This window comes from Rhizobium sp. LjRoot30, from assembly GCF_964253915.1.
GTDB lineage: Bacteria > Pseudomonadota > Alphaproteobacteria > Rhizobiales > Rhizobiaceae > Metarhizobium.
Window position 1 is genome coordinate 223,906 of record NZ_CAXUSG020000003.1, and the last position, 113,390, is coordinate 337,295.

101 protein-coding genes, 2 tRNA genes, 1 pseudogene and 2 riboswitches (1 of these 106 running past the window's edge) are annotated in these 113,390 nt (G+C 62.2%); of the genes and pseudogenes, 58 read left to right on the forward strand and 46 right to left on the reverse strand.

Translation table 11 applies throughout. From position 1 onward, the window contains the following. From ACSQ3I_RS08760 to ACSQ3I_RS08775, 4 genes are all read left to right on the forward strand, one after another. Positions 1–152, forward strand: the final stretch of a protein-coding gene (locus ACSQ3I_RS08760) for a basic amino acid ABC transporter substrate-binding protein (protein WP_435997965.1). The gene continues 646 nt to the left of window position 1, outside the view; 152 of the gene's 798 nt are visible here — the last part of the coding sequence; its start codon lies beyond the left edge, outside the window; it ends in the stop codon at positions 150–152. Positions 153–190: 38 nt separating this feature from the next. Further along, positions 191–1,009 (forward strand): amino acid ABC transporter permease, encoded by an 819-nt coding sequence (locus ACSQ3I_RS08765; protein ID WP_435997966.1) that lies wholly within the window; start codon positions 191–193, stop codon positions 1,007–1,009. A gap of 283 nt (positions 1,010–1,292) precedes the next feature. Continuing rightward, positions 1,293–2,702 (forward strand): 3-isopropylmalate dehydratase large subunit, encoded by a 1,410-nt coding sequence (leuC, locus tag ACSQ3I_RS08770; RefSeq protein ID WP_435997967.1) that lies wholly within the window; start codon positions 1,293–1,295, stop codon positions 2,700–2,702. 16 nt (positions 2,703–2,718) lie between these two features. Then, positions 2,719–3,240 carry a SixA phosphatase family protein gene (locus ACSQ3I_RS08775; protein ID WP_435997969.1) on the forward strand — a complete coding sequence of 174 codons (522 nt, stop codon included), beginning with the start codon at positions 2,719–2,721 and terminating at the stop codon, positions 3,238–3,240. Positions 3,241–3,424: 184 nt separating this feature from the next. Here ACSQ3I_RS08775 and ACSQ3I_RS08780 read toward each other — a convergent pair whose 3' ends face one another. Continuing rightward, positions 3,425–4,255: an aldo/keto reductase gene (locus ACSQ3I_RS08780; RefSeq protein WP_435997970.1), complete on the reverse strand. Its 831-nt coding sequence runs from the start codon at positions 4,253–4,255 to the stop codon at positions 3,425–3,427. Between the two features lie 118 nt (positions 4,256–4,373). Beyond that, positions 4,374–4,919, reverse strand: coding sequence for a L,D-transpeptidase family protein (locus ACSQ3I_RS08785; protein ID WP_435997972.1), 546 nt, complete (start codon positions 4,917–4,919; stop codon positions 4,374–4,376). Positions 4,920–5,067: 148 nt separating this feature from the next. Between ACSQ3I_RS08785 and ACSQ3I_RS08790 the strand changes: the two genes are divergently transcribed. Both ACSQ3I_RS08790 and ACSQ3I_RS08795 read left to right on the forward strand, forming a co-directional pair. After that, complete coding sequence (locus tag ACSQ3I_RS08790) at positions 5,068–5,751, forward strand: response regulator transcription factor (RefSeq protein ID WP_435997974.1); 684 nt, start codon at positions 5,068–5,070, stop codon at positions 5,749–5,751. A gap of 119 nt (positions 5,752–5,870) precedes the next feature. Beyond that, positions 5,871–6,326 carry a cyclic nucleotide-binding domain-containing protein gene (locus ACSQ3I_RS08795; RefSeq protein ID WP_435997976.1) on the forward strand — a complete coding sequence of 152 codons (456 nt, stop codon included), beginning with the start codon at positions 5,871–5,873 and terminating at the stop codon, positions 6,324–6,326. Positions 6,327–6,451: 125 nt separating this feature from the next. On the opposite strand, the gene ACSQ3I_RS08800 is transcribed toward ACSQ3I_RS08795, so the two are convergent. The 6 genes from ACSQ3I_RS08800 to tesB all read right to left on the reverse strand — a co-directional run bounded on the left by ACSQ3I_RS08800 (position 6,452) and on the right by tesB (position 13,934). Beyond that, the gene (locus ACSQ3I_RS08800) at positions 6,452–7,255 is read right to left on the reverse strand and encodes an exodeoxyribonuclease III (RefSeq protein ID WP_435997978.1); all 804 of its coding nucleotides are present in this window, start codon (positions 7,253–7,255) and stop codon (positions 6,452–6,454) included. 111 nt (positions 7,256–7,366) lie between these two features. Beyond that, the gene (locus tag ACSQ3I_RS08805; RefSeq protein WP_435997980.1) at positions 7,367–8,041 is read right to left on the reverse strand and encodes an outer membrane lipoprotein carrier protein LolA; all 675 of its coding nucleotides are present in this window, start codon (positions 8,039–8,041) and stop codon (positions 7,367–7,369) included. Between the two features lie 99 nt (positions 8,042–8,140). Further along, the gene (locus tag ACSQ3I_RS08810) at positions 8,141–10,798 is read right to left on the reverse strand and encodes a DNA translocase FtsK 4TM domain-containing protein (protein WP_435997982.1); all 2,658 of its coding nucleotides are present in this window, start codon (positions 10,796–10,798) and stop codon (positions 8,141–8,143) included. A 287-nt stretch (positions 10,799–11,085) separates the two neighbouring features. After that, positions 11,086–12,453, reverse strand: coding sequence for an ammonium transporter (locus ACSQ3I_RS08815; RefSeq protein WP_435997984.1), 1,368 nt, complete (start codon positions 12,451–12,453; stop codon positions 11,086–11,088). Positions 12,454–12,479: 26 nt separating this feature from the next. Continuing rightward, on the reverse strand, positions 12,480–12,830 hold the full coding sequence (locus ACSQ3I_RS08820; RefSeq protein WP_165823466.1) for a P-II family nitrogen regulator: 351 nt from the start codon (positions 12,828–12,830) through the stop codon (positions 12,480–12,482). A gap of 219 nt (positions 12,831–13,049) precedes the next feature. Next, a complete protein-coding gene (gene tesB / locus ACSQ3I_RS08825; protein WP_435997986.1) occupies positions 13,050–13,934 on the reverse strand; it encodes an acyl-CoA thioesterase II in 885 nt (294 codons plus the stop codon). An 85-nt stretch (positions 13,935–14,019) separates the two neighbouring features. On the opposite strand from tesB, the gene ACSQ3I_RS08830 reads away from it, so the two are divergent. After that, on the forward strand, positions 14,020–15,234 hold the full coding sequence (locus ACSQ3I_RS08830) for a ubiquinone biosynthesis hydroxylase (RefSeq protein ID WP_435997987.1): 1,215 nt from the start codon (positions 14,020–14,022) through the stop codon (positions 15,232–15,234). Positions 15,235–15,241: 7 nt separating this feature from the next. Here the strand turns inward: ACSQ3I_RS08830 and ACSQ3I_RS08835 are convergent, their stop codons facing one another. The 4 genes from ACSQ3I_RS08835 to ACSQ3I_RS08850 all read right to left on the reverse strand — a co-directional run bounded on the left by ACSQ3I_RS08835 (position 15,242) and on the right by ACSQ3I_RS08850 (position 17,733). Next, the gene (locus ACSQ3I_RS08835; protein WP_435997989.1) at positions 15,242–15,430 is read right to left on the reverse strand and encodes a Trm112 family protein; all 189 of its coding nucleotides are present in this window, start codon (positions 15,428–15,430) and stop codon (positions 15,242–15,244) included. Then, a complete protein-coding gene (locus ACSQ3I_RS08840; RefSeq protein WP_435997991.1) occupies positions 15,430–16,086 on the reverse strand; it encodes an LON peptidase substrate-binding domain-containing protein in 657 nt (218 codons plus the stop codon). Before ACSQ3I_RS08840 ends, ACSQ3I_RS08835 begins: the two co-directional genes overlap by 1 nt. Before the next feature lie 96 nt (positions 16,087–16,182). Further along, positions 16,183–17,151, reverse strand: a complete 969-nt coding sequence (gene trxA / locus ACSQ3I_RS08845; protein ID WP_435997992.1) for a thioredoxin — start codon at positions 17,149–17,151, stop codon at positions 16,183–16,185. 72 nt (positions 17,152–17,223) lie between these two features. Continuing rightward, the gene (locus tag ACSQ3I_RS08850; RefSeq protein ID WP_435997994.1) at positions 17,224–17,733 is read right to left on the reverse strand and encodes a prolyl-tRNA synthetase associated domain-containing protein; all 510 of its coding nucleotides are present in this window, start codon (positions 17,731–17,733) and stop codon (positions 17,224–17,226) included. 266 nt (positions 17,734–17,999) lie between these two features. On the opposite strand from ACSQ3I_RS08850, the gene ACSQ3I_RS08855 reads away from it, so the two are divergent. The 3 genes from ACSQ3I_RS08855 (at position 18,000) to ACSQ3I_RS08865 (ending at position 20,693) form a co-directional block, all read left to right on the forward strand. Then, a tRNA-Gly gene (locus ACSQ3I_RS08855) sits at positions 18,000–18,074 on the forward strand. Positions 18,075–18,218: 144 nt separating this feature from the next. Continuing rightward, positions 18,219–18,869: a thiamine diphosphokinase gene (locus ACSQ3I_RS08860; RefSeq protein ID WP_435997996.1), complete on the forward strand. Its 651-nt coding sequence runs from the start codon at positions 18,219–18,221 to the stop codon at positions 18,867–18,869. 3 nt (positions 18,870–18,872) lie between these two features. After that, positions 18,873–20,693: an ABC-F family ATP-binding cassette domain-containing protein gene (locus ACSQ3I_RS08865; protein ID WP_435997998.1), complete on the forward strand. Its 1,821-nt coding sequence runs from the start codon at positions 18,873–18,875 to the stop codon at positions 20,691–20,693. 16 nt (positions 20,694–20,709) lie between these two features. Here the strand turns inward: ACSQ3I_RS08865 and ACSQ3I_RS08870 are convergent, their stop codons facing one another. Beyond that, on the reverse strand, positions 20,710–22,494 hold the full coding sequence (locus tag ACSQ3I_RS08870) for an ABC transporter ATP-binding protein/permease (RefSeq protein ID WP_435998000.1): 1,785 nt from the start codon (positions 22,492–22,494) through the stop codon (positions 20,710–20,712). 167 nt (positions 22,495–22,661) lie between these two features. Here ACSQ3I_RS08870 and ACSQ3I_RS08875 point away from each other — a divergent pair, with 167 nt between their 5' ends. The 5 genes from ACSQ3I_RS08875 to ACSQ3I_RS08895 all read left to right on the forward strand — a co-directional run bounded on the left by ACSQ3I_RS08875 (position 22,662) and on the right by ACSQ3I_RS08895 (position 27,464). After that, complete coding sequence (locus ACSQ3I_RS08875; RefSeq protein WP_435998002.1) at positions 22,662–23,498, forward strand: AAA family ATPase; 837 nt, start codon at positions 22,662–22,664, stop codon at positions 23,496–23,498. A gap of 148 nt (positions 23,499–23,646) precedes the next feature. After that, positions 23,647–23,724, forward strand: a riboswitch (SAM riboswitch). A 52-nt stretch (positions 23,725–23,776) separates the two neighbouring features. Further along, positions 23,777–24,709: a homoserine O-acetyltransferase MetA gene (gene metA / locus ACSQ3I_RS08880; protein WP_435998003.1), complete on the forward strand. Its 933-nt coding sequence runs from the start codon at positions 23,777–23,779 to the stop codon at positions 24,707–24,709. After that, on the forward strand, positions 24,706–25,158 hold the full coding sequence (locus ACSQ3I_RS08885) for an N-acetyltransferase family protein (protein WP_435998005.1): 453 nt from the start codon (positions 24,706–24,708) through the stop codon (positions 25,156–25,158). The genes metA and ACSQ3I_RS08885 overlap by 4 nt, the downstream gene beginning before the upstream one ends. Before the next feature lie 6 nt (positions 25,159–25,164). After that, positions 25,165–26,349 (forward strand): vWA domain-containing protein, encoded by a 1,185-nt coding sequence (locus tag ACSQ3I_RS08890; protein ID WP_435998007.1) that lies wholly within the window; start codon positions 25,165–25,167, stop codon positions 26,347–26,349. An 89-nt stretch (positions 26,350–26,438) separates the two neighbouring features. Then, on the forward strand, positions 26,439–27,464 hold the full coding sequence (locus tag ACSQ3I_RS08895; protein ID WP_435998009.1) for an aldose epimerase family protein: 1,026 nt from the start codon (positions 26,439–26,441) through the stop codon (positions 27,462–27,464). 163 nt (positions 27,465–27,627) lie between these two features. On the opposite strand, the gene ACSQ3I_RS08900 is transcribed toward ACSQ3I_RS08895, so the two are convergent. After that, on the reverse strand, positions 27,628–28,167 hold the full coding sequence (locus ACSQ3I_RS08900; RefSeq protein ID WP_435998010.1) for a MarR family winged helix-turn-helix transcriptional regulator: 540 nt from the start codon (positions 28,165–28,167) through the stop codon (positions 27,628–27,630). 114 nt (positions 28,168–28,281) lie between these two features. On the opposite strand from ACSQ3I_RS08900, the gene ACSQ3I_RS08905 reads away from it, so the two are divergent. The 5 genes from ACSQ3I_RS08905 to ACSQ3I_RS08925 all read left to right on the forward strand — a co-directional run bounded on the left by ACSQ3I_RS08905 (position 28,282) and on the right by ACSQ3I_RS08925 (position 35,182). Further along, positions 28,282–29,784, forward strand: coding sequence for an MDR family MFS transporter (locus tag ACSQ3I_RS08905; RefSeq protein ID WP_435998012.1), 1,503 nt, complete (start codon positions 28,282–28,284; stop codon positions 29,782–29,784). A 55-nt stretch (positions 29,785–29,839) separates the two neighbouring features. Continuing rightward, positions 29,840–29,958: riboswitch (TPP riboswitch) on the forward strand. A gap of 50 nt (positions 29,959–30,008) precedes the next feature. Then, positions 30,009–31,037, forward strand: a complete 1,029-nt coding sequence (gene thiB, locus ACSQ3I_RS08910; protein WP_435998014.1) for a thiamine ABC transporter substrate binding subunit — start codon at positions 30,009–30,011, stop codon at positions 31,035–31,037. Between the two features lie 2 nt (positions 31,038–31,039). Beyond that, complete coding sequence (gene thiP, locus ACSQ3I_RS08915; protein WP_435998327.1) at positions 31,040–32,674, forward strand: thiamine/thiamine pyrophosphate ABC transporter permease ThiP; 1,635 nt, start codon at positions 31,040–31,042, stop codon at positions 32,672–32,674. Continuing rightward, positions 32,664–33,383 (forward strand): thiamine ABC transporter ATP-binding protein, encoded by a 720-nt coding sequence (locus ACSQ3I_RS08920; RefSeq protein WP_435998016.1) that lies wholly within the window; start codon positions 32,664–32,666, stop codon positions 33,381–33,383. The genes thiP and ACSQ3I_RS08920 overlap by 11 nt, the downstream gene beginning before the upstream one ends. Positions 33,384–33,670: 287 nt before the next feature. Further along, positions 33,671–35,182: a M48 family metalloprotease gene (locus tag ACSQ3I_RS08925; RefSeq protein WP_435998018.1), complete on the forward strand. Its 1,512-nt coding sequence runs from the start codon at positions 33,671–33,673 to the stop codon at positions 35,180–35,182. 98 nt (positions 35,183–35,280) lie between these two features. Here the strand turns inward: ACSQ3I_RS08925 and ACSQ3I_RS08930 are convergent, their stop codons facing one another. The 5 genes from ACSQ3I_RS08930 to ACSQ3I_RS08950 all read right to left on the reverse strand — a co-directional run bounded on the left by ACSQ3I_RS08930 (position 35,281) and on the right by ACSQ3I_RS08950 (position 41,388). Further along, positions 35,281–36,144 carry an RNA polymerase factor sigma-32 gene (locus ACSQ3I_RS08930; RefSeq protein WP_435998020.1) on the reverse strand — a complete coding sequence of 288 codons (864 nt, stop codon included), beginning with the start codon at positions 36,142–36,144 and terminating at the stop codon, positions 35,281–35,283. 207 nt (positions 36,145–36,351) lie between these two features. Beyond that, entirely contained in the window at positions 36,352–36,921 is a 570-nt protein-coding gene (locus ACSQ3I_RS08935) for a CarD family transcriptional regulator (protein WP_435998021.1), read from the reverse strand. Positions 36,922–37,318: 397 nt separating this feature from the next. After that, on the reverse strand, positions 37,319–37,657 hold the full coding sequence (fdxA, locus tag ACSQ3I_RS08940; protein ID WP_435998023.1) for a ferredoxin FdxA: 339 nt from the start codon (positions 37,655–37,657) through the stop codon (positions 37,319–37,321). A gap of 223 nt (positions 37,658–37,880) precedes the next feature. Further along, positions 37,881–38,285: an RNA-binding S4 domain-containing protein gene (locus tag ACSQ3I_RS08945; RefSeq protein ID WP_435998025.1), complete on the reverse strand. Its 405-nt coding sequence runs from the start codon at positions 38,283–38,285 to the stop codon at positions 37,881–37,883. A gap of 4 nt (positions 38,286–38,289) precedes the next feature. After that, positions 38,290–41,388: a helicase-related protein gene (locus ACSQ3I_RS08950; RefSeq protein WP_435998329.1), complete on the reverse strand. Its 3,099-nt coding sequence runs from the start codon at positions 41,386–41,388 to the stop codon at positions 38,290–38,292. Between the two features lie 403 nt (positions 41,389–41,791). Between ACSQ3I_RS08950 and ACSQ3I_RS08955 the strand changes: the two genes are divergently transcribed. Together ACSQ3I_RS08955 and ACSQ3I_RS08960 are read left to right on the forward strand one after the other, a co-directional pair. Next, entirely contained in the window at positions 41,792–41,947 is a 156-nt protein-coding gene (locus tag ACSQ3I_RS08955; protein ID WP_109459502.1) for a DUF3309 family protein, read from the forward strand. 20 nt (positions 41,948–41,967) lie between these two features. Continuing rightward, on the forward strand, positions 41,968–42,219 hold the full coding sequence (locus tag ACSQ3I_RS08960; protein ID WP_435998027.1) for a YMGG-like glycine zipper-containing protein: 252 nt from the start codon (positions 41,968–41,970) through the stop codon (positions 42,217–42,219). Positions 42,220–42,291: 72 nt separating this feature from the next. Here the strand turns inward: ACSQ3I_RS08960 and ACSQ3I_RS08965 are convergent, their stop codons facing one another. Together ACSQ3I_RS08965 and ACSQ3I_RS08970 are read right to left on the reverse strand one after the other, a co-directional pair. Next, positions 42,292–43,017, reverse strand: a complete 726-nt coding sequence (locus tag ACSQ3I_RS08965; protein WP_435998028.1) for a beta-ketoacyl-ACP reductase — start codon at positions 43,015–43,017, stop codon at positions 42,292–42,294. 90 nt (positions 43,018–43,107) lie between these two features. Further along, positions 43,108–44,289, reverse strand: coding sequence for an acetyl-CoA C-acetyltransferase (locus ACSQ3I_RS08970; protein WP_435998030.1), 1,182 nt, complete (start codon positions 44,287–44,289; stop codon positions 43,108–43,110). On the opposite strand from ACSQ3I_RS08970, the gene ACSQ3I_RS08975 reads away from it, so the two are divergent. Both ACSQ3I_RS08975 and phaR read left to right on the forward strand, forming a co-directional pair. Then, positions 44,288–44,506, forward strand: coding sequence for a hypothetical protein (locus tag ACSQ3I_RS08975; RefSeq protein WP_435998032.1), 219 nt, complete (start codon positions 44,288–44,290; stop codon positions 44,504–44,506). The two genes, ACSQ3I_RS08970 and ACSQ3I_RS08975, sit on opposite strands and share 2 nt — an antisense overlap. Before the next feature lie 22 nt (positions 44,507–44,528). Further along, a complete protein-coding gene (gene phaR, locus ACSQ3I_RS08980) occupies positions 44,529–45,101 on the forward strand; it encodes a polyhydroxyalkanoate synthesis repressor PhaR (protein ID WP_109459506.1) in 573 nt (190 codons plus the stop codon). 69 nt (positions 45,102–45,170) lie between these two features. Here the strand turns inward: phaR and ACSQ3I_RS08985 are convergent, their stop codons facing one another. The 4 genes from ACSQ3I_RS08985 to mtgA form a co-directional block, all read right to left on the reverse strand. Beyond that, the gene (locus ACSQ3I_RS08985; RefSeq protein ID WP_435998034.1) at positions 45,171–45,578 is read right to left on the reverse strand and encodes a hypothetical protein; all 408 of its coding nucleotides are present in this window, start codon (positions 45,576–45,578) and stop codon (positions 45,171–45,173) included. A 141-nt stretch (positions 45,579–45,719) separates the two neighbouring features. Then, a complete protein-coding gene (gene rpmF / locus ACSQ3I_RS08990; RefSeq protein WP_435998035.1) occupies positions 45,720–45,905 on the reverse strand; it encodes a 50S ribosomal protein L32 in 186 nt (61 codons plus the stop codon). 157 nt (positions 45,906–46,062) lie between these two features. Then, positions 46,063–46,710 carry a glutathione S-transferase family protein gene (locus tag ACSQ3I_RS08995; RefSeq protein ID WP_435998037.1) on the reverse strand — a complete coding sequence of 216 codons (648 nt, stop codon included), beginning with the start codon at positions 46,708–46,710 and terminating at the stop codon, positions 46,063–46,065. A 157-nt stretch (positions 46,711–46,867) separates the two neighbouring features. Then, positions 46,868–47,578: a monofunctional biosynthetic peptidoglycan transglycosylase gene (gene mtgA, locus ACSQ3I_RS09000; protein ID WP_435998039.1), complete on the reverse strand. Its 711-nt coding sequence runs from the start codon at positions 47,576–47,578 to the stop codon at positions 46,868–46,870. 177 nt (positions 47,579–47,755) lie between these two features. Between mtgA and ACSQ3I_RS09005 the strand changes: the two genes are divergently transcribed. Together ACSQ3I_RS09005 and ACSQ3I_RS09010 are read left to right on the forward strand one after the other, a co-directional pair. Next, positions 47,756–48,670 carry a polyprenyl synthetase family protein gene (locus ACSQ3I_RS09005; protein WP_435998041.1) on the forward strand — a complete coding sequence of 305 codons (915 nt, stop codon included), beginning with the start codon at positions 47,756–47,758 and terminating at the stop codon, positions 48,668–48,670. 87 nt (positions 48,671–48,757) lie between these two features. Then, entirely contained in the window at positions 48,758–49,408 is a 651-nt protein-coding gene (locus ACSQ3I_RS09010) for a hypothetical protein (protein ID WP_435998042.1), read from the forward strand. A gap of 101 nt (positions 49,409–49,509) precedes the next feature. Here the strand turns inward: ACSQ3I_RS09010 and ispG are convergent, their stop codons facing one another. After that, on the reverse strand, positions 49,510–50,760 hold the full coding sequence (gene ispG / locus ACSQ3I_RS09015; protein ID WP_435998044.1) for a flavodoxin-dependent (E)-4-hydroxy-3-methylbut-2-enyl-diphosphate synthase: 1,251 nt from the start codon (positions 50,758–50,760) through the stop codon (positions 49,510–49,512). 91 nt (positions 50,761–50,851) lie between these two features. Further along, the gene (locus ACSQ3I_RS09020; RefSeq protein WP_435998046.1) at positions 50,852–52,036 is read right to left on the reverse strand and encodes an MFS transporter; all 1,185 of its coding nucleotides are present in this window, start codon (positions 52,034–52,036) and stop codon (positions 50,852–50,854) included. A gap of 274 nt (positions 52,037–52,310) precedes the next feature. Here ACSQ3I_RS09020 and ACSQ3I_RS09025 point away from each other — a divergent pair, with 274 nt between their 5' ends. Then, positions 52,311–53,180 (forward strand): DMT family transporter, encoded by an 870-nt coding sequence (locus ACSQ3I_RS09025; RefSeq protein WP_435998048.1) that lies wholly within the window; start codon positions 52,311–52,313, stop codon positions 53,178–53,180. A gap of 45 nt (positions 53,181–53,225) precedes the next feature. Here the strand turns inward: ACSQ3I_RS09025 and pyc are convergent, their stop codons facing one another. Then, positions 53,226–56,690, reverse strand: coding sequence for a pyruvate carboxylase (pyc, locus tag ACSQ3I_RS09030; protein WP_435998050.1), 3,465 nt, complete (start codon positions 56,688–56,690; stop codon positions 53,226–53,228). 120 nt (positions 56,691–56,810) lie between these two features. Next, on the reverse strand, positions 56,811–57,551 hold the full coding sequence (locus ACSQ3I_RS09035) for a LuxR family transcriptional regulator (RefSeq protein WP_435998052.1): 741 nt from the start codon (positions 57,549–57,551) through the stop codon (positions 56,811–56,813). 315 nt (positions 57,552–57,866) lie between these two features. Here ACSQ3I_RS09035 and ACSQ3I_RS09040 point away from each other — a divergent pair, with 315 nt between their 5' ends. Beyond that, entirely contained in the window at positions 57,867–59,639 is a 1,773-nt protein-coding gene (locus tag ACSQ3I_RS09040; protein WP_435998053.1) for a glucan ABC transporter ATP-binding protein/ permease, read from the forward strand. 511 nt (positions 59,640–60,150) lie between these two features. On the opposite strand, the gene ACSQ3I_RS09045 is transcribed toward ACSQ3I_RS09040, so the two are convergent. From ACSQ3I_RS09045 to ACSQ3I_RS09055, 3 genes are all read right to left on the reverse strand, one after another. After that, positions 60,151–68,658 (reverse strand): GH36-type glycosyl hydrolase domain-containing protein, encoded by an 8,508-nt coding sequence (locus ACSQ3I_RS09045; RefSeq protein ID WP_435998055.1) that lies wholly within the window; start codon positions 68,656–68,658, stop codon positions 60,151–60,153. Positions 68,659–69,064: 406 nt separating this feature from the next. Further along, a complete protein-coding gene (locus ACSQ3I_RS09050; protein WP_435998057.1) occupies positions 69,065–69,751 on the reverse strand; it encodes a helix-turn-helix domain-containing protein in 687 nt (228 codons plus the stop codon). 92 nt (positions 69,752–69,843) lie between these two features. Next, positions 69,844–70,008 carry a DUF1328 domain-containing protein gene (locus tag ACSQ3I_RS09055; protein WP_109459520.1) on the reverse strand — a complete coding sequence of 55 codons (165 nt, stop codon included), beginning with the start codon at positions 70,006–70,008 and terminating at the stop codon, positions 69,844–69,846. A 413-nt stretch (positions 70,009–70,421) separates the two neighbouring features. Here ACSQ3I_RS09055 and ACSQ3I_RS09060 point away from each other — a divergent pair, with 413 nt between their 5' ends. Beyond that, positions 70,422–71,621: an aromatic ring-hydroxylating oxygenase subunit alpha gene (locus ACSQ3I_RS09060; protein WP_435998059.1), complete on the forward strand. Its 1,200-nt coding sequence runs from the start codon at positions 70,422–70,424 to the stop codon at positions 71,619–71,621. Positions 71,622–71,624: 3 nt separating this feature from the next. On the opposite strand, the gene ACSQ3I_RS09065 is transcribed toward ACSQ3I_RS09060, so the two are convergent. Then, positions 71,625–72,041 (reverse strand): DUF983 domain-containing protein, encoded by a 417-nt coding sequence (locus ACSQ3I_RS09065; RefSeq protein WP_435998061.1) that lies wholly within the window; start codon positions 72,039–72,041, stop codon positions 71,625–71,627. Positions 72,042–72,191: 150 nt separating this feature from the next. On the opposite strand from ACSQ3I_RS09065, the gene ACSQ3I_RS09070 reads away from it, so the two are divergent. Beyond that, positions 72,192–73,610, forward strand: coding sequence for a PLP-dependent aminotransferase family protein (locus ACSQ3I_RS09070; RefSeq protein ID WP_435998063.1), 1,419 nt, complete (start codon positions 72,192–72,194; stop codon positions 73,608–73,610). On the opposite strand, the gene ACSQ3I_RS09075 is transcribed toward ACSQ3I_RS09070, so the two are convergent. Then, positions 73,611–74,969: an aminotransferase gene (locus ACSQ3I_RS09075; protein WP_435998331.1), complete on the reverse strand. Its 1,359-nt coding sequence runs from the start codon at positions 74,967–74,969 to the stop codon at positions 73,611–73,613. Positions 74,970–75,278: 309 nt separating this feature from the next. Between ACSQ3I_RS09075 and ACSQ3I_RS09080 the strand changes: the two genes are divergently transcribed. From ACSQ3I_RS09080 to ACSQ3I_RS09090, 3 genes and pseudogenes are all read left to right on the forward strand, one after another. Further along, on the forward strand, positions 75,279–76,187 hold the full coding sequence (locus ACSQ3I_RS09080; RefSeq protein WP_435998064.1) for an ABC transporter permease: 909 nt from the start codon (positions 75,279–75,281) through the stop codon (positions 76,185–76,187). After that, on the forward strand, positions 76,184–76,993 hold the full coding sequence (locus ACSQ3I_RS09085) for an ABC transporter permease (protein WP_435998066.1): 810 nt from the start codon (positions 76,184–76,186) through the stop codon (positions 76,991–76,993). The genes ACSQ3I_RS09080 and ACSQ3I_RS09085 overlap by 4 nt, the downstream gene beginning before the upstream one ends. Positions 76,994–77,075: 82 nt before the next feature. Beyond that, a pseudogene (locus ACSQ3I_RS09090) lies at positions 77,076–78,080 on the forward strand (ABC transporter ATP-binding protein); the annotation flags it as partial. Here ACSQ3I_RS09090 and ACSQ3I_RS09095 read toward each other — a convergent pair. Genes ACSQ3I_RS09095 through ACSQ3I_RS09105 form a run of 3 tightly spaced genes read right to left on the reverse strand, consistent with a single transcriptional unit; the run spans position 78,081 to position 80,847 of the window. After that, entirely contained in the window at positions 78,081–79,163 is a 1,083-nt protein-coding gene (locus ACSQ3I_RS09095; protein ID WP_435998068.1) for an extracellular solute-binding protein, read from the reverse strand. Between the two features lie 17 nt (positions 79,164–79,180). After that, on the reverse strand, positions 79,181–79,849 hold the full coding sequence (locus tag ACSQ3I_RS09100; RefSeq protein WP_435998333.1) for a TetR family transcriptional regulator C-terminal domain-containing protein: 669 nt from the start codon (positions 79,847–79,849) through the stop codon (positions 79,181–79,183). Between the two features lie 41 nt (positions 79,850–79,890). After that, positions 79,891–80,847 (reverse strand): class I SAM-dependent methyltransferase, encoded by a 957-nt coding sequence (locus ACSQ3I_RS09105; protein ID WP_435998069.1) that lies wholly within the window; start codon positions 80,845–80,847, stop codon positions 79,891–79,893. An 11-nt stretch (positions 80,848–80,858) separates the two neighbouring features. Between ACSQ3I_RS09105 and ACSQ3I_RS09110 the strand changes: the two genes are divergently transcribed. The 4 genes from ACSQ3I_RS09110 to ACSQ3I_RS09125 are packed head-to-tail and all read left to right on the forward strand — an operon-like array spanning position 80,859 to position 85,510. Further along, positions 80,859–82,478, forward strand: a complete 1,620-nt coding sequence (locus tag ACSQ3I_RS09110; RefSeq protein WP_435998071.1) for a phytoene desaturase family protein — start codon at positions 80,859–80,861, stop codon at positions 82,476–82,478. After that, complete coding sequence (locus tag ACSQ3I_RS09115) at positions 82,465–84,036, forward strand: phytoene desaturase family protein (protein ID WP_435998073.1); 1,572 nt, start codon at positions 82,465–82,467, stop codon at positions 84,034–84,036. The genes ACSQ3I_RS09110 and ACSQ3I_RS09115 overlap by 14 nt, the downstream gene beginning before the upstream one ends. Beyond that, entirely contained in the window at positions 84,033–85,253 is a 1,221-nt protein-coding gene (locus tag ACSQ3I_RS09120) for an aminomethyltransferase family protein (RefSeq protein ID WP_435998075.1), read from the forward strand. The genes ACSQ3I_RS09115 and ACSQ3I_RS09120 overlap by 4 nt, the downstream gene beginning before the upstream one ends. Continuing rightward, positions 85,253–85,510, forward strand: coding sequence for a hypothetical protein (locus ACSQ3I_RS09125; RefSeq protein ID WP_435998077.1), 258 nt, complete (start codon positions 85,253–85,255; stop codon positions 85,508–85,510). Before ACSQ3I_RS09120 ends, ACSQ3I_RS09125 begins: the two co-directional genes overlap by 1 nt. Positions 85,511–85,516: 6 nt before the next feature. Here the strand turns inward: ACSQ3I_RS09125 and ACSQ3I_RS09130 are convergent, their stop codons facing one another. The 3 genes from ACSQ3I_RS09130 to ACSQ3I_RS09140 are packed head-to-tail and all read right to left on the reverse strand — an operon-like array spanning position 85,517 to position 88,250. Further along, a complete protein-coding gene (locus ACSQ3I_RS09130) occupies positions 85,517–86,722 on the reverse strand; it encodes a pyridoxal phosphate-dependent aminotransferase (RefSeq protein ID WP_435998078.1) in 1,206 nt (401 codons plus the stop codon). Positions 86,723–86,727: 5 nt separating this feature from the next. Then, positions 86,728–87,375, reverse strand: coding sequence for a TetR family transcriptional regulator C-terminal domain-containing protein (locus ACSQ3I_RS09135; RefSeq protein WP_435998080.1), 648 nt, complete (start codon positions 87,373–87,375; stop codon positions 86,728–86,730). Further along, positions 87,372–88,250 (reverse strand): dimethylarginine dimethylaminohydrolase family protein, encoded by an 879-nt coding sequence (locus tag ACSQ3I_RS09140; protein ID WP_435998082.1) that lies wholly within the window; start codon positions 88,248–88,250, stop codon positions 87,372–87,374. The genes ACSQ3I_RS09135 and ACSQ3I_RS09140 overlap by 4 nt, the downstream gene beginning before the upstream one ends. A 218-nt stretch (positions 88,251–88,468) precedes the next feature. Between ACSQ3I_RS09140 and ACSQ3I_RS09145 the strand changes: the two genes are divergently transcribed. The 5 genes from ACSQ3I_RS09145 to ACSQ3I_RS09165 all read left to right on the forward strand — a co-directional run bounded on the left by ACSQ3I_RS09145 (position 88,469) and on the right by ACSQ3I_RS09165 (position 92,887). Beyond that, positions 88,469–89,242: an ABC transporter ATP-binding protein gene (locus tag ACSQ3I_RS09145; protein ID WP_435998084.1), complete on the forward strand. Its 774-nt coding sequence runs from the start codon at positions 88,469–88,471 to the stop codon at positions 89,240–89,242. A gap of 31 nt (positions 89,243–89,273) precedes the next feature. Next, a complete protein-coding gene (locus ACSQ3I_RS09150) occupies positions 89,274–90,053 on the forward strand; it encodes a transporter substrate-binding domain-containing protein (protein ID WP_435998086.1) in 780 nt (259 codons plus the stop codon). Between the two features lie 125 nt (positions 90,054–90,178). Further along, positions 90,179–90,910, forward strand: a complete 732-nt coding sequence (locus tag ACSQ3I_RS09155; protein WP_435998088.1) for an ABC transporter permease — start codon at positions 90,179–90,181, stop codon at positions 90,908–90,910. Beyond that, positions 90,907–91,722 (forward strand): ABC transporter permease, encoded by an 816-nt coding sequence (locus tag ACSQ3I_RS09160; protein ID WP_435998090.1) that lies wholly within the window; start codon positions 90,907–90,909, stop codon positions 91,720–91,722. Before ACSQ3I_RS09155 ends, ACSQ3I_RS09160 begins: the two co-directional genes overlap by 4 nt. 1 nt (position 91,723) lies before the next feature. Next, positions 91,724–92,887 carry a M20 aminoacylase family protein gene (locus ACSQ3I_RS09165; protein WP_435998092.1) on the forward strand — a complete coding sequence of 388 codons (1,164 nt, stop codon included), beginning with the start codon at positions 91,724–91,726 and terminating at the stop codon, positions 92,885–92,887. Positions 92,888–92,935: 48 nt separating this feature from the next. On the opposite strand, the gene ACSQ3I_RS09170 is transcribed toward ACSQ3I_RS09165, so the two are convergent. Continuing rightward, positions 92,936–93,088, reverse strand: a complete 153-nt coding sequence (locus tag ACSQ3I_RS09170; protein WP_435998094.1) for a hypothetical protein — start codon at positions 93,086–93,088, stop codon at positions 92,936–92,938. A gap of 188 nt (positions 93,089–93,276) precedes the next feature. Further along, positions 93,277–93,459, reverse strand: coding sequence for a hypothetical protein (locus tag ACSQ3I_RS09175; protein WP_435998096.1), 183 nt, complete (start codon positions 93,457–93,459; stop codon positions 93,277–93,279). Positions 93,460–93,758: 299 nt separating this feature from the next. On the opposite strand from ACSQ3I_RS09175, the gene ACSQ3I_RS09180 reads away from it, so the two are divergent. The 7 genes from ACSQ3I_RS09180 to ACSQ3I_RS09210 all read left to right on the forward strand — a co-directional run bounded on the left by ACSQ3I_RS09180 (position 93,759) and on the right by ACSQ3I_RS09210 (position 103,038). Next, on the forward strand, positions 93,759–95,501 hold the full coding sequence (locus ACSQ3I_RS09180; RefSeq protein WP_435998098.1) for a putative bifunctional diguanylate cyclase/phosphodiesterase: 1,743 nt from the start codon (positions 93,759–93,761) through the stop codon (positions 95,499–95,501). 169 nt (positions 95,502–95,670) lie between these two features. Beyond that, on the forward strand, positions 95,671–97,272 hold the full coding sequence (locus tag ACSQ3I_RS09185) for a peptide ABC transporter substrate-binding protein (RefSeq protein WP_435998100.1): 1,602 nt from the start codon (positions 95,671–95,673) through the stop codon (positions 97,270–97,272). A 70-nt stretch (positions 97,273–97,342) separates the two neighbouring features. Continuing rightward, positions 97,343–98,266, forward strand: coding sequence for an oligopeptide ABC transporter permease OppB (gene oppB, locus ACSQ3I_RS09190; protein WP_435998102.1), 924 nt, complete (start codon positions 97,343–97,345; stop codon positions 98,264–98,266). Next, the gene (locus tag ACSQ3I_RS09195) at positions 98,259–99,377 is read left to right on the forward strand and encodes an ABC transporter permease (RefSeq protein ID WP_435998103.1); all 1,119 of its coding nucleotides are present in this window, start codon (positions 98,259–98,261) and stop codon (positions 99,375–99,377) included. Before oppB ends, ACSQ3I_RS09195 begins: the two co-directional genes overlap by 8 nt. Before the next feature lie 2 nt (positions 99,378–99,379). Continuing rightward, positions 99,380–100,984: an ABC transporter ATP-binding protein gene (locus ACSQ3I_RS09200; RefSeq protein WP_435998105.1), complete on the forward strand. Its 1,605-nt coding sequence runs from the start codon at positions 99,380–99,382 to the stop codon at positions 100,982–100,984. A 126-nt stretch (positions 100,985–101,110) separates the two neighbouring features. Further along, positions 101,111–102,604 (forward strand): sensor histidine kinase, encoded by a 1,494-nt coding sequence (locus tag ACSQ3I_RS09205; protein WP_435998107.1) that lies wholly within the window; start codon positions 101,111–101,113, stop codon positions 102,602–102,604. Beyond that, positions 102,601–103,038: a response regulator gene (locus ACSQ3I_RS09210; RefSeq protein ID WP_435998109.1), complete on the forward strand. Its 438-nt coding sequence runs from the start codon at positions 102,601–102,603 to the stop codon at positions 103,036–103,038. The genes ACSQ3I_RS09205 and ACSQ3I_RS09210 overlap by 4 nt, the downstream gene beginning before the upstream one ends. A gap of 130 nt (positions 103,039–103,168) precedes the next feature. Here the strand turns inward: ACSQ3I_RS09210 and ACSQ3I_RS09215 are convergent, their stop codons facing one another. From ACSQ3I_RS09215 to ACSQ3I_RS09225, 3 genes are all read right to left on the reverse strand, one after another. After that, positions 103,169–103,411 carry a hypothetical protein gene (locus ACSQ3I_RS09215; RefSeq protein WP_435998111.1) on the reverse strand — a complete coding sequence of 81 codons (243 nt, stop codon included), beginning with the start codon at positions 103,409–103,411 and terminating at the stop codon, positions 103,169–103,171. Between the two features lie 253 nt (positions 103,412–103,664). After that, positions 103,665–104,831: a DUF4214 domain-containing protein gene (locus ACSQ3I_RS09220; protein WP_435998113.1), complete on the reverse strand. Its 1,167-nt coding sequence runs from the start codon at positions 104,829–104,831 to the stop codon at positions 103,665–103,667. 421 nt (positions 104,832–105,252) lie between these two features. After that, a tRNA-Ser gene (locus ACSQ3I_RS09225) sits at positions 105,253–105,342 on the reverse strand. Positions 105,343–105,645: 303 nt separating this feature from the next. Here ACSQ3I_RS09225 and rplU point away from each other — a divergent pair. From rplU to ACSQ3I_RS09245, 4 genes are all read left to right on the forward strand, one after another. Then, entirely contained in the window at positions 105,646–105,960 is a 315-nt protein-coding gene (gene rplU, locus ACSQ3I_RS09230; protein WP_435998114.1) for a 50S ribosomal protein L21, read from the forward strand. Positions 105,961–105,989: 29 nt separating this feature from the next. Continuing rightward, positions 105,990–106,259, forward strand: coding sequence for a 50S ribosomal protein L27 (rpmA, locus tag ACSQ3I_RS09235; RefSeq protein WP_435998116.1), 270 nt, complete (start codon positions 105,990–105,992; stop codon positions 106,257–106,259). 125 nt (positions 106,260–106,384) lie between these two features. Then, positions 106,385–107,014: a GNAT family N-acetyltransferase gene (locus ACSQ3I_RS09240; protein ID WP_435998118.1), complete on the forward strand. Its 630-nt coding sequence runs from the start codon at positions 106,385–106,387 to the stop codon at positions 107,012–107,014. Then, positions 107,011–107,598: a GNAT family N-acetyltransferase gene (locus tag ACSQ3I_RS09245; RefSeq protein ID WP_435998120.1), complete on the forward strand. Its 588-nt coding sequence runs from the start codon at positions 107,011–107,013 to the stop codon at positions 107,596–107,598. The genes ACSQ3I_RS09240 and ACSQ3I_RS09245 overlap by 4 nt, the downstream gene beginning before the upstream one ends. 46 nt (positions 107,599–107,644) lie before the next feature. Here ACSQ3I_RS09245 and ACSQ3I_RS09250 read toward each other — a convergent pair whose 3' ends face one another. Next, complete coding sequence (locus ACSQ3I_RS09250) at positions 107,645–108,505, reverse strand: endonuclease/exonuclease/phosphatase family protein (protein WP_435998122.1); 861 nt, start codon at positions 108,503–108,505, stop codon at positions 107,645–107,647. Between the two features lie 84 nt (positions 108,506–108,589). On the opposite strand from ACSQ3I_RS09250, the gene obgE reads away from it, so the two are divergent. The 5 genes from obgE (at position 108,590) to rsfS (ending at position 113,336) form a co-directional block, all read left to right on the forward strand. Then, entirely contained in the window at positions 108,590–109,645 is a 1,056-nt protein-coding gene (gene obgE / locus ACSQ3I_RS09255) for a GTPase ObgE (RefSeq protein WP_435998124.1), read from the forward strand. Position 109,646: 1 nt separating this feature from the next. Then, positions 109,647–110,810, forward strand: coding sequence for a glutamate 5-kinase (gene proB / locus ACSQ3I_RS09260; protein WP_435998126.1), 1,164 nt, complete (start codon positions 109,647–109,649; stop codon positions 110,808–110,810). Next, entirely contained in the window at positions 110,803–112,086 is a 1,284-nt protein-coding gene (locus tag ACSQ3I_RS09265; RefSeq protein ID WP_435998128.1) for a glutamate-5-semialdehyde dehydrogenase, read from the forward strand. The genes proB and ACSQ3I_RS09265 overlap by 8 nt, the downstream gene beginning before the upstream one ends. 37 nt (positions 112,087–112,123) lie before the next feature. Next, positions 112,124–112,711: a nicotinate-nucleotide adenylyltransferase gene (locus tag ACSQ3I_RS09270; RefSeq protein ID WP_435998335.1), complete on the forward strand. Its 588-nt coding sequence runs from the start codon at positions 112,124–112,126 to the stop codon at positions 112,709–112,711. A 130-nt stretch (positions 112,712–112,841) separates the two neighbouring features. Next, positions 112,842–113,336: a ribosome silencing factor gene (rsfS, locus tag ACSQ3I_RS09275; RefSeq protein ID WP_435998337.1), complete on the forward strand. Its 495-nt coding sequence runs from the start codon at positions 112,842–112,844 to the stop codon at positions 113,334–113,336. Positions 113,337–113,390 lie beyond the last annotated feature (54 nt).

Sequence of the window (113,390 nt, forward strand, 5' to 3'; positions counted from 1 at the left end):
GTCCGCTTGGCAGCGAAGATTTCGGCTTCATCTTCCCCAAGGGGTCGGATCTCGTCGCCCCGGTCAATGCGGCTATCGCAGCGCTGAAGGCTGACGGCACCTTCGATGCCCTCAACAAGAAGTGGTTCCTCGAATACAAGATGGGCGAGTGAGCGCCCTCCATGTCGGCCATGACGAAAACTGAACGCTGATGGGCTTCCAGACTTTGCCCAAGGGCGGCAAAGGCGACTATCCCTGGTGGTTGGTCGCCCTTTGTGTGTTGGCGGTGGTGCTTGCCGCCGTCATCTTCTTCAACGGCATCTATGCTCAGGTCTTCCTGACCGTGGCAAACGGCATCGGCGTGACGATCTTCGTCACGCTCGTCGCCTTCTGCCTTGCCACCCTGCTCGGCCTCGGCATCGCGCTTCTCGGCCTCTCCGACAGCAATGCATTGCGCCAGATCTCCCGCTTCTACATCGAGGTGATCCGCGGCATACCGATGCTGGTGCTTCTGTTCTACATCGCCTTCGTCGGCGCCCCCGGCATTGTTGCCGCCTACAACTGGCTGATGACGCCGCTGACCAGCTCAGGGCTCGCCGAGCCTATGCTGGTGCGCGACTTCTCGCTGATGTGGCGGGCGATCATGGCCCTGATGATCGGCTATTCCGCCTTCATTGCCGAAATTTTTCGCGCCGGCATCCAATCGGTGGACAAGGGGCAGATCGAGGCGTCGAAAGCGCTCGGCCTGTCGCGTGTCCAGCGCTTCCGCCTTGTCGTCTTTCCGCAGGCGATCCGGGTGATCTTCCCGCCGCTCTCCAACGATTTCGTCGCCATGGTGAAGGACAGTTCGCTGGTCTCCGTGCTCGGCGTCGCCGACATCACCCAGATGGGCAAGGTCTACGCCTCCGGTTCCTTCCGCTTTTTCGAGACCTATTCGATCGTCGCCTATATCTACCTCATCCTGACGATCGGCCTTTCGCTGCTGCTGCGGTCGTTCGAAAAGCGGATGCGGGGAAAGACCGAGAGATGAACCGGCGGCACGGCCGGGATCTTGTGACGGCCGGATGACGCCGGCGCTGGAAATCCGTTGCCGAAAGCCCGAAAAATTGCTAGAAGCGCGGCCATGGGATCGAAATTCGGATGTCTCGCGCCTTTTGTTTACGTGCTGCAGGATCACAAGCGCCTGCCGGCCCGTTTCTTCGCGCGCGTCTCCGGGGCGCTCAACAGCCGCCTTGCCTAAGCTTTGAAGCTTAAGCATCCGGCAGTCGCCGACTGCCAAATCCCTATACCCCTATATCGAGTGGATATGAGCCATGAGCGCACCCCGCACCCTTTATGACAAGATCTGGGACGATCACGTCGTCAATCAGCAGGAAGACGGTACCTGTCTTCTCTATATCGATCGCCACCTGGTTCACGAAGTGACCAGCCCGCAGGCGTTCGAAGGCCTGCGCATGGCCGGCCGCAAGGTCCGCCATCCGGAAAAGACGCTTGCCGTCGTCGACCACAACGTGCCGACCTCTCCGGACCGCAAGCAGGGCATCAAGAACGAAGAAAGCCGCATCCAGGTCGAGGCCCTCGCCAAGAATGCCGCGGATTTCGGCGTCGAATATTATTCCGAGAACGACGTCCGCCAGGGCATCGTCCACATCGTCGGACCGGAACAAGGCTTTACCTTGCCCGGCATGACCATCGTCTGCGGTGACAGCCACACCTCGACGCACGGCGCCTTCGGCGCTCTGGCGCACGGCATCGGCACCTCCGAAGTCGAACACGTTCTGGCGACGCAGACGCTGATCCAGAAGAAGGCGAAGAACATGCTGGTGCGCGTCGACAACCAGCTGCCGCCGGGCGTCACCGCCAAGGACATCATCCTCGCCATCATCGGCGAGATCGGCACCGCCGGCGGCACCGGCTACGTCATCGAATTCGCCGGCGAAGCAATTCGTTCGCTGTCGATGGAAGGCCGCATGACGATCTGCAACATGACGATCGAAGGCGGCGCCCGCGCCGGCCTGATCGCACCCGACCAGACGACCTTCGACTACGTGCAGGACAAGCCGCGCGCTCCCAAGGGCAAGGCCATGGAGATGGCGCTCGACTACTGGAAGACGCTGCACACCGACGAAGGCGCCCATTTCGACCGCGTCGTCGTGCTCGACGCCGCCAACCTGCCGCCGATCGTCTCCTGGGGTTCTTCGCCGGAAGACGTCATCTCGGTTCAGGGCGCCGTTCCGAACCCCGACGAGATCCAGGACGAGAACAAGCGGGCCTCCAAGTGGCGCGCCCTCGACTATATGGGCCTGAAGCCGGGCACCAAGATCACCGACATTGCCGTTGATCGCGTCTTCATCGGCTCCTGCACCAACGGCCGTATCGAGGACCTGCGCGCTGTCGCCAAGGTCGTCGACGGCAAGTCGGTCGCCTCGACCGTTTCCGCCATGATCGTCCCGGGTTCCGGCCTGGTGAAGGAGCAGGCGGAAGCCGAGGGTCTCGACAAGATCTTCAAGGCCGCCGGTTTCGACTGGCGCGAGCCGGGCTGCTCTATGTGCCTCGCCATGAACGACGACCGCCTGAAGCCGGGCGAGCGTTGCGCTTCCACCTCCAACCGCAACTTTGAAGGCCGGCAGGGCTTCAAGGGCCGCACGCACCTCGTCTCCCCGGCCATGGCCGCGGCGGCGGCGATTGCCGGCCACTTCATCGACATCCGCGAGTGGAACTGATGCGGGGCCGCCGCACATGACCCATGGGCGGCGGCTTCTCCTCCTCAGGCATGCGAAGTCCGCCTGGCCGGAAGGCGTGGCGGACAAGGAACGGCCGCTGGCGCCGCGCGGCGAAAAGGCGGCGCCCCTCATGGGCGCCTACCTCGCCCGCGAAAGATTGAAGACCGACCTGGCGCTTGTTTCGCCGGCGCGCCGGACGCAGGAAAGCTGGACATTGCTGCGCCGGGCGTGGCCGAAGGCACCCGCCAGGCTCGATATCGACGATCTCTACGAAACCTCTGCAGACACCATCCTTGCGGTCATCCGGACGCTGCAGACAGATCGCCGCTCGGTGCTGATCCTCGGCCACAATCCCGGCCTCGAGGATCTTGCCCGGCTGCTGATCGGCACCGGCCAGCCGGAGGCTCGTGAGCAGCTGGAGACAAAATTCCCCACCTGCGGATTGGCCGTCATCGATTTCGAGGTGAAAAGCTGGGCGAAGCTGGCGCCGGGCAGCGGAACGCTGGAACGGTTCGTGACGCCAAAAACGCTGGGCTGACGTCGCGTCAGCCCCTCACCCTAACCCTCTCCCCGCAAACGGGGAGAGGGGACTTGCCTCACGCAGCGTTGAGTGTGGCGAAAGGGTGCGGCATCTCACCTTCTCCCCGCACGCGGGGAGAAGGTGCCCGGCAGGGCGGATGAGGGGCCACCTTACCAGCAAAGCGAAGCGGCCGGCCTCGATATCAGAACGTTGCCGTCTTCGGGTCCGGCCCGATGCGGGCACCGGCATCGTCGAGCTTGGCGATAGCGGCGATATCATCGGCATCCAGCTTGAAATCGAAGACCTGGAAATTCTCGACGATACGGCTCGGCGTGATCGACTTCGGGATGACCACGAAACCGCTGTCGATGTGCCAGCGAATGATCACCTGCGCCGGTGTGCGGCCATGCTTGGCGGCAATTGCGCCGATGGTGGAATTGTCCAGCAGCTTGCCCTGGCCGAGCGGGCTCCAGGACTGGGTGGCGATGTTGAGCTTCTTGTGGGCGTCCTGCGCCGCCTTCTGCTGGAAGTCCGGGTGCAGTTCGATCTGGTTGATCACCGGCACGACGCCGGTTTCCTGCACCAGCCGGTCGAGATGCTCCGGATAGAAGTTGGAAACGCCGATGGAGCGGGCGCGGCCCTCTTCCTTCAGCCGCAGGAATGCCTTCCACGTATCGACGTAGCGGTCGCGCTTCGGTGCCGGCCAGTGGATGAGGTAAAGGTCGACATAATCGGTTCCGAGCCGCTTCAGGCTCTTGTCGAACGCCTTCAGTGTCGAGTCAAACCCCTGGTCGTCGTTCCAGAGCTTGGTGGTGAGGAAGAGATCCTTGCGGTCGATGCCGGACGAACGGATGCCTTCGCCGACGCCCTCTTCGTTTTCATAGATCGCAGCCGTATCGACATGCCGGTAGCCGGCATCGATGGCCGCCTTCACTGTCGGCGCGGCGATATCGTTCGGCGTCTGCCAGACGCCGAGGCCGACCTGCGGAATGGAATGGCCGTCATGGAAGGTGATGATGGGAGTATGGGTCACACTGTGCCTCCGCGAGATTGAAGCGTGATGAAATAAAGAAATCCGGCGCGGATCGACAAAAGCGAGCGGCGCCGGACGGAACATATAGGCATATCATCCGCAATTATCACCCCTGCAATCAAAAAACCCTGAGAACGCTCCCCTTGCGTAAAAAAGGCAACAGCCGGCGCATGTCGCGCAGCTGCAGCGCCACGCAGCCGGCGGTCGGCTCGTAGCCGGGCCGGCTGAGATGGAAGAAGATCGCCGAACCTCGGTCACGCCGGCGCGAGCTTATGTTCCAGTCGAGGACGATGCAGATGTCATAGAGATCGTCCTTGCGCGCCAGTTCTTCATGGCTTGGCTTGAACGGTGCCTTGACCGGTCGATTGTAGGCCGGATGGCCGGAGGCATCGCACCAGAGCATGTTTTGACGGATCGGTCGCATCGGCAGGGCGGTGACGAGGCCGCTCACCCGGTCCGGCCGCCAGAAGCCGGAGAGAAGCGTCATCGCCGCAATCGGCGACGCCCCATCACCCTCGCGCTTGAAAGCCGTCCGTCCCGAGCGGCCGATCGCTGCCTGAAGGGTCAGCCCGCCGACCGAAACGATGGCCTGCTGCCGGTTGCCCGGTTTCTGGCGAACGCAGATGATCGGCCGGGAACGGGCGGGCGGGCTTGTCTTTCGCATGCGATCTCACAAGTATTTGCTTTGCGCGTGATATGGTTTGAAATCATAGCACTTTGAACAGGACAACACAGGCTCCGCTCCGCCACAGTCTTGCCAAAACAACAATTTGGCGTAGGAGTGAAGAGGCAAAACGAAAGGCAGCCAGCGCATGACAGCCCGGACGATTCTTCTCGTTGATGACGATGACGACCTGCGCGAGACGCTGGTCGAGCAATTGTCGCTCTACGAGGAATTCTCCATCCTCCAGGAGCCGAGTGCCACGAAAGGCATGCAGACGGCCCGCACCAGCACGGTCGACCTGCTGATCATGGATGTCGGCCTGCCCGACATGGACGGTCGCGAGGCGGTAAAACTGCTGCGCAAGGGCGGCTTCAAGCCGCCAATCATCATGCTCACCGGCCACGACACCGATTCCGACACCATTTTGGGCCTGGAAGCCGGCGCCAACGACTATGTGACGAAACCCTTCCGTTTCGCCGTTCTGCTGGCGCGTATCCGTGCCCAGTTGCGCCAGCACGAACAGAGCGAGGACGCCACCTTCACCGTCGGCCCCTATCTCTTCAAGCCGAGCCAGAAACTGCTGACGACGGAAGACGGCCAGAAGATCCGCCTCACCGAGAAGGAAGCGGCGATCATCCGCTATCTCTACCGCGCCGACCAGAAGGTGGTGACCCGCGACGTGCTGCTCGAAGAGGTCTGGGGCTACAATTCCGGGGTCACGACGCACACGCTCGAAACCCATGTCTACCGCTTGCGCCAGAAGATCGAGCGCGATCCATCCAATGCCGAAATCCTGGTCACCGAAAACGGCGGCTACAAGATCATACCGTAGAGCGAGATTTGATCCGACTAAATCGCTATCTCCCTCTACGTTTTTGTTTTTCCCGCATGATCTCTTCCGGAAAGTCTGCAATTTTCCGGGATCGTGCTCCGAACAAGGATCTGGAACGCATGGGCCTGCAGGACGATATCCGCATCTTATCGACGGTGCCGCTGTTTGCCGGCATGAATGATGACCAGATGCGACTGGTGGCTTTCGGCGCCGAGCGCCGGCATCTCTCAGCCGGACAGACGCTGTTTCGCGAGAAGGCGCCGGCCGAATGTGCCTATATCATTGCGGAAGGCAGCATTGATCTGCTGGCAAACGGCCGCGACGGCAAGCCGGTGCTGAAAGAAACCGTCGGCCCCGGCATGCTGCTTTCCGAACTGGCGCTGATGACGCTGGTGGAGCGGAAATACACCGCGGTCGCCCAGGGCGACGCCGAAGTGTTGCGCATCACCCGTGCCCTCTTCCAGCGGCTGATGGAAGAATATCCCGTCGTCGCCGCGCGGGCCGAAGCCCGGCTGCGCGACAACATCGCCGGCATGATCGACGACATCGCCGCGCTGGAACGCTTTTTCGCCTGAGCCTCGCAAGGCCCGGCTCTTCCGTTAGAGCATTTCCGCTTTTCTCCGAACCGCGAAAACGCTCACTCTCTTTGTTTTGCCGCATTGTCCGACGCCGAAGCGATTCCGCTTCGGCTGGAAATGCTTTAAAAATCGAAATGCGCCGTCACCGGCACATGGTCGGACGGCCGGTCCCAGCCGCGGGCTTCCTTCAGGATGTCGACGCGCTGCAGATGCGGGCCGAGATCGGGCGACGACCAGATGTGGTCGAGCCGCCGGCCGCGGTCGGCGGCTTCCCAGTCCTTGGCGCGGTAGCTCCACCACGTATAGAGCTTTTCGGTGTCCGGCACCTTGTGGCGCATCAGGTCGAGCCAGCCGCCGCGCTTCATGACGTCAAGCAGGCCCTCGGTCTCGACCGGCGTGTGGCTGACGATCTTCAAGAGCTGCTTGTGCGACCAGACGTCGTTTTCCAAGGGCGCGATGTTGAGGTCGCCGACGAGGATCGCCGAGGTATTGGCTTCGCCCGCCGCTTTCAACCGCTTCATCTCCTCGACGAAATCGAGCTTGTGGCCGAATTTCGGATTGATTGTCCGGTCCGGTTCGTCGCCGCCGGCGGGAACGTAGAAATTGTGCAGGCGGATGCGCCGGCCGCCGCGCTCGAAGATCGCCGAGATATGGCGGGCGTCGCCGACGCCGCAATAATCCTGGCGGAGATCTTCCGTCAGCGGCAGGCGCGAGGCGATCGCCACGCCGTGATAGCCCTTCTGGCCGTGAAAGATGATGTGCTCGTAACCCATTGCCCGCAGCGGTGCTGCCGGAAAAAGATCGTTGGGAACCTTGGTTTCCTGCAGGCAAAGGATATCGGGCCGGTGTTTCAGCACGAGCTGCTCGACGATCGGCATGCGCAGGCGCACGGAATTGATGTTCCAGGTGGTGATCGAAAATGCCATGGCGCCCTCTTTGCTCTGATCGGGGCGGTTTAGCAATTTTCCAGCCGCAGGACAGCAAAAAAGCCGCCACGGATGTGACGGCCTTTTCAGGATGCCAGCAAAACAAAGCCGTCAGCGATTGCCCTTCTTCTGGACCGCATCGTAAGGAACGGCAAAGACGCTTTCGTCGAATTTGACGCCGGTCTTGACGTTGAAGATCATCACCGAGGTATCCTTGGCCTGGGCATCGGTGATCGTCCACTGGCGCAGCTCGAAACTCTTCGGATCGAACATCATGGTGATGGTGGAATCGCCAAAGATTGTCCGGTCGCCGAGCGCGATGGTGATCAGGTCGGGCTCTTCCTTGACGTTGCGCACCATCTTGGCCGAGAGGTCGATGCGTTCGCTGAGCAGCAGGCTGAGCGGCGTCTTGGAGAGCGGATAGATATCCCAGGTGTTCAGCTTGCTGTTGCCGATGACGACGTTGCGGCCGTCGGAAATCACCCGCATCGGCGATGGCGCATCATAGTTGAAACGCAGCTTGCCGGGACGCTCGATGAAAAACTTGCCACCGGTCTGTTCGCCGCGCGGACCGAACTGAACGAACTCGCCCTGCATCGTCTTGACCGAGGAAAAATGGTCGGCGATCTGCTGGGCAGCGCCGGTCGATGCCGCCTGGGCGAAAGCCGTCGCCGGGGCAAGGCCGGAGGCAACCGCCACCGCGAGCAGGCCGGCACCAACGATCCGCCGCCGTGTCATGCCGTCGAACGCACCCTTGCCGTGCTTGCCCGATACAGTCTCTGTCATTTTTTTCTCCTTCATACGAGCTTCCATGACGGCCAAACGCGGCGCCTTCATGACGCCGCGCGTGTCTTTCGTCACAGGGCGAACGGCTGTCCCACCGGATCAGCGTTCGATGATATCTGCCGCGGTCGGCACGAGGATCTCGCGCTTGCCGGCATGGTTGGCGGGGCCGATCAGGCCTTCCTTTTCCATCCGTTCGATCAGCGAGGCTGCACGGTTGTAGCCGATGCCGAGGCGCCGCTGGATGTAGGAGGTCGAGACCTTGCCATCCTGCAGCACGACGGCCACCGCCTGGTCGTACGGATCATCCGAGTCCGACAGGTTCGTCGTGCCCGCCGGGCCGCTTCCACCGCCAATGTCCTCGCCGTCATCCTGCGTGATTGCATCCAGATATTGGGGAGACCCTTGCGTTTTCAAGTAGGCGACGATCTCCTCGACCTCGACATCGGAGACGAAGGGACCGTGGACACGCTGGATGCGGCCGCCACCGGCCATATAAAGCATGTCGCCCATGCCGAGCAGCTGTTCGGCGCCCTGCTCCCCGAGGATGGTGCGGCTGTCGATCTTCGACGTCACCTGGAAGGAGATGCGTGTCGGGAAGTTGGCCTTGATCGTGCCGGTGATGACGTCGACGGAAGGCCGCTGCGTCGCCATGATGACATGGATGCCGGCGGCACGCGCCATCTGCGCCAGGCGCTGCACCGCACCTTCGATATCCTTGCCGGCGACCATCATCAGGTCGGCCATCTCGTCGATGATGACGACGATGTAGGGCATCGGCTGCAGGTCGAATTCTTCCGTCTCGTACAGCGCCTCGCCGGTTTCACGGTCGAAACCGATCTGCACCGTGCGGCTGATCACCTCACCCTTGGCGAGCGCCTGCTCGACGCGGCTGTTGAAGCCGTCGATGTTGCGCACGCCGATCTTCGACATCTTCTTGTAGCGCTCCTCCATCTCGCGCACCGTCCATTTCAGCGCCACGACGGCCTTCTTCGGATCGGTAACGACGGGAGACAGAAGATGCGGAATGCCGTCGTAGACGGAGAGTTCGAGCATCTTCGGGTCGATCATGATCAGCCGGCACTGATCCGGTGTCATGCGGTAGAGCAGCGACAGGATCATGGTGTTGATCGCCACCGACTTGCCCGAACCGGTGGTGCCGGCGACCAGCAGATGCGGCATCTTGGCGAGGTCGGCGACGACCGGCTCGCCGCCGATCGTCTTGCCGAGCGCCATGGCGAGCTTCGCCTTGGTGCCGCCGAAATCACGGTTGGCGATCAGTTCACGCAGATAGACCATTTCGCGTGTCTGGTTCGGCAGTTCGATGCCGATGGCATTGCGACCGGGAACGACGGCGACACGGGCGGCAATCGCGCTCATCGAGCGGGCGATGTCGTCGGCAAGGCCGATGACACGCGACGACTTGATGCCCGGCGCCGGCTCCAGTTCGTAAAGCGTCACGACCGGGCCTGGGCGCACATGGATGATCTCGCCCTTGACGCCGAAATCCTCCAGCACGCCTTCCAGCATGCGGGCATTCTGCTCCAGCGCATCCGAACTCAGGGTCGAATCGCGCACGACGCCTTTCGGCTCGGCAAGCAGATCCACGGGCGGCAGTTCGAAGGCACCGGGTGCGGCATTACGCGGCCGACTGTCGGCAAACGCCGTCGGCTTCGGGCGGTGCAACGGCACCGAAACGCGAGGCTGGCGGCCCTGGCCGGCGGCGGGGTTGCGCGCCTGCGGGGCGGCCCAGCTTTCGTCATCCGCTTCGTCGTCGGGCAGGATGCCGGCCGGACGCGGCGCGTCGAAGCCATCATCATCTTCGTCGAAATAATCGTCGTCGTCATGGGCGATCGGCGGTGCGGCAACCGAACGGCGGGCGGACGGCTCCATCGTCGGCTCGAGGCGCTCGCCGCCCCGCGACGGCGGCGTCTTGGCGCGCACCGGTTCGTTGAGCGTGCCGAATTCGTCCTCGTTGAAATCGTAGGGTTCTTCGTAGTGGCTGTCTCGCCGTCCGGCAAAACCGAACAGCCGCCGGAAGCGGGCGTGCGCCGTATAACGCATGTGGGTCAGCGCACCACGCAGGGCGACAAAGCCGGGATAATATTCCTCTTCCTCTTCTTCGTCGCGGATACTGCGGGCCTTGCTGGGTGTCGCCGGCAACTCTTCCACGGAACGCTCCGGCACTTCGCGACCGACGAGGCCGGCGGCAAACAGCATCAGCCAGACGGTCGGTATGGCGAAAATGATACCGAGGATGGTCGCGAAGGTGCCGGTGGGGTAGGCGCCGACGAACAGCGCCGGGAAGCGCAGGATCATGTCGCCGATGACGCCGCCGATGCCGTTGGGGATCGGCCAGGTCAGCGGCGCGGGAAAGCAGCCGACCACGGCGGAGCAGACGACGGCACCGCACAGCCAGGCGGCAATGCGGGCGGGAATACGGTTGATGGTGCGGCCGCTGACCATCGCCAGTGACCAGGCCAGCACCGGCAGCAGCGAGATGACGCTCGACAGGCCAAGGAACTGCATCATCAGGTCGGCGAAGGCAGCGCCGCTATGGCCGAGAATGTTGGTCGGCTCGTTGCTGGTGGCGTAAGAAAAGCTCGGATCGGAAACATTCCAGGTCGCCAGCGCTGCCACCGCAAGCGCCAGGCACAGGAAGAGGCTGAGGCCGGCGAGTGCCAGTGCCTGCCGCCATACGAATGTCGTAAGCGTGAAGCGATGGCGCCCATCCATCGCTGCCGAAGTGCTTCTGCCCATATTTGCGGTCCGTCCATGCTCTTTACTGCGGGCGCGAATCGACGGCCGCCGTGGCCGGACTCGCGTTAGTCCAGCACAGCCTAGGCAGATGACGGTTAAAGTCGCATTAACCATCCAACCTTTGAAGGCGGTTAATGCCGGATAAATTTGCCGCCGGCCTATCTTGCGATCGATGAAAACAAAAAAAGCCCGAACCTTGGAAGGTCCGGGCCAAAAGCGGTCTATTTGCATAGGCCGCGACGGGATGTTCAGCGGCGCCGTTTGTATCCCGGCGCCGCAAGCCCTTATCAATTGTGGTAAGCGGCTTCGCCGTGGGAAGCGAGGTCGAGGCCTTCGCGCTCGGCTTCGACCGGGACACGCAGGCCGACGATGACGTCGACGATCTTGTAGAGGATCGCCGAACCGACGCCGCACCAGACGATGGTGATCACGGCAGCGGTCAGCTGGGTGACGAACTGGCCGCCCATGGTGACGCCGTCGGCATAACCGATGCCGCCGAGCGACGACGAAGCGAAGATGCCGGTTGCCAGCGCGCCGAAGAAGCCGCCAACACCGTGGACGCCGAAGACGTCAGCCGTATCGTCGTAGCCGAACTTGTTCTTGACCACCGAGACGAAGAAGTAGCAGAGCGGCGAAACGATCAGGCCCATGACGATGGCGCCCATCGGACCGACAATGCCAGCGGCCGGGGTGACGGCAACGAGGCCGGCGATCATGCCCGACGCTGCACCGAGCATCGATGCCTTGCCGCGGGTGAAGGTTTCGACGACCGACCAGGAAACGATGGCAGCCGCCGTCGCGAGGAAGGTGTTGACGGTGGCGAGCATCGCGCCGCCCGAAGCTTCCAGGTTGGAGCCGGCGTTGAAGCCGAACCAGCCGACCCACAGCATCGCCGCGCCGACCAGCGTCAGCGTCATGGAGTGCGGAGCCATCATGTCCTTGCCGAAGCCGGTGCGCTTGCCGACCATGATGGCGCCGATCAGGCCGGCAACGCCGGCATTGATGTGAACGACGGTACCGCCGGCGAAGTCGAAGGCGCCCATCTTGAAGATCAGGCCGTTGGCATCCCAGACCATGTGCGCGATCGGGAAGTAGACGAAGGTCGCCCACAGGATGCAGAAGAGGATGGAGGCGGAGAACTTGATGCGCTCGGCGAAGGCACCGACGATCAGGGCCGGCGTGATGGCCGCAAACGTCATCTGGAACATGATGAAGATGTATTCCGGAATGACGACGCCCTCGGAGAAGGTCGCAGCCGTGCTGTCCGGCGTGACGCCCGACAGGAACATCTTGGCCGTGCCGCCCCAGAAGGCGCTGGTGGAGCCGCCGAAGGCGAAGGAGTAACCGTAGATCACCCAGATGAGCATGACGGCCGAACCGGCGACCGTGCACTGCATCAGCACCGACAGCATGTTCTTGGCACGCACCAGGCCGCCGTAGAACAGGCCGAGGCCCGGCACCAGCATGAACAGCACGAGGATGGTGGAGAGGAACATGAAGGCGGTATCGCCCTTGTTCGGAACCGGGGCGACAGCGGCGGCGGCTTCAGCAGCAGCAGGCGCGGCTTCCTGCGCGAAGGCGACGACCGGCGCCAGAAGCAACGCGCTGGCGGCTGCCACGCGGCTCAGGGACGGGGAAAGCTTGGAAAAAGACATCTGAAAAAACTCCCTGATCAGCCGGATTACAGCGCTTCGGAATCGGTTTCGCCGGTACGGATGCGCACGGCATGGTCAATCGCGTAGACAAAGATCTTGCCGTCGCCGATCTGGCCGGTCTTGGCGGCAGCGGCAATCGCCTCGACCGCCTTCTCGGCGAGTTCGGAAGCAACGGCGATCTCGATCTTCAATTTCGGCAGGAAGCTGACGGCATATTCCGTCCCACGATAGATTTCCGTATGCCCCTTCTGCCGTCCGTAGCCTTTGACTTCGGTGACGGTCAGGCCCTGGATGCCGATCGCTGTGAGGGCTTCACGCACCTCATCGAGCTTGAACGGCTTGATGATGGCCATCACAATTTTCATCTGGTACCCCATCCTCTTGATTTTTACCTCGGCGCTGAGCCGACTCTCCTTGCCGCTGGCAAGAACAATCAAGCAGCGACTGGCCTACACCATTCAAGGCGCGTGCCAGATTCGCTGGACGGGTTTAAGTTATTGAAAAGTAAAAGCTATAATTTCAACAGCCAAGAAACGGGCAATTGAACGCTTTATGATTGTGCAAAATTTATGCAATATCGCCGAAACGAGTATTTTTTACTCATTTGCCTTTTTCCGAATCAAACCCTCCTGCGCCACCGAGGCGACGAGCAGGCCAGAACGGGAAAACAGGCTGCCGCGCGTCATGCCACGAGCACCGGAAGCACTCGGGCTGTCCTGAGTGTAGAGCAGCCAGTCGTCGAGCGGAAACGGCCGGTGGAACCACATGGCATGGTCGAGGCTCGCCACCTGCAGCGTCTGGTCGAAGATCGACGTGCCATGGGCATAAAGCGAGGTATCGAGCAGCGTCATGTCGGAGAGGTAGGCGAGGACCGCCGCCTGCAGCTTTCGATCAGCCGGCACCGGGCCGGTGGTGCGCACCCAGACATCCTGGCGCGGCGGCAGCTTTTCGCTGGAAACGTAGTGAGTGAAGGCGGTCGGACGGAACTCGATGGCCCGGCGCCGTGCCCAGTAGCGGCGGATGGGCTCGGAGGCATGCGCCAGAAATTCGCTCTTGATGCGTTCCTCGTCCATCAGCTCTTCCGGCTGCGGCACCGCGGGGATCTCGACCTGGTGGTCGAAGCCCGGCTCCTCCAGCTGGAAGGAGGCCGACATGGCGAAGATCGGCTTGCCGTGCTGGATCGCCACCGTGCGCCGCGTGGTGAAGCCGGCGCCGTCGCGGATACGCTCGACCTGGTAGAGGATCGGCACCGAGGGATCGCCGGGCCGCATGAAATAGGCGTGCAGCGAATGCACGAAGCGATCGGGATCGACGCAGCGCTGCGCCGCCATCAGCGCCTGGGCGATGACCTGGCCGCCGAAGACACGTTGCCAGTCGGTCTGCGGGCTCTGGCCGCGATAGAGATTCTCCTCGATCTTTTCGAGATCGAGCAAGTCGAGAAGCTGCTCCATCGGGGAAAGGGAGTTTTCGGGTCGCGACATTTTGAACAAACTCCGACGGTAGGAAGGGACCGACACATCCTCTATAGTCGGGCCTTCGGAGACTCAAGCAACTAGGGAGCGGACAATGATCGATATGCTGGTGGTGGGTGGCGGTTATGTCGGCCTTTCGCTTGCGGTTGCCGTCAAGCAGGCCGCCCCGCATCTTGCCGTCGAGGTGCTGGAAGCCGCACCCGAGGATGCCTGGCGCAACGATGGCCGCGCCTCGGCGATCATCGCCGCCGCCTCGCAGCTTCTCGACATCCTCGGCGTCTGGCAGGATATCGAACCCGAAGCCCAGCCGATCACCCGCATGGTCGTCACCGATTCGCGCACCGGCGATCCGGTGCGCCCGGTGTTCCTCACCTTTGCCGGCGAGGTGACGGAGGGCAAACCTTTTGCCCACATGATCCCCAACCTCGCCCTCGTCGGCGCCCTGCGCCAGGCCTGCGAACGCCTTGGCGTGACGATCCGCCACCGCACGACGGCTGCAGGTTTTTCCGCCGGCAGCACCCATGTCGACGTCACCCTGGCGGATGGCTCGCCCTTGCAGGCGCGCCTGCTGGTCGCCTGCGACGGCGTGCGCTCGAAACTGCGCGACATGGCCGGCATCAAGACGGTGCGCTGGGACTACGGTCAGTCCGGCATCGTCACCACGGTGGAACACGAGCGGCCGCATGAGGGCTGCGCCGAGGAGCATTTCCTGCCCGCCGGCCCCTTCGCCATCCTGCCGCTGAAAAACAACCGCTCCTCGCTGGTCTGGACCGAACGCACCGCCGATGCCGACCGCCTGGTGCGCGCCGACGATCTCGTCTTCGAGGAAGAACTGGAGCGGCGCTTCGGCCACAAGCTCGGCCGCCTCACCGTCGTCGGCGACCGCCGCGCCTTCCCGCTCGGCCTGACGCTGGCACGCGACTTCGTCGCGCCACGTTTCGCGCTGGCCGGCGATGCGGCGCACGGCATCCACCCGATTTCCGGCCAGGGCCTCAATCTCGGCTTCAAGGATGTGGCGGCGCTGGCGGAAACCATCGTCGAAGCCGACCGCCTCGGCCTCGACATCGGCTCGCTGACGATCCTGGAACGCTACCAGACCTGGCGCCGCTTCGACACCTTTCGCATGGGCGTCACCACAGATGTGCTCAACCGGCTGTTTTCCAACGATATCGGCCCGCTGCGGCTGATGCGTGATTTCGGCCTCGGACTGGTGGAGCGGATGCCGAAACTCAAGGATTATTTCATCGGCGAAGCGGCCGGCCTGACGGCGAAAAACAATCCGCGCCTGCTGGCGGGCCAGCCGATCTGAGCGGCGATCAGTCCTCCAGCCGGCGGGCCTCCGACACCAGCATGATCGGGATACCGTCGCGGATCGGATAGGCAAGCTTGGCACGCTCGGAAACCAGCTCGTTCTTGTCCCGATCAAAAGACAACCTGCCCTTGGTCAGCGGGCAGACGAGCAGTTCCAGCAGCCGCGGATCGACCTTGCTGAGATTTTCATCCATTACTGCAGGACCGTATCGGAATCATCGCCGCCGGCAATGACGATTTCGGTGATGGCGATCAGCGTTTCCGCTCGTGTCTTGAGGTCCGGCGCCTCGAGCAACGCCTGCTTTTCCGCTGGCCCGAAGGGCGACATCATCGACACCGAATTGACCAGCGTCATGTTGCTCGCCCGCTCGACGCTGTCCCAGTCGGCTTCCAGCTTGTTGGCATCGAGATAGGCGCGGAACGCCGCGAGCAACGCCTGCCGGTCGATACCGCCGTCCTCGCTCGCCAAGGTGAGGTCGGAGATGAACGGCGCAATGCGAAAATTACGATAGGGCTTGTGGCTCGCCACCTCCTCGATCAGCCGGTAGCGGCAGATGCCGGTGAGCGAGGTGATGTAGCGCCCGTCGCCAGTCTCGGCAATCGAAGTGATGCGGCCAAGGCAGCCGACCTGGCAGAATTCGGAATGGATCTGTTCGGAATAGGAGGGCTGCACCATGCCGATCAGCCGGTTATGGGCGAGCGCATCGTCGAACATCATCAGGTAGCGCGGCTCGAAGATATTCAGCGGCAACTGTCCCCCCGGCAGCAGCAGCGCCCCGGACAGCGGGAAGATCGGGATTGTTTCCGGCAGATCACCCTGTTTCAGATATCTGGCGTTTCCCGCTTGCATCAGAATACGTCCCGTCTGTTTTTAGGCCGGGTCCTTCGTCCGTGATCCGGCGTCCGCACCTTAATTTGGTGCGTTCGCCGGAAAACACAAGGTGTTTTACGAAAACAGGATCGAGGAGAGCTTGCGTCGCGCCGCAATCGTCGCCGGATCTTTCACACCCCAGACGTCGAAGAACTGCAGGAGCTGGCGGCGGGCGCCATCATCGTCGAAAGCGCGGTCGCGGCGCATGATGAACAGGAGATGGTCGGCAGCCTCGTCACGCTTGCCTTCGACGTTGAGGATCTTGGCAAGTTTCATCCGCGCTTCGTGATGCTCCGGATTGAGCGCCAGTTCACGCTCGATGGCAACGGGATCGCCGAGCTTGCGCGCTTCCTCGATCTGGTCGAGCTTTTTCACCACTGCCTGGATCGCCGCGTCCTTGGAAAGTTCTTCGGGCAGGCTATCGACCAGTTCGCGCGCCTGGCCGTGTTCGCCGCCGCCGATCAGGCTTCCGGCAAGACCTGCCAGCGCCCGGACGTTGTCGCCGTCGGCCTGCAGAACGGCACCATAAAGCTGGGAAGCCGCTTCGAAATCGCCAGCTGCGGCAAGACCATCGGCCTCATCGAGCACGGCGGCGATTTCGACGGCCGGATCGTCGGCGGCAGGGCCGGCAATACGATCGATGAACTGGCGGATCTGGCTGTCCGGCACCGCCCCCATGAAACCGTCCACCGGGCGGCCATTGACAAAGGCGATCACCGCCGGAATCGACTGGATGCCGAGCTGGCCGGGAATGGACGGATGATCGTCGATGTTCAGCTTGACCAGCTTGACGCGGCCGCGCGCCTCGTCGACCACCTTTTCCAGGACGGGCGTCAGCTGCTTGCACGGACCGCACCACGGCGCCCAGAAATCGACGAGAACCGGCTGGCGGCGCGATTCCTCGAGCACGTCCTTGGTAAAGGCAGCCGTCGTCGTGTCCTTGATATGGCCGCCCGCGGCGGCCTGCGCACCGCCGAGATCGACAGATGCCGACATCTGGCTGCCGAAAGAACCGCCATAAGGATTGTTGTTCACGCCGCTCATCAAATCTCTCCCGCCATCATCGGCCTTGCCGGCCGTTTTCACTGGTCATCGCTTGCCAGCTTAAATCGTATGTCAGGCCGTGACTTTCAAGACAAGCGGCGTGTGGCCGGTCGCCTCCATAAAGCGGATCAGGTCGTCGCGCGCAATCGATGTCGTGGCATCGTTGGACAGCGGATGGCAATTGATGATGTCGTTTTTCATCAGATCCGCATCGAGCACGAAGGTGACATTATGGCCGGCGTCGTTGATGGCGCCGAAGGCGGTGACGGAGCCGGGTTCGACGCCCAGATATTCCATCAGCTTTTCCGGCTTGCCGAACGATACCTTGCTGGCGCCGCCGATCAGCGTGTGCACCGTCTTCAGGTCGACGGCGGCATTTTCCTCGACGGTCAGCAGGAAGAACTGGTCCTTCTTGTCCTTGACGAACAGGTTCTTGGTATGGCCGCCGGGAATTTCGTCGCGCAGCGACACCGATTCGGCGACGGTATAGACCGGGGGGTGATCCTTGGTGGCGTGCTTGATGCCCAGCTCGTCGAGAAACCGGAAAAGCTCTTCGCGCGTCTTTGGTGCCGTCTCTGTCATGTGCATTCCCATGGGTCGAAATCGATAGGCCGGAGGCCCGGCTGCCTCTGATACGATCCGCAGATCGCTTTTGCAATCTTTGATGCCAAATCGAAAACCCAGCATTTCCAGGCCTTTTGCCGCCCAAAACCCGCCTTCCGAAATTTTTCTCGAAGAAATCGTCATTTCCCTGTTGCATTTGAAAAGGGTTTGGGCGATATAGCGCCCGTCGCCGGAAACGAGCGGCCCACGGTCTAGCTAACTACCACGGACCGGTGGATTGATGAGCGGGTGTAGCTCAGTGGTAGAGCACAACCTTGCCAAGGTTGGGGTCGAGGGTTCGAATCCCTTCGCCCGCTCCAAATTCTCCCAAAGACGTTGAAATTGAGAACAGGCCTTCGGGCCAAGCCGTGTTTGCTTGCCCGTTGCAGGCGGTGACGTGGCCGTGATGGTGACCGCGGGAAAGCCTTTCCCTTTGCGGCCAGTTTGCGTTATGGGCAGTGCCCATGAACCATGAAACATTTGCGATCCTGCTCGGTGGCGCCCTGACGCCGAACGACCGGCTGAAGGCGGTGCTGACCAGTGCCCGCTTCATTGCCGCCGATGGCGGCATGCGGCATGCAGCAGCGCTGGGCGTCACGCCCGAGCTTTGGGTCGGCGACTTCGATTCGACATCGCAGCAGCTTCTCGACACCTGGCCGAACGTGCCGCGTCAGCCCTACCCGGCCGCCAAGACCGAGACCGATGGCGAGATCGCCGTTTCCGAGGCGCTGGAGCGCGGCGCTGGCCGCATCATCCTGGCCGGCGCGCTTGGCGGCGACCGCAGCGACCACGCGCTGCAACACTATCTTTCGGCCATTAGCCTGGCTGAGACCGGCAAGGGCGTGCTTTTGACCTCGGGCGACGAAGAAGCGGTGCCGCTTCTGCCCGGCCAAAAGACGCTGGACCTGCCCGCCGGCTCGTTATTCTCTGTACTCGGTTTTACCGAGCTCGACGGATTGTCGCTGGAAAACGTGCGGTATCCGCTGGAGCGCTTCCATTTGCCCTTCGGCTCGTCGCGCACCATATCCAACGTCGCGAACGGTCCGGTGACCTTTACCCTTCATAGCGGCAAGGCCCTGATCCTTGCCCGTCCCTTCGATTTCAGCGGAGCCTGACCCTTGGCGCCTCCTATTCTCAAACTTGACGATATCCGTCTCAGCTTCGGCGGCGCGCCGCTGCTCAATGGCGCGAACCTGCAGCTCGAACCCGGCGACCGCATCTGCCTCGTCGGCCGCAACGGCTCCGGCAAGTCGACCCTGATGAAGATAGCCGCCGGCCTGGTGGAAGCGCAGTCCGGCGAAGTCTTCCGCCATCCCTCGGCCACCGTGCGCTACCTGCACCAGGCCCCGGATTTCGACGGTTATTTGACGGTGCAGGCCTATGCGGAAGCCGGGCTCGGACCGAGCGATGATCCTTACCGGGTGACCTATCTGCTGGAACATCTGGGTCTCACCGGCAGCGAATCGCCGCAGAGCCTTTCCGGCGGCGAGGCCCGGCGCGCAGCACTGGCGCGCGTCATGGCGCCGGAACCGGATATCCTGCTGCTCGACGAACCGACCAACCATCTCGACCTGCCGACCATCGAATGGCTGGAAGGCGAGTTGCAGAAAACCAAGTCCAGCCTGATCCTGATCTCGCACGACCGCCGCTTTTTGGAAAAGGTCTCGACGGCGACCGTCTGGCTCGACCGCGGCACATCCCGGCGCCTCGACCGCGGCTTTGCGCATTTCGAAGCATGGCGCGACCAGGTTCTGGAGGCGGAAGAGCTGGAGCAGCACAAGCTCGGCAAGGCAATCGAACGCGAGGAACATTGGCTGCGTTACGGCGTCACCGCGCGTCGCAAGCGCAACATGCGCCGCCTCGGCGAATTGCAGACCATGCGCGCCACCTATCGCGGCCACAAGGGACCGCAGGGCACGGTGCAGGCGACCGTCTCCGATGCCCGCGAATCCGGCAAGCTGGTCATCGAGGCGGAAAAGATCACCAAGGTTTACGGCGAGCGCACCATCGTCGCGCCCTTCTCCATCCGTGTCCATCGCGGCGATTGCATCGGCCTCGTCGGTCCGAACGGCGCCGGCAAGACGACATTGCTGAAGATGCTCACCGGCCAGCTGGAACCCGATTCCGGCACGATCAAGCTCGGCACCAATCTCGAAATCGCCACCCTCGACCAGAAACGCGAGGACCTCGACCTCACGGATACGCTGGCCAACTACCTGACGGACGGGCGCGGCGAAAACCTGCTGGTCAACGGCGAACAGCGGCATGTCACCGGCTACATGAAGGAATTCCTCTTCCAGCCGGAGCAGGCCCGCACACCGATCCTCAGCCTGTCCGGCGGCGAACGGGCACGGCTGATGCTGGCCCGCATCCTGTCGCGGCCGGCAAACCTGCTGATCCTCGACGAACCAACCAACGACCTCGATATCGAAACGCTCGACCTGCTGCAGGAAATCGTCGCCGGCTTTCCCGGCACCGTCATCCTCGTCAGCCACGACCGCGATTTCCTCGACCGCACCGTGACATCGACGATCGCGCCGGCCAATCCGGAAGACCCGGACGGCCGCTGGATCGAATATGCCGGCGGCTACAGCGATATGCTGGCGCAGCGCAAGGGCGCGCTCGACGAGAAGCGCAAGGCCGAAAAGGCGGAGAAGGCCAAGACCGGGGAAACGGCTGCGGCCGAAAGCCCGAAGGCAAAAGGCAAGCTGTCCTACAAGCAAAAATTCGCGCTCGAAAACCTGCCGAAAGAAATGGCCAAGGCGGAAGCCGAAATCGCCAAGCGCGAGGAAAGGATGGCTGACCCCAATCTTTTCTCCAAGGACCCCACCACCTTCAACAAGCTTGCCGCAGAAATGGAAAAACTGCGCGACAGCCTGACGAAGATGGAAGAGGAATGGCTGGAACTCGAAATGCTGCGGGAAGAGCTGGAAGGCTGATCCTGCAGTCTCTGCCTCAACCCGGCAGCGCCGGCGATGGCGGCAGGGCTTCGAGATGGAAGATACGCGGCTTCACTTCTGAAAGAAAACTTTCCGAGCGGCCGATATAGACCAGCGCCGTCTGCGGCAACGCGGCAAGCACGCCGGCCAGATGATCGGCGACCGAGGGCTCCAGCCCCTCGAGCGTGTCCTCCATCACCAGCCAGCGGGGCGGCCGCAGCAACACGGTCGCAAAACCGAGGGCCGTGCGGCCGTCATGATCCAGCACCTTGTCCCAGCGCAACCGCGTGTCGAGCATATCCCGGTAGTGGCCAAGGCCGGCACGGTCGAGCGCCGCCCTGATCTCGTCGTCGGAATAGGTGCCGGCATCCTGCGGAAACGAAATCGCCTCGCGCAGTGTGCCATACGGCAGGTAGCCGACCTGCGGCATGAACAGCATCTCGTCTTCCGGCGGCGCGGCAATCGTCCCCGTGCCCCACGACCACCAGCCGGCCAATGCGCGGAACAGCAGGTGACGGTTGACGCTCTGGTCGCCGTTGATCATCACCCGGTCGCTCGGTCGCACCACCAGTTCATCCTCCTGCAGCCGGAAACCGGCCTCGGCAGGATCGGCGCCCTTTTCGCTGGAAATGCGGACATCCCGCAGCGACAGGCTGTCATCCGTACTCCGTTCGAACCGGATATCGCCTTCCGTCGCCGTCTCGTTGTCCATCTGCAGCAGCGCATGGCGGAAATTGGCGACACGCATCAATGTCGCCTTCCAATCGGCGATGGCGCCAAAATTGTCGACATACCAGCGCAACGACGCATAGACCTGGTTGAAGGCGCCGACCGCCATCATCAGCCCGCCGAAGGTCAGCCCGCCGGCGAAATAGACCGGTGCGGCAATCAGGATCGGCGCGATCACCGTCAGCCAGCCGTAACCGGCCGACACCCAGCGCAAATTGGTCAGCGCCAGCGCCAGCCGCCACATGGTGGCGAGAACGGCGGCAATGTCGAAATCGATGCGCTTGCGCTCGAACCCTTCGCCTTTTAGCACCGCGATGGCCGTCAGGTTTTCGTTGGTACGCATCAGCGAGGAGCGCAGCTCCGCTTCCTTCGAATATCGATTGGCATTCAACGTTACCAGCTTGCGGCCGACAACGGCGCTGAGCAGCGAGGCGGACGCCGCATAGATGATCGCCGCCCAGACCATGTAGCCGGGGATCGAAAACGTCTCGCCGCGATAGGTGAAGACGAAACCGCTCGACAGCTCCCAGAGAACGCCGACGAAACTCGCCAGCATGATGGTTGCCTGCACCAGCCCGATCGTCAGGCTGGTGGTCATTTCCGAAAGATGGCTGGCATCCTCATGCAGCCGCTGGTCGGGATTGACGCCGAGAATGCCCATGGTGGACAGGCGAAGCGCCCGTTTCGGTTTCAGCCACTGATCGACGAGGTCTCGCGTCAGCCCGTCGCGCATCTTCAGGCCGACAAGCTGGTTGAACCAGGTCTGCGCCACGTTGAGCAGCAGGAGCGCACTGGCGATGATGGCAAACTGCTTCAGCTGCGTGAAGAACGCATCGAGGTCGCGCCGCTGCAGGGCATCGTAGAACGGCACGTTCCAGCGGTTGAGCAGCACCTGCACATAGGCCGTGGCGAGGATGATCGCCAGCATGATCGCTGCCAGCAGCAGCAGCATGTTGCGAACCCTGGCGCCCCAGAGCGCCCGCATCATCATCGCAACCTGTGCTGAAAAACCGATCGCCGGTTCGGCGACATCATCGGCGGGCGCCGACACGGCAGGCTCGACCTGGGCCATGGATACCTTCTGGTGCAGAACGTCTGGTCTTCACATAAGCATGCATCTGGCACTTGTCGAACGACAGTTTGACGCGTTGCCGCCGGCCAAGGCTGCAACCGCCCTTGCGCTCGCCGGCCGGGCTACCTAGTTTGCGCAGGTCTTCGCTAAGGAAAAGTCAAATACCGATGCAGTTTCAGGGTACCGCCGAATACATTGCCGACAAGGATCTGATGATCGCCGTCAACGCCGCCATCCGCCTCGAACGGCCGCTTCTGGTGAAAGGCGAACCGGGCACCGGCAAGACCGAGCTCGCCCGCCAGATCGCCACGGCGCTCGGCCTCGACATCATCGAATGGAACGTCAAGTCGACCACCAAGGCGCAGCAGGGCCTGTATGAATACGACGCCGTGTCGCGGCTGCGCGACAGCCAGCTCGGCGACGAACGGGTCAACGACGTCAAGAACTACATCCGTCGCGGCAAGCTGTGGCAGGCCTTCGAAGCGGACAAAAAATGCGTGCTGTTGATCGACGAGATCGACAAGGCCGACATCGAGTTCCCCAACGACCTGCTGCAGGAACTCGACCGCATGGAATTCCATGTCTACGAAACCGGCGAGACCGTCGGCGCCCGCCACCGGCCGATCGTCATCATCACCTCCAACAACGAGAAGGAACTGCCGGATGCCTTCCTGCGCCGCTGCTTCTTCCACTATATCCGCTTTCCCGATGCCGATACGCTCGCTCGCATCGTCGAGGTGCATTACCCCGGTATCCGCCAGAACCTGCTGAAGGCGGCGCTGACGCAATTCTTCGAGATCCGCGACATGCAGGGCTTGAAGAAGAAACCCTCGACCTCGGAAGCGCTCGACTGGATCCGCCTGCTGGTTGCCGACGACATCGATCCCGCCGACCTCCGGGCGGATGCGAAGAATGCCCTGCCCCGCCTGCACGGCGCCTTGCTGAAAAACGAGCAGGACGTGCATCTGTTCGAGCGGCTGGCCTTCATGGCAAGGCGCGATTGACATCGTCCGATCAGAGTAAAAACGAGGATCGGCAAGATCACGCATCGAAAGCAATGAGTCTGAAACACGATCTATTGAACGGAGCGTGCTTCAAACCACTGCACGGGATTCGTGCAGGGAGATTGATTCTTAATCACTCTGGGATTATCTAGGGATCTGTGGTGATTTGGCCGGCCGGCTTGCAGCCACGTTAAACAACTTGCTAAAGGGCCGTGCGTCACGGACCGATAGCAATTTTTTTATGCCGCCGGTTTTTCGTTTTGGACGAGTGACAGCACATGCCTATCAAGATCCCCGATACCTTGCCCGCCTATGAAACCCTCGTGAACGAGGGCGTGCGGGTGATGACCGAGACCCTGGCCGGACGCCAGGACATCCGGCCGTTGCAGATCGGGCTCCTGAACCTCATGCCGAACAAGATCAAGACGGAGATCCAGATGGCGCGCTTGATCGGCGCGACACCGCTGCAGGTCGAGCTGTCCCTGGTGCGCATCGGCGGCCACAAGGCGAAAAACACCTCGGAAGACCATCTGCTTGCCTTCTACGAGACCTGGGAGGAGGTCAAGCACCGCAAGTTCGACGGCTTCATCATCACCGGCGCACCGGTGGAAACACTGCCCTACGAACAGGTGACCTACTGGAACGAGATGCAGCAGATCCTCGACTGGACGACGACCAACGTCCATTCGACACTCAATGTCTGCTGGGGCGCGATGGCCGCGGTCTACCATTTCCATGGCGTGCCGAAACACGAACTCAAGGAAAAGGCTTTTGGCGTCTATCGCCATCTCAACCTGAAGCCCTCGTCCGTCTATCTCAACGGTTTTTCCGACGATTTCGGCGTGCCGGTGTCACGCTGGACCGAGGTGCGCCGCGCCGACATCGAAAAGGCCGAAGGCCTGGAAATCCTGATGGAATCGAAAGAAATGGGCGTCTGCCTGCTGCATGAGAAGGCGGGCAAGCGGCTCTACATGTTCAATCACGTCGAATATGATTCGACCTCGCTGGCGGACGAATATTTCCGCGACATCAATGCCGGCGTGCCGATTAAGATGCCGCACGACTATTTCCCGCACAACGATCCGGACCTGCCGCCCTTGAACCGATGGCGCAGCCATGCGCATCTTTTCTTCGGCAACTGGATCAACGAGATCTACCAGACGACACCCTATGAAGTGTCGGAAATCGGCGCGGGAGGAAAAACACCATGAGCGGCAACCTTGAGATCAGACCCCTGCGCGCCGAGGACGAGACGGAGTGGCGCCGGCTCTGGACGGCCTATCTCGCCTTCTACGAAACGGTGCTGCCGGAAGAGATCTACCGCTCCACCTTCGCCCGGCTGCTGAGCGGCCAGCCGAACGAATATAACGGGCTCATCGCCGTGCTCGACGGCAAGCCGGTGGGGTTGGCGCATTACCTCTTCCACCGGTCCTGCTGGCATATCGACGATATCTGCTACCTGCAGGACCTCTACGCCGATCCGGATGTGCGCGGCACCGGCATCGGCCGGGCGCTGATCGAGGCGATCTATGAAAAGGCCACCGGTCGCGGCTCGAAGGAAGTCTACTGGATGACGCAGGAATTCAATGCCACCGCGCGGCGCCTCTATGATAGGCTGGCGGAAAAGACGCCCTTCCTGGTCTACCAGCGCAATTTCTAGGCCCCGATGTTCATTCCTTTCTTCCTCGATCTCAAGGCAGCAAAAATCCCGGTGACATTGCGGGAATTCTTGCTGCTCCTGGAAGGCATGCGGGAAGGGTTGGCGGATTTCGACATCGAGGCGTTCTATTTCCTGGCGCGGGCGGCGCTGGTGAAGGACGAACGGTTCATCGACCGTTTCGACCAGGTGTTCGCCAGCAGCTTCAAGGGACTGGAAGCCGTCGCTGGCAGCGAGGCCATCGAAGAAGCCGCCATTCCCGAAGAATGGCTGCGCAAGCTTGCGGAAAAATACCTGACGGACGACGAAAAGAAACTTGTCGAAAGCCTCGGCGGTTTCGACAAGCTGATGGAAACGCTGCAGCAGCGGCTGGCGGAGCAGAAGGGGCGGCATCAGGGCGGCTCGAAATGGATCGGCACCGCCGGCACTTCGCCCTTCGGCGCCTATGGCTACAATCCCGAAGGCGTGCGCATCGGCCAGGACGAATCCCGCCATCGTCGCGCCGCAAAGGTCTGGGACCGCCGCGAATTTCGCAATTTCGACGACAGCGTCGAACTCGGCACCCGCAATATCAAGGTGGCGTTGAAGCGGCTGCGCCGCTGGGTGCGCGCCGGCGCCGCCGACGAACTCGATCTCGGCGGCACGATCCGCGCCACCGCCGAACACGGCTATCTCGACGTGCAGACCCGGCCGGAGCGCCGCAACGCCGTCAAGCTTCTGATGTTCTTCGATGTCGGCGGCTCGATGGACGATCATATCCGCATCGTCGAGGAGCTGTTTTCCGCCGCCCGCGCCGAATTCCGGCACATGGATTATTTCTATTTCCACAATTGCCCCTACGAAGGCGTGTGGAAGGACAATCGCCGGCGGCGCGTCGATGTGACGCCGACCGAGGACATCATCCGCACCTTCGGGCCGGACCATCACGCCGTCTTCGTCGGCGATGCGGCGATGAGCCCTTACGAGATCACCCATGCCGGCGGTTCGGTCGAACACTGGAACAAGGAAAGCGGCGAAGTCTGGCTGTCGCGCCTGACCGGTCATTTCCGCCGGTCGATCTGGATCAACCCGGTGCGCGAGGATTATTGGGGATATACCTCGTCGATCGGCATGGTTCGACGGCTGTTTGCCGGACAGATGTATCCGTTGACGCTCGGCGGTCTGGAGCAGGCGACACGCGCGCTTTCGCGCTGATTGTCGGCAAAAATATTACTAATTGCGGTTTGCCGAAAACTGCAGCATTTTGCACTCGAATTCACAGGCAGACAGCAGGCGATCGCGACATGACGGATACAGGTTTTCAAAGAGAAGTTTTCGGAACCACGGCAGCCGGCGAGACCGTCTACCGGGTCACGATCAAGGGCGGCGGGCTGACGGCGAAGGTGATGACCTGGGGCTCCGTCATCCAGGATCTGCGCCTCGACGGCCATGCGCCGCCGCTGGTGCTGGGTTTTGAGGATTTCGCCAGCTATCCGCAATATTCCTCCTATTTCGGCGCCACGCCCGGCCGCTGCGCCAACCGCATCGATGGCGGCCGCTTCGTGCTCGACGGTGAAGAAATCCAGCTCGACCGCAACGAGAAGGGCATCAACCACCTGCACGGCGGCACCGGCAACATCGCCAAGCAGAACTGGACGATCGTCGACCAGGCCGCCGACCGCGTCGTGCTGCGCATCGTCGATGCGGCCGGCCGCGCCGGTTATCCCGGCAATTGCGACATCACCGCCATCTATCACCTGCATGGCGACGGGGTTCTTTCGGTGACCTACGAGGCGACCACGGATGCGCCGGCACCGGTCAACCTGTGTCAGCACTCCTACTTCAACCTCGACGGCCGCGAAAACGCCCTCGACCACGACCTGATGATCGCCGCCGATCATTACCTGCCGACCACCGAAGCCCAGATCCCGACCGGCGAGCTTCGCTCTGTCGCCGGCACTCCTTTCGATTTCCGCGAGATGGGCCCGATGAAGCGGTTCGAGAACGGCGAACAGGTGCTGTTCGACCATAATTTCTGCCTGTCGCGCCAGCGCACGGCAAAACGCAGCGTCGCGCTGGCCCGTAGCATCAATTCCGGCGTTTCCATGGAAGTGCGCACCACCGAACCCGGCGTGCAGCTCTATGCCGGCTTCAAGCTCGACGTGCCGGTGCCCGGCCTGGAAGGTCGCCGCTACGGCGCCTTCGCCGGCTTCTGCATGGAAACGCAGGTCTGGCCGGATGCCGTCAACCACGCCGATTTCCCGAACGCCATCCTGCGCCCCGGCCAGACGCTGAAGCAGGAAACGGATTACGTTTTTAGCAAGAGCTGATTGCGAGGGTGACGCCTGCCTCCTTCTCCCCGTGGGGAGAAGGGTCCGCAGGACGCAGCGGGATGAGGGGGTGCCACACAGCAAAACCTCGCCGTTCCGTCCCCCCTCATCCGACCCTTCGGGCCACCTTCTCCCCACGGGGGAGAAGGGGAAACGGCTGGGTTCAGCCCGACGAACCACCGTCCTGCAGCTTCTTCTCGCGCTGGACATACAACGCCTCGAAACCGCCGATGAACGTCTCGAACAGCCGTGAAAAGGTTTCGATATCGGCCTGCGGCCAGTCGGCGACGATTTCGGCAACTGCGGCCAGTTTTACCGCGCGAATTTCTTCCAGCAGCTTCAGCCCGAGCGGAGTCAGGACCACGACGATACGCCGCGCATCCGCCTGAGACGCCTCACGGCGCAGCACGCCCCGTTCGACCATGTCGGCAACCACGCGGCTGGCGCGCGACGGATCGATGCGCATGCGCTCGGCAATCGTGCCGACCGTCACCTCGCTGTCCCGCTCCACCCGCTTGATGACGTCGAGCACGTCGATATGCGAGATATCCAGATCCGGCGCGACGTTCTGCAGCGCCACACGCCCGACGACGCGCCGGCCGATCATGATGCGCATACGTGACATGGCCTGGCCGATGCGCTCGACGCTAAGCGCATCGGGGGTCTTTTCTGTGCCGGATTCGGTCATCGTGCTGTCATCCATGCTTTCCCATAGCAAAACCGCCACGGAATGGAAATATGCCGGGCGCAAAAACATGCCGTTGACAATTATATGCTAAAAGCACATAAATTGCTCAACGCCACCGGACCCCTCCTCATGGATATGCAACCCGCTTCCCTGCCGCTTGTCGCCGACAACCGACGCCGCTTCCTGGTCTTCTCCCTGCTGATGACCGCCCTTTTCATGGCAACGCTCGACAACCAGATCGTTTCCACGGCGCTGCCGACCATCGTCGGCGAATTCGGCCAGTTGGAGCGATTCGGCTGGGTCGGCTCGTCCTACCTGCTCGCCTCCAGCGCCGTGATGCCGCTCTACGGCAAGCTCGGTGACCTCTTCGGGCGCAAATATGTGATGATCGCTGCCGTCGTCATCTTCGTCGTCGGCTCGATGGTCTGCGGCCTGGCGGTATCGATGAACACGCTGATCGCCGCCCGCGTGCTGCAGGGGCTCGGCGGCGGTGGCCTGATGGTGTCGATCTTCTCGATCAACGCCGATCTTTTTGCGCCGCGTGAACGCGCCAAATACCAGAGCTATTCCAGCCTGATGCTGATGGCCTCAGGCGCCATCGGCCCGACGCTCGGCGGCACGATGAGCGACTTTTTCGGCTGGCGCTCGATATTCCTGGTCAACATTCCGATCGGCCTGCTGGTGCTCGTCGGCCTGGTGTTCCTGCTGCCTTACCGTCGCCCGGCACGCCAGCCGAAAATCGATTATGCCGGTGCGCTGCTGCTGGCTGCTGCCGTGGCGAGCGTTGTGCTGGCCGCCGACAGTGCCGAACTATTCGGCTCGCTGGTCTCGGTGCAAAGTGCCGCCATCGTCGCGACCGGCATTCTCTGTGCGGTGGCCTGGGTGGTGGTGGAACGCCGGGCGCCGGAGCCGATCGTGCCGCTGTCGCTGTTCCGCAATCCGACCTTCACGCTGCTGCTGGTCATCTCGCTGGCGAGCGGCGCCATCGGCATCGGGCTGGTCAATTATTACGCGCTGTTCCTGCAGACGACCACCGGCCTGTCGCCCTCCGTCGCCGGCCTGCTGTTCATCGCGCTGACCGGCGGCATCGTCTGCGGCTCGCTTTCCGCCGGTCGGCTGATCGCCGCCTACGGCCGCTACAAGCCGTTCTCGATCGCCAGCACCTCACTGTGCCTTGTGGCGCTCGGCCTGTTCACGCAGGTGCATCCCGGCACGCCGATCGTCGTCATCTCAGGCATCCTCTTGCTGCATGGCTTCGGCGTCGGCCTCGGCCAGCAGGTGCCGATCCTCGGTGTGCAGAACGCCGCCGCCAAGGGGGATATCGGCGCGGCGACCGGTGCGGTGACGCTGACGCGCATGTCGGGCGCGGCCATCGCCATCTCGATCTACGGCGCCGTCGTCGCCTCCGGCATCGCCCGTCTGGGCGAGGTCGTGCCCGGGGTGGCCGATATCGAGCAGCTGACGCCGAAAATGCTGGCCGCCCTGCCGGCAGACACGCGGCAGATGATCGCCGAGACCTATTCGCATGCTTTCCTGCCGCTGTTCCTCACCGCCGGCGGCATCGCCATCATCGGCCTGATCGCCGCCCTGTCGCTAAAACCGATCCGCCTGCCGCGCGCCGGCGAGGCCTGATCGCTTTCGACACATCGACTGCTTGCCAAGCGGCGTTCGCGCCGCTACATCTCTTCTCGCTCTAACGGGGTGCCTTATGTCCGGCAACGGAGATCTGGCTGAGAGGCGTGCAAACGCTAACCCGCGGAACCTGATCCGGCTAACACCGGCGGAGGGATTAGACGCGCGATCTTCAAGCGACGCCACTTTTCCCATCCAATATCAACCTGGAAGAGGAGGGCGTCATGCCGATCCAGAAGACTTCGACACTGTTTTCCCTGGCCGCACTCGCCGCCGGAGCGTTTCTTGCTTTTTCCGGCACGGCCAATGCGGCCGACAAGACGCTGACGATCTATACCTATGAAAGCTTCATCTCCGAATGGGGTCCCGGCCCCAAGGTCAAGGAAGCCTTCGAGAAAACCTGCGCATGCACCGTCGATTTCGTCGGCGTCGCCGATGGCGTGGCGCTTTTGTCCCGGCTGAAGCTTGAGGGCGAAGGCAGCAAGGCCGACCTGGTGCTCGGCCTCGACACCAACCTCGTCATCGAAGCCAAGGACACTGGCCTTTTCGAAGACCACGGCATCGATACGGCCGCGGTGAAGGTGCCCGGCGATTTCAAGGATACGGTTTTCGTTCCCTACGATTACGGCCACTTCGCCGTTGTCTACGATACGCAGGTGCTGAAAACGCCGCCGGCGAGCCTGAAGGATCTGGTCGAGGGCGATCCGTCGCAAAAGATCGTCATCGAGGACCCGCGCACCTCGACCCCCGGCCTCGGCCTGCTGCTCTGGGTCAAATCCGTCTACGGCGACAAGGCGCCGGAGGCCTGGGCCAAGCTCAAGAACCGCATCCTCACCGTCACACCCGGCTGGTCGGAGGCCTACGGCCTGTTCACCAAGGGCGAGGCGCCGATGGTGCTCTCCTACACCACCTCGCCGGCCTACCACATGGTGGCCGAAAGCACCGATCGTTATCAGGCCGCAGCTTTCTCGGAAGGCCACTACATCCAGATAGAGGTCGCCGGCCTACTGAAGAACGCCAAGGACAAGCAGCTCGCCAAGGATTTCCTCTCCTTCATGATCGGCCCCGGCTTCCAGGACACCATCCCGACCAACAACTGGATGATGCCGGTTTCGGCCACGTCGCAGCCGCTGCCGGAGGCCTTCGGCAAGCTGGTCGTTCCGCAAAAAACCTTCCTGATGTCGCCTGAAGAGGTGGCCAAGAACCGCGCGGCCTGGATCGACGAGTGGCTCGCTGCCATGAGCGCCAACTGAGCGTGCTGACGCCGGCCGAACGACGCTGGGCTCTTGCCGGCGGGGTTTTCAGCCTCGCCGGCATTCTGCTGTTTGTCGGCCTGGCGGTTCTTGCGTTGCTGACATTCGCAGGCGGCCCCTCGTCGCCGATCACCGCCCTTACCGATCCCTACACGCTGGGCATCCTGCGCTTCACGCTGCTGCAGGCCTTCCTGTCCACGCTTCTCTCCGTGGCTCTTGCCATGCCCGTGGCGCTCGCGCTGGCAAGGCAAAGGCGGTTTTTCGGCCGCATCTGGATCATCCGGCTGATGGCCGTGCCGATGGGCCTGCCGGTGCTGATCGGCGCCCTCGGCCTGCTGGCGATCTGGGGACGGCAGGGCATAATCAACGACACGCTCGCCTGGCTTGGCCTGCAGGAGCCGATCCACATCTATGGACTTGCCGGCATCCTGCTTGCCCACGTCTTCTTCAACCTGCCGCTTGCCTGCCGGCTGATGCTGATCGGGCTGGAACGCATCCCGGCGGAATACTGGCTGGTGTCCGGCTATCTCGGCATGCCGGGCCTCTCGGTGTTCCGCTTCATCGAATGGCCGGCCCTGCGCCGGCTGGTGCCGGGCATCGCCGGATTGATCTTCATGCTCTGCGCCACCAGTTTCACGCTGGTGCTGATCCTCGGCGGCGGACCGGCGGCCACGACACTGGAAGTGGCGATCTACCAATCGCTGCGCTTCGATTTCGCGCCGCAGCGTGCCGTGTCCCTGGCGCTGATGCAGATCGTCGTCACCGCAATCATCCTCGGTTTCCTCGCGTTGTTTCCGGCCCCTGAGGACCGAGGGATTGCCGCCGGAAAACCCGTGCGCCGGCTGGACGGCCAGAAGATCACCGCACGCCTGTGGGATGGCGCCATCCTGTTGCTCGCCGTCCTGTTCCTCGGCCTGCCGCTCGCCGCCGTTGCCCTTGCCAGTACCAGAGCGGACCTGCTCAAGCTGCTCGGCGAGGCCGTTTTTTGGCGAGCGGCCGCCACCAGCCTGACCATCGCCCTCGGCGCCGGCCTGCTGTCGGTCTCTCTCGCCATGGCGATCACCCAGGCACGCGAGGCGATCGCGGCGAAACGCAACCCCGCCGGCGCCGCCCGGCTGTTTTCGGCCACGCTCGGCGGAACATCGTCGCTGGTTCTGCTCGTACCGCCCGTCGTGCTGGCCACCGGATGGTTCCTGCTGCTGCTTCCCAGCGGCGATGCGAGTAAATTTGCGCCCGTTCTCGTGCTCGGCATCAACACGCTGATGTCCCTGCCCTTCGTCATCCGCATCGTCGCGCCCGCCATGGCTGCCCACCGCATCCGCACCGCCCGCCTCTCCGCGAGCCTGGGACTGGCCGGGTGGGCGAGGCTGCGGCTGGTCGACTGGCCGGGCCTGAAAAAACCGCTGCTGATGGCGCTCTCCTTTGCCATGGCCCTGTCCCTCGGCGATCTCGGCGCCGTCGCCCTGTTCGGCGCGGACGGGCTGACGACCTTGCCCTGGCTGCTCTACAGCCGGCTCGGCAGCTACCGCACCAGCGACGCGGATGGCCTTGCCTTGCTGCTCGGCCTCATCTGCCTCGGCCTGACCATCGCCGGCACGGCCGGCCTGAAAATCCCGGAGGAACGCGATGAGCGGTGAAGCAGGAGGCGGCATCGCTCTCGACGGCGTGCGGCTGCGGCTGGGCACGCAGGATTTCGACTTCGACACGGTATTGCCCGCCGGCCGGATCATCGCCGTCACCGGCCCTTCCGGCTCCGGCAAGACCACGCTTTTGAACCTTCTCGCCGGTTTCGAGACACCGGATCGCGGCCGGGTTTTGCTTGCCGGCCAGGATGTCACCGCCCTTCACCCCAGCGAACGGCCGGTCTCGCTGGTCTTCCAGGACAACAACCTGTTTTCGCATCTCGACCTGTTCACCAATATCGGCCTCGGCATCAGCCCGCGCTTCGCGCTGACGGCTGCCGATCGGACGCGCATCTCGGCAGCGCTTGCCCGTGTCGGCCTGGAGGGTTTCGAAAGACGCCTGCCGCCGTCCCTGTCCGGCGGCGAGCGGCAACGGGCGGCCTTCGCCCGCGCCCTTGTCCGCAATCGCCCGATCCTGCTGCTCGACGAACCTTTCGCCGCACTCGACCCGAGCCTGCGCCAGAGCATGGCCACGCTTTTGCTGGCCTTGCATCGCGACACCGGCAACACCGTGCTGCTGGTCACCCATGACCCCGCCGAGCTTCGCCGCCTCGCCGATCATGCCGTGTTCGTCACGCAGGGCAGGATTGCGCTCAGCGCACCGGTCGAGGAATTTCTAAAACACCGCGACATCCCGGAAGTGCTTGATTTCCTCGGATCTTAACCTTCCGTTGACCATAAGATGAAGTCTTTGCCACAATTTGGTCGCCCGCAGATGACATGGCAGGAACGGGACACGTTATATGCTCTGCGAAACGATGCTTGCTAAAATACAACGCCGCCATAATTAAAGCACGTCTCGCTATGCAACCCCCGTCGAAATCAGCTAGAGCAAACCATTGGCTCGACTGGACGGACAGGTTGTGAATCGGGGCTTCCTACCCCGATGACACCAGCTTTGATGTTGACCTGCCCGCGGCCGAGACACGAGTGGAAACGATCCTGACGATAATGACGACGCGCGCAGCAGCTCCCAGACAGACCAACGCTTCCAGTTCCTCATGGCCGCGCATTGCCGTTGTCTTGCTGGCGGCTGCCGTGGCGCTTTCGGGCTGTCAGTCGCTGACGGAGCAGGTCTACGAACCGACCGTTGCGCCGTCCAACAATCCGCAAATCGTCGACGAAGTCCAGAAGAACGATCCGCGTGCCCAGATGGGTGCCCGCGAACATCCGCGCATCGTCGCCAGCTACGGCGGCGAATACCACGACGAGAAGACCGAACGGCTGGTCGCCCGCATCACCGGCGCGCTGACCGCCGTCTCGGAAAATCCGGCGCAATCCTACCGCATCACCATCCTGAATTCGCCGGCGATCAATGCCTTCGCCCTGCCGGGTGGCTATCTCTATGTCACCCGCGGCCTGCTGGCGCTCGCCAACGACGCTTCCGAGGTCGCTGCCGTGCTGTCGCACGAAATGGCGCACGTCACGGCCAATCACGGCATCGAGCGGCAGAAGCGCGAAGAAGCGGAAGTCATCGCCAGCCGGGTGGTGGCGGAAGTGCTGTCCAGCGATCTCGCCGGCAAGCAGGCTTTGGCGCGCGGCAAGCTGCGGCTTGCGGCCTTTTCGCGCAACCAGGAACTCCAGGCCGACGTGATCGGCGTGCGCATGCTCGGCGAGGCCGGTTACGATCCGTATGCCGCAGCCCGTTTCCTCGATTCCATGGCCGCCTATAGTCGCTTCATGTCGGTGGATCCCGATGCCGACCAGAGCCTGGACTTCCTGTCCAGCCATCCGAATTCGGCGCAGCGTATCGACCTGGCCCGCCGCCATGCCCGCAATTTCGGGCCGGAAGGCCAGAGCGGCGACCGCGGACGGGATTATTATCTCGCCGGCATCGACGGCCTGCTTTACGGCGACAGCCCGCAAGAGGGTTACGTGCGCGGCCAGACCTTCCTGCACGGCAGCCTCGGCATCCGCTTCGACGTGCCTGCCGGCTTCCAGATCGACAACAAGGTGGAAGCGGTGCTGGCAACCGGCCCCGGCGATATCGCCATCCGGTTCGACGGCGTGGCGGACGAACAGCAGCGCAGCCTGACGAATTACATTTCCAGCGGCTGGGTCACAGGCCTGCTGCCGGACACCATCCGCACCGCCACCGTCAACGGCCTGGAGGCCGCCACGGCACGCGCCCAGGCCGAACGCTGGGATTTCGACGTGACGGTCATTCGCATCGAGAAGCAGATCTTCCGTTTCCTGACCGCCGTGCCCAAGGGCAGCGCGTCGCTGGAACCGACCGCAAACGTGCTGCGCACCACGTTCCGCCGCATGACGCCGCAGGAAGCCGCATCGCTGAAGCCGCTGCGTGTCCGCGTCGTTACCGTGCGGGACGGTGACACCATCCCGTCGATCGCCGCGCGCATGATGGGTACGGACCGCAAGCTCGATCTGTTCAAGATGATCAATGCCCTCCCGACAGGCGCCTCGCTTTCGCGAGGCGACAAGGTCAAGATCATATCGGAATAACAAATTGCTGGAGACAGGCCGCTTTTCATTGAAGAGCGGAATGGCTTTGCGTTGCTGCGTTCACGCTAAGCCACTGGATGTTTCGCTGGTCCCGCGCGTCAGGCGTAGGCGGCCATGCCGGGATCGGCACTCACCAGCGCCTGCTTGAGCTTCTGCAGCGCCCGGCTTTCGATCTGGCGCACCCGCTCCTTGGAGATGCCGAGATCGGCGCCAAGCTCTTCCAGGGTCGCCCCGTCATCGGCAAGCCGACGCGCGCGGATGATGCGCATTTCCCGTTCGTTGAGATGGCCGAGCGCTGCTGTGAGCCAGGTCAGCCGCCGCTCCGTATCGATCATGATCGAGACCTGCTCGTCGGGCAGGGGATCGTCGCATGCCAGCATGTCGAGCCGCTCGCCGCTATCGGCATCACCCGAAATCGTCGGCGTCTGCAGCGACGTATCGTTGGCGGACAGGCGGGCATCCATCGTCTGGACATCCGCCAGGCTGACACCGAGGGCGGCGGCGATTTCCTCGTGGATGGCCTGTGCCGTCAACTGGGTATCACCACGGGCGAGCTTGGCGCGCAGGCGGCGCAAATTGAAGAACAAGGCTTTCTGGGCAGAACTGGTGCCGCCGCGCACGATCGACCAGTTGCGCAATATGTAATCCTGCATCGAGGCGCGGATCCACCAGGACGCATAGGTCGAAAAACGCACGTCACGCTCCGGTTCGAAACGGGCAGCGGCTTCGAGAAGCCCGACATAGCCCTCCTGGACCAGATCGCTCATCGACAAACCAAAGTGCCGGAATTTGCCGGCCATGGAGACCACCAGTCGCATATGGGCCATGGCGATCTGGTTGCGAGCATTCTGGTCGGATGTTTCCTTCCAGCGAACGGCGAGGTCGTGTTCCTCTTCGCGGGCAAGGTAGGGGGCTGCCATGGCGATTTTGATCATGCGCCGATCTGCAGACATACTCTTCATGCGATTTCTCCATGAAAGCCACCAGAGGTGAACGGTGGGATGTCTGACACATCGCTGTTCCGCCCAGCGACCTGCACCGGGCAGGCCTCTGATCGAGGGCCAACAGGGCTTGTCGCGATGATGAAACGTCGCGAGAGGCAAAAAAGTTCCAATAAAAAAACCCGGCTCGAAGGCCGGGTCTTTAAAAAATCGAAGCGGGACCTATTTTCAGGCCGCTTCGTCCTGGGAATCGTCTTCCTCGATCGTCTTTCCGCGCTTCGGACCCTTGGCCAGATGCGTCTCGACGAGACGGACCGCTTCGGTTTCCGACATCTTGTTGACGGCGGCGATCTCGCGGGCCATGCGGTCGAGCGCAGCTTCGTAAAGCTGACGTTCGGAGTAGGACTGCTCCGGCTGGTTTTCGGCGCGATAGAGATCGCGTACCACTTCCGCGATGGAAATCAGATCACCGGAATTGATCTTGGCATCGTATTCCTGGGCGCGGCGCGACCACATGGTGCGCTTGACGCGAGCCTTGCCCTGGACGACCTTCAACGCACGTTCGACGAAATCGGTTTCGGACAGCTTGCGCATGCCGATGCTGACGGCCTTGGCGACCGGCACCTTGAGGCGCATCTTGTCTTTTTCGAAATCGATCACGAAAAGTTCGAGCTTCATGCCCGCAACTTCCTGCTCCTCGATGGCAGTGATCGTGCCGACACCATGGGCCGGATAAACGATCGCTTCACCGGTCTTGAAGCCGTGGCGCGCTGAAGATTTTTTCTGCTGGGTCGTCATGCGTTCTAAAAACTCCCTATAACGCACCCGGCACGTTCGCCGGGGCCGGGTCAGTCAGGCCCGGATGAGACGGGGACACCGTCGGGTGACTCCATTTCTGGTCCGTCCAAACGCGCGCGCAAAAAGAAACCCATGATCGCGATCAGAGACCCGACAGCCAAACTCGCTGTATGTTGTCGCAGAAACCGCGTTAGGGGTTATTTTTGTTGCTTTCGTGATGGTTTTGGGCACACGAAATGCCGCAATGTGGATCAGTGTTTTGACCCTACCATAAAAATATGAGGAAATCAATAATTTGCTTTGCCTGTGTTGCCGCTGACACGCGCACAAGCCTCTGGATTGATTCTGTTTTGATTCGCTTTGCGCGTCGCCGCGGCGTTGCGAAATCGCGTCCGGATCAGTCGCCGGAACCGGGGTTCGGGGAGAAGAATTTCTCCAGCTTGCCCTCGACGCCATCCATTTCCTTGGCGTCGGGCATGGCATCGCGCTTGACCGTGATGTTCGGCCAGATGCCGGCATATTCCGCGTTGAGTTTCAGCCACTTGTCGAGGCCCGGCTCCGTATCGGGCTTGATGGCTTCCGCGGGACATTCCGGCTCGCAGACGCCACAATCGATGCATTCGTCGGGATGGATGACGAGAAAGTTCTCGCCTTCGTAAAAACAGTCGACGGGGCAGACTTCGACACAGTCGGTATATTTGCAGCTGATGCAATTGTCGGTCACGACATACGTCATGATGAACTCCAGAAACGGTGTGGCTCAGGCTACCGACGATCGCCAGGATCGCTTCAAAGCCTTCACGTGAACAGGAAAACCCGAACAGCCTTCGCAACGCGCCAGCCGACGATCTCCGTTGCTGTGGACGTAACGTCTTTGGCTCGGCTTATCAAGGATTAACAATCCTGAAATCAACGCATCCGCGCACAGAGTTTTCACACGAGCCGGCAAAGATCCGCAACTATTCCTCGTCACTGAGAAGCCGGTCGATCAATCGCCGCTCCTTCTTGGTCGGCCGCCCCGCGCCGGGCGCCCGAACGGCCTGCTCGAACAGGGTGAGACGTTTTGTCTCATCCGGCGGCGGCGAACGGTCCTCGTAGAGCAGCTTGGCCTCCTCGTAAGGCCCACGCCGCTCTCCCGGCAGCTTGACCAGCAACACGACGTCGCGCCGATCCAGCGAAAGCACGACAAGGTCGCCCGGCTTCACCTGATGGCTGGCCTGCGTCACCCGCTCGCCATTCACCTTCACCGATCCGGACTGGACATGCGACTGGGCGAGCGAGCGCGATTTTGCCATGCGGGTAAAAAACAGCCATTTGTCGATGCGCTGGCGCGAACCACTGCCTGGCTGTTTTTCATCCGCCATGGGCTTACTTCTTCATCTGCTCCTTGAGAGCAGCGAGCTTTGCGAAAGGAGAATCCGGATCGATCGGCTTTTCCTTGCGCGGTGGCTTGGACTCGAAGCGCAGCGGCTGCGATGCGCCGCCACGATCGTTGTTGCGATCGGGACGGCCGCCCTTGCGGTCACCGCGATCCTGCCGTTCGCCACGTTCACCGCGCGGACCAGCCTGGTCGGAACGCCCGCCTTCCTTGCCCTTGAAACGGTCGGGGCGGTCGCCGCCACGACGGTTGTCCCTGTTGTCGCGGCCTTCGCGCTTTTCGCCTTCCGGACGCGCCTCGCCGGCTGCCCGTTCACCGCCACGTGGACGGTTGGACTGGTTGCCACGGCGCTCGCCCTGCGGACGGTTGCCACGCTGGTTGTCGTTGCGACCACCCGGACGCCACAGCAGCACCGGCTTGACTTCGGCGACAACGTCTTCGGCAGCAACGGCTGCAGCTTCTTCAGCGACGACGGGCGTTTCTTCGGCGGCAACCGGCGCGCTGTCTTCAGCTGCAGGTGCGGCCTCGGCGGCGGACTCTTCGCCGGCGCTGTCGGCGTCGTCGTCATCGGCCTTGGCGCCGTCTGCCTCTTCGGCAGCCGCAACGGCGGCTTCCGGTGCAGCACCGGCCTGGCTGGCCAGGAAGGCAGCCGCGTCTTCAGCCTTTACCGGATCGGCGCGGTAACCCAGACCCTTGAGGATTTCCTCCATGTCGTCGGGCGTAGCACCGAGAATGGACAGCATCGCCGTGGTCGTGGTGAAACGACGGCCGTCATAGGCGCCGTCGGGACGGTTTGCCGTACCCGGCTTCCACTGCAGCAGCGGCCGGATGAGATCGGCAAGACGTTCGAGAATATCGATGCGCACGGCGCGCTTGCCGAGGAAACGGAAGCCGGCCAGCTTGTAGAAGGTGCGCTCGAAGCTCGGATCGGTGACAACAGAGGTGCGGCCGGCGGCGAGAACCGGGATCAGGTCGCCGTAACCCGGCTTGTCCAGGCCGTCATTCTTCAGCGCCCAGAGCAGCGTGATCAGCTCGGCCGGAGCCGGCTTGAGAAGCGCAGGCATGAAGATGTGGTAAGCGCCGAAACGCACGCCGTAGCGGCGGATCGAGGCACGCGCTTCCTGATCCAGCGACTTGACGTCGTCGGTGACGTCGCGGCGGAACAGCACGCCGAGATTTTCGACAAGCTGGAATGCCAGGCCCTTGGCAAGGCCCTGCAGGTCTTCCGCCCGCGAAAGGTCGTCGAGCGGCTTCAGCACCGTCGAAATATGATAGTTCACGAAACGCTCGACGCGGGCAACGACGTGCTCGCGGGCATTACCGGTCAGCTGCTCGTCGGCGAGCAGGATGACGCGCGGGCGCATGACGTGGTCGCTGGACGACAGCCGCGCCACGGGATCGCCGAGCCAGCGCACCGTCCCATCGGACGACAGTGCCAGATCGCCGTTGCCGGCCGCATGCAGCCGTGCTGCACGCGCCTCGAACTCCAGCGCCAATGCCTTCTGTGCCGCCGACTGCACAGCACGCGCATCGGGACCTTCCATCCCGCTCACGGTCGTGAATCGAAATCCGGCCAGTTGTCCCACGTGATGACCTTCGACGAAGACATCACCATTCACACTGATTTCAGCTTCCAGCATCGCATTCTCTCTCAGGCGCTTCATGAGCACAGATGTCCTGCGATCAACAAAGCGTTTCGTCAACCTTTCATGTAACGCATCGGACAATCGATCCTCGATTTCCCGCGTCTTTTCTTGCCAGTGTGTCGGATCGGCAAGCCATCCCGGGCGGTTGGACACATAGGTCCATGTTCTTATCTGCGCGATTCGCGCCGAAAGCGTGTCGATCTCTCCGTCCGTGCGATCGGCACGATGCACCTGCTCCGCCAGAAAATTCTCATTGACCGCGCCGTAACGGACAAGGTCCGAAAACAGGCTCGAAATGAGGTCCGCGTGCTGCGCCGGCGTGATCCGCCGGTAATCGGGAAGCGCGCAGGCCTCCCAGAGCTTTTCTACTCTTTCGGGATTCGTGGCAAGATCATTGATCTCGGGATAACGCGAAAGATATTCGAGCGCCTGCTGGTCTATAGCCGGCAAAGCACGCGTCAACCCGCCGACGCGCGGCACGGCGTCGAGGCTGTGGCGCAACGCGGCGATACTCGAATAGTCGAAATCCTTGGTCCGCCACTGCAAGACCTTGATCGGATCGAAATGATGGCTCTCGATCCGCCGCACCAGTTCTTCATCGAAAGGATCGACGCGGCCGGTCACGCCGAAGGTGCCGTCCTTGAGGTGGCGGCCGGCGCGGCCGGCGATCTGGCCGAGTTCGCCGGGATTGAGATTGCGGAACTGGTAGCCGTCGAATTTCCGGTCCTGGGCGAAAGCGACGTGATCGACGTCGAGATTGAGGCCCATGCCGATGGCATCCGTCGCCACCAGATATTCGACGTCGCCGGACTGGTAGAGGCCCACCTGCGCATTGCGGGTGCGCGGCGACAGCGCGCCGAGCACCACGGCCGCTCCGCCCCGCTGGCGGCGGATGAGTTCGGCGATGGCATAGACCTCGTCGGCCGAAAAGGCGACGATGGCGGTCCGCTGCGGCAGGCGGGTGATTTTTTTCTGGCCGGCGTAAAACAGCTGCGAAAGACGGGGGCGCTCGATCACGGTGATGCCGGGCAGCAACTGTTCGAGGATCGGCCGCATCGTCGCCGCACCCAGAAGCAGCGTTTCCTCGCGACCGCGCAGATGGAGGATGCGGTCGGTGAAGATATGGCCGCGCTCGAGATCGCCGGCAAGCTGCACTTCGTCGATGGCGACGAACGCCGCCTTGGTTTCACGCGGCATCGCCTCGACGGTGCAGACGGAAAACCGCGCATTGACCGGGGAAATCTTCTCCTCACCGGTCACCAGGGCCACATGCTGTGCCCCGACCTTTTCGACGAGGCGCGTATAGACCTCGCGCGCCAGGAGCCGAAGCGGCAAGCCGATGACGCCGGAACCATGCGCCACCATGCGCTCGATGGCATAGTGCGTCTTGCCGGTATTGGTTGGCCCGAGCACGGCGACAACGCCGCGTCCGCTCAGGATCATGGGCTGCATATTCAAAGTTTCTACCCGTGCATCGACGAAAGGCTGGCGTCCCCGGTCATTCGTACATCCCCCGACCGGATGGTTTCACACATGGCGATCCTTCATGGCAAAGGCAAGAAGGGAATGCCGCCAGCCTTAAGAATATGCGTTACCACCAAGAATTATCTGACAATCGTCATGTTTTGCCAAGGTTTGCGGGCGGAACAGTCTGCGAACGAATCGGCGACGAATCGCTGATTCCGGCTGATTCCACCTTTGTTCGCATGCCGTTTGCCACCGCAGCCCGGCACCGGCGCAACGGCATGTTTGCCCATCCCGCCGCCCAAAGAGAGCTTGGAACCTTCCGAGACGCCGCACGTTAACCAGCCGCGATCGGTATCGCGCAGACATGGAGACAGGCATCATGCTCGGAACAATTCTTCTTATCATTCTCATCCTCCTCCTTATCGGTGCGCTGCCGAACTGGGGTTACAGCCGAGGCTGGGGTTACGGCCCGTCCGGCGGGCTTGGCCTCGTCGTCGTCATCATCATTATCCTGCTCCTGATGGGCCGGATCTGAGAAAAACCGGGAGAGGTTCCATGAAAAAATCCATTATTGTCGGCGCAATCATTCTTCCCCTTCTGGCCTCCTGCTCGGCCACGGAACGTGGCACGGCCGTGGGTGCAGCCTCCGGCGCCGTGATCGGCGGCGTGATCACCGGTGATGCCGGCGGCGCGGTTGCCGGCGCCGTGGTTGGCGGTGCAGCCGGTTATCTCTTGAGCAAATCGAAGCGTCCGGGTTACTGCGTCTACCGCGACCGTTACGGCCGCCGCTACGAAGCGCGCTGCTGACCGCAAGCCAGAATGAAAAACGGCGCCCGAGAGGCGCCGTTTCCTTATGTGATGTGCTTGCAGTGTTCGTGATCAGACGACGAACTGGCCGCCATTGGCCGTCAACGTCGAGCCGGTGATGAAACCGGAATCGTCCGACGCCAGGAAGACGACACAGCGGGCAATCTCTTCCGGTTCGCCGAGACGACCGACCGGGATCTGCGGGATGATGCGCTCGTTGAGCACCTTTTCCGGCACGGCGCGCACCATTTCGGTGCCGATATAGCCCGGGCAGATGGCGTTGACGGTGATGTTCTTGGCCGCACCTTCCTGCGCCAGTGCCTTGGTGAAACCGAGGTCGCCGGCTTTTGCAGCGGAATAATTCACCTGGCCCATCTGGCCCTTCTGGCCGTTGATCGAGGAAATGTTGATCACCCGCCCAAAGCTGCGATCCCGCATGCCGGTCCAGACATTGTGCGTCATGTTGAACAGGCCGGAGAGATTGGTGTCGATGACTGCATTCCACATATCCGGCGTCATCTTGTGGAACATCGTGTCGCGCGTGATGCCGGCATTGTTGACGAGGATCTCGATCGGGCCGAGTTCGCTTTCCACCTTGGCGATGCCCTCGGCGCAGGCCGCATAGTCGGACACATCCCATTTGAAGATGGCGATGCCGGTTTCTTCATGGAAAGCCTTGGCCTTCTCTTCGTTGCCGGCATAGTTGGCGGCAACACGATAACCGGCCGCCTTCAAGGCAATGCAAATTGCCGCGCCGATGCCGCGCGTACCACCTGAAACCAAAGCTACTCTGCTCATTTCGTGTTTCCCCCAATTATCGTTGTGGCATGCGGTTCCGGATACGGGCGAGGCTGGCATACTGCCTGCCCGTATCCGGCAAATGACAGGTCAGAGCGCCTCGACGCACAGGGCGACGCCCATGCCGCCGCCGATGCACAGCGTTGCGAGACCCTTCTTGGCGCCGCGGCGCTTCATTTCGAACACCAGCGTATTGAGGACGCGGGCGCCCGATGCGCCGACCGGATGGCCGATGGCGATGGCGCCACCGTTGACGTTGACGATCGCCGGATCCCAGCCGAGGCCCTTGTTGACGGCGCAGGCCTGCGCGGCGAAGGCTTCGTTGGCCTCGACCAGGTCGAGGTCGTTGATCGACCAGCCGGCCTTTTCCAGCGCCTTGCGCGAGGCCGGGATCGGGCCGGTGCCCATGACCTGCGGATCGACGCCGGCCGTCGCCCAGGAGGCGATGCGCACCAGCGGCTGGATGCCGCGACGCACGGCTTCCGCTTCGCTCATCAGCACGGTCGCGGCTGCGCCGTCATTGATGCCGGAGGCGTTGCCGGCCGTGACGGTGCCTTCCTTGTCGAAGGCGGGTCGCAGCTTCGCCATCGCATCGAGCGTCGCGCCGGCGCGGATATATTCGTCCTGGTCGACGATGATGTCGCCCTTGCGTGTCTGGATGGTGAAGGGGATGATTTCATCCTTGAAACGGCCGGCCTTCTGGGCTGCTTCCGCCTTGTTCTGCGAGGCGACGGCGAATTCGTCCTGGTCCTGGCGCGTCAACTGGAACTGGCGGGCGACGTTTTCGGCGGTGATACCCATGTGGTAGCCGTAGAAAGCGTCGGTCAGGCCGTCCTTGATCATGGTGTCGACCATTTTCATGTCGCCCATTTTCGTGCCGGCGCGCAGATGGGCGCAATGCGGCGCCATCGACATGGATTCCTGACCGCCCGCGACGATGATCGAGGCGTCACCGACAGCGATCTGCTGCATGCCGAGCGCCACGGCGCGCAGACCCGAACCACAGAGCTGGTTCAATCCCCAGGCTGTCGCCTCCTGCGGTACGCCGGCCTTCATGGCCGCCTGGCGCGCCGGGTTCTGGCCTTCGCCGGCGGTGAGGATCTGGCCGAGGATCACCTCGTCCACTTCCTTCGCATCGACGCCGGCACGCTCCAGGGCACCCTTGATCGCGGCGGCGCCGAGCTCATGGGCGGGAACGGCGGCGAACGCGCCGTTGAAGGATCCGACGGCCGTGCGTCCTGCGCTGGCAATCACGACGGATGGTGTACTCATGGAAATCTCCTCGCTTGTGCATCAATGGTTGTTGTTGAAACTGGCAAAGCTTCGTCGCCAAGTCAAACCGTCAGGCACGGCAGAAACGATTTTCACTGCGATCACCAAAACGGTTTTGGTTGTTTTTAAAACCATTTCCCGCATCGCACAAAGAGATTGTCACCGGCCTTCTTTTGCGCTTACACTCGCGCCGGGAGACGCAGCGTTACAATCATAACAAACGGTGCCAGGAGACGGAAATGGCGAAAAACGAAGGCCAGATCGTAATCAAGAAGTACGCCAACAGGCGTTTGTACAATACCGGGACCAGCACCTATGTGACGCTGGACGATCTGGCAGTCATGGTGAAAAGAGGCGAGGATTTTGTCGTTCAGGACGCGAAATCGGGCGAAGACATCACCCATTCCGTGCTGACGCAGATCATTTTCGAGCAGGAATCCAAGACCGGCAACACGCTTTTACCGATCTCTTTCCTGCGCCAGCTGATTTCTTATTACGGCGACCAGATGCAGATGGTCGTGCCGAGTTTCCTCGAACATTCCATGCAGGCCTTCACCGAGCAGCAGTCGCAGATGCGCGAGCAGATGACCCGCGCTTTCGGCGAGACGCCGCTGACCAAGAACCTGCAGGTGCCGCTGCAGATGGTCGAGGAACAGGTGCGCCGCAACACGGACATGTTCCATCAGGCGATGCAGATGTTTTCGCCGTTCATGACCCCGCCCGCCAAGGAAACCAAGAAGGCGGAAGCCAAGGATATCGACGAGCTCAAGGAACAGCTGCGCGCGCTGCAGACCAAGCTCGACAGCCTCTGAGCTTCCGGTTTTTCCACGCAATTCCGGCAAAACCGCGACGCGCTTTTGCCGGAATTGTTCTTTCGGCCGTCACAGCCCGATGGACACATCCCGTCCGGCCGAGCGGATCGATACCGCAAAGCCGCCGATGACATCGACGAAAGCGATCGTCATGAGGATGAAGAAGATCTGCGTCGCGGCGCTGCTCACCAGCAGGAACTCGATCAGGAACGCCACGAACACCACCAGCGACAGCATGTGGTTGATCAGCGAGCCGGAGCCGTGGCGCGTCGCCTTGAGAATCTCGAAAAACAGCATGATCAGGGCGACGACGATCAGCAGGTCACCGAGGCTCATCGTCCATTGCGCACCCGACAGCATCGACAGCGACAGGACGACGGTCTCGAGCGAAGCAAGCCCGCCGCTTCCCATCAGGCCGGCCATGGCCAGGTTGTAAAGCACCAGCGGAACGATCATCAGGGGCACGGCGGCAATCATGTTGAACGGCTCTCCTCTTCGGACGTTGCCCGTTCATAGCCGAAGTTGCCCGGCCTGGAAATCCGCAAGCGTGTTACGACCCGGAAAAAGCAAAAGGCCGGCACAGGGCCGGCCTCAATACCTTGATGTCGAAAACAGCGATTAAGCGCTTGCCTTCGGCGTCAGAACCTGGCGACCGCGATACATGCCGGTCTTCAGGTCGATGTGGTGCGGGCGACGCAGTTCGCCGGAGTTCTTGTCTTCGACGTAGGTCGATGCCTTCAGACCGTCAGCCGAGCGGCGCATACCGCGCTTGGACGGGCTTGTTTTTCTTTTAGGTACAGCCATTTGATTTACTCCACTTGACGGGCAAAGCACAGTTTCCAGCCAGAAGCCCGGCCGAGAAAAGTCATGCTTCAATCTCGGAAATTGGGCGGCTTATACATGGCCTGTACCGGTTTGACCAGTCCCTCCACGCATTTTTTCCTTGACGCCCGAATTCGCCTTACGCCTCGTCTTCCGGAACAATCCAGGGTTCGGCAAGGGCTGCCTCCTCCCACTTCCTCCACGCCGGATGCGCCTTCATGGCGGCCATGTAGGCAAGCGTGGTTTCGTGCGTCACCAGGTCGTAGATCTCGAAACGGTTGACGACGGGCGCATACATGGCGTCGGCCGCCGAAAATTCGCCGAACAGGAAAGGGCCGCCGGAAACGGCCAGCCGCTCATGCCAGATCTCCTCGATGCGGGCAACATCTGCCGTTACCCCCTCCTGCAGCGGGATCGCACCCTTCTTGCGGCGGATGTTCATCGGGCAGGCATTGCGCAGCGCCCGGAAGCCGGCGACCATTTCCGTGGATACAGTCCGCGCCAAAGCCCGCTGGGCCGGGTCCTTCGGCCAGAGGCCGGCGTCCGGGAACAGTTCGGCGCCGTATTCGATAATCGCCAGTGATTCCCAGACAGACAGGTCGCCATGCCGGAGCAGCGGCACCTTGCCGCTCGGCGAGATTTCCTTGATGCGCGGATTGCCGTTCGGGAAATCGAACGGCACCAGCACTTCGCGGAACGGCACGCCGCGGGCTTCGAAGGCGATCCACGGCCGGAACGACCAGGACGAATAGTTCTTGTTGGCGATATAAAGCGTCAGTTCAGCCATTTCGGTATCCTTGATCGTATGGGCACGTTCTAAACGGCGATGTCCCCAAAGGTTCGGAAGGCCAGGTGCTTCTGGACCAAAAGTGACTGATCAACCTCATCGCCACGCAGGAAAGATGACACCGCGCCGGATCGGAATCCAACGAAATGGCCTGATGTCACTCATAAAGACATTTGATGTAGTCGCCGGAGCCGCGTGCCCGCCGCTCGATGACGGCCGCCAACCGCCGCATGCCGCGGCCGGGCTTGCTGGCGACACGGGTGATCGGGTTGGGCAGCGAAACGGCCAGCAGCGCCGCCTGTTTCTTCGACAGCTTCGATGCCGGGATCTTGAAATGATATTGCGCCGCCGCCTCGATGCCGTAGATGCCCGGCCCCCACTCGGCGATGTTGAGATAGATTTCCATCAGCCGCTGTTTCGACCAGATGAAATCCGCCGAAATCGCCAACGGCACTTCCAGCGCCTTGCGCACGAAGGAGCGGCTGTTCCAGAGGAAGAGGTTTTTTGCCGTCTGCATCGGGATGGTGCTGGCGCCGCGCGTCGCTTCGCCGGCCAGCGCATCCTTGACCACGCCGCGCATTTCACCCCAGTCGACACCGCCGTGGAAACAGAACTGGCCGTCCTCGGACATCATCACCGCCTGCACCAGGTTCGGCGAGATATCCTCGAAATCCACCCAGCGACGGTCATAGCCGCGCAGCATCACCAGTTCGCCGAGCATCAGCGTCGAAACCGGATGGATGAAGGGCAGGAGATAGAGCAGCATCAGCGCATAAGGCAGCAGCATGATGGCAATGACCAGTTTGACGAGGCCGCGCCACCGCGAACGAAATGTCGAGCGAAGCCGGCTCCAGCGGCTGACAGGCATGGCCGTCTCCTCTGCGCTTGTCTCCGGCGTGATATCCAAGTTCACCTCGTCCCGCATGATGCCTTCCCGTTCTCATAACCTCTGGCCGGCGTCGTGGCCAGTATGCGGCGGGTTTCTTCCCGTTTCGTTTCGACGATTCCCGTTGCCAGCCTCGGGCCTGCATGGCAAACAACCGCCATGATGACCCAGCCGACCGTTTTTGAAACCCGCCTAGACGACAATGCCGCCAAGGTTGCGGCACTTCTTGCGGAATTGCTCGCCGACAGCCCCTCGCCGGACGAGATCCAGCGCCCGCCGCGGCTGATGGCGGCGATGCGCCACGGCGTTCTGAACGGCGGCAAGCGGCTGCGCCCTTTCCTGGTGATCGAAAGTGCGGCCCTGTTTTCCGGCGACCCTCAGGCGGCCCTGCGCATCGGCGCGGCGCTCGAATGCGTGCACTGTTATTCGCTGGTCCATGACGACCTGCCTGCGATGGACGACGACGATGTCAGGCGCGGCAAGCCGACCGTGCACATCGCCTTCGACGAGGCCACCGCGATCCTGGCCGGCGACAGCCTGCTGACGCTGGCCTTCGATATCGTCGCCGCCCCCGAGACCGGGCTTTCCGACCGGCAGAAAACCGAGATCATCCTGTGCCTGGCGCGCGCCTCCGGCATTGGCGGCATGGCCGGCGGCCAGATGTTCGACCTGGCGGCTGAACAGCAGGCCCCCGACGAAAAGGGAATCATCGTGCTGCAGGCGATGAAGACCGGCGCCCTGATCCGTTTTGCCTGCGAAGCCGGCGCCATCATCGCCGGTGCGGCGGCGGATGACCGGGCGCGGCTGCGCCTGTTCGGCGAAAAGATCGGCCTCGCCTTCCAGCTCGCCGACGATCTTCTCGACCTGACAGCCGACCCGGAAACCATGGGCAAAGCCACCGGCAAGGATGCCGCCCGCGGCAAGGGCACGCTGCCGGCGCTGCACGGCCAGGCCTGGACGGAAGCCAGGCTCACGGCGCTGATTGCCGAGGCGGCCGATATCCTGAGTGTTTACGGAAACCGTGCCGACATCCTGCTGGACACCGCCCGCTTCATCGCCAATCGCCGTCGCTGAGCCGATCAGGTCTCGAACGTAAACCCGATTGACAAGCTCGACCGCCAGCGAAAAGATCAGCCGAGCTTAATTCCCAGCGAGGTCTCCATGGTCGATCTTTCCCCGTTCTTCCTCAATCCGCGCGATTTCCTCAAAAGCAACCTGCTGGTCATGGACACCTCGCCCACAGGCGTCTGCGGCTCTCAGACACCTGTCCTCGGAAACTTCACCATCGATACCGACAACCGCTATGACAACGTCAAACGCAAATCGAAGCATTTTTGGAAAAGCGGTTACGACATCACGGCGCTCAAGGTGAGCTGGAAGAACCAGAGCGGCAACCAGACCGTTCCGGCCATCTGGCTGCCCTACGAGGCCAACCAGATCCGCACCGCCAGCCTGCCGAACGACGTGCCTTTCATGTTCACCGCACCGATGAGCGGCTGCACCTTTGCCCTCTCGACATTTTCGAACGGTTCGGCCCGGGTGGCGCACGTCAATTTCCAGACCGAAGACGGCCATATCGACACCGCCAAGATGAATACCAACACCAGCGGTTTCCAGAAAACCGTCGGCCGCAACGCCTACCGCACCAAGGTGCGCGGCAAACCCGCCGCACCCGAGCGGCATGCCGGCCTGCTGATGACGGTTGTCGGCGTCAACGACCGCAAGAAAGGCTGGAAGTTTTATGGCCAGCAATACGAGATGGACCTGGTGGCCGGCACGCTGGAATACATCGAGCTGATGTATCTGAACTAAGCCGGCTAAGGAAATGTTGCGGAGCTTCGAGGGACGACGGATATTCACAAAGTCAGAAACTTCTCGTCATCCCCAAGGTGGCAGAGGCGCCTGACGAAGCGTTATTCCGCCGCCGTCCTCTGGCCGAAACGCTTTTCGATATATTCGATCACCAACGTCTCGAAATCGGCAGCGATGTTCGGACCACGCAAGGTCAGCGCCTTCTTGCCGTCGATGAAAACCGGGGCTGCGGGTGTCTCGCCGGTGCCGGGAAGGGAGATGCCGATGTCGGCATGTTTGCTTTCACCCGGCCCATTGACGATGCAGCCCATGACAGCAACGTTGAGGGCTTCGACACCGGGATATTTTTCCCGCCACACCGGCATGTTCTTGCGGAGATCGTTCTGGATGTTCTGCGCCAGTTCCTGGAAGACCGTCGAGGTGGTGCGGCCGCAGCCCGGACAGGCCGCAACGACCGGCACGAACTGGCGGAAACCCATGACCTGCAGCAGTTCCTGCGCCACCTGCACCTCGCGGGTGCGGTCGCCATTCGGCTCCGGCGTCAGCGAAACGCGGATCGTATCGCCGATGCCATGCTGCAGCACATAACCCATGGCGGCCGAGGACGCGACGATGCCCTTGGAGCCCATACCGGCTTCCGTCAGACCGAGATGCAGTGCATGATCGGAGCGTTCCGAGATCATCGAATAGACGGCGATCAGGTCCTGCACCTGGCTGACCTTGGCGGAGAGGATGATGCGGTTGCGCGCCAGGCCGATCTCCTCGGCCATATGCGCCGAGAGGATCGCCGACTGCACGATCGCCTCGCGTGTCACCTGCCGGGCCGAGAGCGGAAAACCTTCCGCCTGGTTCTGGTCCATCAGGCTGGTCAGCAGATCCTGGTCGAGCGAACCCCAGTTGACGCCGATGCGCACCGGCTTGTCATAGCGGATCGCCATCTCGACGATATCGGCGAACTGCTTGTCCTTCTTGTCCTTGAAACCGACATTGCCGGGATTGATGCGGTATTTCGCCAAAGCCTCGGCGCAGGCCGGGTGATCGGCGAGCAGCTTGTGGCCGATATAATGGAAATCGCCGACCAGCGGCACATCCATGCCGAGCCGCAGCAGCCGGTCGCGAATGCGCGGCACGGCGGCGGCACTTTCGTCGCGATCGACGGTGATGCGGACGATCTCCGAGCCGGCCCGGAACAGCGCCGCGACCTGCGCCACGGTGGCATCGATATCGGCCGTATCGGTATTGGTCATCGACTGGACGACGACAGGGGCACCGCCGCCGACGATCACGCCGCCGACATCGACGGCGACCGAGGCCCGGCGCGGTTTCGGATCATAATCACTGGCAGACAACATCGAGAAAACCCGCAGAATTCGTAGTCTTTCAGGTGGATGATGCCATGGTCCTTGTCAACCGCCAATGGGCATCACTTTTTGCGGATCTGCCTCATTGGATGTTGTCGGCATGGCGAGCGAGATGCGACAGCGCCAATACGACGATAAAAAGCACCGGAAGTGTGGCGAAGATGATCGCGAAGCCGGTATGTTCAGCAATAAAACCGATCAGCGACGGCGCAAACAGCATGCCGGAGTAACCGAGGAAAGTCGCGACCGAAATACCGACGCCCGGCGCCAGACCCGGCATGTTGCCGGCCGCCGAAAAGGCGATCGGCACCATGTTGGAAATGCCGATGCCGGCAATGGCAAAACCGACGATGACCAGCGCGGCATCCGGGGCAAAGCCAGAGATCAGCATGCCGACGATCGCCATGGTCGTGCTGATACGCAGCGTCAGCACCGCGCCGAGACGGTCACGGACGAGGTCTCCGGCGAACCGCATCACCGACATGGTCAGCGAGAAAGCTGCGAAGGCAAAACCGGAGAGCGTTACCGAAGCGCCGAGTTCCTGGCGCACATAGAGCGCGCCCCAATCGAGGATGGCGCCTTCCGGTACCATGGAAAACAAGGCGACGATGCCGATCAGCCAGGGAAGCGGCGTCATCGGCAGTTTTGCCTTGCGTTTTCCTTCGCTCGGATGCGGCGCATCGACAAAAATCATCGGCCAGGCACCAGCCAGCATGACGGCCGCCGCGATTGTCAGGATGACCGCATGCGTCATCGTGCCGAAGTGGGAAATCAGAAAACCGCCAGCGCCGGCACCGAGCAGACCGCCCAGGCTCCAGAAGGCATGGCAGGACGACATGATCGAGCGGCGCATCGATTTTTCGACTTCGACGGCATTGGCATTCATGGCGACGTCCATGGCGCCGGTGAAGCCACCGAAATAGACCATGGCAAAAACGCCGAACCAGACATTGCCGGCGAGCGTCACCAGAAGCAGCGCCGGCACCAGCAGCAGCGCCAGGAACTTGACCACCGAGGCCGAGCCATGGCGGGCGATCTGCGCCCCGCCGATCGGCATCATCACCAGCGAACCGATACCGAACGTCAGGATCATCAGCCCGAGTTGCCCCTCGCTCAGAGCCAGCCTTTCGGCAAATTCGGGAATTTTCGGCGCCCAGGAACCGACCATGAAGCCGTTCATCAAAAACAGCAGCGAAACGGCGATGCGGCTTTTCGGGAAAAAGCCTGTGGCACGCTCGGACGTGGATGCCATTGTCGAATTGTCCATGTTCTCACTCCCTGTGACGGCGCCGAAATCTATTTAAATCGATTAGAATTGCAAGCTGCAACGATGGCGCAACCGTCACGTTTTGTTTCCCGCCGTTAAGGCGATCTGATTCGACCAGATTTATCGCCAGTAGAATCGGCCAGGACAACTGTCAAATCTCACCTGTGAGGGCAGGTTCTGACAATTGACAGCCGCGGGGGCATTGCCCAATGTGCGGCCGATTTTATCTCCTCCGGCATCCCGATACCCGCGGTGCCTACCGCATGGTGCATCCGTGAAAAGCTCGATCGGTCTCGGCATTCTGCTGACCAGCCTCGCCTATTTCCTCTTTACCGGCCACGACGTCACCATCAAGCTTCTGGTCGAGAGCATGTCGGTCTGGCAGATCCTGTTCTTCCGCACGGTGACCATTCTGATCGGATGTCTTTTCGTCGGGCGCCTGGAACTGGTCGACAACATCGTCCATTCGCCGATCATCAAGCCGATGGCGATCCGCAGCATCCTGCTGCTGACCGCCTGGCTGTCCTATTATACCGCCGCCCGCCACCTGCAGCTGGCGGAGCTGACGACGCTCTATTTCGCAGCGCCGGTGGTGGCCACCGTGCTGGCGATGGTCTTCCTGAAGGAAACAGTGTTCTGGCCACGCTGGCTCGCCGTCGCCGTCGGTTTCACCGGCGTGGTGATCGCCAGCAATCCGACCGGTCTGACCTTGTCGCTGCCGGTCTACCTGACGCTGCAGGCCGCCGTACTCTGGGCCAGCGCCACCATCCTGCTGCGCAAGACGGCCATGGCGGAAAAGAGCATCGTGCAAATGACGATGTCCAACCTGTTCTTCCTCGCGATGACCGGGATCATGCTTTTCTGGCACTGGAAGACACCGGATCTTCAGGAAGCGATCCTGCTCGCCGCCACCGGCATCGTCGGCGGCCTGGCGCAATTCGCCTTTTTCGAAGGCATGCGGCGGGCGCCGGTCTCGGTTCTGGCGCCGTTCGAATACACCTCGCTCGTCTGGGCGTTTTTCCTCGGTTACCTGATCTGGAGCGATATTCCGAGGCCGGGCGTGGTGGTCGGCGCCGCGCTGATCGTCTTCGCGGGCATCATCATCATCGTCAGCGAACGCCTGCGGCAACACGCCGAAGCCTGATCCCGGCCGGCAAAGCCGCCCGGGATCGTTGAGACAGGTGCGCGATCAGGCGCCGTAGACGACCAGCAGGTCCTTGGCGTCAATCTGGTCGCCGGCGCGGACGAGGATCTCGGCAATTGTGCCTTCCTTTTCCGCATGGATCGCCGTCTCCATCTTCATCGCCTCGATCGACACCAGCACGTCGCCGGCGCTGACCGCCTGGCCCGGATTGACGAAGACGCGGCTGATGACACCCGGCATCGGCGCACCGACATGGGCGGCATTGCCCACGTCCGCCTTGCGGCGCGCGGCAGCACCCGTGGCGCCATGCGCCCGGTCCGGCACCTTGATGCGCCGCGGCTGGCCGTTCAGCTCGAAGAACACCGTCACCATGCCCTGGCTGTCGGTCTGCGACATCGCCTGGTTGACGATGACCAGCGTCTTGCCCTTCTCGATGTCGGCAAACAGCTCCTCGCCGTCCTTCAGCCCGTAGAAATAGGCAGGCGTCGGCAGCACCGAGACCGGGCCGTAGGTATCCGAAGCCAGCGCAAAATCGGTGAAGACCTTGGGATACATCAGGTAGGAGGCAAATTCGAAATCGCTGACCGGCCGCTCCAGCTTTGTCTCGATCGCCTTGCGTTCGGCATCGAGATCGGCCGGCGGCAGCAACGAACCCGGCACGGCGGTATAGGGCTCTTCACCCTTGAGTGCCTTCTTCTGCAGCGCCTCCGGCCAACCGGACGGCGGCTGGCCGAGGTCGCCCTTGAGCATCGACACCACCGATTCCGGGAAGGACACGTCCTTGTCCGGATTGACGACGTCGGCGACCGTCAGGTCCTGGCTGACCATCATCAGCGCCATGTCGCCGACCACCTTGGAGGACGGCGTTACCTTGACGATATCGCCGAACATCTGGTTGGCATCGGCATAGGCCTGCGCCACCTGGTGCCAGCGGGTCTCCAGCCCAAGCGAACGGGCCTGTTCCTTGAGGTTGGTGAACTGGCCGCCCGGCATTTCGTGCAGATAGACTTCCGAAGCCGGTCCCTTGAGGTCGCTCTCGAAGGCGGCATACTGGTTGCGCACCGCTTCCCAATAGAACGAGATGCGGCGGATCCATTCCGGATCGAGACCCGGATCACGCTCCGAACCGCGCAACGCCTCGACGATCGAGCCGAGGCAAGGCTGCGAGGTGTTGCCGGAGAGCGCATCCATCGCCGCATCGACTGCATCTACGCCGGCGTCGACAGCGGCAAGCACGGTCGCTGCCGCAATGCCCGACGTGTCGTGCGTGTGAAAATGGATCGGCAGGCTTGTCGCCTCGCGCAGCGCCTTGAACAGCACTTTTGCCGCAGCCGGCTTCAGCAGGCCCGCCATGTCCTTCAGGGCGATGATATGGGCGCCGGCCTTTTCCAGCTCGACGGCGAGGTTGGTGTAATATTTCAGGTCGTATTTCGGCCGGGCCGAATTGAGGATGTCGCCGGTGTAGCAGATCGCCGCTTCGCAGAGCTTGTTCTCCTCGGCAACGGCATCCATCGATACCCGCATGTTGTCCACCCAGTTCAGGCAGTCGAAAACGCGGAACAGGTCGATGCCGCCCTGCGCCGCCTGGCGGACGAAATATTTGACGACGTTGTCGGGATAATTCTTGTAGCCGACGCCGTTGGCGCCGCGCAGCAGCATCTGCAGCAGCAGGTTCGGTGCCGCTTCGCGCACCAGCGCCAGCCGCTCCCACGGATCTTCCGTCAGGAAGCGCATCGACACGTCGAAGGTGGCGCCGCCCCAGCACTCCAGCGACAGGAGGTTCGGCAAAGCGTGTGCATAGGTGCCGGCGATGCGGGCGATGTCATGGGTGCGCATGCGCGTGGCGAGCAGCGACTGGTGACCGTCGCGCATCGTCGTATCGGTCATCAGTACGCGCTTTTCGTTGCGCATCCATTCGCCGAACCCCTTCGGGCCGAGTGTGTCGAGCAACTGCCGCGTTCCATCCGGCACGCTGTTGCCGTTGCTATAGGGCACGATGGGCTTTGCCGCGTCTTCCGGCGGGCGCGGCCGGTCCTTGGCTTCCGGATGGCCATTGACGGTCACGTCGGCAAGATAGGTCAGCAGCTTAGTGGCGCGGTCCTGGCGCTTGACCTGCTGGAACAGCTCCGGCGTCGAGTCGATGAACCGCGTCGTATAGCTGTTGTCGCGGAACTTCGGATGGCCGATGATCGCTTCGAGAAAGGTCAGGTTGGTGGCGACGCCGCGGATGCGGAACTCGCGCAGCGCCCGGTCCATGCGGGAGATGGCTTCCAGCGGGTTCGGCGCCCAGGCCGTGACCTTGACCAGCAGCGGGTCGTAATAACGGGTGATGATCGCCCCGCCATAAGACGTGCCGCCATCGAGGCGAATGCCGAAACCGGAGGCCGAACGGTAGGCGGTGATACGGCCGTAGTCCGGAATGAAGTTCTGCTCGGGATCTTCCGTGGTGATGCGGCACTGCAGCGCGTGGCCGTTGAGACGGATGTCTTCCTGCTTCGGCACGCCCGATTCCGGCGTGCCGATGGCGAAGCCTTCGAGGATATGGATCTGCGCCTTGACAATATCGATGCCGGTCACGACTTCGGTAACGGTATGCTCGACCTGGATACGCGGGTTGACCTCGATGAAGTAGAATTTGCCGGTATCGGCATCCATCAGATACTCGACCGTGCCGGCGCCGATGTAGTTGGTCGCCTGCGCGATCTTCAGCGAATAGGCGGCCAGTTCCTGGCGCTGCGCTTCGGTGAGGTAGGGCGCGGGCGCGCGCTCGACGACCTTCTGGTTGCGGCGCTGGATGGAGCAGTCACGCTCGAAGAGATGCACGACATTGCCATGCGTATCGCCGAGGATCTGGCTCTCGACGTGGCGGGCGCGCTCGACGAGCTTTTCGAGATAGACCTCGTCCTTGCCGAAGGCGGCCATGGCCTCGCGCTTGGCCTCCGTCACCTCGCGGGCAAGATCGGCTTCGGCGCGGATAGCGCGCATGCCACGGCCGCCGCCGCCCCACGATGCCTTCAGCATCACCGGATAACCGATTTCGGCGGCCATCTTCTTGACCGTCTCGATATCGTCGGGCAGCGGTTCGGTCGCGGGAACCACCGGAACGCCGACGGAAATCGCCAGGTTGCGGGCGGCGACCTTGTTGCCGAGCTGGCGCATCGTCGCCGGCTTCGGGCCGATGAAGATGATGCCGGCCTTGTCGCAGGCATCGACGAATTCGGGGCTTTCCGAGAGAAGTCCGTAGCCGGGATGGATGGCATCGGCGCCGGACAGCTTGGCGACGCGGATGACTTCGTCGATCGACAGGTAGCTTTCGATCGGCCCGAGATCGCGCGACAGATGCGGGCCGCGGCCGACCTGGTAACTTTCGTCCGCCTTGAAGCGATGCAGCGCCAGCTTGTCCTCTTCCGCCCAGATCGCCACCGTTTTTATGCCCAGTTCGTTGGCGGCGCGGAAAACGCGGATAGCGATTTCGGAACGGTTGGCGACAAGGATCTTCGATATGGACAAAGGCGGTCTCCTCAAACAGCGCAAGCGGGATCTATGTTGCACCCGCGAAATAAATCCATAATCGCTTGCGTGGGGAAGTCAATTTTTCCTTGCCGGGCTTATGTCAAAATTGTGGCAGCCTTAGGAAATCAGGCCCTGGCGGAAGGCAATGGCGACAGCATGCTGGCGGTTACGGGCGCCGAGCTTGTCTTGAATACCATTCATATACCAATCCACCGTGTGGTTTGATATTTGTAGTATCTTGCTGATTTCATTGGATGTCATCCCACCGGCAAGGAAATTCAGCACTTCCATTTCCCGGCGCGTCAGATGAACCACGGGGGTCGGCACCCATTCCAGATCCGCGGCTTGACCCTGCAGCTCCAGAAGGCGCCACAAAGCCTTCTTCGCAACCGCATCAAAAAGCGCGATCTCCGCCGGCGAAAGATCGACCACCTGGCCGCTCAGCAGGAGATTTCCCATCAGGCCGCCGCGCCCGAAGACCGGAAAAACGTAACCATCGGCAAGACCGAAATTGCCTGCCTCGACCATCATCCGATCCATCCGCTTGCGATGCGGATCGTTGCGATAGGCAAAAAGCGCGTCGCGCCAGCGAAACGCCCGCTGCGCCTGTATCAGGAAACGTTTCAGCGGGTCGATCAGGCCATATTTTCTGGACGCATAGGCCTCGAGCCATCGATCCGGCCAGCGGCTTGCAAGAACCGTCTCGACGGGATCGCCACCCGACCGGGAATTCAGCGCCAGGGCATGATAATCGAAGCCGTATTTCCTCGAAAGATCCTCGACCTGCCGGATAACCTGTTCGCCCGTCCGACATTCGTCGATCAGGACCAGCACTTCGACAAGGGAATTTATGGCCACGCGCTGCTTTTGAAGCTCACGCCCGGAGTTATCCTTGCAAATTCTTGTTTCCATATACTTCCCGAGCACGACCCGATCGCATCGGACGCTATGCTCACCTAAAATTCCGTATAACGCTAGTTGCTAAATCTAGCAGTATCCTCGCCTGAAACGATATGTACTGCACCGTTTCGACACGGCTTCGTTTCGCCCTCACGGTCTGCCGAAAAAAATTGGTGCGACGCACAATCGACGGGGCAACCGTTAATCCTGAGTTCAGGTAGCATTCGCTACCCTCCGGGCCAAACTCGAACACCGTGCCCACGAGGAAACGAAGTGTCTCTATTTCAGGTCTATGCAAGATCGTTGCGTTATCTTGTAACGTACAGGCTGCGCGTGTCGCTGATCGTGATCGCCAACATCGTGCTGGCCGCCATCACCATCGCCGAACCGATCCTGTTCGGCCGCATCATCGACGCCATCTCCTCCAAGGAGCCGGTCTCGCCGATGCTGCTGATGTGGGCGGCATTTGGTGTCTTCAACACCGTCGCCTTTGTCCTGGTCGCCCGCGAGGCGGACCGGCTGGCGCATGGGCGGCGTGCGTCGCTGCTGACGGAAGCTTTTGGCCGCATCATCTCCATGCCGCTGTCCTGGCATCACCAGCGCGGCACGTCGAACGCCTTGCACACGCTGCTGCGTGCCAGCGAAACCCTGTTCGGCCTGTGGCTTGAATTCATGCGCACCCACCTTGCCACGGCGGTGGCCCTGGTGCTTCTCGTTCCGACAGCGCTCGCCCTCGATTACAGGCTTTCGGCGGTCCTCATCGTCCTCGGCGTCGCCTACTGGTTCATCGGCCGTCTGGTGATGAGCCGCACGAAGGAAGGCCAGGCTGCCGTCGAAAACCACTACCACACGGTTTTCTCGCATGTCAGCGACACAATCTCCAACGTCTCCGTGCTGCACAGCTACAACCGCATCGAAGCCGAAACCCGGGCGCTGAAGGGTTTTACCGAAAAGCTGCTCTCCGCCCAGTTCCCGGTCCTCGACTGGTGGGCGATCGCCAGCGCGCTCAACCGCATGGCCTCGACCATCTCGATGATGATCATCCTCGTCATCGGCACGATCCTGGTGCAGCGCGGCGAGTTGCGCGTCGGCGACGTGGTTGCCTTCATCGGTTTCGCCACACTTCTCATCGGCCGCCTCGACCAGATGCGCGCCTTTGCGACGCAGATCTTCGAAGCCCGCGCCAAGCTGGAAGACTTCTTCAAGCTGGAGGATTCGGTGCGTGACCGCGAAGAACCCGCCCATGCCGGCGAGCTCGGTGCGGTGAGCGGCACCGTGGAATTCCGCGACGTTTCGTTCGGATTTGCCAATACCAGCCAGGGTGTGCACGCCATCAACTTTACCGCCAAGGCCGGCCAGACCGTCGCCATCGTCGGCCCGACCGGCGCCGGCAAGACGACGCTTATCAACCTCTTGCAGCGCGTGCACGAGCCACAGAGCGGCCAGATCCTCATCGACGGCACGGATATTTCCACCGTCACCCGCAAGTCGTTGCGCCGCTCGATCGCCACCGTCTTCCAGGATGCTGGGCTGCTCAACCGCTCGATCCGCGACAACATCCGCCTCGGCCGTGAAAACGCGACGCAGGAAGACGTGGCGCAGGCCGCCGAAGCCGCCGCTGCCGCCGACTTCATCGAAAGCCGCATCACCGGCTACGACACCAATGTCGGCGAACGCGGCAACCGGCTTTCCGGCGGCGAACGCCAGCGTATCGCCATCGCCCGCGCCATCCTCAAGGATGCGCCGATCCTGGTGCTCGACGAGGCAACGTCGGCGCTCGACGTCGAAACCGAAGAACGCGTCAAGGTCGCCATCGACAACCTGCGCCGCGACCGCACCACCTTCATCATCGCTCACCGCCTGTCGACGGTACGCGAGGCCGACCTGGTTCTTTTCCTCGATGAAGGCCGGATCGTCGAGATGGGCGGGTTCCAGGAACTCAGCCAGAGCAACGGCCGTTTCGCCGCGCTGCTCCGTGCCAGCGGCATCCTCACCGACGACGAGGTCCGCAAGGCCCATGCCGCTTCCGAGACGGAAGCTGCGTAAGACAGCAGGTACAGGCATACGAAAGATCAAAACGGGCGGCCGCAGGGCTGCCCGTTTTGTTTTGGAGGATGTTTTACCTATGGCCCACGGATGTTGCCTCATCCACCTTCCCCCGCCGGAGAGACGGCAGATGAGAAGGCGGCACGACCTGCCCCTATTAGTACTCCCTCATACCCGTGCCGCGACCCGCCCCCGTTCGGGAGAAGGAGACTGACGGCACCCTGTCATTCCACCTGAGGAAACCCGGCAAGCCTGTCGCCGGACGCAACAGCAACCCAGAAAAATTCCTACACCGCCAGCGTGATGCCAATGTCGGCAATCTCTCTTCCATTGTCCTCGGGCTTGCCCCGAGGATCTGTCGACGCCCGCTCCAACCATTGTGACGACAAAGGGTCACTCAACGGGCTTGGATGCTCGGCACAAGGCCGGGCATGACGTCTGCGAGAGAATGGCAATGGCCAAAAAGCGGAGGGCGCGGAGAAACTCCGCGCCCTCATGCATACATGGAAGCTTATTCGCCGCTGGCGATAGCAAAGCCCGCTTGCGGATCCTGGATCGGCTCACCATTGACGGTGACATCATACTCCTCGGCCCGCCGGGTGACGGTGACCTCGTAAGTCTTGCCGGAAAGCGTCAACCTGGCCGAGAAGCCATCCCAGCCGCCGGGCAGCGCCGGACGGACATGGATGCGGTCGCCTACCCGGCGAATGCCGAGAATGCCTTCCACCGCGGAGCGATAGAGCCAGCCGGCAGACCCCGTATACCAGGTCCAGCCGCCACGACCGGTGCGGTCGGCAGCGCCGTAGACGTCGGCCGCAACCACATAGGGTTCGACGCGGTAGGTCTCGGATGTCTGGCGGTCCAGCGCATGGTTGACCGGGTTGAGCAGCGAGAAACACGTCCAGGCGTCGTCGCCGCGGCCGAGTTCGGCAAAGGCCATCACCACCCAGGTCGCGGCATGCGTATACTGGCCACCGTTTTCGCGCACACCCGGCGGATAGGAGCGAATATAGCCCGGATCCTGCGCCGTTTCGTCAAAGGGTGGCGTGAACAGCCGGATGATGCCGGCATCGGGATCGACGAGGCGATCCATGACGGCATTCATCGCCGCCGTAGCGCGCTCCGGCTGCCCCTGGCCCGACAGCACGCTCCAAGATTGCGCAATCGAATCGATCTGGCATTCCGCCTGCGTCTTCGAGCCGAGCGGCGTGCCGTCGTCGAAATAACCGCGGCGATAATAATCGCCGTCCCAGCCGTCCGTCTCGAGCGCCGCCTTCAGCGTTTCGATATGCGCCGTCCAGCGCTTGACGCGGGCCGTGTCGCCACGCGCCTCGGCGTAACGAATGAACGACTGCAGCGCCCCGGCCAGGAACCAGCCGAGCCAGATGCTTTCGCCGCGACCTTCGATGCCGACACGGTTCATGCCGTCGTTCCAATCGCCACCGAGGATCAGTGGCAGGTTGTGCGGACCGGTGCGGTCGATCGCCAGGTCGAGAGCAAGGGCGGCGTGTTCGTAAAGGCTCGCCGTTTCTTCCGTAACATCAGGCTTGTAGAAGGCGTCGTGCTGACCCGGCTGCAGGGCAGCGCCTGTCAGGAACGGGATCTGCTCGTCGAGCAGCGACACATCGCCCACCACCTCGCAATAGTGGTTCACGGCGTAGGCAAGCCACACGACATCGTCGGCGATCATCGTGCGCACGCCGGCGCCCGTCTGCGGCAGCCACCAATGCTGCACATCGCCTTCGCGGAACTGCCGGCCGGCAGCATTGAGGATCTGACGCCGCGCCAGCGACGGGTCGTGCAGCACGAAGGCCAGCGTATCCTGCAGCTGGTCGCGGAAGCCGTAGGCACCGCTCGCCTGGTAGAAGGCCGAGCGTGCGAGGATACGGCAGGAAAGCGCCTGATAGGGCAGCCAGCCGTTGACGAGGTGATCGAGCGAACGATCCGGCGTCTTCACTTGCAGATGGCCGGTAAAGGCATCCCAATAGGCCTTTTCCGCCGCCAGCACGGTGTCAACGGAAAGGCTGCGTGCCTCACCGACCAGGGCGCGCGCGGCATCAGCGTCGTCGCCATCACCGAGGAAGAAGACCAGCTCCTTCTCGGCGCCCGGCGCAAGCGTCACATCGAAAGCCAGCGCAGCGCAAGGATCACCGTCCGGCTCGACGGAACCGGAGAGGGACGAGACCGCCGCAACCGCCTTCGGCACCAGAACAGTGCCGTCGCTGCCGATGAATTCCCGGCGGCTCGACGTGACGCCGGCCGGCTTTTCGCTGGCGGCGAAGAAGGCGGAGCGGGCGTAAAAATCGATGCTGTAGGGGTTGCCGGCAAACAGAGCGCCCGTTTCCTCGTCATAAGACGGCAGGATGAAAGGCGTGGTGCGCTGTGGATTGTTGCCGAGCACCCATTCGACGTAACCATAGACCTTGAGGCGGCGGGTCTCGCCGCTGCCGTTGCGGATTTTCAGGCGAGACAGCTTGATCGGCCGCTCGCGATCGACCGTCTGGAGCATGTCCAGGTCGAGGCCGTTCTGGCTGGAGGTGAAGACAGAATAACCAAGCCCATGACGGGTTTCGAACGAAACCGAGGCATCACGCGACAGCGCGGCGAACGGTGTCATCACCACCTTGCTGTCTGCATCGACCACGTAGATGCTCTCACCCGGCCGGTTGACGACGGGATCGTTGGTCCATGGCGTCAGCTGGTAGTCGCGCGAATTGCGGCTCCAAGTGAAGTTGGCGCCTTCGGCCGAGACGTGGAAACCGAAACGGTCGTTGGAAATGACATTGATCCACGGCTGCGGCGTCGACTGCCCACCGCGCAGGCGCACGACATATTCCCGGCCGTCCCTGGCAAAACCGCCAAAACCGTTCCAGAAATCGAGATCGCCGCGATCCTCGACGGGTTCCGACGAGAAGCCGGGTTCGTAGGTGCTCAGCACCAGCGGCCGCAGCGGTTCGACCGGGGCCGGTTCTGCCGGCTTCGGTGTGGCAAACAGCGAGGCGGCACGGTTGATCTGGTCGACGATCTTGCCGTTGCGGGCGTGGAAGACCACGCGGGCTGCGGCGAGCAGCGCCTGCCAGGTCTCGGCATCCATCAGGTCTCGGCGCACCGAGAAGATGTGCTGGCGCAGCCCGTCGCCCTGACCGAGGCGGCGCAGATTTTCGCAAGCCGCGTCGAGCGCGTGCTGCATGTCCTGTGCATAGGAGGCAGCCCGCTCGTTGACGATCACCAGGTCAGCGGTGACGCCGCGTGAGCGCAGGTATTCCTGCGCGCTCAGCGCCTCGCGGGCGATGTTCATGTCCATGTCGTCATTGATGCGCAGGGCGAAAATCGGGTAATCGCCCGAGATCGCCAGCGGCCAGAGCGCCGATTGCGACCGCAGGCCGCTCTGCACCGTCGCCGCATCCGCCCGCAGCTGCATGTCGGGATAGACGAGATGGCGGCCGAGCGTCTGGAAGGCGGCGGCCTGCTGCGAGGTGACGCCGACATGGCGCATCTGCACCTGCGCCCGCGTCCAGGCATGGATCATCTCGTGGCTGAAGGCATCCGGATGGCGGTAGCGATCGACGGCCTTGTCGATCTCCTCGCGGTTGGGCGCGGCAATCGTCCAGAAGATCACCGACACCTTCTTGCCGGCCGGCACGCGGATCGTGCGGCGCAACGACAGGATCGGGTCGAGCGTGAAGCCGTCGGAACCGGACAGCGTCGCGCCGGGATCGAAAGCGGCAGCTTCGCCTAGCGTGCGGCCGCGACCGATGAACTTTCGGCGGTCGGTCTCGAATTCCGTGTGGCGCGACGAACCGGCATTGTCGACGATCAGGTGCGCGACGCAGATATCCGGATCGCTGGGGCTACGCTTGTTGCGCTCGACGCGGATGACATCACCGCGCCGGCCGATCTCCGTCTTGACGAACATGCGCGAGAACAGCGGGTGGGCGTTATCGGCGTCATCGTAGGAGAGCACTGGTTCTAGATAGGACGTCACTTCGATGAAACGGTCTTCCGACCCCATGTTCAGCAGCGTCAGCCGCCGGCCTTCGGCATCATGCTCGGTGGCGACGATGCATTCGACTTCACTTGTGAGATCACCGACGGTCTTGTGGAATTCCGCCTTGTCGTCACCGAAGACGGCCTTGGTCTTCTCGCCGTCGAGACGGCGCGGTTCGGCGGTCGCCGACCACCATTGGCCGCTGGCGGTATCGCGCAGGAAGATGAAGCTGCCCCAGCGATCTTCGGTCGGATCGGGTTTCCAGCGGGAAACGGATTGGCCGTTCCAGCGGGAGTAACCGGCCCCGGTCGCCGTCAGCATCACCGAATAATGGCCGTTCGACAGGAAAACGAGTTCGCGTTCCTTGGCGGCAGGATCCTCGATGGTGCGCACTTCCGGCCGCGGCAGGTCGCCCTGCTCGTCGCCGGGGGTGGAGGGTTCGTGCTTGGCGCTCATCACCTGGATTTCGCGCGGCGCCTTTTCCTGCAGCAAGAGTTCGGCGGCTTCGACCACCGGATCGGAATGGAAGAGTTCACGCAGCCAGCCGTTGAAGGCGACGTTGGCGACGGCGGCAATCGACATGCCGTGGTGGTGGGCATAATAATTGTAGACCACCGCGCATTTCTGGCCTTCCGGCACACGCGTCGGCGTGAAGTCGACGGCATCGTGATAGCCGTAGATGCCCATGGCGCCGAGCTTGCGCAGCCGCTCGAGGTTTTCGAGCGCCGCTTCCGGCTCGTACTGGCTGGCGAGGATCGAGGCATAAGGCGCGATGACGGCGTTCTGGCCGAGACCGCGCTTCAGGCCGAGCGTCGGCACGCCGAAATTGGTGTACTGATAGGTCAGCTGGTGGTCGCGGGCGTTGAAGGCCGCTTCCGAAATGCCCCAGGGCGTGCCGAGCCGGCGGCCGTGGTTCATCTGCTCCTTGACGATCAGGTTGTTGGTCTGGTTGAGGATGCCGCCATGGCGCTCCTGCATGACGAGCGGCGGCATCAGGTATTCGAACATCGAGCCCGACCAGGAGATCAACGCCCCGCGCAATCCGACCTGCACCACCTGGCGGCCGAGCTTGTACCAGTGCTCGGTCGGCAAGTCGCCCTTGGCGATGGCGAACAGGCTGGTGAGACGCGCTTCCGAGGCCAGAAGGTCGTAGCAGGCTTCGTCGAGTTCGCCGCTTTCGACGCGGTAGCCGATCGACAGCAGCCGGCGCTCCTGGCGGAAGAGGAAACCGAAATCCATCGAGAAGGCGATGTCGCGGGCGCGGTCGCGCAGGCTGGAAAGACGGTTGCGCAGCGGCTCGATATTGGAGAGGTCGAAGACGCTGTCGGAGACATGCGCCTCGCAGACCTGTACCAGCGAGGCGGCCCAGGCGGTCACCTCGTTGCTCTGCGGCGATCGCACCTCGTGGTCGAGGTTGGCAGCAAGCTTCTGGATATCGCGGGCGAGCACCGACAGGTTGATGATGCGGATCGAGGCGAATTCATGCTCGCGTTTGACGGCGGCGAGCGCGTTCTGGAAGCCGGTGATACGTTCCTCCAGCCGTCGGCGCAGCGGCCGCACGGTCTTGCGGTCGTCGGGCAGGTCGCGCAGGATTTCACCGAGGATGCCGGCGACATCGCCGACGCCGTCGAGATTGCCCTGCAGATGCGCCGACGGCGCTTCCGCCCAGCTGCGGCAGGCCGACGACACGGCGATCAGATGGCCGGCGAGGTTACCGCTGTCGACCGCCGAAACATAACGCGGACCGAGCGTCGCCAGCGTATCCGTGTGGTACCAGTTGAGCAGGTGGCCGCGGTATTTTTCCATGCGCTCGACGGTGGCGATGGTCTGCTCCAGCCGCTCGATGGTCTGCTCGAACGACATCCAGCCGAACTGCCGGCCGGAAATGATCGACAGAAGATAGACGCCGATGTTGGTGGGCGAGGTGCGGGCGGCAACGATGGGGGTTGGCCGCTCCTGGAAATTGTCCGGCGGCAGGTAGTTCTGCTCGGCGGTGACGAAACTTTCGAAATACCGCCAGGTGCGGCGGGCGACCTTGCGCAGTTCTTCGGAAACCTCTTCCGAAACCTCGAGCCGGTCTTCGGTTTCCGCCGACTGGCTGACATACCAGGCAACGGCCGGCGACAGGATCCACATCAGCGCAAACGGAATGCCGACGAGGAAGGCATTGTCACCCGGCAACGCGGCAAAAATCAGCGCCAGAAGCGCGATCGCCGGGGCGTGCCACATGTTGCGGTAATAGGCGAGAATGCTGCCCTGGGCGTTCGACTGGACGCTGGCCGCGGTGCGCCATTCCAGCATCAGCTTGTGGCTGACGAACAGGCGATACAGCGAACGGGCGATGGCATCGACCATCAGGCAGGCGGAATCGGCGATAAAGACGATACGCAGTGCCACCTGGGCGTTTGCGGCGCGGATATCCGACCAGACGGTGTAAAGATGCGCGCTCGGCACCACGTCGCTGCTGCGCGGCACGATGCCTGAAATCAGAGAAAGGGTGGGGGCGACGAACAGGCTGAAGATCAGCAGGATCTGCCAGATCAGCGCGCCGAGCGGATCCATGAAATACCAGCCGAGCACGGAGGCGAAGAACCAGGCGATCGGCGTGAGCGAACGGCGCAGGTTATCGACCATCTTCCAGCGGCCGAGCGCCGTGACGCCACGCAGCGGATTGAAGATATAGGGCAGGAGCTGCCAGTCGCCGCGGGCCCAGCGATGCTGGCGTGACACTTCCACCTCGTACCGGGTCGGATAATCCTCGACCAGCTCGACATCGGTGACCAGCGCGCAACGCGCCATCGAGCCCTCGAGCAGGTCGTGGCTGAGCACCGAATTTTCCTCGATGCGCCCCTTCAGCGACGCTTCGAAGGCATCAACGTGATAGAGGCCCTTACCGGTAAAAGTGCCTTCGCCGGTCAGGTCCTGATAAACGTCGGAGACGGTGAAGACATAAGGATCGACGCCGCGGTTGATCGAGAAGACACGCTGGAATACCGAGGCGTCCTCGCCGGTCGTCAAGGACGGGGTGACGCGCGGCTGCAGCAGGCCGTAACCGCCGACGACGCGGTTGGTCTCGGGATCGATGACCGGACGGTTGATCGGATGGTAGAGCTTGCCGACGAGCTTGGTCACGGCATCGCGCATCAGGCGCGTGTCGGAATCGAGCGTCATGACATATTGCACGTCGGCCGGAACGGTGTTGGCGCCGGGCAGGAAGGTCGTATCGGCATCGCCGCGCAGAAGCAGGTTCAGCTCGTGCAGCTTGCCACGCTTGCGCTCCCAGCCCATCCAGGCGCCTTCGGCCGGATTGTACAGGCGGCGGCGATGCAGCAGGTAGAAACGCCGCTTGCCGTCATAGGCATATTTGTCGCTGAGGGCAGCGATTTCCTTGCGGGCGTAGTCGAAGACGGCGAGATCGGCTTCGGTCTCTTCCTTCTGGCTGTCCGGCCAGTCGCTGACCAGCGCGAAATAGATTTCGCCGCGCGGATTGGCGAGGTAATGCACCTCGATGTTGCGCACGAGTTCGTCGACGCTGTCGCGGTTGGAGATGAGGCAGGGCACGACGACCAGCGTACGCGCATCCTCGGGAATGCCTTCCTTGAATTCGTAACCGACAAGCCGCGATGGCGTCACGAAGAATGTCACCAGCGTGTTGAACAGGCCGGTCGCGCCTTCCGAAGCCGGCAGCGAGAACATCGCCAGCAGCACGACGATTTCGGCCCATCCCATGCCGGCACTTGCCAGGAAGCAGCCGACGACCACCAGCGCCAGGATGGTCAGCAGCACAACCGGCGCGGCAACCGCCAGCCAGTCGAGCTTGCGGACGACCCGCACGGCACGCTGAACCACGGTCGAGCGGTAGCCGATGACCTTTTCCAGCTTCTTGCGGTGCATGCCGACCAGGAAACCGCCGACATTCGGCTCGTGCGGCTGCGGTTCGCCGGAATGCCTGGCCTGCTCGGTCAGATCGACGGCGATATTGGCGATTTCAAGCTCTGTGCGATCGGAATAACGCGCCAGGCGCTCGATCTGCTTGCGATATTTGTTGCGCGAGCCGGGATCGAGATTGCCGTAATCGGTCTTGGCGAACAACAGCCGGTCGACATGGCTGACCTCCTCGACCCAGACGGCCCATTCGGTGTCGTCGATCTCGCGCAGGCTGCGGATGATGTTGCCCATCGTGACGTTGCCGGAGGACAACCGGTTGTGTTCGGCCATCATCGCCGTTTCGGCGTCGCTGCCGGCCCGCTCCAGACGTTCTTCGAGCCAGGAAATCGCGGCACCGGAGGATTGCGAACCATCCCGCAGGCGATAAAGGAACTGCGTCGCGAAGGTGGTATCGTCGGCCAGATCCTCGATGCCCTTCAAAAATTCGGCATTCTTGTCCGGATCGTTGCGGCGGATGAGTTCGTCGGCGACATCGTTTGCCCGGCCGCGCATCCGGCGCGAGCGCTCGACACGAATGGAAATGCGGCGCAGGTTTTCCACCAGAACGTAACGCACCATGGACGGCAGCGCCCAGAGTTCGCCGATCTCCAGCGTCGTGACCGTCTGGAAACCGTCGGCCAGCGCCGTCAGGCTTTCATGTGACACGGTGCTGTGGGTATGGGCGACATAGAGCCAGGCAAGCGCCAGAACGCGCGGGATCTCCGTGCCGGCGACCTGCATGGTCGGCAACTGTCGATAGAAACGGCGCGGAAAATCGCGGCGGACTTCCTGGATCGCCTCTTCGACGATGTAGTGATTGTCGAGCAGCCATTCCGCCGCCGGCGTGATGGTGGCGCCAGCCGCGACGTCGGCGGCCGTGGTGCGGTAGACACGCAGGATCTCGCGGTCGTTTTCCTTGTGGCGTGCGAAAAAGTCGAAGGGGGCAAAAGCCGGCAATGTCCGGGCGCCCTCGCGCGCCAGCGCCTCGCCGCAAGCGGCCAACTCCTCCTTGGTGAAATAGGTCGAACGGATGGAATCGTTATGATCGATCTGCTTGGCTTCGGTATCGCGCGAGGAAGCAGCGGGCGAGGATTGAAATGACATGGCGTCCTGGTTCTGGATCGAAACAGCGTTGAGTTCGGCTTCGCCTTATCCTGCTTTATCGCTCAAGCACAATATCGCACCGCTGCGCTGAAAGCCGGACTTGCGCAAAACACGGCAAGGGTCCGGACCAATAGGCAAGGCGAAATGAACGTAAGCTGACCAAACAGGCTTTTGGCGGAAATTCCTCCGTCGCGGCAAACGCCGGGTTCGCATCGCGACAGGGGCAAGCGGAGAGATTTCGACACTTATGGCAAAAGTCAAGACATGCCGTTCCAGCGGCCGGAATGCAGGTCAATAAACATGATGATCGTCTCCTGTCGCCAAGGGTTGCATGCGTGATGCAGCAGGCATCCCAAGCCCCAATGCCCGAACAATGCCTGTCGGCGCAAATTGTTCCGGCAATGGCCTAAAGACCGCTCTTGCGATCCGGATAGGAGATGATCGAGAGAAAACGGATCGGCAGGTGGACTAGCACTTCGGGCCCGTGCGGGGCATCGGCATCGAAGAACAGGCTGTCGCCCGGCAGCATATGATAGAGCCGGTTGCCATGGCGATATTTCACCTCGCCCTCCAGCATGTAGATGAGTTCCATGCCCTCATGCTGGAAGGCGGGAAAGACATCGGAATCGGCCGTCAGGGTGATCAGGTACGGCTCGACCTGGACGCCGCTGGAACTGTTGCCGATATGGCCGAGCAGATTGTACTGGTGGCCGGCCCGCGTGCCGCGGCGTTCGATCTCGACGCCCTCGCCCGCCTTGACGAACACGGCATCGCGCACCTCCTCGAAACGGCGAAAGAACGCCGTCAGCGGCACGCCGAGCGCCCGCGCCAACGATTGTAGCGTCGTCAGCGACGGCGAGGTGTTGCCGTTCTCGATCTTGGAGAGCATGCCGAGCGAGATGCCGGTGGCCGACGCTAGATCCGCGCCGGTGATGCCGAGCTTCTTGCGGAAGGCGCGGACCTCATGGCCGATGGCGATTTCGAGATTGTTTTCCTTGGTGTCGCGCAGCGCATGCGGATCCTGGGTCAGAACCGCTTTTACACCTGCCGGCTCTTCGCCGCCGGACGATCCATGCCTGTCGATTTCCGCCATCACCATCCCGACTGGATGCCGCAGCGACGGCTGCGGCTACTTTCCGGAGTGTAATATTTTCTTTTCTCCCAGGAAAGACATCCAGCCGGATTTTAAGCGCCGCGCACGAGCCTGATCACCAGGGATGCCAGGAAGAGGGCCAGGAACAGGAAGAACAGGACCTGGGCTATCGACGCCGAAATGCCGGCGATACCGCCAAAGCCGAGCAGGCCAGCCACCAGCGCGACGACCAGAAATACGAGGGCATAATACAGCATGGGAAAACTCCTTTCGTGCAGGCGAAGGGGCGAGGCTCTTGACGCTTGAAAAGATGCCGCCGCAAGGGCGTGAAAAGGCGCCGCCCGCCTTTGTATCTCCGAGGGCAGACCTCAGAGATAATTAAAGAAATACAAGAGGATGATGATCGGGATGGGAATGCCCACCAGCCACAAGAGAATGCCTTTCATGTGTGTTTCTCCGATGTGTGTTTCCTGGCAAGAAGAATGCGCGAGGCGAGCTTCGGTTCCGCAACGGCTGCAATCGGCCATCGTCCGGCCGGGGAGACCCTGGCCACAATCACCAAGTCACGCGGTAGCCGAGCACTTCCGCAAAGGTACCGCTGCCGCAAGCTATTCCATTTCATCGTATTTTGTGATTATACTGAATGAACGTTCAGCAAATGGAGATTGCGATGAACACCGCCGTCCGTGATATCAGCATACCGAACGACTGGGATCGACGGGGCTTGCCGGGGTGGTGTTATCACAGCGAGGCCTTGCTGGAGCTCGAACGGCAGCAGGTGTTTCTCGACCATTGGCAGATCGCCTGCCACGTCAGCGACGTCGCTGAGCCCGGCAGCTACATCAGCATCGATATCCTCGGAGAACGAGCCCTGGTGCTGCGCGACCAGCAGGGAACGGTTCGCGCCTTCCACAATATCTGCCGGCATCGCGGCTCGCGGCTGGTAACGGAGCCCAAGGGCCAGTGCCGCAACGCGCTGGTCTGTCCCTTCCACGGCTGGGTCTACAATCTCGACGGCACCCTGCGCGGCGCGGCGCGGCCAAACTCTTTCCCGCCGCTCGACAAGGTGGATTTCGGCCTTGCCGCGCTCGAATGCGAGATCTGGCTCGGTTTCGTTTTCATCCGCTTCCGCCCCGGGCCGCAGCCTTCGGTGGCCGAAGTGATGCAGCCCTTCGCGGACGAGCTTTCCCACTACCGCACGGAAACCGTGGTTCCCACCAACGGCCTGTGGTCGCAGGAATCGCCGGTCAACTGGAAATCGGTACGCGACGTCGACAACGAGGGTTACCATGTCGCCATGGCGCATCCGGCCCTGCAGGATCTCTATGGATCGACCTATTTCGACGAGCCTTTCGTCAACGGCCTCTGCCGCTCCTTCGCCACCTACAATCCGCATGCCGGCCGGCGCTGGAGCGTGCGCAACTATGTGCGCATCGCGCCACGGCCGGACCATCTGCCGGAAGGGCTGAAAACCGCCTGGATCTATTTCGGCCTCTTTCCGAATATGGTGATCGCGGTCACGCCGGAATCGGTGCAGTTCTATCAGGAATTCCCGCTCTCCGTCGGCAAGACCCTGCTGCGCGGCGGCGTCTATCGTTATCCGGACGAAAACCGGCAACAACGCCTTGCCCGCTATCTCGCCATGCGCATCGACCGCGACACGCAGGCTGAAGACGTGCAACTGACCATCTGGTCGAATGAATCGATGCTGTCGTCGGCCTTTTCAGGCTTTTACCTGTCGGATCTCGAATATGGCGTGCGCACGCACCACGACCACCTGCGCCAGCTCCTGCCGGTGATGACCTTGGAGACCCCGCCGCCCGAAACCGAGCTTGCCGCACTCAACGCGACGATGCGGGGGACAGCATAGCCGTCAGCGCTCTGCCGTCTCGCCCGCCCGCACCAGGCGGCCTTCTTCGGCCTTGAAGAAGAATTGCGAGCAGACGAGCCACCCTTTGAGCGGTCGCAGCAATGCCAACGACGCGCCGAGCGTCAGCGGCACGGTGGTGATCAGGTGCAGCCAGAGCGGCGTTTCGAACCGCATCTGGAACCAGACCGCAAAGGCCAAAGCCGGCACCGCGACGATTGACATGGCGAAGAAGGCCGGGCCATCGGCCGGATCGGCGAAACCGTAGTCGAGACCACAGATCTCGCAGCGCGGCGCCAGCGTCAGATACCCCTTGAACAGATGGCCCGTCTGGCAGCGCGGGCAGCGGCCGGCGATGCCGGTTTTCAGCGGATTGTCGGTCGGGTGATAACCCTCGGCGGTATAATCGATCTCAACGCTCATAATCGTCTCCTGCAGAATATTGTATGGAACAATTCCAAAATTGCCATACAATTTTCATTGACTTGCGTCATTTGTATGGATACATATCGCGAAACAGGCCGATTATCAAGCCTATGCGGCAATTTGTCTTTATTGTATGGTTTAACTTGTATGGGAAAATCGACCGGAAAGCAGGGCAATCACGATTGGCAACCGCGCCTCGTCGATGGCATCAGGCAGAAATATCTCGGCATCGTCGAGGCCCTGGCCGACGACGTCCGTTTGGGCCTGCTGCCGATCGGCACCAAACTGCCGCCGCAACGCGCCGTTGCGCTGTCGCTCGATGTCGACCTGACGACGGTGACCAAGGCCTTCAACGAGGCGCGCCGGCGCGGATTGATCACCGCGACCGTCGGCCGCGGCACCTTCGTTGCCGAGCAAGCGGAACCGGCCGAACCGGCAGCGGATCACGGCAACCGGTCCGTCGATCTCAGCATGAACATCCCGCCGCAGCCGGAAGCCGCTGCCTTTGCGCGCCGCCTGCCGGAAGCCATGGCGCATGTCCTCTCGCCGGCCCGGGGCGGCAGTGCGCTACTGGCCTATCAGGAGAGCGGCGGCAGCGCCAATAACCGGTCTTCGGCTGCCCGCTGGCTTGCCCCCCGACTAGGACCGGTCGATCCGGAGCGGATTGCCATAACGGCCGGTTCCCAGAATGCCCTGTTTGCCCTGTGCATGGGGCTGATGGAGCGCGGCGCCGTCATCGCCGCCCCGGCGCTGACCTATCCTGGCCTGCAGTCCGTGGCGCAGCGATGCGGCCTGCGGCTCTACCCGCTGGCCATGGACGAGGACGGCATCCTGCCGGACGCCTTTGCCGATCTCTGTTCGGCCTCGCCGCCGGCTGCCCTCTATCTGGTTCCGACCATCGACAACCCGACGACCGCCACACTGCCCGTGTCGCGCCGGCAGGCGATTGCCGCCATCGCCCGGCGTTTTCAGGTGCCTGTTATCGAGGACGACCCCTACGGCATGCTGCCGCAACAGGCGCCGCCGCCGGTCGCGACCTTCGCGCCGGAACTAACCTACCACATCGCCACCTTGTCGAAATGCATCAGCCCGGCGCTGCGCCTCGCCTTTGTCGTCAACCCCGACGCCACCGCTGCCACGCGGCTCGCCGCCGTGTTGCGCGCCACCAACCTGATGGCATCGCCGCTGATGGCGGCGGTCACCGGCCACTGGATCGAAACAGGCACGCTGGACACCATCACCACGACGATCCGCGACGAAAACGTCGCGCGGCAGGAGATCGCAGCGGCAGCGCTGGAAGGGCAGACCTACCGTTTCCACGGCGAAGGCCACCATCTCTGGCTTCATCTTCCGCAAGGCTGGAAGGCCATGGATTTCGCCTATCAGGCGGAACGCTCGGGCCTGTCGGTCGTCCCGGCCGCCGCCTTTGCGCTGTCGGCACCGCCTTACGAGGCGGTGCGCATCTCGCTCGGGCCGCCGGCCGACCGGGTCACCCTGCGGCGCGCCCTCGACGCCACGGCAGCCCTGCTGCGTCAGGCGCCGCAGCCGGGTCGCGTGCTGGTCTGATCAACCCTTCCAAAGACCTTCGCGCACCAGATCGTCCATGGTGCGGGAGATGCCCCGGCGCAGGATATCGACCATGGTGTCGACCTGCTCGGTCGTGATGGTCAGCGGCGGCGACATCACGCACATGTTGATCAGCGGGCGAACCAGCAGGCCAAGCTCCTGGCAATGGCCGTCGATGCGCTTGCCGACCTCCAGGTCAAGCGTCAGCGGATTGTTGTTGACCCGGTCCGCGACACATTCGATGCAGGCCATCAGGCCGAGACCGCGCACCTCGCCGACAAGCGGAAGATCTTCGAGGCTTTTCAGGCCCGCCTGGAAATGCCCCGCTATGGCATTGACGTGGTCGAGGATGCCGCCTTCCAGCAGTTCCAGGTTCTTCAGCGCCACGGCGCAGCCGACCGGATGGCTGGAATAGGTCAGCCCGTGCGCAAACATCGCATCGGGATGGTTGGAACGCCGCAACTCTTCGAACAGCCGCGCCGAAACCATGACGCCGCCGAGCGGGAAATAACCCGAGGTCACGCCCTTGGCAAAAGTGATCATGTCAGGCTCGATGCCGAACACATCCTTGGAGGCGAAGACGGAGCCGAGCCGGCCGAACGCCGTCACCACCTCGTCGGCGATGAACAGGATGTCGTTTTCGGCGCAAAGGGCGCGCATGCGCTGGAGATAACCCGGCGGCGGCACGATGACCCCACCGGAAGCCTGGATCGGCTCGGCGACGAAGGCGCCGATACGCTCCGCCCCTTCCGTTTCGATCAGCGCGGCAAATTCAGCCACGAGGCTGTCTTCGAACGCCTCGATGCTCATGCCCTCCGGCCGCCGGAACGGATTGGGCGAGGACAGCTTGCGCACCAGATGCGTGGCACTGTCCATCCAGTCCTGATCGCGGGGGCGGCCATTCAACGAGGCGGAAAGATAGGTGGAGCCGTGATAACCGCCCTGGCGCGACACCATCAGCTTCTTGTCCGGCCGGCCGCGGACATTGTTGGCAAACTGCATGATGCGCAGCGCCGTCTCCACGGCAGACGAGCCGCCGGTGGTGAGGAACACATGCTCGAGATCGCCGGGCGCCCGTTTCGCCAGCGCATCCGCGAGAGCATCAGCCGGCGAACTGGTGGTATACCATGGCGAATTGTAGGAAAGCTCCAGCGCCTGCTCCTGCATCACCCGGGCCAGGTCGGCATTGCGGTGGCCGACATTGACGCACCACATGCCGGCCGGTCCGTCGATCAGCTTGCGGCCGTGGCCGTCCGTCACATAGATGCCTTCGCCCGACGTCAGCAGGCCGCGTCTGTCGGCGCCGATCGCGCCGGCCGAAGGCCAGGGCTGGACCAGGGCATTGGGGATCTTCGCCATCGTCTCGGCATCCGGCGCCTTGCCTGCCGGAGCGAGCGGATTGATGGAACGGTCCTCGGCCAACATGGGAATTCTCCTTAAAGGATTGTTTTTCACAACAACATGAAAAACAAATGGAAACGGAATTATTCTGAATGTCCGTTCAATCAAGATGGCAGAAATAGCACTTGATTTCAAGGCGGATCGCGCTCATTCTCCCAACTGAAGAAACCAATCGCCGACAAGAGCGATGGATCTCAGGGGAACTGACATGCGTCTCTTTGCACCATCCGCCGACTGTCCGTCGGCCAGACCCACGGAGCCATGCCGATGACGGCAATGGCGGAGCCTTCCTTTCCGCCCGCGACGGCCGCCCGACGATGGCGCCGATCCGAAGAGGCCCGCGGCCTCACCCTCATCTCTCCGACATTTCTCTATGCGCTGGCGCTGCTTTTCCTGCCGGTCCTCATCGTCTTCCTCTACAGTTTCTGGACGCAGGACTACCTGACGATCGACCGGACGTTCACGCTGGAAAACTATCGCCAGGCGCTGGGCGAACCGATCTACCAGGATCTTCTCGCCCGCTCGCTCTACATTTCGCTGACGGTCAGCATCGTCACCGTTCTCCTGTCCTATCCGGTCGCCTGGTTCATCTCCTTCCATGGCGGGCTGAACAAGAATTTCTGGCTGTTCGTCATCACCATTCCCTGCTGGACCAGCTATCTGCTGCGGGTGATGTCGTGGAAGGTCATCCTCGGTTACCAGGGCGTGATGAACACCGGGCTGATGAAACTCGGCATCATCGAGGCACCGCTCACATCGCTGCTCTACAACGCCAATGCCGTCATCATCACGCTGGTGCACAGCTGGGCGGCCTTCGCCATCCTGCCGATCTTCATCTCGCTGGAAAAGATCGACCGCTCGTTGATCGAGGCCGCCGCCGACCTCGGCGACGGGCCGATCCGGCGCTTCTTCCGCATCGTGCTGCCGCTCTCCATGCCGGGCGTCATCTCCGCCTTCCTGATCGTCATGATCCCGACGGTCGGCGACTACGTCACGCCGCAGCTCGTCGGCGGCAAGGAAGGCGTGATGATCGCCAGCGCCATCCAGGCGAGCTTTGGCAAGGCCTCCAACTGGCCGCTGGGGGCGGCCTTGTCGGTGACGACCATGGTGGTGGTCTCGCTTCTGGCCGGCGCCGTCGTGCTCGGGCTGCGGTTGATCGTCAGGAGTATCCGATGAGCGGACGCATGCGCCTCCTGCCGGCCTTCGTCGGCGCCTACCTGCTGTTCCTCTATGCGCCGATCCTGCTGATCCCGATCTTCTCCTTCAACAATGCCGCCTCCACCACCTTCCCGCTCGCCGGCTTCACCTGGAAATGGTACGCATCGCTTGCCGGCAACACGGTGATGCTGGATGCGGCGCGCAACAGCCTGATCGTCGGCGTCTCAGTCTCCATCCTAGCGACGCTGTTCGGCATCTGCGCCGCCCGCGCCATCACCCGCTACGATTTCCGCGGCAAGCGGCTGACCTCGGGCCTGATCATGGCGCCGCTCTTCCTGCCGGAAATCATCGTCGCCATCTCGCTTTTGATGATCGTGCTGGCGATGGGGGCGGAATTGTCGCTGATGACCGTGATCCTCGGCCAAACCGTGTTTTGCATTCCCTATTCCATGGCGGTCCTGGTCTCGGGTTTCGAGGGCTTCGACCGCAGCCTAGAGGAAGCGTCACAGGATCTTGGCGAAACCGCCTTCGGCACCTTTCGCCGGGTAACGCTACCGGTGGTGGCGCCCGCCATCCTGTCGAGCCTGCTCGTCGCTTTCACCATTTCGCTCGACGAATTCATCCTCGCCTTCTTCCTCACCGGCACGCAGCAGACGCTGCCGGTCTATATCTGGGGCCAGTTGCGCTTCGCTGCCAAACTGCCTTCGGTCTTGGCGCTCGGTTCGCTGATGCTGCTGACCTCCGTCCTTCTTCTCACGCTTGCCGAAATCTTCCGCCGCCGCGCCGAAAGCCGGAAAATCCTGCAGGAGGTCCCCCATGGCTGACCGTTCGATGATCTCCATCCACGGCATTTCGAAATATTACGGTCCTTATCCGGCCGTCAGCAGCCTGTCGCTGGAGATCGGCGGCGGCGAATTTTTTTCGCTGCTCGGACCGTCCGGATGCGGCAAGACCACGCTGTTGCGGATGATCGCCGGTTTCGTCGAACCGACAGACGGCTCGATCCGCATCGACGGGCAGGACGTCACCGGCACGCCGCCGAACCGTCGCCCCACCAACATGGTCTTCCAGAACTACGCGATCTTCCCGCATCTCAACGTCGAGGAAAATGTCGGCTACGGCCTGAAACGGCTGCACCTCGACAAAACGGAGGAAAAACGCCGCATCGGCGAGGCGCTGGAGCAGGTGCGGCTTTCGACGCTCGGCGCCCGCAAGGCGCATGAACTCTCCGGCGGCCAGCGCCAACGCGTCGCGCTCGCCCGGGCGCTGGTGATGCGGCCAAAAGTATTGCTGCTCGACGAACCACTGTCGGCACTCGACAAAAAACTGCGCGAACAAATGCAGGTGGAATTGCGCAGCCTGCAAAAAGCCGTCGGCATCACCTTCATCCTCGTCACCCACGACCAGTACGAGGCGCTCGCCATGTCGGACCGCATTGCGGTGATGTTTGCCGGCAAGCTTGCGCAGGTGGCGACACCGAAGGAGATCTACCAGCGCCCGGTCAACCGCCAGGTCGCCGATTTCCTCGGCGGCATGAATTTTCTGGACGCGACGGTGACCGGCGACAACAACGGCCGGGTGACGGCGCAGACGCCGATCTTCGGCGACATCACGCTCGAAAAGCCGCCGGGATTTACCGCGACCGCCGCTGACGGCAAGGTGACGCTCGGCATGCGGCCGGAGCGCCTGCGCCTGTTGTGGGAGGGAGAAACGGCACCGAAGGAAATCCGGGGCACGGTGAGCAACCGCCACTATTTCGGCGAAACGACGCATCTGTCGATTGCCGTCGATGGGCTTTCGGCGCCGCTGTCGATCGTCGAGACCAACAATTACGGCGCCGACGACCTGCCGATCGGCGCCAGCGTCCGGATGGCCTACGATCCGGACGCCCTCGTGCTGCTTGCAGAATGATCAGTAGCCGGATTTGATCTTTTCGAATTCGGCAATCATCTTCTGCTTGAGATCGGACGGTACCGGCGCCTGGAACAGCGTGTTGGCGGTGAACTTTTCGACATCGGCATAACCGGTCCGTTCCAGCACCGCCGGATCGACCGTTGCCATGCCCTTGGCATTGCCCGAGCCATAACCCCAGGAATCGACGAGATAACCGGCAATGGCCGGATCTGTGACGGCATTGAGGAAATCATAGGCCCGGTCGACGCTGCCTTCCGCACCCTTGACGCGCACGTAGCCGCAGACCCAGGTGGACAGACCTTCATCCGTATCCTTCTTCATTTCCACCGGCACGCCGTCCTTCTTCAGCGTTGTCGGCGTCTCGTTCCACGCCCAGGCGAGATCGACCTCGCCGCTCGCCATCGCCTGGCCGATTTCGGTGTTGTCGGTCCAGTAGAGACGCACGTTCTTGTGCACCGCCCGCAGGAAATCGGAGGCCTGCTTGAACTGATCGTCAGTCATGACCGTCCAGTCCTTGAGGCCGATGGCGAGGCTTGCCAGTGCATAGGCATCATCGACATTGTTGCCGATCGAAACGCGATCCTTGAATTTCGGATCGGCAAAGGCTTTCAGCGACTGGATTTCTTCGGGCTTGATCTTGTCGGTGCGATAGACGGTGACCGTATTGCCCCATTCGAAAGGCAGGAACCAGGCCTTGCCATCGGCCGTGGTCATCAGGTCCTTCATACCCTTGATACCGGGCAGGGTCGATTCCCAGTTTGTGAGCTTCGACGTATCGAGCGGTTCGAGCAGCCCGGCATCACGCCATTTCAACACGCTTTGCGAACAGGGATGGGCGAGATCCGTCTTGAAACCCGAACGCAGCTTCTGAAACGCCTCCTCTTCATCGCCAAAGAAGCTGAAATCCGGCTCGTTGCCGTATTTTTCGGTATATTTCGGATGAAAGGCCGGATCCTCGTATCCTGCCCAGTCGAACACCGTCAGGCTGTCGGCGGCAAGCGCCACAGTCGAAACGGAGAGTGAAAGGGCCAGGGCCAGACAGGCACTCGCCTGTCGAACCGCTCTTGCGTTTAATGCCATGCCATTCTCCTCTTTTATCAGCCTCCGGATCCATTCTCCCTCGGTCCGGAGTGGTTGAAATGCGCAGGAAAGACGGAAACGATAAAATCGATGGAGGCGGCGAGCGCTTTTTCGCGCGTCAAACCCTCGCCCATCATCAGCCGCAGCCAGAGGCCTTCGAGCATGGCGCAAAGGCAAAGCGCCATGGCATCGGGATCGAAACCGTAGCGGCCTTCTTCCTTCAGCTCGCGGCAAAGGCCGACAAAAATCTCCTGGTAGTGCTTGTCGTTAGCGCCACACAGCACCTGGTAGGTCGGCCGCGATTTCGCCTCACCCCAGAAGGCACACCAGGCAGCGAGCTTGCGTTTGGTGCAGATCTTGCGGTCGAAATCGGCAGCGACCAGCGCCCAGAGACGGGCAGCAGCACTCTCGCCGGCGCGCTGCAACGACTGGTGCCAGTGCTGCGAATATTCCTCCGCCATATATTGCAGTGTCGCGACGAGCAGCTTTTCCTTGCTCTCGAAATGGAAATTGACAATGCCGCGCGACAGGCCGGCGCCATCGGCCACGTCGGCCAGAGTCGTTTCGGCGTAACCGCGCTTGGCAAGAGAATCGATCGTCGCTTCGATGAGCTGCTGCTGCCGTGTTTCCTTTGAAGCCTTGCGGCCCTTCTTGTCCAATTCCGCCGCCTGCTGGGATGCGCTCATGCGAACCGCCACTTCCTTCCTGTTCAGGCGGAGAACGACCGTCATATCTCCGCCCCTGATTTTCGAGCCCGCAGATGAGTGGGACAATGCTCCCCGCTGTCAAGAACCTTCTGCATCGCCGCCCAGGTGCGGATATTCTTGTCGACGAAGGCTTTTCCGACCGTTTCGACCGCCCTGTCGTAGAGTTCGTGCTGCAGGCGGTAAAGCTCCTGCGCCGCCTCGATCCTGTACCAGTCGTTGCGGCTGGTCGTGGTGATATCGGCAAAGCCTGCCGCTTCCATCGCACGACGATAACGGGCCGGCGGCGCCATGCCGAAACTCAGTCCCTCGGCGTCGAGATAGTCGGCCATATCGGGCGAAGGCGTTCCGTCGTGGGAAATCAGCCAGTCCGAGGCGGCAAAATAGCCGCCGGGTTTCAGCACCCGAAAGAACTCACGGAAAAGCCATTCCTTGTCAGGAACATGGACAATGGCATCCTTGGAAAACACCACGTCGAACGTGGCGTCAGCAAAAGGCAGCGGCCCCGGCGGTGACTGAACGAAACGGACGCGGTGCTCAAGCCCCGCCTCTGCCGCGTCCGCCTGCGCCTTGCGGATCACCGGCATCTCAACATCGTAGCCGGTTACCGATGCGGGAGAAAAACGGCGGGCCAGGAAAAAGCTGATTCCGCCGGCGCCACACCCGAAATCCAGCACCGCCTGTCCCGAGAGCATGATACCGTCGAGCACGCGCTCCACCTCTGCGGGGCCGCCGGGAGAAAGATAACCTTCGCCCCAGATCAGCTCGAGAAAGCGGATATGCGTTTCATCATATTCCGGCTCGTGGTGCCCGGCCTCCGTCATCCCTGCCCCTTCCGGCTTTTCGATCGCGCTATCCTCTCGTTCTTCTGATGAAAATCCTATCGTAGAATCAGCCAATTGCAATAGACTTGCTGAATATTCATTCAATATCTCTGGACAAGCTTCTGCTTTCCATGCGACTTTTTTGAAATGAAGCATTGGGGCGAGTGATGAAGATCTACGATGCCATCATCATCGGCGGGGGACACAACGGGCTTGTGACGGCCGGTTACCTGCAACGGGCGGGGCTGGAAACCGTGGTTGTCGAGAAAAACCCCTGGGTCGGCGGCGCCGCCACCAGCCGGGAGTTGACGCCGGGTTTCCTCTATTCCAACTGTTCCTACGTCTGCAGCCTCTTCCGCCCGGAGATCATGCGCGATCTGGAACTGCCGAAACACGGGCTGCAGATCATTTCCTACGAAGGCGGCGCCGTCTTTACCCGCGACGGCGATTATCTCGCCTCCTACCGCGACCACGACGCCCACCGACGGGAATTCGCCCGTTATTCGGCCCGCGACGCGGAGAGCTACGAACGGTATGCCCGCGACGTCACGCGTCAGTGTCGCTTCATCCAGCCGCTTTTGATGCGCACCGCGCCCGACCCTTTCTCTTTCAAGCCACGCGATATCGGCGAACTTCTTTACCTGGCTAAAAAGTTCGGCGAATTCAGCCCCGCGGAGATGGCATCGACGCTGCGCTTCTGGACCATGTCGATCTCCGATTTCCTCGAGGAATATTTCGAGACCGATGTCATCAAGGCCTATCTGGCGCTGTCCGGCATCATCGGCACGGCGCTCGGGCCGATGTCGCCGGGCACGGCCTACGTGCTGCTGCATCATTACATGGGTGAGGTCGACGGCTCGGTCGGCGCCTGGGGTTACGCCCGCGGCGGCATGGGCGCGGTGACGAAGGCGCTCGCCTCCTCCTTCCAGGCGGCGGGCGGGGTGATCCGCACCGGGGCGGAGGTCGACAAGGTCATCGTCGAGGGCGGCCGCGCCGTCGGCGTCGCGCTCGCCAACGGCGACGAGGTGCGCGCCCGCATGGTGGTCTCCAATGCCGATGTCAAGCGCACCTTCCTGAAGCTGGTCGAGCCGAAGGAGCTGCCGGAACCCTTCCTGCACCGGGTCAAACATTTCAAGATGCGTGGCTCCTCCGGCAAGGTGAACATCGCGCTCGACAGCCTGCCGGAGTTTCCCGCCTTGCCTGAGGGGTCGCAATGCATCCGCGGCGACATGCATTTCACCGATTCCATCGCGCGCATGGAGCGCGCCTACGACGACTGGAAGGCCGGCCGCTGGTCCGCCGATCCCTTCCTCGACATGATGATCCCGACGACGCTCGACCCGACCATGGCACCGGTCGGCAAACATTTCATGAGCTGTTTCGTTCAATATTGCCCGCCCAAGGTGGAAGGCCGCGACTGGACGGATGCCGACCGCGACGCCTTCGCCGAAACCGTGGTCAGGCAGATTTCCGATTATTCGCCTGGTTTCCGTGAGCGCATCGTGCATATGGAAGTACGCACGCCGCGGGAGATCGAGCAGGAAGTCGGGCTTACCGAAGGCAATATTTTTCAGGGCGAACTGACCTTCGACCAGCTTTTGTTCAACCGGCCGGTGCCCGGATACGCGCAATATCGCAGCCCGATCCAGGGGCTTTATATCTGCGGCTCCTCCACCCATCCGGGCGGCGGCGTCATGGGTGCACCCGGCCGCAACGCCGCCGCCGAAATTCTCCGCGACCTCGACAAATCCCGTTCGCATATGAGTGCCGCCCATGACGTCCTTTGACACCATCATCATCGGCGCCGGGCATAACGGCCTCGTCGCCGCCGGTTTCCTGGCGCAGAGCGGCCGCAAGGTGCTGGTGCTGGAAGCGGAAGAAACCACCGGCGGTGCCGCCCGTACCGTCGAGTTCGCACCCGGTTTTCGGACGAGCGGCCTGGCGCATGTGGTCAACCGGCTGCATCCGCAGGTCATCTCCGGCCTCAAGCTCGACCGCGCGCTGTTCGAGGGTGATGCCGTGCCCACCGTGGCGCTCGATGCACAGGGCCGCCCGGCCGTGCTGCATGGCGGTTACGGCGAAACGCTGGAAGGCGTCAGCGAAACGGAAGCCGCGGCCTTTGCCGCCATGCGCAAAAAACTGATGCTGCAGGCCGGCGTGCTGAAATCCTTCCTGACACGCAAACCGCCCCGCCCCGGCGAAATCGGCATCGGCGATGCCTTGCAGCTCGGCCTCACCGGCCTCGGCCTGTTGCGCCACGGCCGCGAAGAGGCCCGCGATTTCGCCCGCATGCTGCTGATGAACGTTGCCGATATCGCTGACGAATATCTGACCGATGACCGCCTGAAAGGCCTGATCGCCTTCGATGCGACGCTCGGCATCCATCTCGGACCACGCTCGCCGACATCGCTGCTCGGCCTCTTCTATCGCCTGACAGGCGAGGTTTTGGGCCGGAACGGCGGCCAGTACCTGCCGAAAGGCGGTATGGGAACGCTGGCGCGGGCGCTGGAAGCCGGCGCCATCAAAGCAGGTGCCCGCATCCGCTTCTCGTCGGCAGTCGCCAAAATCCTGACGGAAAAGGGACGCGCCATTGGCGTCGTGCTGCAAAGCGGCGAAGAATTGCACGCCACGAACGTGGTGTCGGCCATCCATCCGGTGACGACGCTGCAAAAATTCCTGTCGCCAGGCGAGATCGATACCGGCCTTTCCCGCAGCCTCCGACATATCCGCAGCAAGGGCAACGTCGCCAAGCTGCATCTGGCGCTCGACCGCGTGCCGGTCTTCGCCGGCGTATCGTTGAAGGACCAGCAGGGCCGGCTGGTGATCGCACCGTCGGTCAGCCATGTCGAAAACGCCTTCAACCCGGCGAAATACGGTGAATTCTCCGCCGATCCGGCAATCGAGATCACCTTGCCGAGCCTCACGGACCCGAGCCTCGCGCCCTCCGGCGCCTGCGTGCTGTCGGCGCTGGTGCAATATGCCCCCTACGATCTGAAGCAGGGCTGGGAGAACGGCAAGCCGCGCTTTCTCGAAACCGTTCTTTCGAGCATCGAACGGTACGCACCCGACATCCGCAGCTCGATCGTCGCAACCGAACTTCTGGTGCCGCCGGACATCGAGGCGCGCTATCGCATGCCGGGCGGGCACTGGCACCATGGCGAACTGCAGGCCGACCAGCTCCTGATCAACCGGCCGACATTCGAAATATCCGGCTACGAAACACCGGTCGAAAACCTCTATCTCTGCAGCGCCGGCGCGCATCCGGGCGGCGGCATTTCCGGCGTGCCGGGCATGAATGCCGCCCGCCACATCATTGCCGCGTCGAAGGCAAGGAGCCGCCGATGACCCTCGATCTCGCCATCCGCAAGGCCGCGCAACCGCATTTTCACACGCTCCTGCTCGAATCGCCGTTCCATGAGCGGCTTGCCGCGCTCGACAAGAACAATGATTGGTACGGCTGGGCCGGCCACAAGGCGCCGCATGCGCTCGACGACGAGGAGCTGGAATATTTCGCCATCCGCTCCACCGCCGCCGTCTTCGACATCTCGCCGATGACGAAATACCGGATAACCGGCCCCGGCGCCGTCGCCTTCCTCGACCGGCTGACGGTGCGCAATGTCGCAAAACTCGGTATCAACCGCGTGCACTACACCGCCTGGTGCGACGACCACGGCCATGTGCTCGACGACGGCACGCTGTTCCGCCTCGGCGAGAGCGAATTCCGGCTTTGCTGCCAGGAGCGCCATCTGCCGTGGCTGCTCGATAGCGCCGAGGGTTTTGCCGTCGATATCCGCGAGGAGACCAGCGAGATCGCCGGGCTGGCGCTGCAGGGGCCGACATCCTACGCTATCCTGAAGGAAGCGGGTTTTGCCGGCGTCGAGGCGCTGAAACCGTTCCAGATCGGCGGGTTTGCGCATGAAGGCGGCACCGTCACCATATCGCGTACCGGCTTTACCGGCGATCTCGGCTACGAACTCTTCGTCCCCCGCGCGCTTGCCCTGTCGCTCTGGGACCGGCTTTTTAAGGCGGGAAAACTGCTCGGCATCCGCGCCATCGGGTATACCGCGCTCAACCGCGCCCGCATCGAAGCCGGCTTCATCGTAGCCAATGCCGATTTCATGACCGCCGAGGCAGCGCTGCGCGGCAACCGCCTGCGGCTGCCGGACGAAATCGGCCTCGACTGGATGATCGATCTGGAGAAGCCGAATTTTAACGGCCGCCGTGCCATCCTGGCGGCACGCAGCAGGAAGACGCTCAAGCACATCCTCGTCGGCCTGGAGATCGAGGGCAACGTGCCGCCGGAGCATGCGTTAATCTATTACAACAAGCGCCGCGAGGTGGGCATCGTCACCGCAGCCATCTGGTCGCCGCTCGCCAAACGCAACATCGCCATCGCCAGCCTCGAGCGCCCTTATGGAGAACGCATCCAGGATGGCCTCTGGGTGGAAATCTACGCCCTGCGCGAACTGCAGTACCAAAAGCTGATGAAGCGTGCCCGCATCGTACCGCGGCCTTTCGTGACGCTCGCCCGCCGCAGTGCCAATCCCCCCGGGCTGTTCTGATGGCAGCGCCTCGGGAGGCAAGCGATAAGGAACTCTGGGCGCAGGTCAATACACCCGTCGGCGAGGCCTGGTCCGGCCGCGCCCGATATGCCGCCGCCATGGAATTTTACCAGCGGGGCGAGATGAGCGCCGAAACGCTGGAAATCTACCGCATCTGTTGCCGGCTCGACCATGAAAACCCGCTGGACGTCCTGCGCCGCTGGAAGGTCGGTGCCGATTGGCTCGCCCGGTTTTCCCCGGACGAGCCGAACCGCTGAAACCCGTCAGGCCGACAGGCTGCGCTGCTGCGGATTACGATTGGCGGCAAGCTCGCCCGCGAGTTTCGCCATGCGTTGCATCGCTGTCTCCAGCTTTTCGTCGGCCACCGTCAGCGAGACGCGGACAAAACCTTCCGCCTGTTCGCCGAACGAACTGCCGGGCATGACCGCGACTTTTTCCGTCTTCAGCAATTCCCAGGCGAAAGCATCGCCGCTGAGGCCGGTGGCCGTGATATCGATGACGATGAACATGCCGCCTTCCGGCATTACCGGCCGGAGCACGTTCGAGCCCGAAAGCGCCGTCTTCACCACATTGGCGCGGCGGCGATAGTTTTCGCGCATGATCGAGGCGGTTTCGAACGGCTGCGAGATCGCCATCGCCGTCATGTCGGCGATGAAGGGCTGCACGCCGAACAGCATGGTTTCCGACACCGGCAGCAGCCGGTCGCAGAATTCCTCCGGCCCAGCCGCCCAGCCGCTGCGGAAGCCGGGAGCTGCATGCGACTTGGAGATCGACGAGACGACGATGGTGCGTTCGGCAAGCGACGGAATATCGAAGGGCGAAGCAAAAGCCTTGTCGAGCACCAGTTCTTCATAGACTTCGTCGCAGACGAGCCAGAGATCGTGGCGGCGGCAGATGTCGCCGAGCGCGGCGATTTCTTCGCGGCTCAGCACGGCGCCGGTCGGATTGTGCGGCGTGTTGAGCAGCAGCACCCGGGCATTCGGCGTGATCGCCTTTTCCAGGTCTTCCGGCTGCATGTGGAAATTCTTCTCCGGCCGGAGCGGCACGGGGATCATGTGCGCGCCGGTGGAGGCGATGACGCCTTCATAGGTGGCATAGAGCGGATCGCCGACCAGCACGCCATCGCCAGCTTCGACCAGGCCGATCATCACGGCAAACAATGCCGTCTGGGTGCCGGGGAAGCAGAGGATGTTGCGTTCGGTGACGCCAGCGCGACGCTTGCCGTATTTCTGTACCAGCGCGGCAACCACGCCCGGTTCACCGCGACCATTGGAGTAGCGCGTGCGGCCGGCATGCATGGCACGGCTGCATTCGGCGAGAAGCGCCGGATCGGGAGCAATATCCGGCTCACCGATGGTGAGCTCGATGATATCGGCGCAGGCCGTGGCCATGCGCCGGGCCTCCAGATGCACGGCCCATTTGCCGGACCCCAGATGTTCGAGCCGGTTGGTGATCGATGCGTAACGCATGACGTCTATCCTTTGTTATTATCGTCGAGGCCGCCCCTGGGCAGGCCGAGCATGGCTTCCACCGAACGCAGCGCCACCTGCGCCAGTTCGGTCTCATCGAACATATCGGCCGCCAGCGAGCCTTCGATCCAGAGCCCGTCGATCAAGCCGTTGATGGCGATGGATTGCGCCCGGCATTCGGCAGCGCTCGGCGCCCGCCCCATCTCCCTAAGAAAATCGGCAAGCAGCGTTTCGAGGGCCTGGCGGAAAACCAGGTAGTTTTCCTTGTGGATCGCCCCGAACACCGGATCGAGCCGGACATGGCCGATGAAACCGGCCCACAGCGACAGTGTGCGCGGGTCCGTCACCGGCGGCGTCAGGTTGGCGACGATAAAGGTGCGCAGCCGCGTCCTGGCGTCGCCCCTTGCCGAATCCGCCGCATCGATTGCCGCGCGGGTCATGCCCATCATGGTTTCGCGGTAGGCGGCCTGAACCATCTGGTCCTTGCTGGCGAAATAATGCCGGATCAGCCCGCCCGTCACACCGGCGCGGGTGGCGATCTGGCGCACCGTCGCGCCCTGCACGCCGAATTCGGCGATGCAGTCGAGCGTCGCGGCGATCAGGTCCTGCCGCCGCTCCGTTTCGCTGGCCCGATGGAAGGCGCGGCGGCTCATGCGGCACGCCGGAGGATCGGCCGGGTGAGGCAGGTCGGGCCGCCCTCGCAGGCGATGCAAAGCGCGTCAGCCTCGAAGGTCTCGACCGTGCAGCCCTCGGCTTCCATGGCCGCCTTGGTGCCGGGGAAGCCGGCGACCATGATGACGTTGCGCGGGCTGGTCGGCAGGACGTTGAGGTTGAGGCCGCTGCTGGCCGCGAATTCCTCTTCCGGCGCGTGGATCAGCTTGATGCCCTTGTCCTGCAACAGGAAATAGAAGGCGGCCGGCATCAACGGCGCATGCACCAGCGCCAGGTCGTCAGCGAGCGGGCTGATGACCGACATCAGGTGCAGGCAGGCTTCCGCCCCCTGCCACAGCGGCAGGTCGAAGCCGAGCACGGTGATGCCGTGCGGCGCCAGCAGGGCGGCGACCTGGTCGATGCCCGACTGGTTGGAGCGCACGCCACGGCCGATCACCAGCGTCTTGGCATCGACCCAGACGCAATCGCCCGATTCCACCGTACCCGGCGCTTCGAGCCGGCCGAGGATCGGCACGCCGGCACGCGTATAGGCTTCTTCATGCAAGGCCGGCTCGGCAAGCCGCAGCTTCTTGCCCATGCGCAGGATAACGGCGCCATGATCGGTGACGAAGGAGGGGTCCTGGGTGAACATCGAATCGGCAAGCCCGTCGCCTTCGTCTTCCATCCAGACGATCTCCGTGCCGGATTTTTCGACGAGCCGGGCGAACTCGGCATATTGCGCGATGGCGCGGTCAGCGTCGAAAGTCGGGCCGTAGTGCCAGGCCTTCGGATCGGCGGCTTTCAGGCTTTTGCCCGGCCGACGCATCAAAACCCTGCGCAACTGCGTCGACATCGCCTGCGAACCAAAAGCACCCATTCAAAAACTCCCCGGAGAACGGCCGGCCAAGAATAAAACCGCCAAATTTGTGAAGATGCGGGTTATTATACGCTTGAATAATTTTCGTACAAGTGCAAAACTCCCTGATATCACGGTTGTGCAACCAGCGGCATGAACCGGAAAATCGAAAGATAAGCTGGACGGGAACAGTGCAATCAGCAACCGGGCGATGAAGCTCGGCCGAGGCGGATCTTTTCATGACGGATTCGGCGCAAGCCATTGAAATATCCAATCTTCACAAGCGGTTCGGTCCTCTTGAAGTTCTCAAGGGCGTTTCGCTGACAGCCAATCAGGGCGATGTGATAGCCATCATCGGCGGCTCGGGTTCGGGCAAATCCACCTTCCTGCGTTGTATCAATCTCCTGGAGCTGCCGAGCGCCGGCACGATCAGCATTCATGGCGAAACCATCGCCATGAAGAGCGACGGCCATGGCGGCCTGATGCCGTCGAACCGCAAGCAGGTGCAGCGTATGCGCACGCAGCTCGGCATGGTGTTCCAGAGTTTTAACCTCTGGCAGCACATGACGGTGCTGCAGAATGTCATCGAGGTGCCGGTGCATGTGCTCGGCATGCCGAAGGACAAGGCGGTCGAGATCGGTGAAGCCCTGCTGCGCCGCGTCGGCCTCTATGAAAAGCGCGACGCCTATCCCGCCTTCCTCTCGGGTGGCCAGCAGCAGCGCGCCGCCATCGCCCGCGCGCTCGCCATCCAGCCGCTGGTCATGCTGTTCGACGAACCGACCTCGGCGCTCGATCCGGAACTGGTCGGCGAAGTTCTGACCGTCATCGGCGACCTCGCCAAGGAAAAACGCACGATGATCCTCGTGACCCACGAGATGAAATTCGCCCGCGAAGTCTCCAGCCATGTCGTCTTCCTGCACAACGGCCTTATCGAAGAGCAGGGACCGCCGGCCGAAATCTTCGGCGCGCCGAAATCCGAGCGGCTGAAAAAATTCATCAGCTCGATCCACTGACCAAACGAACCAACAAGAAAAGGGGAAAACAATGAAAAGCATTCTCAAGGCCCTCACCGTGGCCGTCGTGATCGGCGCGGCGCCCTTCAGCGCCGCCATGGCCGAACAGGTCAAGCTCGGCTTTGCCGCCGAACCTTATCCGCCGTTCACCTCGCCCGACGCCAATGGCAAGTGGGTCGGCTGGGAAGTCGAATTCGCCGACGCCATCTGCAAGGAAGCCAAGCTCGATTGCGTGATCACGCCTGTCGCCTGGGACGGCATCATCCCGGCGCTGACCAGCAAGAAGATCGACATGATCGTCGGCTCCATGTCGATCACCGAGGAGCGCCTCAAGACGATCGATTTCTCCGACAAATATTACAACACGCCCACCGGCATCATCGGCCCGAAGGACCAGAAGTTCGATGCGACGCCTGAAGGCCTGGCCGGCAAGGTGATCGGCGTCCAGGTCTCGACTATCCACCAGGCCTATGCGACCCACTACTTCGGTGCCAAGGGTGCCGAGATCAAGGAATACCAGACGCAGGACGAAGCCAACCAGGACCTCGCCGCCGGCCGTGTGGACGCTGTCCAGGCCGACTCCATCGCGCTCGACGCCTTCCTGAAATCCGAGGCCGGCGCCTGCTGCGATCTCAAGGGTTATGTCGCTGACGATCCGGCCATTCTCGGCCTCGGCGTCGGTGTCGGCATCCGCAAAGAAGACGGCGCGCTGAAGGAAAAGATCAACGCCGCCATCAAGGCGATCCGCGCCAACGGCACCTACGACACCTTCTCCAAGAAGTATTTCGACTTCGACGTCTACGGCAAGTAACCCCGTCGTTTTCACCCTGCCGGCAGCGTCAAGACGCCTGCCGGCAGGGACCGAAAACCTGGTGTTGACGTGCCGGCGGCCCTCCGTCTTCCGGCACGGCTCCAACGTCCCACCGGATTCTTCTTATGGCTGCTTCATCCGCGACGATGTTCGACCTCAGCCTTCTGTCACTGTCGGCCCCGGGCTGGGGCGGGGTGATGCTGAGCGGCTTTGTCAGCTCGCTTGAACTTGCAATCGGCGGCTATTGCCTCGGCCTGATCCTGGGCGTCGGCGGCGCCTTCGGCAAGCTGTACGGCGGCCCCATCCTGCGCGACCTGCTGGAGGTCTATACGACCCTGATCCGCGCCGTGCCGGAGCTGGTGCTCATCCTCTTGCTCTATTACGCCGGTACCGACGCGGTGAACCAGCTGCTCGGCCTGTTCAACTACGGCCCGGTCGACATCAACGGCCTCGTCGCCGGCATCTTCGTCATCGGTGTCGTCCAGGGCGCCTATTCGACGGAAGTGCTGCGCGGCGCGATCAAGGCGGTGCCGCCCGGCCAGATCGAGGCGGCACGCGCTTACGGCATGTCCCCCTTCCAGGTGCTGCGCCGTGTCACCTTGCCGGCGATGCTGCCCTACGCCATTCCGGGCCTTTCCAATCTCTGGCTGATCGCCACCAAGGATACGGCGCTGCTCGCCGTCGTCGGTTTCAGCGAGCTGACGCTGGTGACACGTCAGGCGGCCGGCTCGACCAAGGCCTACATGATGTTCTTCCTGGCAGCCGGCGTTCTCTACCTGCTGCTGACGCTCGTCTCCAACGTCGTCATCGGCATCATCGAGCGCCGCGCCCGCCGCGGCATGGCGGATCCGATATGAGCGAACACGTCCCCGCCTTGCCCGCCTACACGCCGCCCAAGGCCCGCAGCCTGCTGGAACCGCACCGGCTGTTCCTGATCGCCGTCTTTGCCGTCATCGTCTTCTGCATCGTCTGGTTCATGCGTTGGGACTGGATCCCGCAATACCAGGGCCGGCTGCTCTACGGCATCGGCCAGACGCTGATTCTGCTGTTTTCAACGGCGATCGCCGGTTTCCTGCTGGCCGTACCGCTCGGGCTGGTGCAGGTCACCGGTCCACGGCCGCTTGCCTGGCTTGCCCAGGGGTTCTGCACGCTGATCCGTGGCACGCCGCTGCTCTTGCAGCTCTGGCTGATCTATTACGGCCTCGGCTCGATTTTCGCGCAATATCCGGAGATCCGGCAGTCCTTCCTCTGGCCCTATCTGCGTCAGGCCTGGCCCTACGGCTTCGTAACGCTGATGATTTCTTTTGCCGCTTATGAAGGCGAAGTCATGCGCGGCGCCTTTGCCGGCGTGCCCAAAGGCGAAATCGAGGCTGCCAAGGCGTTTGGCATGCGCCGCTTCACGCTGTTTCGCCGCATCTGGTTGCCGCGTGCCATCCATCGCGCCCTGCCGACGCTGACCGGCGAGACCGTGCTGCAGCTGAAATCGACGCCGCTTGTCGCGACGATCACCGTCATCGACGTTTATGCAGTGATTTCCAAAGTGAGGCAGGATACCTATCTGACCTATGAACCGCTGCTCCTGCTGGCGCTCATCTACCTGTGCCTGACCGGCATTATGATTGTGGCATTCCGCTTCGTGGAAAACCGCATTCCAACCCGTGGTGCGTAACATGACCTATCAATTTCCGAATACCATGCCCGATCTCGTGGCGACCCGGCACTATCTCCACCAGTACCCGGAGATCGGCCTTTCGGAATTCAAGACCTCGGATTTCATCGCCGAACAACTGACCGCCATGGGCTACGAAGTCACCCGCGGCCTGGCCAAGACCGGCATCGTCGCAACGCTGAAGAACGGCACGTCGGAAAAATCCGTCGGCATCCGCGCCGATATCGACGCCCTGCCGATCGTCGAGGAAACCGGTGCCGACTATGCCAGCAAACATCCCGGCGTCATGCATGCCTGCGGCCATGACGGTCACACGACCATGCTGCTCGGCGCAGCCAAGATGATTGCCGAACGACGGAATTTCGACGGCACCATCCACCTGATCTTCCAGCCGGCCGAAGAAAATTTCGGCGGCGCCAGGATCATGATCGAGGAAGGCCTGTTCGAGCGCTTCCCCTGCGATGCGGTTTTCGGATTGCACAACGATCCCGGCATTCCCTTCGGCCAGTTCGCCCTGCGCGACGGGCCGATCATGGCGGCCGTCGACGAATGCCGTATCCGTATCAACGGCAAGGGCGGCCACGGCGCAGAACCGCAGGAAACCGCCGACCCGATCATTGCCGGCGCCAGCATCGTCATGGCGCTGCAGACCATCATTTCGCGCAATATCCACCCGCTGGAACCGGCCGTGGTCACCGTCGGCTCGTTCCACGGCGGTACGGCAAGCAACATCATCCCCGGCCATGCCGATATTGTCGTCGGCATCCGCTCCTACGACCCGAAGACCCGCGACGAACTGGAACGCCGCATCAGGCTGATTGCCGAACGGCAGGCGGAAAGCTACGGCATGAGCGCGACCGTCGACTACGAGCGCAGCTACAGCGCCACGGTCAACCATCGGGAGGAAACCGAATTCCTGCGGCAGGTGGCAAGGAAATTCGCCGGCGAGGACAAGGTGGTCGAACTCGCCCGCCCGTTCATGGGCAGCGAGGATTTCGCCTATATGCTGGAAAAGCGGCCGGGGAGCTATTTCTTCCTGGGAACGCAGCGGACGCCGCACGATCCGCAACTGCACCACCCGAAATTCGATTTCAACGACGACATCCTGCCGATCGGTGCCGCCTTCTGGGTGGAACTCGCCGAAGCCTGGCTACCGGCGAAATAATGACATGCGCTTCGGCCGCCGTGAGGCGGCCGAGCTCAGTCCCATTCTTCAGGGGAAGACGCCGCAGACAACGGCTGCAACAAACAGGAAGGCCGCAGCGAACAATCCATTATTGAGAATGGTCACGACCTTCTGGCGCCGGGAAAACCCACGACCGCGGACGGGCTGCTTCGGGCTGATGACAGTCTGATAATGTGCCATGGATTCCTCCGATGCATCTATGTTTGACATCAGTTCTCCAATTCTTCTCGCAGGTAACGACCAAGCACACGTATCGTTCCCGCTGTTCTTTATTTCATAGACTATCTCTATCGCTTTTATAGAGATAATTTTCCGTCTTCTTACCGTGGAGGGAAAAAATCACCCGTTCGGCAGGGAAAAAGCGGGCCTCAATAAAAGACGTGCCACGGCCACAGGATAGGCCGTTCTTCTTCGTCCTTGCGCGTCCCGTTCCCGGTTGTTTCGAAAACCGGCTTTGCCTTCTTGGCCTTTACCACCACCGGCGCTGCTGCGTCGGGGGAAACGGGATATGGAGACAGATATCCAAGGGTCAGTCCACCGAGATAGAACATACGCACCTCTTTCGAGCGATCTCCGATGACACAATCATGCCATATTTGGGATGCGAGTCAACTATGTCTAGTCTTTTTGTCGATAATTAATGTTGCGCTAACCATATGGAGAATGTCGCAAAATCAGCAATCTTAAATTGAAAACGAGAAATCGACAATCTTGTTTAGCAATTCAGGATTTAATCGGAGCGGTGTCTTCGGCCAAAACCTCTGCGCAGCAAGGCAAAGAAGGTTTCCTTAACGGAGTTCCCGCACCATGCCTGCCGATGACAATGACGCAACCCGCCCTAGAGACCCTCATGAACCCGGTTCGGTCCGAGCGAGAATTCCAAAATATCTTCCGGCGGCTGCAACTCGCACTTGAATCCTCGCGGATCGGCGTCTGGGAGCACGATCCGCAAACGGACGAGATCCGCTGGGACCAGCAGATGCACGCGCTGTACCAGACCGGTCGCACCGACGCGATCGTGCATGCCGGTATCTGGACGAAAGCGCTTCATCCAGACGACATTCAAAGAGCGCTGGCGGATTTCACCCAGGCCGTGGCGCGCAAGGGCGCCTATTCCTCCGATTTCCGCATCGTACTGCCAAACGGCGATATCCGGCACATCCGCTCCCGTGCCCATTATTTCGAGGAAGCCGGCCGCGCCACGCTGATCGGCGCCGAGTGGGACATTACCGCCGACATCCAGCTCAACCGCGAACTGACGCTGCAGAAGGCGATCGCCGAGCGGCGGGCCATCGCGCTGGAGCGCAGCCGCACGCAGATCGAACAGGCCGCCGACCACGACTACCTGACCGGCCTGCCCAACCGCCGCTATTTCGACCGGCGGCTTGCCGAATTGTGTGACGGCGAGGCAGAAGCCAATCTCGCCATCCTGCATATCGATCTCGACAACTTCAAAACCATCAACGACACCTACGGCCATGCCGCCGGCGATGCGGTGTTGATGGCGACGGCCCACATCCTTCGCAGCACCGCCCCCGCAGGCAGCTTCGCCTCCAGGGTCGGCGGCGACGAATTCATCCTGATGCTCCCCGATTTCGGATCGGTCGATGCAGCCATGGCTCTGGCGCAAAAGCTGACCCGCCGGCACAAGGCCGGCGTCAACCATGACGGCACGGTGCTGAAGACCAGCATCTCTATCGGCCTCGCCTGGACGACAGACGGAAACGCCGCGTCACTGCTGGCCGATTCCGACATCGCCCTCTATGCCGCCAAGAAGAATGGCCGTGGCCGCATCGAACGCTTTCAGCCGGAGATGAAGGCGGAACTGATCCGCGAGCGCCTTTTGACCGAACAGCTGAAACAGGGCCTGGAGAACGGCGAACTCGTTCCGTATTATCAGGTGCAGGTCGATGCCCGCACCCGCGCCGTGGTGTCCATGGAGGCACTGGTTCGCTGGAAGCATCCGGAACACGGCGTCCTGCTGCCCGAAGCGTTTCTCGGCATCGTCGCCAATGCCGGACTTGCGGCGCAGCTCGACGAAGCGATCCTGCACCAGGTTCTCGCCAACCGTCGCGCCTGGCAGGCGGCCGGCCTCGTGGTGCCACGTATTTCGATCAACATTTCCGCCGTTCGGCTTGCCGAACCCCGGTTGCTCGAACAGCTTGCCGGACTTGAGATCGAAAAGGATGCCCTCAGCTTCGAGCTTTTGGAAACGATCTTTCTCGATGAACTCGACGACACCGCCTTTGCCAACATCGCGCACCTGAAGACCTTGGGCATCGATGTCGAAGTCGACGATTTCGGCTCCGGCCACGCCTCGATCGTCGGCCTCGTCAAGTTGAAGCCGAAACGCCTGAAAATCGATCGCCGCCTGGTCCTGCCGATCACCGCCTCGTCGGAACAGACGAGCCTGATCAGCTCCATCGTCGACATTGCCGAGGCGCTGGATATCGAGGTCATCGCCGAGGGGGTCGAGACGCTGGAACATGCAGAGATGCTGGCCGATCTCGGCTGCCGGATCCTTCAGGGTTATGCCATCGCTTTTCCGGTTTCCGCCGAGGAACTCGGCGCCTCCCTGTTGCAGCGGCGATAAACGACCGTTGGCGGCGGCACCACAAGCGCTCGAATTGCAACCCATGACGTGCATCATTTAATCCTAAAACACCCATCCATTTGTAAATACAATATAAAGATGCTTGCCTTCGCTCGCGATTTCGCCTTCTCTTGGGTTTCCACAACCCAAAAATAAAAAGGGGAGAACCATGAAGGCACTTACGTTCAACCGTCACATCGCAGCCCTGCTGCTCGGTTCGATGCTCGCCGGCGCCAGTCCGGCGCTGGCCGAAACCGTCCTTCATCGCGGCAATGCCGGCGAGCCGCAGACGCTCGACCAGGCGCATACCTCCATCAACATCGAGGAATTCATCCTCAAGGATCTCTATGAGGGCCTGACGATCTACGACGCTGCCGGCAAGATCGTGCCAGGTGCCGCGGAAAGCTGGACGATCTCCGACGACGGCACCGTCTATACCTTCAAGCTGCGCGATAACGGCAAGTGGTCGGACGGTTCGCCGGTGACGGCGGACGATTTCGTCTTCTCGTTCCAGCGCGTCGAGGACCCGAAGACGGCAGCGGGCTACGCCAACATCCTCTATCCCGTCAAAAATGCCCAAAAGGTCAACAAGGGCGAGGCAGCCGTCGATCAGCTCGGCATCAAGGCGGTCGATGCCAAGACGGTGGAAATCACTCTGGAACGCCCAACCCCCTTCTTCCTCGAACTTCTGGCGCACCAGACGGCGCTGCCGGTCAGCAAGGCAAGCGTCGAGAAGAACGGCGCCGATTTCGTCAAGCCGGGCACCATGGTCTCGAACGGCGCCTTCAAGCTGGTCAGCCACGTGCCGAACGACAATCTGGTGGTCGAAAAGAACCCGAACCATTGGGACGCCGCCAATGTGAAACTCGACAAGGTGATCTTCTATCCCATCGACGACCAGGCCGCTTCGATCCGCCGTTTCGAAGCCAAGGAAATGGACCTCGTCTACAATTTCTCGGCCGACCAGATCGAACGGCTGCGCACGGCCTACAACACCCAGGTGCATGTCTCGCCGACGCTCGCCACCTATTATTACGCCTTCGACACCCGCAGCGAACCCTATAGCGACGTTCGCGTCCGCCGGGCGCTGTCCATGGCCGTCGACCGCGATTTTCTGGCGAAGGAAATCTACAGCGGCTCGCAGATCCCCGCCTATTCCATGGTACCGCCTGGCATTGAAGGCTACGGCGAGCCGTCGCGCGCCGATTTTTCGGGAGATTCGCAGCTCGACCGTGAGGACAAGGCCGTCGCCCTGATGAAGGAAGCCGGCTACGGCGAGGGCGGCAAGCCGCTCGCCATCGAGATCCGCTACAACACCAACCCCAACCACGAGCGAGTCGCCACCGCCATCGCCGACATGTGGAAGAACACGTTCGGCGCCACCGTGACCATGGTCAATCTCGACGTGTCCTCGCACTACGCCTTCCTGCAGGAGGGCGGCAAGTTCAACGTCGCGCGCGCCGGCTGGGTGGCGGATTACGCCGATGCGGAAAACTTCCTGGCGCTCAGCGTCAGCACCAACAAGACCTTCAACTACGGCAGCTTCAACAATCCGGACTACGACGCCCTCATGACGAAATCCTATGAGGAACGCGATCCGGCAGCCCGCTCGAAGGTGCTGCATGAGGCAGAAGCGCTGCTGATGAAGGAACAGCCGGTCGCGCCGCTGCTCACCCAGGCGGACCTCTGGATGGTCTCCGACCGCGTCAAGGGCTGGGAAGACAACGCCGCCAACCAGCATCTCAGCCGCTTCCTGAGCGTTTCCGAATAATCACACCCTTTTTGGGCGCACGGCCGGTCAACGGCTGTGCGCCGAGCTGGGAGATTGCGGGAGCACCGCCATGATTTCCTTCGTGCTGCGACGGCTGGCGAGCGCCGTGCCAACACTGTTCATCGTCGTCACCATCTCGTTTTTCCTGATGCGGTTCGCGCCGGGCGGCCCCTTTAACCTTGAACGGCCGCTGCCGCCGGCAACGATGGCCAACCTGGTCAGGACCTACCAGCTCGACCAGCCGCTCTGGCGACAATACTTCACCTATCTCGGCAATGCGGTGACCGGCGATTTCGGCCCGAGCTACATCTACAAGGACAACAGCGTCGCCGAACTGATCGGCAAGGGCCTGCCCTACTCCATCGAACTCGGTTTCTACGCCCTGCTGGTGGCGCTGATCGGCGGGGTGCTCGCCGGTACGGTCGCCGCCCTGCGCCAGAACAGCCCGCTCGATTTCACCATCATGTCGCTGTCGACCATCGGCGTCACCGTGCCGAACTTTGTCGTCGGCCCGGTGCTGACGCTTGTCTTCGCCGTCTTCCTGTCGCTTCTGCCCGCCGGTGGCTGGGGCGACGGATCGCTGCGTTTCCTCATCCTGCCGATGATCGCTCTGGCCTTGCCGCAACTCGCCGTCTTCGCAAGGCTGACGCGCGGCTCGATGATCGAGGCACTGCACACCGATCACATCCGCACAGCCCGCGCCTACGGGCTGCCGCCGCGGGTCGTCGTCGTCACCCATGCGATGCGGGCGGCGCTGCTGCCGGTCGTGTCTTATCTGGCGCCCTGCGCCGCGGCATTGCTGACGGGTTCGGCCGTGGTCCAGACGATCTTCACCATCCCCGGCGTCGGCCGCTACTTCGTGCTCGGCGCCCTCAACCGCGATTATACGCTGGTGATGGGCACGGTAGTGCTGATTGCGATTTTCGTCATCGTCTTCAATCTCGTCGTCGATATCCTCTACGGCCTCTTGGATCCGAGGGTTCGCCATGACTGACGCGACCGCCCCACTCCCCATCAAAAGCCGCAGCCTCGTGCAACTTGCCGCCCTGCGCTTCCGCCGCAACAGGGCAGCGCTCGGCGGCCTGATCGTGCTCGCCCTCGTCGCCCTGTTCTCGTTTGTTGGCCCTTCCCTCATCAGCCACAGCTACGACCAGGTCTTCCCCTCCTATGTCTCGGTGCCGCCGAGCCTCGAGCCGCGGCCGCAGGCCGATACGCTGAAGGATGTGATGGAGAGCGTGGCAACACGCGCCCGCGTTTCGCTGAAGGCGTTTTCGGTCGACGGCAACAGCTTTGCCGCAACCGTCACCGCCGACGAGCCGATCGATCCGCGTGCGACACGCTATTTCGACCGTGCCAACGAATTCGACAACACGGAAGTCGCCGCGACCGAAGATGACGGACGGACGCTGAAACTGACCGGCACCGTGGCACGCGAATATTTCCTGTTCGGCACCGACAGCAATGGCCGCGACCTGCTCGCCCGCGTCATGCTCGGCGGGCAGATCTCGCTTTCCGTCGGCCTGCTGGCGAGCCTCGTCTCGCTGACCATCGGCGTGTTCTACGGCTCGATCTCCGGTTATCTCGGCGGGCGCGTCGACAATGTCATGATGCGTTTCGTCGAAATTCTCTATTCGCTGCCCTTCGTTTTCCTTGTCGTGGTGCTTGTCGTCTTCTTCGGCCGCAGCTTCATCCTGATCTTCCTGGTCATCGGCGCGGTGGAATGGCTGGACATGGCCCGCATCGTCCGCGGCCAGACGCTGGCGCTCAAACGGCGCGAATTCGTCGGTGCCGCCCAGGCGCTCGGCCTCACCGACTGGCAGATCATTCGCCGGCACATCATTCCCAACACTATCGGGCCCGTGGTGGTTTTCGTCACGGTGGTGGTGCCGAAAGTCATCCTGCTTGAAAGCTTTCTCTCTTTCCTCGGCCTCGGCGTCCAGGCGCCGCTGACCAGCTGGGGCGTGCTGATCGCCGAAGGCGCCAACAACATGCAGTCGGCCCCATGGCTTTTGATCTTCCCCGCCATCTTTTTTGTCGTCACGCTGTTTTCGCTGAATTTCGTCGGCGACGGCCTGCGTGACGCGCTTGATCCGAAGGACCGCTAGAGATGAGCGAAGCCATCGAAACCATCCTCTCGGTCAAGGATCTCAAGGTCACCTTCGCCACGCCGGACGGCCCGGTCGAGGCTGTCAAGGGCATCGATCTCGACATCAGAGCCGGCGAAACGCTGGCCGTCGTCGGCGAATCCGGCTCCGGCAAGAGCCAGACGATGATGGGCATCATGGGATTGCTCGCCAAGAACGGCACCGTGACCGGCTCGGCCCGCTATCGCGGCAAGGAACTGGTCGGCCTCGATACCAGGGCGCTCAACCAGGTGCGCGGCGCAAAGATCACCATGATCTTCCAGGAGCCGATGACCTCGCTCGATCCGCTCTACACCATCGGCCGCCAGATCGCCGAGCCGCTGGTCCACCACCGGGGTTTAAGTTTCAGGCATGCGCGCGCCCGGGCGCTGGAACTGCTCGAGCTCGTCGGCATTCCCGACCCGGCGCGGCGCATCGACAGCTATCCGCACGAAATGTCCGGCGGCCAGCGCCAACGCGTCATGATCGCCATGGCGCTTGCCAACGAGCCGGACCTGCTGATCGCCGACGAACCGACCACCGCACTCGACGTGACGATCCAGGCGCAGATCCTCGATCTCCTGCGTTCGCTGCAACAGCGGTTCGGCATGGCGATTATCCTGATCACCCACGATCTCGGCGTGGTGAAGCATGTGGCCGACCGCGTCGTGGTCATGCGCCGCGGCGAGGTGGCGGAAGCGGGCGCGGCGGAAGAGATCTTCGAACGGCCGAAAGCCGACTATACCAAGATGCTGCTGGCCTCCGAACCCTCCGGCCACAAGCCGCCGGTGGCCGATAAGGCACCCGTCATCCTCGAGGGCCGCGACGTCATCGTCGATTTCAGCCTCAACCGCGGTTTCTTTCAGCGCAGAAACACCGGCATGCTGCGGGCGGTCGATCACGTTAACCTGACGCTGAAACAGGGCCAGACGATCGGCATCGTCGGCGAATCCGGCTCAGGAAAGTCGACGCTCGGCCGCGCACTGCTGCGGCTGATCTCCAGCGACGGCGCCTATCGCTTCGAAAGCCGGGATATCTCCCATTTCGATCGCGCCGCCATGCGGCCGTTGCGCAAGGAGTTGCAGTTGGTTTTCCAGGATCCTTACGGTTCCCTCTCGCCCCGCCAGACCGTCGGCGAGATCATCACCGAAGGCCTGCTCGTGCATGCCCCCGATATCGACAGGACTGAGCGCGACCGGCGGGCCGCGGCGGCCCTGCGGGAAGTCCATCTCGATCCAGCGGCACGCAACCGCTATCCGCACGAATTTTCCGGCGGCCAGCGCCAGCGCATCGCCATCGCCCGCGCCATGATCCTCAAGCCGAAGGTGGTGATCCTCGACGAGCCGACCTCGGCGCTCGACCGGTCCGTCCAGAGCCAGGTGATCGACCTGCTGCGCGAACTGCAGGCAGCGCACGGTCTCTCCTACGTCTTCATCAGCCACGACCTTGCCGTCGTCAAAGCCATGGCGGATTATGTCGTGGTGATGAAAAGCGGCAGGATCGTCGAGGAGGGAGAGACAGACGCGATCTTCCGGCATCCGCAACATGCCTACACCAAGGCCCTGATCGGCGCAGCCTTCACGCATTGAGCCGCAAACGCGCGCCATTTCGCTTCTCCCGCCGGCACCGAGGACGGCAATGAATTAGGAAGGTTGCCTTTCCTTTTGCAAAGGCCGTCCTACATTGCCTTCACCCTTATTTTTTCCGGATGCGGCATGAAGTCAGGCATTTCTTTCCTGCGATCCACGATGCTGATGCTGGCGGTCGGCATCGTTATCCTGCTCGTGATCGTTGCGTCTTCCCTCTGGCTCGTTCACCAGAACGCCAAATATTCCGACCTGACGGTGGAACTTCGTCGGGTGCGTAACGCCACCCTCGACCTGTTCCTCACCATACAAAGTGCCGAAAGCGGGCAGCGGGGCTTCCTGCTCACCGAAGATCCGACCTATCTCGATCCTTATGCCGAGGCCATTTCCGAACTTCCGGCGCGGCGGACGACCTTCTCGAACAACATCGCCGGCAAGCCGGATTACGAAACACATCTTGTCGAACTGAACACCCTTATCGATCGCAAGATAAAGGAGATGGAGGACACGATCGCCTCCGCCAAGGCAGGCGATCGCGCCGCAGCCCTGGACCTGGTGGCGACGGATGCCGGCAAAAACACCATGTCCGCGATTCGCCATATACTGGAAAGGTTCATGGCGCAGACCGATGAGCGGCTGCGCGTCATCGTCGACGATCAACTCAGCGCCGCCAACAATTTGCAATGGGTCACGCTGAGCGGTGCAATCGCCATCCTGCTTGTTGTCGGCGGCTCGGTTGCCATCATCCTGCAGCACGTCCGCGATCTGTCGCGCGCGCGCGCCGAGCTGGAAGTCCTCAATGTCGGCCTGGAAACCCGCGTCGAGGAGCGGACCCGCGACCTGATCCGCGCCAACGAGGAAATCCAGCGCTTCGCCTACATCGTCACCCACGACCTGCGCGCGCCTCTTGTCAACATCATGGGTTTCCTGAGCGAATTCGAAAACGGCCTCAAGGACCTGCGTAACCACATGCTCGCCGCCCCGGACAAGCGGACGGAAGAAAGCGAACGCCTGGCCAGGCTTGCCGTGGAGGAAGACCTGCCGGAAGCCATGGGCTTCATCCGCTCGTCCACACGCAAGATGGATGCGCTGATCAACGCCATCCTGAAAATCTCCCGTGACGGACAGCGCAAGCTGCTGCCCGAACCGCTCGATCTCAAGGCGACCATCGAAGCCACCGCCGCCAGCATCCATCACCAGATCTCCGCCTCCGGCGGCGAGGTGGCGATTTCGGTCAAGGTGCCACAGATCACCACGGACCGCTTCTCGCTCGACCAGATTCTCGGCAACCTGTTCGACAATGCCGTCAAATACCAGAAGCCGGGCCGGCCGTTGAAGCTGAACATTGCGGCCTATGCCGAAGGGCGCGGCCGCATCCGAATTGATGTCAAAGACAACGGCCGCGGCATCGCCGAACGCGACCAGGAGCGGGTGTTCGAGCTGTTCCGCCGCGCCGGCGACCAGGACCAGCCGGGCGAAGGCATCGGCCTTGCTTATGTGCGGTCGTTAATACGAAATTTGGGTGGTGACATTATCGTGCGTTCCGAACTGGATAGCGGCAGCACCTTCATCCTGACGCTGCCATCCGACCTGACGAAAATCGTGCGGAGTATGGAGTCATGAAAGCCACCGGCCAGGAAGTCACCATCGTCATGATCGAGGACGACGAGGGCCATGCCCGCCTCATCGAAAAGAATGTCCGCCGTGCCGGCGTCCATAACGAGATCGTCCCGTTTACGCTGGGCAAGAAGGCTCTGGACTACATCCTGGGAGAGAGCCGAGACGGCGAAGTTTCCAAGGATCGTTATCTCCTGGTGCTACTGGACCTGAACCTGCCCGACATGTCCGGCATCGACATTCTCGAGCAGATCAAGAGCAACGAACACACCAGGCGTCTGCCGGTGGTCGTGCTGACCACCACCGACGACGAGCGCGAAATACAGAAATGTTACGATCTCGGCGCCAACGTCTACATCACCAAGCCGGTGGACTATGAGGGATTTGCAACCGCAATCCGCAATCTCGGCCTGTTCTTCTCGGTCATCCAGGTTCCCTGACAAGGCTTGGCGCAATTCCAGCAAAAGTGCGTAGCGGTTTTGCGTCCGGAATTGCTTAGAAACAATGAGATAGAGCGTTTTCGCGTTTCACAGAAAGGCGGAAATGCTCTAGCGCCATCGCCCGGCCTGCTCATGCCTCGTCGCTGGAACCATCGCGGCCCACGCCGGCATTGTGGGACGCGGGAGCAATTTCCATGGACCGCCGAGCGCCATACCGCCTCTGGTCTCTTGCCAGCAGGCGAAGGATCCGGCGGATCAGCCGGGTATGCCGGTTGGGTAGATATCGTGCCTTCTGCTCCTGCTTTTCGGAATGCGCCCGCAAGGAATGCAGCCGATGGCGAATCGTCTCGATGTCGTCGTGGTTTTCCGTCATGTGTCCGTCCAACCTCTGTTGCGTTGGCCAACACTATCGGGCCTTTGTGATGCCCCGATTGTTCCAAGGGTGACAAGGTGAAGCGGGCGAAATTTTCCGAAACTGCGCAAGGCGGTTTTGCAAAAACGAAAACCGGAGAGGCATTTCTACCTGCGGGAGCGTGAAGCAGCGGTCGGCATTTGCAAATGAAGAGCCTGCTCGCGATACGCCATGACGAACCGCGAGCAGGATTGCACTGCGACGGAGAACAATCTCAGCTCACGACGTAACCGTCGGCAATGGCCTGGCCGACCAGTTCGACATTCTCCGCACTTTCGGAGAAGCCGAGCAGGACATTTGCCCGCGTGCCGGAACCGGAATTCAGGTAATCGACCCAGTATTGCTCGCCGGAGGCATCGGCTTCCCGGCCGAGCACGTTCTGATAGATTTCCTCGACAAACCGTTCGTCGTCGAGATTGCCATAAGTCTGCCTGAACTCGGTGGAGTTGATGAAATCATTGGCGACAGCAAGAGACGTCATGCCGTCGTCGAGCTGGCTGACCCAATATTTCACACCGTCATTATCCGGCGTCCGGTCGAAGGTCGCCTGGTAGAGACGGTAGGCGACACCGGCATTTTCGCCGACACCGGTGTCGAAATAGACGGAGCCTTCCAGGAAGGACACCCGCTCGACATCCTGGAAATAATAGAGCGTATCGGCATCGGCAAACGTCACGGCATCGCCGCCGACGGCAATGCTCATGCCCTCCGCAGAACGCGCCATGTTCACGGTATCAATATCCGCCTTTCCATCGACATAGGTATTGGCTTCCGCGGTCAGGTTGAAGTTGTCGCGGCCGGCCGTGCCATCCAGGACCACATCGAATTTGCCGGGATCGACCTTGCCGTCGTCACCCATGAAATCCCCGCTGTCGAGCGGACCGCTTCCCAGTAGATCGAGAACCGAGCCGACCGTGTCGTTCAGATCGATGATGCCGTTTTCGCCGACCAGCCCGGAGAGATTGAGCAAGCCGCCCGGCCCGAGAAGCCCACCGAGATCGAGCAAGGCACCGTCACTTCCCATCGCGCCGTCGCTGCCGATCGAAACGATACCGCCGTTACTCGGCAGAACCGCCACTTTCGTGCCATCGGACAGCGTCAGGCTGAGCACGGCATCGTCGCTGAGCAGGCCGATCTCCAGAAGATTGCCCGTGCCTCCGCCCGTCAGACCGTTGCTGAACAGATTACCCAGTAAGCCACCAGTGTCGTCGCCGCTGCCCCTCAGCAGATCTGCGATGGTGTCGACGACATCATCCACCGTACCGCCGACGGGGTTGAGAATGCCTTCGACGGAATCGCCCAGACGATCGAGAAAATCAGCCAGACTGCCGGTAAGACCGCCGGCGCCAAGGATCGAACCCGAAGTTGTAACCTGTGCCATCATTGTACTCCTCGTTTGCTTGAACAGCCCCTGGGGACCGCCAATCAAACTGTTTGACGACAGGTTTCGGTTGCATGAGAAATTTCTAAAAGAATTGTTGGCTTAATCATCCGTAGACGCCCACGGCATCCATCGTCGCCATCCGACACAGAAACGTGCCGGATCGATGCGAAAACTCCGGGCGCGCGCCTGTTTCACCCTCGATCAGCGAACCGGGCAGGTTTCATCCGTTTCGTCGCAACCTGGAGGACGCGTCGGGACCTGCGCGAAGCGAATCAGCCTGCCCGCCCCTTTCGTAAGGAAGATGGAGCGGGAAGACCCGATCAGGGTGGCAACCGAAAAAGGCATCTACATCGGAAAACAGGCCGGAGCGCCGTGATTTTTCGAGAACCGGATCAAAAGGGCTGGATTTCGGGAAGAATGGCGGAGAGGGTGGGATTTGAACCCACGATACCCTTGCGGGTATGCCGCATTTCGAGTGCGGTGCATTCGACCACTCTGCCACCTCTCCGCGGTCTGGTCGGCGCTTGTTCGGCGCGGGCGTTCTCATAACCATTGCAAACAGGTCTGGCAAGGGTAAATATCGATAAAAGTTGTGGTTTCGCCTTGACAGAAATTGGCCGCTCACGTATCTCGGCACGCGAATAGGCGTGGGGTAGCTTGCGCCCGATTTCCCTCCACTTCGTGGAGTCTCACCGGCAGATAGAATTCTACGGGCATCAAGCCCCTGAAATCCCTGCTCAATATCGACTGATAAAAAGACGGCCTGCTGGTTTTCCAGCGAGAGCCGGAAACGAACATGAAAGGATAAAAAATGTTCGCAGTCATCAAGACCGGCGGTAAGCAGTACCGCGTGGCAGCCGACGACGTGCTGACCATCGAAAAGCTTGACGTCGCCGCTGGCGACAGCATCGAATTCACCGAGGTTCTCGTGGTCGGCGTCGGCGCCGATGCGAAGTTCGGCGCGCCCTTCGTGGCTGGCGCTTCGGTCAAGGCCGAAGTTGTCGAGCACAACCGCGGCAAGAAGGTCATTTCCTTCAAGAAGCGTCGTCGCCAGAACTCCAAGCGTTCGCGCGGCCATCGTCAGCACCACACGGTCGTGCGCATCACGTCCATCGTGGCAGCCTAAGAACCCAGGTCAGGTAAAGGAGAACTCCAATGGCACATAAAAAAGCTGGCGGTTCCTCGCGCAACGGTCGCGATTCCCAGTCCAAGCGCCTGGGCGTAAAGAAGTTCGGCGGCGAAGTCGTCGTTCCGGGCAACATCATCGTGCGTCAGCGCGGCACCCAGTGGCATCCGGGCTCGAACGTCGGTCTCGGCAAGGATCACACGATTTTTGCACTTACGGCCGGCAACGTGAATTACCGTACGCGCGCGAACGGTCGCGTCTACGTATCCGTAATGCCGAAAGCCGAAGCAGCGGAATAAGCCGGTAGCGCTCTAAAACAGCCGGCGTCTCATCGACCCGGCTGACCGCACCAGGTTCAGACCAGAAAAAAGGGGAGATGGGACGCCATCTCCCCTTTTTCTTTTCCCTAACGGAGGACTGAACCATGCAAAGCGAATTGTTGCGGGACGACCAATCAAGGTCTCCCGAAGAACGGCTGAGGCCGGAGCGGTTAAGGACCGATTGCCCTGTCTTGTTATCGGAACGGCTCGTCCTGCGCGCGCCGCACGAAGAAGACATCGACGCCCTTGCCAATCTCGCCAACAACGCCAAAGTCGCCACAATGGTATCGCGTATGCCGCACCCGTACACGGTCAATGACGCAGCCGATTTCGTGCGACGCACGAAAGCAGGCGGTATTGGCAAGTGCGTCTATGCCATTACCAAAGCCGACAACGGCCTTTTCCTCGGATGCTGCGGCATCGAACCCATCGACGACGGCACCGTCGAGATCGGTTACTGGCTTGGCGAGCCCTACTGGAACCGCGGCTACATGACCGAAGCGGCGCATGCGCTGATCGACATGGTTTTCCGCACCCGCGATATCGACCAGATCGATGCCCGCTGCCGTGTCGTCAACATCGGCTCCAGGCGGGTGATCCAGAAATGCGGTTTCCAGTTCCAGGGGTCGGCGATGTTTCCGTCACTCGCCATGGGCAGCCTCGTTGCCGTCGAGTGGTTCCGGCTGGACCGCAAGACCTGGATGTCGTTGAGAAGCTGGGGAGGCATGCGATGAACGCGCAGACCCTCCGCCGCATCGAGACGGCACGCCCGGATGCCGGCCCCTGCCCGGTCATCCGCACCGAACGCCTCATCCTGCGGCCGCACAGGCTCGGCGATGCCGATGCGATCGCCGAATCCTTTTCGGATTTCCGCGTCACCCGCATGCTGTCGCGTGTGCCGGTGCCGTACCACCGGCAGGATGCTCTGGATTGGCTGGTACCACAGCTTTCCGGAATGCTGCCAGACTGGGCCTTGGCGATCACCACCGGCGACGACGTCCATATCGGCGTCGTTAGCATCGAGTTGCGGCATGGCCAATGGCATGTCGGCTACTGGCTCAATCGGTTCTACTGGGGCCGCGGCTACATGAGCGAGGCAACGGCAGCCGCTATCGAGCGGTTCTTCCGGCGCATGCCTGAGACGACGTTGTATTCCGGCGTCTTCGCCGACAACCCGGCATCGCTGCGCATCCAGGAAAAGCTAGGTTTCCGGCTGACCGGCTGCGGCGACGTATTCTGCGTCGCCCGCAACGCCATGGTGCCACATATCCAGACCGTGTTGGCACCGGATGCCTTCATCGTGCCGCCACGCCGCTGAAATCAGCCGGGTCGCCCTTTCACGCAAGGGGCGGTCCGGACAACGATCATTCGAGCTCCAGCCAGAGTGGAAAATGATCCGAACCTTTTGCGGTCGTGTCGATGAAGGCGTCCCTGAGGCGTGCGAGAAGACCGTAACTCAAAAAACCGTAATCCAGCTGCAGGCGCCGGCCATGGTTCTTCGCATCGATACAGCTATAGGTTTCCGCCGTCAGGCGGCCGAGCCAACACAGCGCATCCACCGGATTGCGCGAGCGCAGCGTGCGACCGTAGACCGGATCGGTGCTGCCCGCCATGGCGACATATTCCGGCGATTCCGGCTGCATGTTGAAATCGCCAAGCAGGATGTATTCTTCCGGCAGCGGCGGATCGGCAAGCTGGAACTCGCTGGCGCCCGTCAACGCGCCGCCCTCTTCGGTAAAACGGCCAGCCCGCTCCTTGAGATAGCGGATCTGCATGATGCGCTCCTCCACGGATGTATGATCGAGATGCACGGAATAGACACGCAAGGGACCCGACGGCGTCTCCAGCACCGCCTCCGTCGCCCCACGCTGCAGGTTGAGGCGATCGAAGGTGCGCTGGCGCGGCAGAAGCAGGGTGCGCGTCGACAGGATCGGCCAGCGCGACAGGATCATGTTGCCAAATTGCAGCCGCCGTTCGCGACGCTGCCCATCCTCGACAATCGTGCCGAGATGCACGTCGCAAGGAGCACCATACACCCAGAAATAGTCCGGGAAGAAGGTGGCCAAATCGCCCGCCAGGTCGGCATATCCGTTCGGTTCGAAGCCTCTGGTGACTTCCTGCAGCGCGATGACGTCCGCGCCGGCAAGACTTGCAGCAATGCGGTCCAGGTCATATTTCCCATCAAGACCCATGCCAAACTGTATGTTATAACTCGCGAACTTCACGATAATCTTTGACCTCCGCTGCAGCCGGCTATATCCAAAGCGGCGACTTTCCGAACATCCTGACACCCAACGATTGGCATTGAAATGAAATTTCTCGACGAAGCAAAGGTCTATATCCGCTCCGGAGACGGTGGCGCGGGTGCCGTTTCCTTCCGGCGTGAGAAGTTCATCGAGTTCGGCGGGCCCGACGGCGGCGACGGCGGGCGCGGCGGCGACGTCTGGGTCGAGGCGGTGAACGGTCTCAACACCCTGATCGACTTCCGCTACCAGCAGCACTACAAGGCCAAGACCGGCACGCACGGCATGGGCAGAAACCGCACCGGCGCCAATGGCGAAGAGGTGACGATGAAGGTGCCGGTCGGCACCCAGATCCTCGAGGAAGATGGCGAAACGCTGATCGTCGATCTGGTGCGCGAAGGCCAGCGCTTCCGCCTGGCGGCCGGCGGCAATGGCGGTTTCGGCAACGCCCATTTCAAGTCGTCCACCAACCAGGCGCCGACCTGGGCCAATCCCGGCCTTGAGGGCGAGGAAAAGACCATCTGGCTGCGACTGAAGCTGATTGCCGATGCCGGCCTGGTCGGACTGCCCAATGCCGGCAAATCGACCTTCCTGGCGACGGTGACGCGCGCGCGCCCGAAGATCGCCAACTACCCGTTCACCACCCTGCATCCCAATCTCGGCGTCGCCACCATCGACGGCCGCGAATTCGTGCTGGCGGATATTCCCGGCCTGATCGAAGGCGCCCATGAAGGGGTCGGCATCGGCGACCGCTTCCTCGGCCATGTCGAGCGCACCCGTGTTCTGCTGCACCTCGTTTCGGCGCAGGAAGAAAAGGTTGGCAAGGCCTACAAGACGGTGCGCCACGAGCTAGACGCCTATGGCGGCGACCTGATCGGCAAGCCGGAGATCGTCGCCCTGTCGCAGATCGACACGCTCGACGACAAGGAACGCAAGAAGAAGGCCAAGGAGCTTGAAAAGGCCTGCGGCCGTCCGCCGATGCTGTTGTCGGCCGCGACCGGCGAAGGCATGACGGACGCATTGCGGGCACTGCGCGACATCATCGTCGCCAGCAGCGGCGGCGACACGGCTTTGCCGGATCGCAGCGTGCCGGTGGAAAGTGACGTCGAGGACGAGGATTGAGATGAGCAACGGCCGCAAACCGCTCGCTTCCTACCGGCGTGTCGTCATCAAGATCGGCTCTGCTCTTCTCGTCGACCGCAAGACCGGGCTGAAACAGTCTTGGCTTGACGCCATGTGCGCCGATATCGCCAAGCTGAAGGCAGGCGGAACCGACGTGCTCGTCGTTTCCTCCGGCGCCATCGCGCTTGGCCGATCGGTGCTGAACGTGCCGGCCGGCGCCCTGAAGCTGGAAGAAAGCCAGGCGGCGGCGGCCGTCGGCCAGATCGCGCTGGCCCATGCCTGGACGCAAAGCCTGTCGCAGGATGCAATCATCGCCGGGCAGATCCTGCTGACGCTCGGCGATACGGAAGAGCGCCGCCGCTACCTCAACGCCAAGGCGACGATCAACCAGCTGCTCAAACTCGGCGCCGTGCCGATCATCAACGAAAACGATACGGTCGCCACCAGCGAGATCCGCTACGGCGACAACGACCGGCTGGCCGCCCGCGTCGCGACGATGACCGGCGCCGACCTTTTGGTGCTGCTCTCCGATATCGACGGCCTCTATACGGCACCGCCGCATCTCGATCGCGAAGCCCGTTTCCTCGATACGATCGAGGCGATCACCCCCGACATCGAGGCGATGGCGGGCGGTGCGGCATCCGAACTGTCGCGCGGCGGCATGCGCACCAAGATCGATGCCGGCAAGATCGCCACGGTTGCCGGCTGCGCCATGATCATTGCCTCGGGCAAGCCGGATCATCCGCTGCAAGCCATTGAAAACGGCGCACGTTCCTCCTGGTTTGCGCCCTCCGGCACACCGGTCACGGCGCGAAAAACCTGGATTGCCGGGCAGTTGCACCCGGCCGGCGAATTGCATGTCGATAGCGGCGCGGAAAAGGCACTGCAATCCGGCAAGAGCCTGCTTCCGGCCGGCGTGCGCACGGTCGTCGGGCAGTTCGAGCGCGGCGACACGATTGCCGTCATCGGCGCGGAAGGGCGGGAAATCGCCCGCGGCCTCGTCAGCTACGATGCCGACGAGGCACGCCAGATCACCGGCCGCAAATCGAGCGAGATCGAAGCCATACTCGGATATGCCGGCCGCGCCGCGATGGTGCACCGCGACGATCTGGTGATGACCGCCCGGGCCACGGAGAAACGAACGAAGGATGCAGTCCATGCTTGAGAAGGTGACGCAGACCCTGGATATCGAAGCGTTGATGAACGACATCGGCGCCAAGGCCAAGGCCGCGCGCCGACCGTTGGCGATCGCTTCCACCGATGCCAAGAACCGGGCGCTGAACGCCATGGCCGACGAGATCGTCGCGGCGACAGGGACCATTCTTGCCGCCAATGCCGAGGATCTCAAGGATGTCGAAGGCACGGACATGCTGCCGTCCTTCATCGACCGGCTGACGCTGACCGAAAAACGCATCCATGACATGGCCGACGGCATCCGCGCCATCGCGACGCTGGACGATCCGGTCGGCGGCGTCATTGCCGAATGGGACCGGCCGAACGGCCTGCACATCGAGCGCGTGCGCACGCCGCTCGGTGTCATCGGCGTCATCTACGAAAGCCGGCCGAACGTCACGGCGGATGCCGGTGCGCTGTGTCTCAAGGCCGGCAATGCCGTCATCCTGCGCGGCGGCTCGGATTCGCGCCGGTCGTCACAGGCAATCCATGCCTGCCTGGTCCGCGGCCTCAAGGCTGCCGGCCTGCCGGAACACGCGATCCAGCTGGTGCCGACCACCGACCGCGCCGCCGTCGGCGCCATGCTGTCCGGCCTCAACGGCGCCATCGACGTCATCGTGCCGCGCGGCGGCAAGAGCCTGGTGGCGCGGGTGCAGAATGAGGCCCGCGTGCCGGTCTTCGCCCATCTGGAAGGCCTCTGCCATATCTATGTCGACGTCTCCGCCGACCTCGACATGGCGAAATCGATCGTCGTCAACGCCAAGATGCGCCGCACCGGGATCTGCGGCGCCGCCGAAACGCTGCTGGTCGACAGTGCTGCCATCGGCACGCATCTGATGCCGATCCTGGAAGCGCTGACGAATGCCGGCTGCGAGATCCGCGCCTCCTCCACCGTGCTGAAGATCTTTCCGGCCTTCAAGCCGGCGACCGAAGAGGATTGGCGCACCGAATATCTCGACGCGATCATTTCCGTCGCCATCGTCGACGGCATTTCCGGCGCGATCAAACATATCGGTCACTATTCGTCGAACCACACTGAGGCGGTGATCGCCGAGGATCCCGATGTGGTCGAGCGTTTCTTCAACGAGATCGATTCCGCCATCCTGCTGCACAATGCCTCGACGCAATTTGCCGATGGCGGCGAATTCGGCATGGGCGGCGAGATCGGCATCGCCACCGGCAAGATGCATGCCCGCGGCCCTGTGGGCGTCGAGCAGCTGACCTCGTTCAAATACCGCGTGCGCGGCACCGGCCAGACCAGACCGTGACGTGACAGCAGAAAAGATCGACCGCCGCTACCTGATCATGCCCCATGCCGAACGCGGCATGGTCGTGGGCCTGTTCGGCGGTTCGTTCAATCCGCCGCATGAGGGCCACGAACTGGTGGCGGACATCGCGCTTCGCCGCCTCGGCCTCGATCAGCTGTGGTGGATGGTGACGCCGGGCAACCCGCTGAAAAGCCACTCCAATCTGGCGCCGCTTTCGCAGCGGCTCGCCTGGAGCGAAAAGGTGGCCTCCGACCCGCGCATCAAGGTGACCGCCTTCGAAAAGACCCTCGGCGGCAGCTACACCGCCAAGACCCTGGCGCGGGTGAAAGCGCTCAATCCGCATGTGCATTTCATCTGGATCATGGGTGCCGACAATCTCAAAAGTTTCGACAAGTGGCAGAACTGGCAGGGCATTGCCTGCACCTTCCCGATCGCCGTGATCGACCGGCCGGGGGCGACACTGTCCTACCTTTCCTCGAAAATGGCGCAACGCTTTGGTTTCGCCCGCCTCGACGAAGACGATGCCGGCGTGTTGTGGATGAAGCGGGCGCCCGCCTGGACCTTCATCCACGGCCCGCGTTCGACACTGAGTTCGACGGCGCTGCGCGCTGCCGGCGCAAAGTGATCAGCCGGCTATCGTGTCGCCAAATCCGGGTGGGCAGCACGGCCCCTGCGCCGCAGTGCGGCAAAACGGCCATACCGGAAATGATCCGTAAGAACCACCAGACCCCATGTCTTGAAACGTTAGGGGTTTGATGCCTATCTTTATAAACGATTGGGGCGATTTGCCCGAATCGCCAGTGCCTGTTGCTGTTACGCCAAAGAAAGGAAAAACTCTGACAACAGTACACGCCAAGGGGAGAGCGCTCGCCGCCACCCCTAAAAGCCCGGAACGTGGCGCCGATGCCGCTGCCCGTGCTCTTCAACTGGTCCTCCTCAGCCTGGAGGACTCGAAGGCAGAAGATATTGTCACCATCAACATTGCCGGAAAATCGGCGCTTGGAGATTACATGGTTGTCGTCTCCGGCCGTTCGAACAGGCATGTCGCCGCCATCAGCGACCACCTGATTTCCGACCTCAAGGAAGAGGGTTTCGGCAACGCTCGCGTCGAGGGTCTGGAAACCGGAGACTGGGTGCTGATTGACACCGGTGACATCATCGTCCATGTGTTCCGCCCCGAAATCCGCGAGTTCTACAACATCGAGAAGATGTGGGCTGCCCCGGATCTCGAAGAAGAGACATTGCACTGATCGACCTTGCCGGCATGCTTTTGCATTCCGAAGGACGATAGGCCGAACCGGTAC

Excerpts from the sequence above, each read along its gene's own strand:
- ACSQ3I_RS08765 (WP_435997966.1), top strand. The coding sequence starts at position 191 with ATGGGCTTCCAGACTTTGCCCAAGGGCGGCAAAGGCGACTATCCCTGG.
- leuC (WP_435997967.1), top strand. The coding sequence starts at position 1,293 with ATGAGCGCACCCCGCACCCTTTATGACAAGATCTGGGACGATCACGTC.
- ACSQ3I_RS08775 (WP_435997969.1), top strand. The coding sequence starts at position 2,719 with ATGACCCATGGGCGGCGGCTTCTCCTCCTCAGGCATGCGAAGTCCGCC.
- ACSQ3I_RS08785 (WP_435997972.1), bottom strand. The coding sequence starts at position 4,919 with ATGCGAAAGACAAGCCCGCCCGCCCGTTCCCGGCCGATCATCTGCGTT.
- ACSQ3I_RS08790 (WP_435997974.1), top strand. The coding sequence starts at position 5,068 with ATGACAGCCCGGACGATTCTTCTCGTTGATGACGATGACGACCTGCGC.
- ACSQ3I_RS08795 (WP_435997976.1), top strand. The coding sequence starts at position 5,871 with ATGGGCCTGCAGGACGATATCCGCATCTTATCGACGGTGCCGCTGTTT.
- ACSQ3I_RS08800 (WP_435997978.1), bottom strand. The coding sequence starts at position 7,255 with ATGGCATTTTCGATCACCACCTGGAACATCAATTCCGTGCGCCTGCGC.
- ACSQ3I_RS08805 (WP_435997980.1), bottom strand. The coding sequence starts at position 8,041 with ATGACAGAGACTGTATCGGGCAAGCACGGCAAGGGTGCGTTCGACGGC.
- ACSQ3I_RS08810 (WP_435997982.1), bottom strand. The coding sequence starts at position 10,798 with ATGGGCAGAAGCACTTCGGCAGCGATGGATGGGCGCCATCGCTTCACG.
- ACSQ3I_RS08815 (WP_435997984.1), bottom strand. The coding sequence starts at position 12,453 with ATGTCTTTTTCCAAGCTTTCCCCGTCCCTGAGCCGCGTGGCAGCCGCC.
- ACSQ3I_RS08820 (WP_165823466.1), bottom strand. The coding sequence starts at position 12,830 with ATGGGGTACCAGATGAAAATTGTGATGGCCATCATCAAGCCGTTCAAG.
- tesB (WP_435997986.1), bottom strand. The coding sequence starts at position 13,934 with ATGTCGCGACCCGAAAACTCCCTTTCCCCGATGGAGCAGCTTCTCGAC.
- ACSQ3I_RS08830 (WP_435997987.1), top strand. The coding sequence starts at position 14,020 with ATGATCGATATGCTGGTGGTGGGTGGCGGTTATGTCGGCCTTTCGCTT.
- ACSQ3I_RS08835 (WP_435997989.1), bottom strand. The coding sequence starts at position 15,430 with ATGGATGAAAATCTCAGCAAGGTCGATCCGCGGCTGCTGGAACTGCTC.
- ACSQ3I_RS08840 (WP_435997991.1), bottom strand. The coding sequence starts at position 16,086 with ATGCAAGCGGGAAACGCCAGATATCTGAAACAGGGTGATCTGCCGGAA.
- trxA (WP_435997992.1), bottom strand. The coding sequence starts at position 17,151 with ATGAGCGGCGTGAACAACAATCCTTATGGCGGTTCTTTCGGCAGCCAG.
- ACSQ3I_RS08850 (WP_435997994.1), bottom strand. The coding sequence starts at position 17,733 with ATGACAGAGACGGCACCAAAGACGCGCGAAGAGCTTTTCCGGTTTCTC.
- ACSQ3I_RS08860 (WP_435997996.1), top strand. The coding sequence starts at position 18,219 with ATGAACCATGAAACATTTGCGATCCTGCTCGGTGGCGCCCTGACGCCG.
- ACSQ3I_RS08870 (WP_435998000.1), bottom strand. The coding sequence starts at position 22,494 with ATGGCCCAGGTCGAGCCTGCCGTGTCGGCGCCCGCCGATGATGTCGCC.
- ACSQ3I_RS08875 (WP_435998002.1), top strand. The coding sequence starts at position 22,662 with ATGCAGTTTCAGGGTACCGCCGAATACATTGCCGACAAGGATCTGATG.
- metA (WP_435998003.1), top strand. The coding sequence starts at position 23,777 with ATGCCTATCAAGATCCCCGATACCTTGCCCGCCTATGAAACCCTCGTG.
- ACSQ3I_RS08885 (WP_435998005.1), top strand. The coding sequence starts at position 24,706 with ATGAGCGGCAACCTTGAGATCAGACCCCTGCGCGCCGAGGACGAGACG.
- ACSQ3I_RS08890 (WP_435998007.1), top strand. The coding sequence starts at position 25,165 with ATGTTCATTCCTTTCTTCCTCGATCTCAAGGCAGCAAAAATCCCGGTG.
- ACSQ3I_RS08895 (WP_435998009.1), top strand. The coding sequence starts at position 26,439 with ATGACGGATACAGGTTTTCAAAGAGAAGTTTTCGGAACCACGGCAGCC.
- ACSQ3I_RS08900 (WP_435998010.1), bottom strand. The coding sequence starts at position 28,167 with ATGGATGACAGCACGATGACCGAATCCGGCACAGAAAAGACCCCCGAT.
- ACSQ3I_RS08905 (WP_435998012.1), top strand. The coding sequence starts at position 28,282 with ATGGATATGCAACCCGCTTCCCTGCCGCTTGTCGCCGACAACCGACGC.
- thiB (WP_435998014.1), top strand. The coding sequence starts at position 30,009 with ATGCCGATCCAGAAGACTTCGACACTGTTTTCCCTGGCCGCACTCGCC.
- ACSQ3I_RS08920 (WP_435998016.1), top strand. The coding sequence starts at position 32,664 with ATGAGCGGTGAAGCAGGAGGCGGCATCGCTCTCGACGGCGTGCGGCTG.
- ACSQ3I_RS08925 (WP_435998018.1), top strand. The coding sequence starts at position 33,671 with ATGACGACGCGCGCAGCAGCTCCCAGACAGACCAACGCTTCCAGTTCC.
- ACSQ3I_RS08930 (WP_435998020.1), bottom strand. The coding sequence starts at position 36,144 with ATGAAGAGTATGTCTGCAGATCGGCGCATGATCAAAATCGCCATGGCA.
- ACSQ3I_RS08935 (WP_435998021.1), bottom strand. The coding sequence starts at position 36,921 with ATGACGACCCAGCAGAAAAAATCTTCAGCGCGCCACGGCTTCAAGACC.
- fdxA (WP_435998023.1), bottom strand. The coding sequence starts at position 37,657 with ATGACGTATGTCGTGACCGACAATTGCATCAGCTGCAAATATACCGAC.
- ACSQ3I_RS08945 (WP_435998025.1), bottom strand. The coding sequence starts at position 38,285 with ATGGCGGATGAAAAACAGCCAGGCAGTGGTTCGCGCCAGCGCATCGAC.
- ACSQ3I_RS08950 (WP_435998329.1), bottom strand. The coding sequence starts at position 41,388 with ATGATCCTGAGCGGACGCGGCGTTGTCGCCGTGCTCGGGCCAACCAAT.
- ACSQ3I_RS08955 (WP_109459502.1), top strand. The coding sequence starts at position 41,792 with ATGCTCGGAACAATTCTTCTTATCATTCTCATCCTCCTCCTTATCGGT.
- ACSQ3I_RS08960 (WP_435998027.1), top strand. The coding sequence starts at position 41,968 with ATGAAAAAATCCATTATTGTCGGCGCAATCATTCTTCCCCTTCTGGCC.
- ACSQ3I_RS08965 (WP_435998028.1), bottom strand. The coding sequence starts at position 43,017 with ATGAGCAGAGTAGCTTTGGTTTCAGGTGGTACGCGCGGCATCGGCGCG.
- ACSQ3I_RS08975 (WP_435998032.1), top strand. The coding sequence starts at position 44,288 with ATGGAAATCTCCTCGCTTGTGCATCAATGGTTGTTGTTGAAACTGGCA.
- ACSQ3I_RS08970 (WP_435998030.1), bottom strand. The coding sequence starts at position 44,289 with ATGAGTACACCATCCGTCGTGATTGCCAGCGCAGGACGCACGGCCGTC.
- phaR (WP_109459506.1), top strand. The coding sequence starts at position 44,529 with ATGGCGAAAAACGAAGGCCAGATCGTAATCAAGAAGTACGCCAACAGG.
- ACSQ3I_RS08985 (WP_435998034.1), bottom strand. The coding sequence starts at position 45,578 with ATGATTGCCGCCGTGCCCCTGATGATCGTTCCGCTGGTGCTTTACAAC.
- rpmF (WP_435998035.1), bottom strand. The coding sequence starts at position 45,905 with ATGGCTGTACCTAAAAGAAAAACAAGCCCGTCCAAGCGCGGTATGCGC.
- ACSQ3I_RS08995 (WP_435998037.1), bottom strand. The coding sequence starts at position 46,710 with ATGGCTGAACTGACGCTTTATATCGCCAACAAGAACTATTCGTCCTGG.
- mtgA (WP_435998039.1), bottom strand. The coding sequence starts at position 47,578 with ATGCCTGTCAGCCGCTGGAGCCGGCTTCGCTCGACATTTCGTTCGCGG.
- ACSQ3I_RS09005 (WP_435998041.1), top strand. The coding sequence starts at position 47,756 with ATGATGACCCAGCCGACCGTTTTTGAAACCCGCCTAGACGACAATGCC.
- ACSQ3I_RS09010 (WP_435998042.1), top strand. The coding sequence starts at position 48,758 with ATGGTCGATCTTTCCCCGTTCTTCCTCAATCCGCGCGATTTCCTCAAA.
- ispG (WP_435998044.1), bottom strand. The coding sequence starts at position 50,760 with ATGTTGTCTGCCAGTGATTATGATCCGAAACCGCGCCGGGCCTCGGTC.
- ACSQ3I_RS09020 (WP_435998046.1), bottom strand. The coding sequence starts at position 52,036 with ATGGACAATTCGACAATGGCATCCACGTCCGAGCGTGCCACAGGCTTT.
- ACSQ3I_RS09045 (WP_435998055.1), bottom strand. The coding sequence starts at position 68,658 with ATGTCATTTCAATCCTCGCCCGCTGCTTCCTCGCGCGATACCGAAGCC.
- ACSQ3I_RS09050 (WP_435998057.1), bottom strand. The coding sequence starts at position 69,751 with ATGGCGGAAATCGACAGGCATGGATCGTCCGGCGGCGAAGAGCCGGCA.
- ACSQ3I_RS09055 (WP_109459520.1), bottom strand. The coding sequence starts at position 70,008 with ATGCTGTATTATGCCCTCGTATTTCTGGTCGTCGCGCTGGTGGCTGGC.
- ACSQ3I_RS09060 (WP_435998059.1), top strand. The coding sequence starts at position 70,422 with ATGAACACCGCCGTCCGTGATATCAGCATACCGAACGACTGGGATCGA.
- ACSQ3I_RS09065 (WP_435998061.1), bottom strand. The coding sequence starts at position 72,041 with ATGAGCGTTGAGATCGATTATACCGCCGAGGGTTATCACCCGACCGAC.
- ACSQ3I_RS09070 (WP_435998063.1), top strand. The coding sequence starts at position 72,192 with ATGGGAAAATCGACCGGAAAGCAGGGCAATCACGATTGGCAACCGCGC.
- ACSQ3I_RS09075 (WP_435998331.1), bottom strand. The coding sequence starts at position 74,969 with ATGGCGAAGATCCCCAATGCCCTGGTCCAGCCCTGGCCTTCGGCCGGC.
- ACSQ3I_RS09080 (WP_435998064.1), top strand. The coding sequence starts at position 75,279 with ATGACGGCAATGGCGGAGCCTTCCTTTCCGCCCGCGACGGCCGCCCGA.
- ACSQ3I_RS09085 (WP_435998066.1), top strand. The coding sequence starts at position 76,184 with ATGAGCGGACGCATGCGCCTCCTGCCGGCCTTCGTCGGCGCCTACCTG.
- ACSQ3I_RS09095 (WP_435998068.1), bottom strand. The coding sequence starts at position 79,163 with ATGGCATTAAACGCAAGAGCGGTTCGACAGGCGAGTGCCTGTCTGGCC.
- ACSQ3I_RS09100 (WP_435998333.1), bottom strand. The coding sequence starts at position 79,849 with ATGAGCGCATCCCAGCAGGCGGCGGAATTGGACAAGAAGGGCCGCAAG.
- ACSQ3I_RS09105 (WP_435998069.1), bottom strand. The coding sequence starts at position 80,847 with ATGCTTCATTTCAAAAAAGTCGCATGGAAAGCAGAAGCTTGTCCAGAG.
- ACSQ3I_RS09110 (WP_435998071.1), top strand. The coding sequence starts at position 80,859 with ATGAAGATCTACGATGCCATCATCATCGGCGGGGGACACAACGGGCTT.
- ACSQ3I_RS09115 (WP_435998073.1), top strand. The coding sequence starts at position 82,465 with ATGACGTCCTTTGACACCATCATCATCGGCGCCGGGCATAACGGCCTC.
- ACSQ3I_RS09120 (WP_435998075.1), top strand. The coding sequence starts at position 84,033 with ATGACCCTCGATCTCGCCATCCGCAAGGCCGCGCAACCGCATTTTCAC.
- ACSQ3I_RS09125 (WP_435998077.1), top strand. The coding sequence starts at position 85,253 with ATGGCAGCGCCTCGGGAGGCAAGCGATAAGGAACTCTGGGCGCAGGTC.
- ACSQ3I_RS09130 (WP_435998078.1), bottom strand. The coding sequence starts at position 86,722 with ATGCGTTACGCATCGATCACCAACCGGCTCGAACATCTGGGGTCCGGC.
- ACSQ3I_RS09135 (WP_435998080.1), bottom strand. The coding sequence starts at position 87,375 with ATGAGCCGCCGCGCCTTCCATCGGGCCAGCGAAACGGAGCGGCGGCAG.
- ACSQ3I_RS09140 (WP_435998082.1), bottom strand. The coding sequence starts at position 88,250 with ATGGGTGCTTTTGGTTCGCAGGCGATGTCGACGCAGTTGCGCAGGGTT.
- ACSQ3I_RS09145 (WP_435998084.1), top strand. The coding sequence starts at position 88,469 with ATGACGGATTCGGCGCAAGCCATTGAAATATCCAATCTTCACAAGCGG.
- ACSQ3I_RS09150 (WP_435998086.1), top strand. The coding sequence starts at position 89,274 with ATGAAAAGCATTCTCAAGGCCCTCACCGTGGCCGTCGTGATCGGCGCG.
- ACSQ3I_RS09155 (WP_435998088.1), top strand. The coding sequence starts at position 90,179 with ATGGCTGCTTCATCCGCGACGATGTTCGACCTCAGCCTTCTGTCACTG.
- ACSQ3I_RS09160 (WP_435998090.1), top strand. The coding sequence starts at position 90,907 with ATGAGCGAACACGTCCCCGCCTTGCCCGCCTACACGCCGCCCAAGGCC.
- ACSQ3I_RS09165 (WP_435998092.1), top strand. The coding sequence starts at position 91,724 with ATGACCTATCAATTTCCGAATACCATGCCCGATCTCGTGGCGACCCGG.
- ACSQ3I_RS09170 (WP_435998094.1), bottom strand. The coding sequence starts at position 93,088 with ATGGCACATTATCAGACTGTCATCAGCCCGAAGCAGCCCGTCCGCGGT.
- ACSQ3I_RS09175 (WP_435998096.1), bottom strand. The coding sequence starts at position 93,459 with ATGTTCTATCTCGGTGGACTGACCCTTGGATATCTGTCTCCATATCCC.
- ACSQ3I_RS09180 (WP_435998098.1), top strand. The coding sequence starts at position 93,759 with ATGAACCCGGTTCGGTCCGAGCGAGAATTCCAAAATATCTTCCGGCGG.
- ACSQ3I_RS09185 (WP_435998100.1), top strand. The coding sequence starts at position 95,671 with ATGAAGGCACTTACGTTCAACCGTCACATCGCAGCCCTGCTGCTCGGT.
- oppB (WP_435998102.1), top strand. The coding sequence starts at position 97,343 with ATGATTTCCTTCGTGCTGCGACGGCTGGCGAGCGCCGTGCCAACACTG.
- ACSQ3I_RS09195 (WP_435998103.1), top strand. The coding sequence starts at position 98,259 with ATGACTGACGCGACCGCCCCACTCCCCATCAAAAGCCGCAGCCTCGTG.
- ACSQ3I_RS09200 (WP_435998105.1), top strand. The coding sequence starts at position 99,380 with ATGAGCGAAGCCATCGAAACCATCCTCTCGGTCAAGGATCTCAAGGTC.
- ACSQ3I_RS09205 (WP_435998107.1), top strand. The coding sequence starts at position 101,111 with ATGAAGTCAGGCATTTCTTTCCTGCGATCCACGATGCTGATGCTGGCG.
- ACSQ3I_RS09210 (WP_435998109.1), top strand. The coding sequence starts at position 102,601 with ATGAAAGCCACCGGCCAGGAAGTCACCATCGTCATGATCGAGGACGAC.
- ACSQ3I_RS09215 (WP_435998111.1), bottom strand. The coding sequence starts at position 103,411 with ATGACGGAAAACCACGACGACATCGAGACGATTCGCCATCGGCTGCAT.
- ACSQ3I_RS09220 (WP_435998113.1), bottom strand. The coding sequence starts at position 104,831 with ATGGCACAGGTTACAACTTCGGGTTCGATCCTTGGCGCCGGCGGTCTT.
- rplU (WP_435998114.1), top strand. The coding sequence starts at position 105,646 with ATGTTCGCAGTCATCAAGACCGGCGGTAAGCAGTACCGCGTGGCAGCC.
- rpmA (WP_435998116.1), top strand. The coding sequence starts at position 105,990 with ATGGCACATAAAAAAGCTGGCGGTTCCTCGCGCAACGGTCGCGATTCC.
- ACSQ3I_RS09240 (WP_435998118.1), top strand. The coding sequence starts at position 106,385 with ATGCAAAGCGAATTGTTGCGGGACGACCAATCAAGGTCTCCCGAAGAA.
- ACSQ3I_RS09245 (WP_435998120.1), top strand. The coding sequence starts at position 107,011 with ATGAACGCGCAGACCCTCCGCCGCATCGAGACGGCACGCCCGGATGCC.
- obgE (WP_435998124.1), top strand. The coding sequence starts at position 108,590 with ATGAAATTTCTCGACGAAGCAAAGGTCTATATCCGCTCCGGAGACGGT.
- proB (WP_435998126.1), top strand. The coding sequence starts at position 109,647 with ATGAGCAACGGCCGCAAACCGCTCGCTTCCTACCGGCGTGTCGTCATC.
- ACSQ3I_RS09265 (WP_435998128.1), top strand. The coding sequence starts at position 110,803 with ATGCTTGAGAAGGTGACGCAGACCCTGGATATCGAAGCGTTGATGAAC.
- ACSQ3I_RS09270 (WP_435998335.1), top strand. The coding sequence starts at position 112,124 with ATGCCCCATGCCGAACGCGGCATGGTCGTGGGCCTGTTCGGCGGTTCG.
- rsfS (WP_435998337.1), top strand. The coding sequence starts at position 112,842 with ATGCCTATCTTTATAAACGATTGGGGCGATTTGCCCGAATCGCCAGTG.